This is a genomic window from Rhizobium sp. ZPR4, from assembly GCF_040215725.1.
In the GTDB taxonomy this organism is placed as follows: Bacteria; Pseudomonadota; Alphaproteobacteria; order Rhizobiales; family Rhizobiaceae; genus Rhizobium; species Rhizobium rhizogenes_D.
On sequence record NZ_CP157970.1, the window covers coordinates 115,343 to 230,685 of the forward strand.

99 protein-coding genes and 7 pseudogenes (2 of these 106 running past the window's edge) are annotated in these 115,343 nt (G+C 57.7%); 40 read left to right on the forward strand and 66 right to left on the reverse strand.

Features of this window, described 5'->3' with window-relative positions; genetic code table 11:
* A protein-coding gene (locus ABOK31_RS33760) for an autoinducer binding domain-containing protein (RefSeq protein WP_349963116.1) crosses the window boundary here: on the forward strand, positions 1-62 show its 3' end. It extends 709 nt beyond the left edge of the window; only the last 62 of its 771 coding nucleotides appear in the window; its start codon lies beyond the left edge, outside the window; the stop codon is at positions 60-62.
* A gap of 533 nt (positions 63-595) precedes the next feature.
* Here the strand turns inward: ABOK31_RS33760 and ABOK31_RS33765 are convergent.
* A pseudogene (locus ABOK31_RS33765) lies at positions 596-727 on the reverse strand (transposase); the annotation flags it as partial.
* A gap of 350 nt (positions 728-1,077) precedes the next feature.
* On the opposite strand from ABOK31_RS33765, the gene ABOK31_RS33770 reads away from it, so the two are divergent.
* The 6 genes from ABOK31_RS33770 to ABOK31_RS33795 all read left to right on the forward strand — a co-directional run bounded on the left by ABOK31_RS33770 (position 1,078) and on the right by ABOK31_RS33795 (position 10,742).
* Positions 1,078-1,854: a hypothetical protein gene (locus tag ABOK31_RS33770; protein ID WP_349963117.1), complete on the forward strand. Its 777-nt coding sequence runs from the start codon at positions 1,078-1,080 to the stop codon at positions 1,852-1,854.
* 40 nt (positions 1,855-1,894) lie between these two features.
* Positions 1,895-4,432 (forward strand): patatin-like phospholipase family protein, encoded by a 2,538-nt coding sequence (locus ABOK31_RS33775; protein WP_349962877.1) that lies wholly within the window; start codon positions 1,895-1,897, stop codon positions 4,430-4,432.
* A 539-nt stretch (positions 4,433-4,971) separates the two neighbouring features.
* Positions 4,972-6,078 (forward strand): hypothetical protein, encoded by a 1,107-nt coding sequence (locus ABOK31_RS33780; RefSeq protein WP_349962879.1) that lies wholly within the window; start codon positions 4,972-4,974, stop codon positions 6,076-6,078.
* Positions 6,079-6,140: 62 nt separating this feature from the next.
* A complete protein-coding gene (locus tag ABOK31_RS33785; protein ID WP_349962880.1) occupies positions 6,141-7,286 on the forward strand; it encodes a hypothetical protein in 1,146 nt (381 codons plus the stop codon).
* Complete coding sequence (locus ABOK31_RS33790) at positions 7,283-9,124, forward strand: pYEATS domain-containing protein (protein WP_349962882.1); 1,842 nt, start codon at positions 7,283-7,285, stop codon at positions 9,122-9,124. The genes ABOK31_RS33785 and ABOK31_RS33790 overlap by 4 nt, the downstream gene beginning before the upstream one ends.
* A 484-nt stretch (positions 9,125-9,608) precedes the next feature.
* A complete protein-coding gene (locus tag ABOK31_RS33795) occupies positions 9,609-10,742 on the forward strand; it encodes an adenylate/guanylate cyclase domain-containing protein (RefSeq protein ID WP_349962883.1) in 1,134 nt (377 codons plus the stop codon).
* Here the strand turns inward: ABOK31_RS33795 and ABOK31_RS33800 are convergent.
* The 3 genes from ABOK31_RS33800 to ABOK31_RS33810 are packed head-to-tail and all read right to left on the reverse strand — an operon-like array spanning position 10,735 to position 14,729.
* A complete protein-coding gene (locus ABOK31_RS33800) occupies positions 10,735-12,060 on the reverse strand; it encodes a hypothetical protein (protein ID WP_349962885.1) in 1,326 nt (441 codons plus the stop codon). The two genes, ABOK31_RS33795 and ABOK31_RS33800, sit on opposite strands and share 8 nt — an antisense overlap.
* Positions 12,053-12,523 (reverse strand): hypothetical protein, encoded by a 471-nt coding sequence (locus ABOK31_RS33805; RefSeq protein WP_349962886.1) that lies wholly within the window; start codon positions 12,521-12,523, stop codon positions 12,053-12,055. The genes ABOK31_RS33800 and ABOK31_RS33805 overlap by 8 nt, the downstream gene beginning before the upstream one ends.
* 46 nt (positions 12,524-12,569) lie before the next feature.
* The gene (locus ABOK31_RS33810; protein ID WP_349962887.1) at positions 12,570-14,729 is read right to left on the reverse strand and encodes an ATP-binding protein; all 2,160 of its coding nucleotides are present in this window, start codon (positions 14,727-14,729) and stop codon (positions 12,570-12,572) included.
* 591 nt (positions 14,730-15,320) lie between these two features.
* Between ABOK31_RS33810 and ABOK31_RS33815 the strand changes: the two genes are divergently transcribed.
* The 3 genes from ABOK31_RS33815 (at position 15,321) to ABOK31_RS33825 (ending at position 19,867) form a co-directional block, all read left to right on the forward strand.
* Positions 15,321-17,030, forward strand: coding sequence for a diguanylate cyclase (locus ABOK31_RS33815; protein ID WP_349962888.1), 1,710 nt, complete (start codon positions 15,321-15,323; stop codon positions 17,028-17,030).
* Positions 17,031-17,466: 436 nt separating this feature from the next.
* Entirely contained in the window at positions 17,467-18,291 is an 825-nt protein-coding gene (locus ABOK31_RS33820) for an HD domain-containing phosphohydrolase (protein WP_349962890.1), read from the forward strand.
* Positions 18,292-18,889: 598 nt separating this feature from the next.
* The gene (locus ABOK31_RS33825; RefSeq protein ID WP_349962892.1) at positions 18,890-19,867 is read left to right on the forward strand and encodes a helix-turn-helix transcriptional regulator; all 978 of its coding nucleotides are present in this window, start codon (positions 18,890-18,892) and stop codon (positions 19,865-19,867) included.
* 441 nt (positions 19,868-20,308) lie between these two features.
* Here the strand turns inward: ABOK31_RS33825 and ABOK31_RS33830 are convergent, their stop codons facing one another.
* The 6 genes and pseudogenes from ABOK31_RS33830 to ABOK31_RS33855 form a co-directional block, all read right to left on the reverse strand.
* Positions 20,309-20,785: a chemotaxis protein CheW gene (locus ABOK31_RS33830; RefSeq protein ID WP_349962893.1), complete on the reverse strand. Its 477-nt coding sequence runs from the start codon at positions 20,783-20,785 to the stop codon at positions 20,309-20,311.
* A complete protein-coding gene (locus ABOK31_RS33835; RefSeq protein ID WP_349962894.1) occupies positions 20,785-22,659 on the reverse strand; it encodes a methyl-accepting chemotaxis protein in 1,875 nt (624 codons plus the stop codon). The genes ABOK31_RS33830 and ABOK31_RS33835 overlap by 1 nt, the downstream gene beginning before the upstream one ends.
* 802 nt (positions 22,660-23,461) lie before the next feature.
* Positions 23,462-24,438, reverse strand: a pseudogene (locus ABOK31_RS33840) (3'-5' exonuclease).
* A 420-nt stretch (positions 24,439-24,858) separates the two neighbouring features.
* Positions 24,859-25,365 (reverse strand): DUF805 domain-containing protein, encoded by a 507-nt coding sequence (locus tag ABOK31_RS33845; RefSeq protein WP_349963121.1) that lies wholly within the window; start codon positions 25,363-25,365, stop codon positions 24,859-24,861.
* A 170-nt stretch (positions 25,366-25,535) separates the two neighbouring features.
* Positions 25,536-26,396, reverse strand: coding sequence for a hypothetical protein (locus ABOK31_RS33850; RefSeq protein ID WP_349962896.1), 861 nt, complete (start codon positions 26,394-26,396; stop codon positions 25,536-25,538).
* Positions 26,397-27,138: 742 nt separating this feature from the next.
* Entirely contained in the window at positions 27,139-27,405 is a 267-nt protein-coding gene (locus tag ABOK31_RS33855; RefSeq protein ID WP_349962898.1) for a helix-turn-helix transcriptional regulator, read from the reverse strand.
* 224 nt (positions 27,406-27,629) lie between these two features.
* Between ABOK31_RS33855 and ABOK31_RS33860 the strand changes: the two genes are divergently transcribed.
* Entirely contained in the window at positions 27,630-27,989 is a 360-nt protein-coding gene (locus ABOK31_RS33860; RefSeq protein WP_349962900.1) for a hypothetical protein, read from the forward strand.
* 19 nt (positions 27,990-28,008) lie between these two features.
* Here ABOK31_RS33860 and ABOK31_RS33865 read toward each other — a convergent pair.
* Both ABOK31_RS33865 and ABOK31_RS33870 read right to left on the reverse strand, forming a co-directional pair.
* A pseudogene (locus tag ABOK31_RS33865) lies at positions 28,009-28,299 on the reverse strand (SOS response-associated peptidase); the annotation flags it as partial.
* A gap of 80 nt (positions 28,300-28,379) precedes the next feature.
* Entirely contained in the window at positions 28,380-28,598 is a 219-nt protein-coding gene (locus ABOK31_RS33870) for a hypothetical protein (protein WP_349962902.1), read from the reverse strand.
* 613 nt (positions 28,599-29,211) lie between these two features.
* On the opposite strand from ABOK31_RS33870, the gene ABOK31_RS33875 reads away from it, so the two are divergent.
* The 5 genes from ABOK31_RS33875 (at position 29,212) to ABOK31_RS33895 (ending at position 35,358) form a co-directional block, all read left to right on the forward strand.
* The gene (locus ABOK31_RS33875) at positions 29,212-31,158 is read left to right on the forward strand and encodes a ParB/RepB/Spo0J family partition protein (protein WP_349962904.1); all 1,947 of its coding nucleotides are present in this window, start codon (positions 29,212-29,214) and stop codon (positions 31,156-31,158) included.
* Between the two features lie 72 nt (positions 31,159-31,230).
* A complete protein-coding gene (locus tag ABOK31_RS33880; protein ID WP_349962906.1) occupies positions 31,231-31,413 on the forward strand; it encodes a hypothetical protein in 183 nt (60 codons plus the stop codon).
* Between the two features lie 284 nt (positions 31,414-31,697).
* Positions 31,698-32,501 (forward strand): N-6 DNA methylase, encoded by an 804-nt coding sequence (locus ABOK31_RS33885; RefSeq protein ID WP_349962908.1) that lies wholly within the window; start codon positions 31,698-31,700, stop codon positions 32,499-32,501.
* A 688-nt stretch (positions 32,502-33,189) separates the two neighbouring features.
* On the forward strand, positions 33,190-34,044 hold the full coding sequence (locus tag ABOK31_RS33890; RefSeq protein WP_172691183.1) for a DUF932 domain-containing protein: 855 nt from the start codon (positions 33,190-33,192) through the stop codon (positions 34,042-34,044).
* Positions 34,045-35,037: 993 nt separating this feature from the next.
* Positions 35,038-35,358: a DUF736 family protein gene (locus ABOK31_RS33895; RefSeq protein WP_172691181.1), complete on the forward strand. Its 321-nt coding sequence runs from the start codon at positions 35,038-35,040 to the stop codon at positions 35,356-35,358.
* Between the two features lie 192 nt (positions 35,359-35,550).
* On the opposite strand, the gene ABOK31_RS33900 is transcribed toward ABOK31_RS33895, so the two are convergent.
* Complete coding sequence (locus tag ABOK31_RS33900) at positions 35,551-36,063, reverse strand: GNAT family N-acetyltransferase (protein WP_350019321.1); 513 nt, start codon at positions 36,061-36,063, stop codon at positions 35,551-35,553.
* Between the two features lie 78 nt (positions 36,064-36,141).
* Between ABOK31_RS33900 and ABOK31_RS33905 the strand changes: the two genes are divergently transcribed.
* A complete protein-coding gene (locus ABOK31_RS33905; protein WP_349962910.1) occupies positions 36,142-36,831 on the forward strand; it encodes a gamma-glutamyl-gamma-aminobutyrate hydrolase family protein in 690 nt (229 codons plus the stop codon).
* A gap of 92 nt (positions 36,832-36,923) precedes the next feature.
* Here ABOK31_RS33905 and arsK read toward each other — a convergent pair whose 3' ends face one another.
* The 7 genes and pseudogenes from arsK to ABOK31_RS33940 all read right to left on the reverse strand — a co-directional run bounded on the left by arsK (position 36,924) and on the right by ABOK31_RS33940 (position 41,654).
* A complete protein-coding gene (gene arsK, locus ABOK31_RS33910; RefSeq protein ID WP_172691179.1) occupies positions 36,924-38,159 on the reverse strand; it encodes an arsenite efflux MFS transporter ArsK in 1,236 nt (411 codons plus the stop codon).
* The gene (gene arsH, locus ABOK31_RS33915; RefSeq protein WP_172691178.1) at positions 38,156-38,881 is read right to left on the reverse strand and encodes an arsenical resistance protein ArsH; all 726 of its coding nucleotides are present in this window, start codon (positions 38,879-38,881) and stop codon (positions 38,156-38,158) included. The genes arsK and arsH overlap by 4 nt, the downstream gene beginning before the upstream one ends.
* Complete coding sequence (arsC, locus tag ABOK31_RS33920) at positions 38,856-39,284, reverse strand: arsenate reductase (glutaredoxin) (RefSeq protein WP_172691212.1); 429 nt, start codon at positions 39,282-39,284, stop codon at positions 38,856-38,858. Before arsC ends, arsH begins: the two co-directional genes overlap by 26 nt.
* On the reverse strand, positions 39,281-40,354 hold the full coding sequence (arsB, locus tag ABOK31_RS33925) for an ACR3 family arsenite efflux transporter (protein WP_172691177.1): 1,074 nt from the start codon (positions 40,352-40,354) through the stop codon (positions 39,281-39,283). The genes arsC and arsB overlap by 4 nt, the downstream gene beginning before the upstream one ends.
* Before the next feature lie 5 nt (positions 40,355-40,359).
* The gene (arsN2, locus tag ABOK31_RS33930) at positions 40,360-40,782 is read right to left on the reverse strand and encodes an arsenic resistance N-acetyltransferase ArsN2 (protein ID WP_235676694.1); all 423 of its coding nucleotides are present in this window, start codon (positions 40,780-40,782) and stop codon (positions 40,360-40,362) included.
* A 12-nt stretch (positions 40,783-40,794) separates the two neighbouring features.
* Positions 40,795-41,301, reverse strand: a pseudogene (locus tag ABOK31_RS33935) (arsenate reductase ArsC); the annotation flags it as partial.
* Positions 41,298-41,654 carry a metalloregulator ArsR/SmtB family transcription factor gene (locus ABOK31_RS33940; RefSeq protein WP_172691176.1) on the reverse strand — a complete coding sequence of 119 codons (357 nt, stop codon included), beginning with the start codon at positions 41,652-41,654 and terminating at the stop codon, positions 41,298-41,300. The pseudogene ABOK31_RS33935 and the gene ABOK31_RS33940, both read right to left, overlap by 4 nt.
* A 42-nt stretch (positions 41,655-41,696) precedes the next feature.
* Here ABOK31_RS33940 and ABOK31_RS33945 point away from each other — a divergent pair, with 42 nt between their 5' ends.
* Complete coding sequence (locus ABOK31_RS33945) at positions 41,697-42,221, forward strand: DUF6428 family protein (protein ID WP_172691175.1); 525 nt, start codon at positions 41,697-41,699, stop codon at positions 42,219-42,221.
* A 44-nt stretch (positions 42,222-42,265) separates the two neighbouring features.
* Positions 42,266-42,391, forward strand: a complete 126-nt coding sequence (locus ABOK31_RS33950; protein WP_268892451.1) for a hypothetical protein — start codon at positions 42,266-42,268, stop codon at positions 42,389-42,391.
* A gap of 66 nt (positions 42,392-42,457) precedes the next feature.
* On the opposite strand, the gene ABOK31_RS33955 is transcribed toward ABOK31_RS33950, so the two are convergent.
* The 5 genes from ABOK31_RS33955 to traC form a co-directional block, all read right to left on the reverse strand.
* Entirely contained in the window at positions 42,458-42,757 is a 300-nt protein-coding gene (locus ABOK31_RS33955) for a WGR domain-containing protein (RefSeq protein ID WP_235676687.1), read from the reverse strand.
* A 103-nt stretch (positions 42,758-42,860) separates the two neighbouring features.
* Entirely contained in the window at positions 42,861-43,103 is a 243-nt protein-coding gene (locus ABOK31_RS33960; protein ID WP_172691174.1) for a hypothetical protein, read from the reverse strand.
* A gap of 17 nt (positions 43,104-43,120) precedes the next feature.
* The gene (gene traG, locus ABOK31_RS33965; protein ID WP_172691173.1) at positions 43,121-45,052 is read right to left on the reverse strand and encodes a Ti-type conjugative transfer system protein TraG; all 1,932 of its coding nucleotides are present in this window, start codon (positions 45,050-45,052) and stop codon (positions 43,121-43,123) included.
* Positions 45,039-45,254, reverse strand: coding sequence for a type IV conjugative transfer system coupling protein TraD (locus ABOK31_RS33970; protein ID WP_172691172.1), 216 nt, complete (start codon positions 45,252-45,254; stop codon positions 45,039-45,041). Before ABOK31_RS33970 ends, traG begins: the two co-directional genes overlap by 14 nt.
* A gap of 4 nt (positions 45,255-45,258) precedes the next feature.
* Positions 45,259-45,555: a conjugal transfer protein TraC gene (traC, locus tag ABOK31_RS33975; RefSeq protein ID WP_172691171.1), complete on the reverse strand. Its 297-nt coding sequence runs from the start codon at positions 45,553-45,555 to the stop codon at positions 45,259-45,261.
* 247 nt (positions 45,556-45,802) lie between these two features.
* Between traC and traA the strand changes: the two genes are divergently transcribed.
* The 5 genes from traA to ABOK31_RS34000 all read left to right on the forward strand — a co-directional run bounded on the left by traA (position 45,803) and on the right by ABOK31_RS34000 (position 52,094).
* Positions 45,803-49,105: a Ti-type conjugative transfer relaxase TraA gene (gene traA, locus ABOK31_RS33980; RefSeq protein ID WP_172691209.1), complete on the forward strand. Its 3,303-nt coding sequence runs from the start codon at positions 45,803-45,805 to the stop codon at positions 49,103-49,105.
* Positions 49,102-49,632 (forward strand): conjugative transfer signal peptidase TraF, encoded by a 531-nt coding sequence (gene traF / locus ABOK31_RS33985; protein ID WP_172691170.1) that lies wholly within the window; start codon positions 49,102-49,104, stop codon positions 49,630-49,632. The genes traA and traF overlap by 4 nt, the downstream gene beginning before the upstream one ends.
* Positions 49,553-50,830, forward strand: coding sequence for a conjugal transfer protein TraB (locus tag ABOK31_RS33990; RefSeq protein ID WP_172691169.1), 1,278 nt, complete (start codon positions 49,553-49,555; stop codon positions 50,828-50,830). Before traF ends, ABOK31_RS33990 begins: the two co-directional genes overlap by 80 nt.
* Before the next feature lie 12 nt (positions 50,831-50,842).
* Entirely contained in the window at positions 50,843-51,472 is a 630-nt protein-coding gene (locus ABOK31_RS33995; RefSeq protein ID WP_172691168.1) for a TraH family protein, read from the forward strand.
* A gap of 313 nt (positions 51,473-51,785) precedes the next feature.
* A complete protein-coding gene (locus ABOK31_RS34000; RefSeq protein ID WP_172691167.1) occupies positions 51,786-52,094 on the forward strand; it encodes a transcriptional repressor TraM in 309 nt (102 codons plus the stop codon).
* 3 nt (positions 52,095-52,097) lie between these two features.
* On the opposite strand, the gene traR is transcribed toward ABOK31_RS34000, so the two are convergent.
* From traR to ABOK31_RS34030, 6 genes are all read right to left on the reverse strand, one after another.
* Positions 52,098-52,802: a transcriptional regulator TraR gene (traR, locus tag ABOK31_RS34005; protein WP_172691166.1), complete on the reverse strand. Its 705-nt coding sequence runs from the start codon at positions 52,800-52,802 to the stop codon at positions 52,098-52,100.
* Between the two features lie 438 nt (positions 52,803-53,240).
* Entirely contained in the window at positions 53,241-53,621 is a 381-nt protein-coding gene (locus ABOK31_RS34010) for a RidA family protein (RefSeq protein WP_172691165.1), read from the reverse strand.
* Between the two features lie 55 nt (positions 53,622-53,676).
* Positions 53,677-54,480 carry an amino acid ABC transporter ATP-binding protein gene (locus ABOK31_RS34015; RefSeq protein ID WP_349962914.1) on the reverse strand — a complete coding sequence of 268 codons (804 nt, stop codon included), beginning with the start codon at positions 54,478-54,480 and terminating at the stop codon, positions 53,677-53,679.
* The gene (locus ABOK31_RS34020; protein ID WP_349962916.1) at positions 54,477-55,424 is read right to left on the reverse strand and encodes an amino acid ABC transporter permease; all 948 of its coding nucleotides are present in this window, start codon (positions 55,422-55,424) and stop codon (positions 54,477-54,479) included. The genes ABOK31_RS34015 and ABOK31_RS34020 overlap by 4 nt, the downstream gene beginning before the upstream one ends.
* 110 nt (positions 55,425-55,534) lie before the next feature.
* The gene (locus tag ABOK31_RS34025) at positions 55,535-56,455 is read right to left on the reverse strand and encodes an ABC transporter substrate-binding protein (RefSeq protein WP_349962918.1); all 921 of its coding nucleotides are present in this window, start codon (positions 56,453-56,455) and stop codon (positions 55,535-55,537) included.
* A 641-nt stretch (positions 56,456-57,096) separates the two neighbouring features.
* Positions 57,097-58,260: an aminotransferase class V-fold PLP-dependent enzyme gene (locus tag ABOK31_RS34030; protein ID WP_349962920.1), complete on the reverse strand. Its 1,164-nt coding sequence runs from the start codon at positions 58,258-58,260 to the stop codon at positions 57,097-57,099.
* A gap of 134 nt (positions 58,261-58,394) precedes the next feature.
* On the opposite strand from ABOK31_RS34030, the gene ABOK31_RS34035 reads away from it, so the two are divergent.
* From ABOK31_RS34035 to ABOK31_RS34055, 5 genes are all read left to right on the forward strand, one after another.
* A complete protein-coding gene (locus tag ABOK31_RS34035; protein WP_349962921.1) occupies positions 58,395-59,354 on the forward strand; it encodes a LysR family transcriptional regulator in 960 nt (319 codons plus the stop codon).
* Between the two features lie 262 nt (positions 59,355-59,616).
* Positions 59,617-60,540 (forward strand): DMT family transporter, encoded by a 924-nt coding sequence (locus ABOK31_RS34040; protein WP_349962923.1) that lies wholly within the window; start codon positions 59,617-59,619, stop codon positions 60,538-60,540.
* 140 nt (positions 60,541-60,680) lie between these two features.
* Entirely contained in the window at positions 60,681-64,139 is a 3,459-nt protein-coding gene (gene pyc / locus ABOK31_RS34045; protein ID WP_350019322.1) for a pyruvate carboxylase, read from the forward strand.
* A 29-nt stretch (positions 64,140-64,168) separates the two neighbouring features.
* A complete protein-coding gene (locus ABOK31_RS34050) occupies positions 64,169-64,390 on the forward strand; it encodes a hypothetical protein (RefSeq protein WP_349962928.1) in 222 nt (73 codons plus the stop codon).
* Positions 64,391-64,656: 266 nt separating this feature from the next.
* Positions 64,657-65,358 (forward strand): sulfite exporter TauE/SafE family protein, encoded by a 702-nt coding sequence (locus ABOK31_RS34055; protein WP_349963122.1) that lies wholly within the window; start codon positions 64,657-64,659, stop codon positions 65,356-65,358.
* Positions 65,359-65,421: 63 nt separating this feature from the next.
* Here ABOK31_RS34055 and ABOK31_RS34060 read toward each other — a convergent pair.
* The 3 genes and pseudogenes from ABOK31_RS34060 to ABOK31_RS34070 form a co-directional block, all read right to left on the reverse strand.
* Positions 65,422-65,823: pseudogene (locus ABOK31_RS34060) on the reverse strand (autoinducer binding domain-containing protein).
* 177 nt (positions 65,824-66,000) lie between these two features.
* Positions 66,001-66,777 (reverse strand): cyclase family protein, encoded by a 777-nt coding sequence (locus ABOK31_RS34065; protein ID WP_349962930.1) that lies wholly within the window; start codon positions 66,775-66,777, stop codon positions 66,001-66,003.
* Between the two features lie 32 nt (positions 66,778-66,809).
* Entirely contained in the window at positions 66,810-67,286 is a 477-nt protein-coding gene (locus ABOK31_RS34070; protein WP_349962931.1) for a MarR family transcriptional regulator, read from the reverse strand.
* Positions 67,287-67,338: 52 nt separating this feature from the next.
* On the opposite strand from ABOK31_RS34070, the gene ABOK31_RS34075 reads away from it, so the two are divergent.
* Positions 67,339-68,613 carry an efflux RND transporter periplasmic adaptor subunit gene (locus ABOK31_RS34075; protein ID WP_349962933.1) on the forward strand — a complete coding sequence of 425 codons (1,275 nt, stop codon included), beginning with the start codon at positions 67,339-67,341 and terminating at the stop codon, positions 68,611-68,613.
* Positions 68,614-68,616: 3 nt separating this feature from the next.
* On the forward strand, positions 68,617-71,742 hold the full coding sequence (locus ABOK31_RS34080) for an efflux RND transporter permease subunit (protein WP_349962934.1): 3,126 nt from the start codon (positions 68,617-68,619) through the stop codon (positions 71,740-71,742).
* Between the two features lie 562 nt (positions 71,743-72,304).
* Here the strand turns inward: ABOK31_RS34080 and ABOK31_RS34085 are convergent.
* Complete coding sequence (locus tag ABOK31_RS34085; RefSeq protein WP_349962936.1) at positions 72,305-73,225, reverse strand: LysR substrate-binding domain-containing protein; 921 nt, start codon at positions 73,223-73,225, stop codon at positions 72,305-72,307.
* A gap of 107 nt (positions 73,226-73,332) precedes the next feature.
* On the opposite strand from ABOK31_RS34085, the gene ABOK31_RS34090 reads away from it, so the two are divergent.
* Genes ABOK31_RS34090 through ABOK31_RS34105 form a run of 4 tightly spaced genes read left to right on the forward strand, consistent with a single transcriptional unit; the run spans position 73,333 to position 77,053 of the window.
* Entirely contained in the window at positions 73,333-74,415 is a 1,083-nt protein-coding gene (locus ABOK31_RS34090; protein WP_349962937.1) for a 4-oxalomesaconate tautomerase, read from the forward strand.
* 41 nt (positions 74,416-74,456) lie between these two features.
* Positions 74,457-75,458: an ABC transporter substrate-binding protein gene (locus ABOK31_RS34095; RefSeq protein WP_349962938.1), complete on the forward strand. Its 1,002-nt coding sequence runs from the start codon at positions 74,457-74,459 to the stop codon at positions 75,456-75,458.
* A gap of 10 nt (positions 75,459-75,468) precedes the next feature.
* Positions 75,469-76,290, forward strand: coding sequence for an ABC transporter ATP-binding protein (locus ABOK31_RS34100; protein WP_349962939.1), 822 nt, complete (start codon positions 75,469-75,471; stop codon positions 76,288-76,290).
* Positions 76,277-77,053 (forward strand): ABC transporter permease, encoded by a 777-nt coding sequence (locus tag ABOK31_RS34105; protein WP_349962940.1) that lies wholly within the window; start codon positions 76,277-76,279, stop codon positions 77,051-77,053. The genes ABOK31_RS34100 and ABOK31_RS34105 overlap by 14 nt, the downstream gene beginning before the upstream one ends.
* 306 nt (positions 77,054-77,359) lie before the next feature.
* Here the strand turns inward: ABOK31_RS34105 and ABOK31_RS34110 are convergent, their stop codons facing one another.
* The 4 genes from ABOK31_RS34110 to ABOK31_RS34125 form a co-directional block, all read right to left on the reverse strand.
* Positions 77,360-77,695, reverse strand: a complete 336-nt coding sequence (locus ABOK31_RS34110; RefSeq protein WP_349962941.1) for a hypothetical protein — start codon at positions 77,693-77,695, stop codon at positions 77,360-77,362.
* A gap of 1,559 nt (positions 77,696-79,254) precedes the next feature.
* Positions 79,255-79,932 (reverse strand): TetR/AcrR family transcriptional regulator, encoded by a 678-nt coding sequence (locus ABOK31_RS34115; protein ID WP_349962942.1) that lies wholly within the window; start codon positions 79,930-79,932, stop codon positions 79,255-79,257.
* Positions 79,933-80,051: 119 nt separating this feature from the next.
* Positions 80,052-81,575 (reverse strand): DHA2 family efflux MFS transporter permease subunit, encoded by a 1,524-nt coding sequence (locus ABOK31_RS34120; protein WP_349963123.1) that lies wholly within the window; start codon positions 81,573-81,575, stop codon positions 80,052-80,054.
* Between the two features lie 35 nt (positions 81,576-81,610).
* Positions 81,611-82,810, reverse strand: coding sequence for an HlyD family secretion protein (locus ABOK31_RS34125; protein WP_349962943.1), 1,200 nt, complete (start codon positions 82,808-82,810; stop codon positions 81,611-81,613).
* A 164-nt stretch (positions 82,811-82,974) separates the two neighbouring features.
* Here ABOK31_RS34125 and ABOK31_RS34130 point away from each other — a divergent pair, with 164 nt between their 5' ends.
* Positions 82,975-83,637, forward strand: a complete 663-nt coding sequence (locus ABOK31_RS34130) for a response regulator transcription factor (RefSeq protein WP_349962944.1) — start codon at positions 82,975-82,977, stop codon at positions 83,635-83,637.
* On the forward strand, positions 83,634-85,010 hold the full coding sequence (locus ABOK31_RS34135; RefSeq protein WP_349962945.1) for an ATP-binding protein: 1,377 nt from the start codon (positions 83,634-83,636) through the stop codon (positions 85,008-85,010). Before ABOK31_RS34130 ends, ABOK31_RS34135 begins: the two co-directional genes overlap by 4 nt.
* Positions 85,011-85,098: 88 nt before the next feature.
* Here ABOK31_RS34135 and ABOK31_RS34140 read toward each other — a convergent pair whose 3' ends face one another.
* From ABOK31_RS34140 to ABOK31_RS34160, 5 genes and pseudogenes are all read right to left on the reverse strand, one after another.
* Positions 85,099-85,425, reverse strand: coding sequence for a hypothetical protein (locus ABOK31_RS34140; RefSeq protein ID WP_349962947.1), 327 nt, complete (start codon positions 85,423-85,425; stop codon positions 85,099-85,101).
* Positions 85,383-85,523, reverse strand: a pseudogene (locus ABOK31_RS34145) (transposase domain-containing protein); the annotation flags it as partial. The gene ABOK31_RS34140 and the pseudogene ABOK31_RS34145, both read right to left, overlap by 43 nt.
* A 114-nt stretch (positions 85,524-85,637) precedes the next feature.
* On the reverse strand, positions 85,638-86,639 hold the full coding sequence (locus ABOK31_RS34150) for a tyrosine-type recombinase/integrase (protein ID WP_349963124.1): 1,002 nt from the start codon (positions 86,637-86,639) through the stop codon (positions 85,638-85,640).
* Positions 86,636-87,559, reverse strand: a complete 924-nt coding sequence (locus tag ABOK31_RS34155) for a tyrosine-type recombinase/integrase (protein WP_349962949.1) — start codon at positions 87,557-87,559, stop codon at positions 86,636-86,638. The genes ABOK31_RS34150 and ABOK31_RS34155 overlap by 4 nt, the downstream gene beginning before the upstream one ends.
* The gene (locus tag ABOK31_RS34160; protein WP_349962951.1) at positions 87,556-87,852 is read right to left on the reverse strand and encodes a tyrosine-type recombinase/integrase; all 297 of its coding nucleotides are present in this window, start codon (positions 87,850-87,852) and stop codon (positions 87,556-87,558) included. Before ABOK31_RS34160 ends, ABOK31_RS34155 begins: the two co-directional genes overlap by 4 nt.
* Before the next feature lie 38 nt (positions 87,853-87,890).
* On the opposite strand from ABOK31_RS34160, the gene ABOK31_RS34165 reads away from it, so the two are divergent.
* Positions 87,891-88,892, forward strand: a complete 1,002-nt coding sequence (locus ABOK31_RS34165; protein ID WP_349962953.1) for an IS30 family transposase — start codon at positions 87,891-87,893, stop codon at positions 88,890-88,892.
* Positions 88,893-88,896: 4 nt separating this feature from the next.
* On the opposite strand, the gene ABOK31_RS34170 is transcribed toward ABOK31_RS34165, so the two are convergent.
* Positions 88,897-89,682, reverse strand: a complete 786-nt coding sequence (locus ABOK31_RS34170; protein ID WP_349962954.1) for a hypothetical protein — start codon at positions 89,680-89,682, stop codon at positions 88,897-88,899.
* Positions 89,683-89,832: 150 nt separating this feature from the next.
* A pseudogene (locus ABOK31_RS34175) lies at positions 89,833-91,236 on the reverse strand (IS66 family transposase); the annotation flags it as partial.
* A gap of 123 nt (positions 91,237-91,359) precedes the next feature.
* Between ABOK31_RS34175 and ABOK31_RS34180 the strand changes: the two are divergent.
* A complete protein-coding gene (locus ABOK31_RS34180; protein ID WP_349962955.1) occupies positions 91,360-92,331 on the forward strand; it encodes a quinone oxidoreductase in 972 nt (323 codons plus the stop codon).
* On the opposite strand, the gene ABOK31_RS34185 is transcribed toward ABOK31_RS34180, so the two are convergent.
* On the reverse strand, positions 92,321-93,256 hold the full coding sequence (locus tag ABOK31_RS34185; protein WP_349962956.1) for a LysR family transcriptional regulator: 936 nt from the start codon (positions 93,254-93,256) through the stop codon (positions 92,321-92,323). The genes ABOK31_RS34180 and ABOK31_RS34185 overlap by 11 nt on opposite strands.
* 671 nt (positions 93,257-93,927) lie before the next feature.
* Here ABOK31_RS34185 and ABOK31_RS34190 point away from each other — a divergent pair.
* Positions 93,928-94,347 carry a beta-propeller fold lactonase family protein gene (locus tag ABOK31_RS34190; RefSeq protein WP_349962958.1) on the forward strand — a complete coding sequence of 140 codons (420 nt, stop codon included), beginning with the start codon at positions 93,928-93,930 and terminating at the stop codon, positions 94,345-94,347.
* Positions 94,348-94,471: 124 nt separating this feature from the next.
* Here the strand turns inward: ABOK31_RS34190 and ABOK31_RS34195 are convergent, their stop codons facing one another.
* The 19 genes from ABOK31_RS34195 to ABOK31_RS34285 form a co-directional block, all read right to left on the reverse strand.
* Positions 94,472-95,173: an aldolase/citrate lyase family protein gene (locus tag ABOK31_RS34195; protein WP_349962960.1), complete on the reverse strand. Its 702-nt coding sequence runs from the start codon at positions 95,171-95,173 to the stop codon at positions 94,472-94,474.
* A 15-nt stretch (positions 95,174-95,188) separates the two neighbouring features.
* Positions 95,189-95,992, reverse strand: coding sequence for an SDR family oxidoreductase (locus ABOK31_RS34200; RefSeq protein WP_349962961.1), 804 nt, complete (start codon positions 95,990-95,992; stop codon positions 95,189-95,191).
* A gap of 11 nt (positions 95,993-96,003) precedes the next feature.
* The gene (locus ABOK31_RS34205; RefSeq protein ID WP_349962963.1) at positions 96,004-97,680 is read right to left on the reverse strand and encodes a hydantoinase B/oxoprolinase family protein; all 1,677 of its coding nucleotides are present in this window, start codon (positions 97,678-97,680) and stop codon (positions 96,004-96,006) included.
* An 11-nt stretch (positions 97,681-97,691) separates the two neighbouring features.
* Entirely contained in the window at positions 97,692-99,755 is a 2,064-nt protein-coding gene (locus ABOK31_RS34210; RefSeq protein ID WP_349962965.1) for a hydantoinase/oxoprolinase family protein, read from the reverse strand.
* Between the two features lie 227 nt (positions 99,756-99,982).
* The gene (gene nac, locus ABOK31_RS34215; RefSeq protein WP_349962966.1) at positions 99,983-100,921 is read right to left on the reverse strand and encodes a nitrogen assimilation transcriptional regulator NAC; all 939 of its coding nucleotides are present in this window, start codon (positions 100,919-100,921) and stop codon (positions 99,983-99,985) included.
* A gap of 82 nt (positions 100,922-101,003) precedes the next feature.
* Complete coding sequence (locus tag ABOK31_RS34220) at positions 101,004-102,212, reverse strand: aspartate transaminase (RefSeq protein ID WP_349962968.1); 1,209 nt, start codon at positions 102,210-102,212, stop codon at positions 101,004-101,006.
* Between the two features lie 144 nt (positions 102,213-102,356).
* Complete coding sequence (locus ABOK31_RS34225; protein ID WP_349962970.1) at positions 102,357-103,100, reverse strand: ABC transporter ATP-binding protein; 744 nt, start codon at positions 103,098-103,100, stop codon at positions 102,357-102,359.
* On the reverse strand, positions 103,090-103,863 hold the full coding sequence (locus ABOK31_RS34230; protein WP_349962972.1) for an ABC transporter ATP-binding protein: 774 nt from the start codon (positions 103,861-103,863) through the stop codon (positions 103,090-103,092). Before ABOK31_RS34230 ends, ABOK31_RS34225 begins: the two co-directional genes overlap by 11 nt.
* Positions 103,860-104,846 (reverse strand): branched-chain amino acid ABC transporter permease, encoded by a 987-nt coding sequence (locus ABOK31_RS34235; protein ID WP_349962974.1) that lies wholly within the window; start codon positions 104,844-104,846, stop codon positions 103,860-103,862. Before ABOK31_RS34235 ends, ABOK31_RS34230 begins: the two co-directional genes overlap by 4 nt.
* Positions 104,847-104,883: 37 nt before the next feature.
* Positions 104,884-105,756, reverse strand: a complete 873-nt coding sequence (locus ABOK31_RS34240; RefSeq protein WP_349962976.1) for a branched-chain amino acid ABC transporter permease — start codon at positions 105,754-105,756, stop codon at positions 104,884-104,886.
* A gap of 23 nt (positions 105,757-105,779) precedes the next feature.
* Positions 105,780-106,973 carry an ABC transporter substrate-binding protein gene (locus ABOK31_RS34245; protein WP_349962977.1) on the reverse strand — a complete coding sequence of 398 codons (1,194 nt, stop codon included), beginning with the start codon at positions 106,971-106,973 and terminating at the stop codon, positions 105,780-105,782.
* Between the two features lie 381 nt (positions 106,974-107,354).
* Entirely contained in the window at positions 107,355-108,677 is a 1,323-nt protein-coding gene (gene trbI, locus ABOK31_RS34250) for an IncP-type conjugal transfer protein TrbI (protein ID WP_349962979.1), read from the reverse strand.
* 11 nt (positions 108,678-108,688) lie between these two features.
* Positions 108,689-109,150, reverse strand: coding sequence for a conjugal transfer protein TrbH (trbH, locus tag ABOK31_RS34255; protein ID WP_349962981.1), 462 nt, complete (start codon positions 109,148-109,150; stop codon positions 108,689-108,691).
* On the reverse strand, positions 109,150-110,004 hold the full coding sequence (gene trbG, locus ABOK31_RS34260; protein ID WP_349962983.1) for a P-type conjugative transfer protein TrbG: 855 nt from the start codon (positions 110,002-110,004) through the stop codon (positions 109,150-109,152). Before trbG ends, trbH begins: the two co-directional genes overlap by 1 nt.
* 17 nt (positions 110,005-110,021) lie before the next feature.
* Positions 110,022-110,684, reverse strand: coding sequence for a conjugal transfer protein TrbF (locus tag ABOK31_RS34265; protein WP_349962985.1), 663 nt, complete (start codon positions 110,682-110,684; stop codon positions 110,022-110,024).
* A 17-nt stretch (positions 110,685-110,701) separates the two neighbouring features.
* Positions 110,702-111,889 (reverse strand): P-type conjugative transfer protein TrbL, encoded by a 1,188-nt coding sequence (gene trbL, locus ABOK31_RS34270; protein WP_349962987.1) that lies wholly within the window; start codon positions 111,887-111,889, stop codon positions 110,702-110,704.
* Positions 111,883-112,104 (reverse strand): entry exclusion protein TrbK, encoded by a 222-nt coding sequence (trbK, locus tag ABOK31_RS34275; RefSeq protein WP_172691202.1) that lies wholly within the window; start codon positions 112,102-112,104, stop codon positions 111,883-111,885. The genes trbL and trbK overlap by 7 nt, the downstream gene beginning before the upstream one ends.
* A complete protein-coding gene (gene trbJ, locus ABOK31_RS34280; protein ID WP_235676690.1) occupies positions 112,101-112,859 on the reverse strand; it encodes a P-type conjugative transfer protein TrbJ in 759 nt (252 codons plus the stop codon). Before trbJ ends, trbK begins: the two co-directional genes overlap by 4 nt.
* A gap of 22 nt (positions 112,860-112,881) precedes the next feature.
* On the reverse strand, positions 112,882-115,343 hold the 3' portion of the coding sequence (locus tag ABOK31_RS34285) for a conjugal transfer protein TrbE (protein WP_172691200.1). 7 nt of this gene lie beyond the right edge of the window; 2,462 of the gene's 2,469 nt are visible here — the last part of the coding sequence; the start codon falls outside the window, past its right edge — the gene reads right to left on this strand; the stop codon is at positions 112,882-112,884.

Below are 115,343 nucleotides of genomic sequence, written 5' to 3' on the forward strand. Positions count from 1 at the left end.
TTGAAGCGAAGAATACTACCAACGCCATAGCGATCGCCATTCGGCTCGGCCTCATTCGATGAAATCGACCTAAGTTGTTCCAATCTCTCCCATGACTGTTCTTTTGCGTCACGATTTCAGCCGGATTCGCATTCTGTTGTGACCTTGTTGATTGCCACCGAGAACAAACCCCTATTTCCATTTAGCGCTGATGTCGTTTGGCAGTTAACTGTGAGATTGCTGCCGTTGTTTTCCCATTTGGCACTTAATTCGAGATTCTGCCGGTCTAGAATCTCAAATTAAGTGCAACTGTGACGATCCAAGCGACTGACGCGAACAGTCTAAAATCTCTTCTATAGCGCTGTCGAACCGGACCTTGTTCTCACCCATCATATGGCCACTTAGCATGCGAAGCATTTCGGGCCCGGCATGCTGGACAATGGCGACACCTGCCAAGAGGGCAGGGTGCTTATTTGTGTCGCGATTTCACCCAGTTTTGCATTTCGCCAACACCCTCTAACGATATCGATATAGCAAATTCGTCAATGGGTTCACGAAGATTGAATGGATCAACGTCAAGTGAAAATAAGGGTCAGAACGTCGTGAAACTCGACAAACCAACCTTCAAAACGTGGATGATGCCCGAAATTATCCGGCGGTCATCCACCCGCCGCGCACCTGACTGGTTCTTGGGTAAGTGCGGCTCCATTGTTGCCCACTCGTCGTCCGACAGCCAAAACAAAGCCATATCGTTTCTCCAGCTCAATGCCTGGCAGTGAATCAGGAAAGATGATGTCCATCAATAGGTTGATTGGGTTTTGACCCTAGAAAGAGGATCAGATAGAACAAGCGTGGATCGCGGGTCGTGTAGATCCGCCGGTTTGGCTATTTATTTGATTTATCAAGCGCGGGCGCAGAACATTTTGCCGTATCCCTCGAGTAAAGAGGCGTCGAATGACTTGCTGGTTGTAATATTTACCCACTATGTTACAACTTAGCGAAGGGCTTCTACTTGTTTTAAACTGTAATCGTTTCCGCCGCCCCACTCATTGCGTCGAGTGAGAGCCGGATAACGTATGGCTATTTGAGAGGGTGGGCATGCGCACGATATTTATCGGTTTCCTGTTGGTCATTTTGGCCGGGTGCAATGCGGCGAGCAATCGCGTTTCTTCACTCCAGTTCGGGGAAACGCATGTCCTGGCGACAACTGGGAACCTCCGTCTCGTTACCGATCGCAAACGCTTGCAGCCCAATGGCCTGGTACAGAATACGATCTGTACCGAGCCCAGTCCCGACTACGCGATTGCATTCGGATCCAACGCCGCCTTGAGCGGCAGCGGCACGGGGGCGGATGGGGTGAAGAGAGATTTCTCGGCAAGTTATGCCAGCACGGAACAGGCAACAGCGCTTGCCGGACGGACGGCTGGTGTTCTCGCCCTTCGCGACGGGCTTTATGCTGCTTGCCAGAGCTACGCGAACGGCGTCATCGGCCACGACGCCTATGCCATGATCCTTAGCCAATATGGCGATCTTCTTGTTGCGCTTGCCGGCAACAGTTCGGCCGACGGCGGCGGCGCCACGGCGCAGACGACCGCAAGCACGGAAGCGTCGGGCAAGGGCACGACGGACGCAACAAAGGCGGCCTCACCGCAGAAGCTGACCACGACAACGCGTGTGAACGGCTCGGCTGTGGCCGACCCCATGAAGAAATCGACGCTTGCGGCACTCCTTGTCGCCTGCATTAGCGAAAACGACCCGACGCGCTATCGTGTCGGCCCCGAGATGCCTCGCAATCGCCTTCTGAGCGAGCGTTTCTGTCAGCAGGTTATAGCCGGCGCCCTGAAACTCGCCACGTCGACGAGCGGTCGCGGATGACGAAAGCGCGATAGTCTCTCCTCACGTTCAGGTCACGTTCATGACGGAATCCGCCTCACACCAGCCTCGAGCCAGTCATGCGAAGACAATCGCCTTCGCTGACGTACTCAGTCATGAGTTGGGCACTCTCCGCGCCCCGGATTCGCCCACGCGGCCAATCATAGGCGCAGCGCTGAGTGGCGGCGGTATTCGCAGCGCCGCCTTCAGCCTTGGCCTGCTGCAAGCGCTCGGCGCGCGCGATCTTTTCAGGAAGATCGACTACCTGTCCACGGTCTCCGGTGGTGGCTATACCGGCTCCTCCCTGGTCGCCGCCATGACCCGCAACAACGGCGCCTTTCCCTTCGGGGATCCCAACACCAATTCGGCGCTCGCCAGCGCCACGGATATTTCCGATAACGAGATGGTTCGAGGGCTGCGCAATCGGTGCCGCTATCTGATGCCGAACGGCGCATTCGATCTCGTGATATCGCTCTCGATCATCGCTCGAGGGCTGATGGTGAATGTGGTCTTTGTGCTGTTTTTCGTCTTGCTGGCCGCCATTGCCACGCTGGCGATCTATCCAGACATCTCCAGTCTTCCGGCGCCTGACGCCACCAAGATGTTTGCCGGATATTTCAGGCTCACGAAAATCGCGCTGCCGTTGCTTGGCGGGTGGCTCGTGATCTGGGCTCTCTGGCGTTCGATCATGCCGCTTGGCGCGAAAAGCCAGCGTCGCTCGGACCCGGGTTCTCTATCCGCTCGGTTTACGGCCATCGTCCTGGTTTTGGTTGCCGCCATCGCGGCTGCCGAACTGCAAGTCCTGATACTTTACAAGCTGTCGAGCGTAAGCACTGGTTCTTCCGGGGGAGGCGCATTCGATCACGTCTGGGCCTGGCTGAGCAGGACGGCGACCGCCTTGATGGTTGGCACAGGAGCATTTGCTGTCTTTTGGCGCTGGCTCGTCGGGTTTCTCCGTGATGCCTCCAAGGACAGTACCTACGGCGCCATGATCAAAACCGCGATCGGAAAGGCTGTGCTGTTCGTGCTCGCGGCAGCCCTGCCGGCTTTGATCTACATCTGCTACCTGATGCTGACCCAAGTGCAGTTGAAGCAACGCGCCACACCGCTCGTGGCGTGTATATCGGATCTTCAGATTTTCAGAATGATCGTCGCCTTTGCGACCTTTCTCGTCCTGCTTGTCTGGTGGAATTGGAACTTCGGACCGCCACAGAACAGTCTCTGCGATGGCGGCTGGTGGAGATCACTCGGTAGGCGCGACAATCCGAAGGAACCAATCTGGCGGGTCGTTGCCGTCATCGTATCGTCGTTGGCGGTAATTGGCACGACCACCCACTATGCCGACACAATGATCGACGACTATTCGCAGTACCTGGGACACAATCAAGTCCTTCCGCTTTATGTGTTGACCGCACTGTTTTGCGCCTGTCTGCTCGGATTGTTTTCCGCCAATGCCAACTCCCTGAACAGGCTCTATCGTGATCGGTTGGATGAAGCCTTTGAGCTCGGCCGCTTGCAACGCTACCACGGCGGAGAGCACGAGGCTGTGCGGACCGGCCAGACGCTGAAGCTTTCCGAGCTCAATCGATCAGGATCCGAGGGAGGGCGCTTTCGCCCCTATCCGATCATAAACACGGCGATGAACATGGAAGGATCGACTATACAGGGGCATCGCAGCGCCGACTTCTTCATGTTCACGCCCGATTATGTCGGTAGCCGGTGCACGGGTTACGTTGCGACGAAAGACTATGAAAAACCGGGCGGCGAGCCAAGGATCGATCTCGCAACAGCAACTGCGATCTCGGGCGCGGCTGTCTCATCGCTAATGGGGAGGGCGGGCGTTCCGATCCTCGGGCCGACCCTGGCGCTCCTGAATATCCGGTTGGGATACTGGGCGCACAATCCCCGGTTTGTCGCGCCGGAAAGACAAAAGAGCCGCATCCGCGACTGGAAGATTTTCTATCTCCTTGCCGAAATTTTCGGCCGGCCGAGCGAGAACAGCAATCAGATCTACCTGACGGATGGCGGACACATCGAAAATACGGGGGTCTACGAGCTTCTCAAGCGCAGATGCGAGCTAATCATCGTTGCCGACGCAGAGGCCGACCCGGCAATGTCCTTTGCATCGCTGGTCGATGTTGAACGCTTCGCTAGGATCGACCTCGGGGTTCGCTTCGACCTGCCGTTCCAGGCAATGGCGGATAGCGCCATCGGCAGGAAAGTTGCTGTGAAAGCCGGGATCAGACCCACGCCGGCTTGCGGGGAATGGAACCATGGCGCCATCGGTCGCATTTTCTATCCGGACGGAAAGGTAGGCTACATCCTCTATGTCAAGGCAGCTATGACCGGAGACGAGCCGAGCTATGTACTCGATTATGAGCGGCGCTACCCGCGTTTCCCGCACGAGCCGACCAGCGATCAGTTCTTTACCGAGGAGCAATTCGAGGCCTACCGCGCGCTCGGCTTTCATTCGCTCTGTTCGATGCTTGATAATCTGGATGGAACCGAACGCGCCGCAACCGTTCTGCAGGAGATTCTCCGCCGGCTGACGGACCCTGTCGAGCCGAAGATCCACGCCTGACCATTGCGCAAATCCGTGTGGCGTTGCCTGTCGATGGATACTTGCCCAATCGAGACAACCCGAATTCCGATCGTCAGCGTCGGGTGATTGGTCGCAAGCGTCAACCACAGGAATGCAATTGATCTGGCGTTGTAATGAATGCTTTTGATCTCTCGCAATAACTGTGCTAGCAATAGAAAGGCTGCGATAGTAGCTTTCGGCGCACTTTCAGTATTGATGATTTGCGCCTCAGATTTGACAATTCGTATTGCTGGGCGTTTTGGATGGGGGCGTCTTAAAACACAGCAAGGCACGCGATAATCGTTCGTCTTCGAGCAAGTGCATACGGGGCATTACTAAAATTGGCTGACGATGTTCGCTGCGGGCTCCCGGAGCGATGCGGTGGGTGTTTGTGCCCAGCGTTCAATATCGTTTTCCGGTTCGTTTCGGGGCCTTGGGGGCATGGCGCCATCTGAAGCTGGCGCAGTCAAAAGATCATCATCGCAGTTCATTGCCAAATTCGCCTCATGTCCAGGTTGCAATAATAGCTAGGGGAACGCATGACATATCTGGTCTTTGTCCATGGCGTGGCGACGCGCGACAGCGCCGAGTACCGGGCGGCCGTGAAAAATCGAACGAAACTGATCGAGGACGTTCTTTTTGCGGGGCAAACGGTGACCGTCACCTCGCCTCTCTGGGGCGATCTCGTCCCGGTCATCAATCCGGACGTCTATAGGACAGACGCAGGAGGTATCTCAGCGTTCCGCATCGGGGGTGAGAATTTTGCCGACGATACTGACGATAGTGGTGGCGAGGCATCCGTTTCCGCAATCGGCAAGCAGTCAGCGGTCGGCGCCCTTGATGCGATCTTCGCACAATTGGTGGATGAGGCCTCGCAAAATGGCGAAACATTGAAGCCTGAGGATGTCCAGGCGTTCGCACAAGCGGTTAAGCAGATTGCCGACAACACCGCTCAAGCCTCGCTTAAGGATACCGTCGACGACGCTGATCTCGCTCGCCGACTTTCGGCGCCCGGCGCGGCATTTAGTGTCACCGGCTCCATTCGAGATGCAATCGCGGCGGTGACCAACCGTATCAAGCACTCGGTGTCCACGATAGGTTTCGATGCCGTCCGAGGACGGTTGACCCCGGCTGTCGGACTGTTTTTCGGCGATGTCTTCGCATATCTCCACAATGGCGAGGCGCGGGAGGAAATCCGGACAAGGGTTCGCAACGCGCTGATTGCGGCGCATACGGCTGCGAAGGCGGAAAAGCGGCCGCTTGTGCTGATCGGGCACAGCCTCGGGGGAGTGATCCTTACGGATATGCTCCTGAACCCGGTGGACGCAAAATTGCCGGCGGACATCGAAATAGCATCCCTGATAACAATCGGATCTCAGCCGGGCTTCTTTGGAACCCTTAATCTCCTTTCGCGCGACGCGCCGAAAGGCGGGAGGCTTTCGAAGCCTGCCTGCGTCAAGGACTGGATGAACGTGTTTGATCCGATCGACCCATTCGCCTTCAGGTCGGATGTAATCTTTGAGGATGTGAGGGACCTCATGTTCGACACCGCCGCGGGATTGATGGAGACGCACTCGGCCTATTTCTCGCGACCGCAATTTTATGCGCGGGCACGCAAAAGGCTGAAAGAGCTCGGAATTATCTAGGGTTTGCCATGACACTCATCTTCGAAGACGACACCATACAAGGTAGCCGCACGCATGCTTTCGTGATCGGCGTCGGCGACTATCCGCACGCCAAGCCGACGAAGGGCCAGCTAAAGGAGCTGCGAGACGTTACGGATCTTCCAAGTGCTGCCGATAGCGCAAAGTTCGTATGCGAATGGCTGAAGCTGAATACCAGTCGGCTTGCGGCCCCGCTCGCGTCGATCGAGGTATTAATTTCCGACCCTACCAATCTTGGTGCCGCCGGCAATCGTTTCCAATGGAGCCCGGGGAAACCTGTTGCTCGAGCAAGCGAAGCCAACATTATCAAGGCCGGTGGCGCTTGGTGGAACAGACTTTCGGTCAGGCCTGGGGATACCGCGCTATTTTACTGCTGTGGTCACGGCGCCATGTACGCGACACAGCCTGTCCTCTTTCTGGAAGATTTGAACCGGTCAGCCGCCAACCCCTGGAGCCACTTGGGGTTGGGTTCCCTGGCCCAATCGCTCCGTCGCAACCCGGATATCGGGTCGGCATTCCTGTTTGCCGATGCGTGTGGCGAATTTCTCTCCAAGTTCGAGCTTGGATTGGCATTGGAGTGCCGCTTCTTCCCGCCGCCACTGCCATTCCGCGCTCCACGAAACAACGTCGCTCTGATCTGCGCGGCATCCGAGACGAGTTTCGCCTACGATGGGGAAAATCTCATCTCTGCGGATTTCGGTCTGGCGGCCGGCAATGAGGTACGGTTCGGTCGGTTTACCCAAGTCCTGATCAAGGCGCTGGGCGGCGCCTCGGCGCGCCGGGTTGAAAATCAATGGACCGTCGATCCGACTTCTCTTCTGGTGGATCTCCATAAGATCAGGCGAATCTTCTTCGACCGATGGGTCGAGCGTTCCTTCGAACACACGGCATATGTGATGCCGAACGACGTCTATCCGATTGCAACGTTCAATGGCAATTTCGAGCTTCCCATCGTCATCATCACCGATCCGGTCGAGAGAATGCGCGATTGTGACCTCTATGTGAGTGAGCAGGAGAACCTGGATCTGCCGTGGCTAAGAAACCGGGCGGCGGGCGATGAGGGCGCCTGGCTAGTCACCGTTCCGGCAACCCGGCGCTCGCTCTATGCAATCGCGCAGCGCGAGGGTCAAAAATACTCGACCGTGTTTACCCCTGAGCCCCTGCTCAAACAATTGGTGGGCGTCCAATGAAGACGAGCCTGCATTTTGAGGCACCTGCCGATCTTTCCGTTGGGCGCGTGCGCATCAGTGATCCGCAAAAGGTTATCGCCGACTGGATAGCGACGCCGGAGCTGCACAGTTTTTTGGCCGATGATCTCGCTCCTGGCGTTTATTCCGCCGAGATTTCGCCGGCGGGCCTTGCTCCCCAAGCAGTGCTCTTCGAGGTTAAGGAAGGGCAGGCCAATACGGTGTCGCTGCCAACATTCATGGCGCTGGCTTCCGGGGGAGGCAACACCAGCTTCTATGATACGACGACCCAACGCGCAACGGCGCAAGTCCCGATGACGGAATTGCTCTCGTCGGCGGGGATCATCGATGAGTTCAAGCTCTCGCCGTCCGAGACACGAAGCTTTGAGCCGCTGCGTCTCGCCACTGCACCCAGGCGGATATCGGTAGCGTTGTCACAGGAAGCGCCTGGCAGCAGGGAATCCTATGGCCCCTACCAAGGAAGCCATCGCCTCGAACTGGCGGTAAACGCGCTTAGAATAGAACTGCATCGATCGGAGCAAGGGTTCAAGCCTCGCGAGCGCGTGAGATTGTCATCGTCAATCGAGTCGGATCGCATAGAGCGATGCCTCGTGCCGATGTATCTTGGCGGAACGACCATTGAGATGACTCCTTCTCATCTGTTCACCTCGGATATTACCATCCAGATCATGCCCGTTGATATCCGTTTGCGTGCCATGGTTCGGGCTCTGGCGGCAGGAACCGTTGCCGAAGCGAAAGCGGTCAAGGCATCCGTCGAATCGAAGGATGCTGCCTCGATCGTTCCGCCTGCTCCATCTGACGACCCTTGGGCCGCAATGGTCTATGGACTGCTGACACTTCGGTTTCCGGAGGTATTTCCTCTCTTGGAGGACACGTGGACAAGGGACTTGCTGCTCCACGCCGGTTGGGCATTCGATGCTCACATCGTCCGCGCGTGCTGTATTCTGAGGTCAGCCACCGAGTATCACGATGATCAGGTCGCCGCCGCGGTCGCAGCCGCAAAACACCTCGAAATGGCCCAGGTTGCAGGGGCGCCCTACTATTCCTACAGCAATGAGCTTTTTGGAGAAATGATTGGAGGTTTGTCCGAATCGCCAGGCAAAGTAGAGGCTCCATTCCTTCCTGAAGCCTCGCGAGATCTGATTATCAGAATGCTGCAGCGCTGGAATCGCGAGTTCGCATTGCAGCGCGGTGCGGGAGTTGCGTTTTCATGGCTGCGTCGGGATCTAAAGGCGTTGAAAGAGAACGGAAGTTTGGTTCCCAATCGAAGATCAACCGGCGTGTTGAGAGCCCGGGATACGACTGTCATATTTCAAGGGACGTTGTCTGCAGGCAGCATTACCCTGGGCAACGCGGCGGTTGCCGCTCCTGAGGATTCGCAGGCTTCGGATGAAGCGAGCCTTCCCGTTCACGGGAGTTCGTTTACGGAAAAGCTCGATTATCCGGCACTCCATCGTGAACCAGGGCCATTTGACGATCCAAACTCCGGGCGTTTCGGTGGGCAGTCTGAACACGATGGCTTTCGCCTCAGCGCCTCCTTCGGGCCTCCGAGGAAACGACGAGATTGGGTGTCGGTTACCTTGGAGATACTTGCCGACCAGAGTGTCGGCGTCGAGCTTGGGACTGAGGCTTGGTTCTTTCTCCACCCCACATTCTCACCTTCGCGTGTAAAAGTGGTTTTCAGAGGGAACCGCGCAGCACTTTCCGTGGAAGCGTGGGGTGGTTTTACCGTAGGGGTCTGGATACCGAGCGCGAAGGTCGAGTTGGAAAGCGACCTCGCGCAACTTAGTTACGCGCCGCGCATCATACAGGAGAGATAATTAGTTTTCATTCGTATTAGCGGCCCCGAGCTCATGTGCTGCCGTGAATTCAGAGCGGCCGTTTGCTCGCACGATGCATGCGGGGAAGGCGGCTTTCCGTCGGAGGATCTACAAATGGCGTCAACTGACAACGATTTATGGTAGAAATTATATTTTATATGCGCTTGGGCGCCAGTCAATACAACAGATCAAATACTCCGCAGGCCTAAGCTTTCGATCATTCAATGATGCCAGAACAAACGAATTCTCAAGCGCATTCTGAATAACAATCAAGCGGTCTGGATTGAGTGTGTATTAATACATGCCGCCAAGTTCAATAATTGTGATCCTCAATGATAGCAACGCTGGTGCAGATCGCCGGATGGTATTGACAAGCGAATCATCTATTCATCAACATTTCATGCAAAATGTCTTCTGATGTAGAGATACTTGTTGCGCGCAGAGTTTGTGATAGTCTTTCGTCTCAAAACTGAGGAGTTGGCCCATGAATGCCCATCAAGCCATATCCCAATTCTTGGCGGAGTTCTGTCCGAGCCCGACGAGTCTCGAAGCATTTTTTCTCAATGCTGCGAGGCGGGTTTTGAACCTGAGAGACGGCCAGCTACTCTGCCGCAAGGGTGATGAAGCCGATGAAATGTGGCTTATATTGAAGGGGCAGGTCCGGGTTGAAGACCGCGGTCTGATCGCCGTACGGAGCGTCGGCGAGATCGTTGGCGAGGTTGCTTTCGTAAGAGTTGCGCCAAAGCTACGACTGCGCGGTGCGGATATGGTGGCGCTCGGGGAGCTGACCGCGTTGCGCATAGACGCTTCGCTGCTTGAGGAAATGGACCAGGCCCAACGCCTAGTTTGGAAAGATACGTTGCTTGCTGTATTGGCAGGCAAACTTGACCAGGCTCAAGGGCAGCGTGCTGATCTTAACTCGTCTTCCTCGGTGATGCGTGATGTCATGCAGCATTTCGTGTGCGCAGAAGCCTTTAGCGCCGCGTGGGCGGCGATCACGGATCAGGGTTTCTCCCGGATCGATCCGGAGGTTTGCCAAGCCATCGTGTGGTTCAGTGACATAGCAGGGTTTTCGTCTTACGCCGCAGACCTTGGCCCGGCCGAGGTCGGTGGTATCGTTCGCGAAATAATGGATGTGCAAACAGCAATCGTTGCCAGCGCTGGCGGTCAGGTCGACAAATACATGGGCGATGGACTTATGTGCTTCTGGCGAGTTCCCGACGATGTCAGATTGAAGCGCTTTGTCCCGCGAGCCGTCACCGCCGCGCTTGAAGCTGGCTCGACCCTCGGGGGATTGATCAAGGAACGCGGACTGCCGCTTGACGTCCGGATAGGCATGCATATCGGCAAGGTGACGGTAGGAGATTTTGGCGGAGCCAATCGTGTCGCATTTACCCTGATTGGAGAAACCGTCAACACCGCCAGCCGCTACGAACAAGCCCGCACGGCAACCGATGGGCTTCCTCTTGGACGGGTAAGAATAAGTGATGCGCTTTTTGAGGCGCTGCCAGACGACCTACGCTCGAATTTTGACAATTCCGCAAGGCAAATTGCGGACAAGCACTCGTTTACCTATGGTGTGCGCTCGTCTCTCGACAGGGCAGCGGTCGCTACTTAATCATCTCAGACACATCGAGTGCGAAACCCGATTTTTGGGGTTTGGCGCCGTTTTCCTTGCCGAGATAACTCTTTCTTGCAAACTTCGCGACGATCTCTGGGCGTATCTGTTTGGACAGGTGCTGAAAAAATCCGTTTGACACGAACACCGATCTGACGTCTGCCTCCGCACATAGCCTGGCGGCTGTCACAACACTTTCACCGATCGCCTGAACATTGTTGCGTGCAGCAGTCCATACGGCGCTGCCGGAATGCAAACCGACTGCGCCCCCCAAATTGTTGATCCAATCATCTAGTTCGCTTTGAAACGCCTCACAGATCTCACTCGCCCCTCGAACCATCTGGACGGCAGCATCGAACGCTCTTTTTTCCGCAGGCTCGACATCGAGCGGACCGAAATCGACGAAGTGGCCAACCACGCCGTCTCCCGTTTCCTTGTCGAAGAAGCCGCCATTTGCGAAGATCGCATCCCGAGCGTTGTCAACAATGCTCTCAATGAAGGGTGAGTATTTTCCGATATCCCGGACGGACTGCATCGCGAGCGTTGATTTCCTTAGATCGAAAACCAGTGAGCACGTCCGCAGCTCACTAAACGATAGCTCCTGGTTTGAAAATCTTATGCAACGCTGCCAAGGCCACAAAAACAGATCTTGTTTCTCCAGGGGCCAAAAGGACTTGGGCTCCAAATGCATGGCACAAAGAGAACCAATGGACGATCCGATCCGATCGAAGATGTAGGTAATGGGAACGGCGGTCCAGATCGGACTCCTGTAGTGGAAATAATCATAATGGAAACTCAAGCAATCGTTCCTCGCGACATCGGTAACCGGAGAGACCCTGACGCCGCGCTTGTCCTCTCGTGGATGCGTATACAGGCATACGAAGGATAGCTCGCCGAACGTTTTCCAATGCAACTCGAAGACCAGCCTGACGTCGTCATCGTCAGATCGAAGCGTCTGACTCCAATCCTTGCCATGCAATTGCGTGACCGTTGCCCAGGAAGGATCCTTCTCGGCTGCGCCGGCGAGGCTCAGCCCAAATTCAAGATAATCACGTAACTTACCAAAATCATTGCCGTTTCGATGAGATATCGCTTTGAAATCCTTGTGCCAGAAATACAGGCACTTGCTGCCCTTCGGCGTCTTGTGAAAGCCAAACACAGCGACAGCGTTGAAACCGAAACTTACATCCTTGATCGGATCGCGCAGGTATAGCTGCCGAACCAATTTGCTTGACGCTTCAAGTTGCAGAAACCTGCGCCAATCGACGATCGTGGCTGTTTCCGCGCTCGGATAAGCAGATGAGACAGATCTAAACATTGGCGTAATATTCGAGAACCTTGCTCAGGAGGTACGCAGCCAAGTCTTCGGGTGACGACTTAGTGAGTTCCCTCGGGATAGCGCCGGCCTTGATGCGACTGGCGTTGCCGGGATACGCCGAGTAAATGATGACGTCGTCGATGCGCTCGTACAGGCCCTGGATTGATCGGTAAGTCTCTTCGATATTGCTGACCAACTTGTTCGCGGCAGGTTCCTCACGCCAAGCATCGAGTACAAAGACTCGGCGGCTGTATAAGAGCTTGGAAAGCACTGCGTTCATTTTGTCGATCGAGGTGAGTACGTAGCGCACAGGTGGAAGATCGGCACTATCAAGTGCAAGCGTATATACTCGCATCTGATCTTCCTCGTCGAGCGATTTGCGCAAGATATGCCCTCCCGGCAAGGCCGCAATATGTTCACGGAGAGCTAGGTACAAATCATGGACGAGAGGTGCCATATCCATGTACTGATCCTCAAAGTGAAGGATCGAAAGACCGCTGGAGAGACCATCATTCGGCATTTTGGGCCACCGTACCTGTCCTGTATGGCATCTGAAAAAAGAATGTATTTCTTGAGTTGATTGGTTCCAGCGGGTCGATAACCGTTTCGAAATCGAGCTTGCATGTCGGAGAGTGCGCCTGAAGTATCTTGTTGGTAACTGGAAGACCCCAACCAGTTCCATGACGTTGGTTCAGGTGATCGAGCTGCCTGGCTCTGAATCTTGTCTTAATGAGTATGTCCTTGTCTCGTACGCGGATTGGATTGCCGTGGCTTGTAATGCGGAAGGTGTAACTATACTCCTTGAAATCAATCTCCCACGTAACTTCCCGGCCGATCGCGCTGTACTTGATTGCGTTATCGACGAGATTCATCATGGCGATCCGTAAGAGCTCTTCGTCACCGTTCATGATCGATGGTTGGGCGCCCCGGACCTTGGCGCGGACGGTTAACCTGCGCTGCTCGCGCTCATAGTTTAGAACCTTGAACGTATCCTCAACGATGCTGATGATGTTTATTCCCTTTCGGTTCAGGGATTTCGCGTTGATGTCATCGATAATAAATCTTCCCGCCTCCATGAACTTGCTGGCGCGAGCCATGTTGATCACGCCTAGATCAACGAAGCGCGGAAAGTCAGGATCCTTGCGTACTTCCGCCCAGAGCTTTTCGTCGCGTGCCGATGCGCGCCAAGTCGACTGTATGCTCGACAGCGCCTTGAGCGCCGCCGAAACATGATGAACCAGCACGTGGCGAACTTGGGTTATGTATGCGGCGCGCTCTAGCAGAAACGCGCTTCGCTTGTGCCTTACATGCAATTCGGTGAAAAAGTGAATAAGGCCGCGCAACGCCCCGACCGATACGTGCTCGTTGTCGCACCTGACCACGAAAATCCTGGTCTCATTCAGATGGCTTGAGAAATGAAATTCGAGCCTGAAATAACCCTCTGCGCTGTCTACCCCGATGAAAACCCCGTCCGGTGCTTCGCCGCCATGTTTTTCATAGAGAGCTCCGAGGTAACTCTTTTGAATGCGCGCGATATAGTCTGCCGGGAGAATCGATACGTCATACTCGGGATCCGCCCGCGCGAATACTTCGTCGCGTTCGCTCAAAACGCGTAGCACGCCTACCGAGGAAAATCCACGATCGAAGCCGCTAATGATCTCTCGCAATTGCTTGAAAAAGGGGAACACGCTGTCGCCGGCTTGCAACAACACCTTTATCGTCCAGTTTGTCTTGCTTTGGTACTCAGCGGCGGCGAGAGCGGACTGCACTGAAAAGAAGACACGGTTGCATAGCCGCCTATCAGCTTCACTGAACGTACCCTGGAGGTATCGTGATTGCTTCCGTCCGTAGAAGACGATGGCCTTCTGAGTGTATTGATCTTGCTTAAATCCATCGACAAAGTCTGCCGCATTGATAAAGCTTTGCGATTTTAGCTTGATCGAAGGGCGATGGATGGGAACGAATAACGCGCCGCCTTTCTTTCCATAGTCTGGCTCGATGACCTTGACGAGTTCAGCTGCCACGAACTCGCCGGGTTGGCTAAATTCGATAATTCTGCCTTGAGCGTCTATATCTTGCCACTGATTGGTTGCGTCTCGTTCGCAAATGACAAAACGCTCGCAGTTGATTTGTGTCCCGACGGTGGTCGCTATCCCGTTCAAGAGCTCCGCTTCTTCAAGCTGTTGTGTCTGAGCGATCTGTTGTGCGGTTCGTGTGGCCTCTATCACCCGGATGAATCGCCCAACCTCAAGTTGCTGACACAGCAGATTGGCCGCTACGGCGAGTTGGGAAGGGGCTTTGGACTGGCCTGCGTGAAAGACGATCCCGACAAATGTCTCTGCTCGCCCGGTGACTGGTTGCGTATAAGCCAGCACGTTCCATCTTGCGTCTACCAGCGCGCCCTGGGCCTTGTCAGCCAGCCTTATTCCGATCTCATGGAAATAGTCGACCGGAACCTTAGCGAGCGCCTCGTATGGGAAGTCGAATGATATTCCCCGCAGCTCTTCTTCGTCTAACCCGATCGCATAGGCAACTGAGAGCTTGGTCTTGGCGCCGAAATCATCGGTCAGCAGAAGCAATGCGACGTCAGCGCCAATGTTTGAAGCAAACTGTGCCAAGGCTGAGAGCCGACTTTCAGACAAGGTCTCGATAATATTGTTTTCAAGCATCTCGCCATCTCTTCCTCAATCCCCGAGATGATATTGGAGCCTTGCGCCATTTCAAGTGGAAATGGTAAAATTAGATTTGAATTTCGCCCGAAGTTTTGCGCTCTTGTAAATCGTCGTATGCACACTCCACGAATATACTTCGATTGCGGGAATATAGCTGTCGTTCGACACTTAACCATTCCGTGCTTAAATGCATCTTTTTATTTCATAGCAGCACTACTGCTCTCGGCTCCAAATCCGTCATTCCATCGAATTCGATGCCAGACATTGAGGAGTTTCAGACGCATGGGCTTTTTTACAATAGGCCATTGGTTCGAATCCTATCAAGAGCAGAATGATTGCGCCAGCTGGATCCACGTTGATCTTCAAGCACTGGACTTACCGGCCTCCGATCTGTTGACGAACCACCGCTACCATAGGTCGGGTCGAGTGGATGTGTGGTCAAGGTAACAGATACGGGGAGTGTTGAGTCTCAAAGTCGGTGCCTCAATCATTAATTTTAAAATAATGTGAGAACGGTAGCATGTGACGTTTCCGCTGACAGTCCGCAGGCAACCAACTCGGACGAGGGCAATGTTGATCGGAGTATAAGTGTCGAGAAATACCACTGTCGTTACAAGAGCTTGGCATCTTGAAGACATCAGGACCGAGCTCGATCATCGGACCCAAGTCACCCCCGCGATGCTGCATTCGATCAACAAGGACGGTTTCCTGATCTCGGTGAGTGACGCGTGGCTTAGCAAGCTCGGTTATAGTCGGGAAGAAGTCATTGGCAAACGCTCGTCCGAGTTTCTAACCGCTGAATCGCGCGCATACGCTGTGAGGGAGGTCCTGCCGGCCTTTTTTCTGTCCGGGCGCAGCGACAACATTGAATATCAAATGGTCTGCAAGGACGGACAAATCATCGATGTTTTGCTGTCGGCTGTGTTGGATAGAATGCCTGGCGAAGCAGGCGGGGTGTCGCTGGCGGTTATTACGGATGTGACCGCGCTCAAGGCCGCGAAGCGTCAGTTGGCTCTCAGCGAGGAGCGTTACAGGGATCTCGTGGAATACCAGACGGAGCTGGTATCGCTGGCGAGCCCCGAGGGCGAGCTGCGGTTTGTAAATCATGCTTACGCACATCACTATGGGCGTGAACCCAATGACATGGTTGGGAAAAGTCTGTTCGATTTCATTCCCGCTAGTGAGCGCGCCGAGGTAGAGGAACATCTGCGCCAAGTATGTAACGTGGACTACAGCGTCGAAAATCAAAATCAGGTGCTGCTGCCCGATGGCCGCGTTCGGTGGATGGTGTGGACCAACAAGGCCTTGAGGGATTTGGATGGGTACGTGACAGCCATTCATTCGGTCGGCAAGGACATTCATGATCGAATCGTTGGCGAACAGAGGCTCAAGGAAAGCGAAGCTCGCTATCGGCTGCTCGCCGATCATGGAACCGACATGGTTTTCCAGCTAGATCGAGATCTCATATATCGATATGTCTCTCCCGCGTGTCGGGAAATCTTCGGGCGCGAACCGGAAGACTTGATCGGTGCGCAGCCGATGGCGTTTCTTCATTCCGAAGAGGTCGATCATCTGGAACTGGCCTTTCGGCAACTCCTCGAAGGACGGGCCGAGCGCAATTTATTGAGCTGTCGCTTCCGTCATCGTGAGGGATACTGGATTTGGGTTGAAGCGCAGCTGAAAGCACTCAAGGATCCTCATTCCAGCATGCCATCTGGCCTGATCGGAACGTTGCGGGATATTTCCGTCCGCAAAGTGATCGAAGAGCAACTTCATGATGCCAATCGTCGGCTGCAGGCCTTGGCGGACCAAGACGGTCTTACCGGCCTTTCCAACCGGCGGATGTTTGACGCCGCCTTTACACGGGAATTTGACCTCGCGTCGCAGGGTGAACACAACCTGGCTCTGCTCATGGTCGACGTAGATTGGTTTAAATCATTCAACGATGGCTATGGTCACCCTGCAGGCGATGAATGCTTGAGAAAGATTGGAGGCGCCATCAGAGCACAGGCGCGCTCGGGCGACGTCGTCGCGCGCTATGGCGGCGAAGAATTTGCCGTGCTCCTACCGAATGCCAGCCATGCGGAAGCGATAGAACTTGGCGAATCGATAAGGACGAGCGTCCTGAAGCTTACGATCGAGCATAAGGATAGTCCAAACCGGATCGTAACGGTGAGCGTCGGAGTGGCGTCCATGAGAGCAGAAGATGCCAACTGCGGAATGTTTCTTGGCAGGGCGGATGGTGCCCTCTATAGGGCCAAGGGCGATGGGCGCAATAGGGTCGTTGGAAAGCCTTAGCATTCTTGCCGGTATCCGATCGCGATGGCCAGCGGCTTTTGCGCTATGTGTTGTCGGCCACGGATGCTGCATGAAAGCTCCTCAGCATTCTAACCGCTACTTTCCAAGAAATTCAATGCATAATTGCATTGAATTTTAGAATGAAAGTATTGCGCAATATATCTTGGAATTTTCGTTGCAATTACGAAAATGATAATTTGCTTAAGAATAAATATTCGTAAAATTATCTATCGGCAGCGCAGTTCGTGCGTGCTATATTACTTCTATTTTGATTTGCCTTACGAAAGCAATTCTGGCGCCTGCCGCAAGAAAGGTCGAAAAATATGCCTGTTATTCGTCGCTAAAGGTAGAACGCGCGGCGACCGGGCAACGCTGTCTGTGCGCCTTCTGAAGCGGCAGGCGGCTTTTCGCCTGGCGTGCCGAAATGGAGGTTGCGATGCTGCGTCATAAATTGAGTATGCTCATGGCCTCGCGGAAGGGGTTTAGCGTCGAACCGGATATCCTGCAAAACGGGCAGGTGTCGCCGGCATATGTCGGTGTTCTCGATATGCCGCTCACGGCAGTGCAGATCAAGTTTGCCCAACAAGTGGTCGCAGAATTGCAACCAACGATCCGCAGCCTGTTTGCCTCGATACTGCGTGATCGCGTTGTGTGCATTGAAGCTGCACGCCGGATCGTTGAGCGGCTCATGTCAGAGACAAGCACCCGAACGTTGATCAACACAACACATCTGGAAGACATGGGCGAGGATACTGGTCATCATTCGCTTGTCGTCAGCGCCTTGATGATTGCGTTCGGCAGAAATCTCGGGCTGAGCGAGGAGACTGTACGGCTGCTCGGTTTGGGTGGACTGCTACACGATGTCGGAAAAATGGTCCTGCCAGTTCGCTTACTCCAAAAACCCAGCGAATTTTCGGTCGCGGAACTTATCGTGATCAGGACGCATCCTGAACTGGGCCATCAAATGATTGTGCAGATCGAAGGCGCCCCGAAAGCAGTGTTGGATATTTGTCTCCATCATCATGAGAGATACGATGGAACCGGTTATCCGCACGAGCTTGCCGGAAAAGACATCCCCCACGTTGCCCTGATCGCAGCGATCTGCGACGTGTATGCTGCGCTCACCGCGGCACGACCATATAAGCGTGCGTGGTCTCGTTCAGAAGCGATCGGCGCAATGCTTGGATCAAGAGGTCACTTTGATCCTGAGCTTCTGGCCTCATTCGTGAATCTCCTGACCGCGGATTGCGCGTCCGAATAGGTCAGCGCAGCAAATGCGCATCGCGCCGTCCGATGACACCGTTTCGGATCTCGTGGTCCAGCCCGAGGGGCTTACTTTAAAACCGGCTCAGTTCCGCGTGAAAACCAACAACCATATGCTTGAAGCAAGCTCAGCGGTGCTTGGACAATTGAACGCGTGCAAATTCTCTTCCAAGAGGTTAGGCACTTGCGTTAGCGGTTTGGGCTCAAGTGAAGTTAAGCGAGGAGCCTGAGCGAGTAAAGTAAAGGCTCTATCGAGCTTGCTGACGAATCCCCCTATGTCAGCAGGGCCGGACGTCTCCAACAAACAAGCGCGGGCAGGGCGGGCGCATAAAAGGGGGCGTCCGATGACACTTTGATTGAGGGCTTCATGCCGTCGGAGACGGCATTGCCCGGATCGGGGGGCTCATTGATCGCAGGATCTGCCCCAAAGTGATTTGGAATTACGGCACCACACTTCCTGAGAGGCGCACCGAAGAAGGGGGTCGTGCGACTAAAAGGGGCGCGATCTAGTAATTGATGTCACGTGAGTGCTGCTAATGGAATGTCGCGAATTTGAGCGAGCAAGAAAAAGCACATAGCCAGATAAGAGATTTGAATTGACTGAAATTTTCACCGCAAAACTTGAAAGAGCGCCATTAACGATCGAGGAAATTGCATCATGGATGTCCACAAATAAGAAGAAAGACAGTCATAGGCCTCTCAGTCGGGAGTCACGCGATCTGTTTGCGTTCAGCATGCATGGCGTCGACGGTTTCGTGGGGTGGAACGGATCAAGCGACACAAGGCGGGATTTCGCCGTCGACGTCGAGCTTGACGATTTCATGTTCTTTTTCGAACATGCATCCTACTGCCAGCTGGCGACCGGCAATATTCGCCATGTCGTCACTCCGGATTGCGGAGTGCTGACGACGGCGGATCGATACTCGCGAATGGAAATCGGAGAGCAGTCGATCGGCGAGGGCTTCGTTATCAGCCGAAAATCGGTGATGACTGCGCTGACCAACACATTCGAGTGCTTTGTGCCGGTTGACTTCGAATTTTCGCCAATGCAGCTAACGTCGTCCGGCGCCGGGATGCAGATTGTCACGCTGATGCGATTTTTTAGGGACGAAATCTGCGCGAACCACAATGTCAGGGCATCCCCTATCGCTATTGCCAGTTTCCAGGAGACATTGTCCCTGCTCATGGTGCAGAACCTGTCCCACTCCCTTTCTCACCGACAATCATCCGGGAGTGCGATTGCGCCGAAACAGGTCAGAAGGGCGATCGAATTTGCCCGAACGAACGTCGCGGCCCCAATAACGATCGCCGATATGGCGGCAGCCGCTGACGTGAGCGTTCGCGCCTTGCAGATCAATTTCCGCCGTTTTTACAACGAGACGCCGATGGCATATCTTCGGCGATTGCGGCTCGAAGGTGCGCGAAGCGATATCAGAAATGCGCCACCCCAAGCGACGATCGCAGACATTGCGGGCCGTTGGGGTTTTACTCATCTTGGCCGCTTTTCTGTCCAGTACAAGGAGGCTTTCGGAGTGTCGCCTTCATCGGACTTGAAGCGCGAATGCAGGCGATAGGCCGGCGTGCCGATGCGGCTGCAGGCGGTGCGCTCAATCGATGCGTTCTACCACGGACGCATCCTGTATCGTTGATCGCACCCCTGTCGAGGCAGGAGGCTCCTGTTTCTGCCTACTATCCGCGAACCGGCTGTTCGGGTGCTTCAATCAGTGTCGTGACGCATCTAATTGCGGTGCCGCCCTCACTTTGTGACAGCAATCGGGCACAAAGCGCCTCAAGATAATTGGTGGCGTCGACGAGTTTGCTGCGGATATGTAGCAACATCTGTTGCCCATCATGGTTGTCGGATGTGCAAGAGACAGCTCGCGGTATTGCCGCGTCCGTTGGCGTCGAGATGAGTGAGGGCAAATGAGGGCACTGTGTCATGGATGATCTCATTGGGATATGGCCGTCTACCGGCCGGTTCGTAGGCGAAGACTTACGCGTTGAACCGCGGGAGGCTACGCGGCGGCCAGGTCGATATTCAGATTGGAAAACATGTGATCGAGGTTCAGGAAGCAGACCATGCTTTGATCGAGAGGGATAAATCCGTAGGAAAAGCTGGGATCGAACGAAGTGCCGAAGTCTGGTACCGGCTGAACGCGCCGATCATCGATCGACAGGATATCCGATACGCGATCAACGACTAGGCCGATAATGTTCGTTCCAACCTCGGCAACGACGATCGCGCTGCGGCTGGTATGGGCCGAACTGCCCATGCCCAGCTTTTTGGTAAGATCGATGACAGGAATGACGGAACCGCGAAGGTTCATCACGCCAAGCACATGCGCCGGAGCGTGGGGCAGCGGCGTTGCCGCTGCCCATCCCCGAATTTCCCGTATCGACGTCGTCTTGATGCAGAACTGCTGATCGCCCAGATGAAAGGCAATGATTTCCAGCATGGTTGTCTGACCGTGGGCCGAAGGTATCGCCTCCATCAGAAATCCTCCCATTCCTTGGTTGCAACTGCCGCCGCGGTCCTGCCGCCGAAGGCTTGAGCCAGCCTGCTACCCAGTGCTCTTGCAGGCGAGGCGACCGGTTTGGCCGTTTCGCGGACAACACGCGGACCGGAGGCGCCTTCAAGCTGGAAGCCAGCGATGAGATCACCCAATTTCACCGCCTCCTGGGCGAGGCTGGATGCGGCGGCCGTCGACTGCTCCACCATTGCCGCGTTCTGCTGGGTCGTTTGATCCATCGAGTTGACCGCTGTGTTGATTTCCGCGAGACCCGTGGACTGTTCCTTTGCTGAGACCGCGATGGCGTTCATGTGATTGTTGATCTGCCCGATGAAGCCGCCGATCACGTTCAAGGCCTCGCCGGTATCGCGCACCAGGCGCACGCCGCTTTCCACCTCTGTTGTCGAGGTCTGAATGAGGCCCTTGATCTCCTTGGCTGCCTGCGCGGAGCGTTGCGCAAGCTCACGGACCTCCTGGGCGACGACCGCAAAACCCTTGCCGGCTTCGCCGGCTCGCGCCGCTTCGACGCCGGCGTTGAGCGCCAGAAGATTGGTCTGAAAGGCAATCTCGTCGATCACGCCGATAATGTTGGAAATCTGTTGCGAGCTCTCCTCGATCCGCCTCATCGCCTCTTCTGCATGCGAGACCACCTCCGCGGATTTCTGCGCACTCTGATTGGCCTGGGTCGCGACCGTGCGTGCTTCTTCCGTCAGTTTCGCAGATGATCCGACATTGGCGACAATCTCATCGAGCGCAGCGGCGGTTTCTTCGAGCGACGCTGCCTGTTGTTCAGTCCGTCTGGAGAGATCCTGCGCGCCAGCCGAAATCTCGCGGGTGCCATTGTCCATCGCGTGGACGCTTTCGGCGATTGTCGAAAGTGCTGCGCCGAGTTGGCGGATGGACTGGTTGAAATCCTGGCGTAGTGGTTCGAAATCCGGTGCGAAAGCTTCGTTGATCTGGAAGCTCAAATCGCCGGCGGCCAGCCGCTTGAGACCGGATGCAAGATTGTGAGATGCGAAGCGCAGTTGTTCCGCTTCGCGTTCCGTGCGACGCTGGATCTCGGCACGCTCGGCTTCCTGGTGGCCGCGAGACGTGACGGCCTCGTCCTCAAGGCGTGCATTGGCAAGCGCATTCTGTCGGAATATCTCGACGGTTTCCGCCATCGCGCCGATTTCGTCCCGACGGCCTGTGTAGGCGATCGCGGCATCGAGGTCGCCGGCAGCAAGGCGACGCATGACATCGGTCATTGCCTTGATAGGCCTGGCGATCCCCAGCATGAGGCCGACAGCCGATATAAGGAGGACCAAGACAACGCTTCCGCCGATCACCAATGTCATGGAATCTGCGCGTGAAACAGAAGCTGCCAGCGCCGTTCGTGCCTCTTCCGTGAAATGGCGAGCGTTCTTGATGGAGACGTCGGTCGCATTCCGCGCACGTTCCATCGTCTGTTGAATTTCCGCGGCCGGCACCACGGCCAGTGCCTTTTCGACATCAACATGGTCTGGTGCCGAACCAGCCTTCGCTACTTCTGAGCTTAAGGCGGAAGCGCGTTTCACGATCTGGCTTTCATACTCCCGCAAGCTCGTGCGGATATCGTTTAGAACGTCAGGTTTCAGTGCGATATTAATGGGCTGTTCTAGGCCATCCCATGCCTGCTGGCTACTCTTGCGGGCTTGGTTCACCGCGCTTTCAATCTCTTGTGTGGATCCCGCGCTATCGACACCGCGAGCGGCTGCCCGCATCTCGGCAAGAGATACGGCGGCCGTTTGAATGCCGTTAAAAATTGTCTGTTCGCGCGATACGGCCGCATTTGCCGCAACGATCGCGCTGCTGGCCATCTGTTGAGTTGCAATCATGCCGGCGATCAGCACAATTCCGATACCACATGACAGCCCGAGTTTTGCTCCGACTTTGAGACTTCCTAGGAAAAACAATAGACTACTCCATAGTTGTATTTGAAGGCAGCCTCTCCGGCCACTTCAGGCGAATGATATTCTTGGGGACAGCCGAAGGCTCGCGCAGCCGCGTGGCGCGGTTGCGTTTAATCGCTTTTGGCGAGCAAAGCGGCTGTCATTGGAAACTAGAACGGGATCATCCCGTGAACGCGAACCGGAAACCGATCCTCTTGCCAGATCGTCATCACCAAAGACATTTCTCCAGAGCCGCGATCACTTGGTGCTTGTCATCAAGACTATTGTTCCTCAACAAAGTCCTAAGAACAAGGATAGGATTGGGCATGATGGTGCGTTAAACGGATACTGCGACTCGATCTGGATAGAATGGTTGAAACAGGAGAGCATAGAACTGCGGCTTCAACTGGGCTCGAACTCTCTCAAGTTCAATATGGCAGTCGATCCCGTGCAGCGGGGACATGATCACCAATGCGGTAACTGTAGAAGAGATAGGCCGGAGCTGCCTGACATCCCATCATCGCTCAATTCTCCCCAAATCAATGTGGCGATTGAACCATGTGGGGAAACTGCGAGCAAACATGTCGAGTTTCACGACGTTCTGACCTGTATTTTCACTTGACGTTGATCCATTCAGTCTTCGTGAACCCATTGACGAATTTGCTATATCGATATCGTTAGAGGGTCTTGGCGAAATGCAAAACTGGGTGAAATCGCGACACAAATAAACACTGAGACCGTCCTTACGCTACTTCCGAGCTCTGAAACGTTCAAAGGCCGTCAGGCGCTGGATCGGCGGGTCGGCATCTTCCCAGCGATAGATCTCGGCTCGCAGGAAGCGGAGCTCATCTTCCATGGCCTCTTCGGCGATTTCGATCCACCACGATTTCGGTCGACCATCACTGCCGTCGGACCAGCGATAACTTCTTTCCTTCAAGCGGTCCTTCAGGTCGAAGGGCGAGTTCTCCGCAAAGATGCGCGCGCGTGAGCGCTGGCTTGCCTGGTAAAGCTCAGCAAAAGGCGATTGTTGATGCCGTCTCGGGAGCGAGACAATACCTCTAGCAGCGCGAAACAATCATCGACAGCGCGATGCCCGACGTGAAAATAACCACTCTGGTTGATAAGATAGCCGAGCTTGGTTCCCTCATATACCCCGGCGCTCCAATCGATCTCGGAATTGGAACAAGCCCAGGCCTTGCGGGCAAAGATCGAAGAGAACGCCTCGCAAAAGGGCCGATCAAAGCCGGCATTGTGGACAATGATGAGATCGGCGGGCTCGATGAGCGCACGAACCGCCGGCATGTCGATCATCTTGCCGAGGACCATGGCATTGGTGATGCCGGTCAGCCGGGTGACATCGGCCTGGATCGGGATGCTCGGTTGCTGCAGCCCGCCGTAGATGCCGGTTACATCTCCGATCTCGCCCGCTTCATTGAACGTGAAGCCGATCAGGCCGATTTCGATGATCTCGTCCTTTCTCGCATCGAGCCCGGTGGTCTCGGTATCGAGGATGACGCCCTGCAGGGGATAGCCAGGTCTTGGAATAGCGGCAACAGGAAGAGCTTCGAGTTTTTTCAGAATCTGATAGCGTCCGGTTGCTTGCAGGATCCGCACCATCTCGGCTTCGTCGGGAGTAGAACCGACCTGTCGAAGACGCAGGCTTGACGCTGGCGATTTGACGGCGGCGCGCGCATTGTCCGAAAACATGTCCAACTGAGACGTCATGGTTCGTTCGATCGAAAGGATTGCATGAATCTAAAGCCCTCGTCACTGCATGAGAAGCTCCCGGTCGTGGCCGCGAGCTGACACCCACCGGTATTACGCCTCACAAGCCGCGCAGTGAAATAAGGTCACTCGTCATCAGACTAAGGTCCGTGTTCAACGCTTATCTATTCGGATAGTGGATGATTGCCCCCGGTCGCCGACACCAACGCCACCCGTCGTTGCTGGCGGAGGAAAGAAGATTGAGCTTCGACGACAGCCTGTTCGTTTATTTCCCGTAGCGTCCCCTATGGAGCGCGGAAATATTGTTTGGCCATGTGCTGCGCCACACGGCAGGCCGAAGAGAGCCTTCTTCTGTGGTCGATAAGTCGGCGCGTAGGTGGAGCATTGCTCGTTTGTTGTCTGCCGAAATTTGGCTGCTTCTTAAGCGATTGGGCCATAGCGATTGTCGTGCTGTTCGGAACGACGCGTCATCCACCACAACATGAGGACCAGCGACACAAGATATATGGTAATGAAAGCGGTAACCCCAGCTCTTTTGATAGATACAATTAGGCCTGTTGCCATGATCGGTTCGCCAGGGGGCGATATCAAGTTGCCCAAATCATTGATTCCCAAAAGCGATATGAGGATGAAGATGAGGTATACCATCATTGGAAGCAGGATATACCGTCCTCGGCGCCCGCTATCATGCATGCGTCGCGAGGCAGCCGCGACCAGCGGAAGGAAAGTTGCCAGTTGGAACAGAGAACTGATGATTTGACTGCGCGCGTCTCCGGTCTGTGGATCTGTTCCGAAGACGCCTGCTCCCCAGGACGCTACGAGAGAGCTGACGAAGGCCACAAAGAACACGAACCACCAGAATTCGGCGCGAGACGCCCGTCCTGAGAAATCACAATATTTTCGAAAGCAAGTGCTTACGGCTGTCACTGGTTCCAAGAGCCTATCTCCTTGAAGTTGTCGGGCTATGCAATGTCGGCCGATGAAGGAGAGCAAATATGATGTCCTTTCCTGAGCTCCGTCACGAAGTTCCTAAGGCGATAAGAAGCCGGTTTGATGAGACACGGCCAATGCCGGAATTTTCGGAAGCATAGGTGACATCACGCCAGAGAATTTATTTGAAAGCCGTTTCCTCTCATTCGCTGCAAGATGCCATCATCACCCAGCAAGACACCTAATGGCAGGAAGATAAAGTTCTTCGCTGAGCGGATTTTCAGGATCTGCTCGAGAAGTAGAGCTTTGAATTGAGGACCACCCAGCGACACCGTTGGACTGATCACTCCCTCCCTGTCGATTTCTGCTATCAACTGCATAATCTCGGACGAACGTCGCTGAGCATAAAGTGTTTCGAGATAGAGGCCTATGGGTCCAACTTGCCGACGCTTTTGAAGCAGATAGCTGATCTGGCGGGCGCCCACAGACCTCGCGGCAGGAGTATCGGGCGGGGACCAGATCGATTCAAATTCTGCGTCACTGATTAACGGAGATGGTTGTTTACCGCTGGAGCGCACATGATCTATGATTACTCCACCAGCGGTTGGCCCTGCGGGGTGTTGCCCCTCCCCGATTAGGAATAGACTCACCACGAATCCTGGAAGGTTTTCAACCGCAGCTCCTCCACCCGCCGTCATAATCCGCCGCAGGTCATCTGCATCCGCCTGTTGCAATTCCGGAAAAACAGGGGGCACGTCTTTCAGATTTACCTTGTAGCGGGCCAACGGCAAATTTTGATTGAAGTCGGTATAAATCGAAGTCGCACTATCAGCTATTCGATCGCCATCGCTAACAATGTCTGACACCAATGCTGCATTAATACGCTCATAGCCAAAAATCGCCGAGGATTGATCTGCCCGGCCAGCGTGCCAGAATAACGTGTTGTGCTCGTCTGCCTGAACACGTTGAAGCGGCGAAATAGACAAAGCACCAGCCAGAACAACAAATTGTCGACGCGTAAAATGCATTGCCAATCCTCCATCAGGCTGCGGATCAACTAGAACCTGGCGATGCCTATGGCCGGCCTCACAGGCAAATGTCATACAGCTATGAAACACGCGCCGATGAATGGGCACCGTGAAGCGTCGCTTGATATCCTCAAAGGCACATTATGCGTTTCAGGCGCCTAGGGAGCCTCACAATCTCGGCCGTTGTCAGATCTCGGTCGAGTAAACGGACAAGATCGGAAAATCCGTCGCTTAATTGGAGAATTTTTTGGCAACGATCGGATAAAGCGAAGCACGCTTGATAGGCGGACGGTGAAATGCGGCTTCTCTACGTCTCATCATCCATAGCCGTAGTCGAACTGCGGCCGATCGGCCTCGATTGTCATTGGTCGGAAGCGGGAATGCCAATTCTGATGTTGGCCCCGTTCAATTGGGTGCTCAGTTTCACAAAGCTTTGACCCAGATTTGCGTTTGAGGTTGATCCATTCAATTGCTGAGAGCCCGCTGACGGATTTTCGATATTGCCCTTCTAGATAGGGTCACGATGAAATGCAAAGTTGACTAAAATCTCTACGCAAATGAACACAACCGACCTCTTCGCTCTCCACCGGCGAGCGAAAATATTATGTCTCTCCAATCTTCCGGCCGAAACCCCGCTCAAGCAGTTCATAGGCGCTATCAAAGCGCGCTGGGCAGGCCCGCCTGGGATATGAACCAATCAAATTCATGTACGGTCACGCCTGCAGCCGACGCAAGATAAGTATCAGCTGCCCGAGGACTTCCGCCCGCTCTTCAGTGGCTTCATCGTCACAACATCATCGGCAACCGGAGCGAAGAACTCCGAAATATCGCAAGACAGCGCTGCGGCGATCTTCTCGAGGGTCGTGACCGTCGGGTTCTTATTGCCGCGCTCAAGATAGCCGACATAGGCGCGTTCAACATTTGCCTCAAGCGCCAGGTTGTCCTGCGAGATCCCCCGCAAAACTCGTATTCGCCTCAGATTCAGTGCCACTCGCTGCCGTGCATCCATGGCGGAAACACAACATTTGACAGTCCATAAAACCACGTATTATAAAACGATGAAAGGCGATATTGAACGAACTGCAGGTAGCAGGTTTGGTCCCGCAGACATGAGGGTAACGCTCGCGCTGCATTTCCCATCGTTCGATGTCTCGGAGAAGGATGGGTCCGGAACCGGATCGGCATTTCCTTGCTCGGAGAGATCGCCAAGCGAGCGAGGCCGCAGGAGGTGTAATGACGGTGGTGCCCGATGAAACGGCCGACTTGCTGATGGCCTTGCTCTATTCCGTCAGAAAAATCGTCGAGAGCGGAGCGCAAGGTAAGCGGCAGATAGCAAAAGCCTATCAGGAGGCGCGCGCACTCGTCGTGACGATTGATCGCGACCGCGGCTCGGCTCGCCCACGTATCGAAGCATGTCTAACCCGTTTCAATATGCACAAGAACGTCGACAATGAAGCTGCGGCTGGTTGGATGCTGGCCGCAATCCAGGAGCGGGTGAGCGAACGAGACCTCTACGGTTGGCGCAGGCTGAACGAGATCGTGGATACAGCGGTGCATGAGCTGCTCTTGTCCGAACAGTTGTCCGTTCATTGAGCTGTTGAAACGACGCTTGTTACGGCACACCTGATGGACTGACCAACTCACCTTCCTTGGTGACGATGGTCGATCCATAGGGCTCTCGGGATGCGACGACCAACTCATCGTCGGCGAGCGGCCGTGCAAGATCCTTTGCCTCGTCCCATGGCGCCGTTATCCAGGCTTCGGTCTCTTCCTTGGTCAGCAGCAGGACGGGCATGGCCTTGCCGTGAATGGGTTTGACCAGATTGTTTGGATCGGTGGTCAGAAACCCGTACAGGTCGTCGGTCGTGAACCCGTTCTGGACCTTGCGAACGGACGTCCACTGACCGACGAAATCATAAAGCGCCTGTGCTTCATCGTGGGTGACGGTGAGACACCGTCTTTCGCAGCAGCTCCCTTGAATATTCAAACATCGCTTCCTCCTTCACTCTCAAAACTCGGAACCCAGCCCCGGGTAAAGCCGACGCTCATTCCGGCCTCGCTGAGTGCCAGCTGTCCTCGCACGAACTGCAGTTCCGCGAGCAGAGCGCCGATCGTCGCGCGGGCGTCGCCGTCGAACAGGTCGAGCACGGACGTGATCTGGTCGAGTTGTGGTTCATCTGTTCGAGCGGCTACGGCTGTCATGAGGCAATAGGTCTCCTGCACCCTAAAATCATGGGGGTTCAATTGCTGATCTGTCGATGTGGAATTGCGCGACCGGTGTTCGCGCCGGCAATTTGTTCTTATTATGTTCTCGTTTCGGATTGAGTCAAGAGGGCTTCCTTTGATCGAGAGGCAGAGAGCATTCCTAACCAGGCGTGGTCCTCCAAACCCGAAGCGGATTTCGGCCATCCGGTCACGATCACATTTGCGCAGCTCGCCCAGGTAGGCCTGGGCGAAAAATCGGGAGCGCGTGGACGCGCTCACATCTGCAGGGAGCATCCGCCTCGAGGCCGATGCGCTTCCCTTTCATGACATTGCCGCTCTTACGATAGGGCGCAGATCAGGCCAATGGGCAAGCGCGCCCGAGGGCGCTGTCGGCCGTCGAAAAAATAGGCTTTCATCGCTTCGCGCCGAACCTTCCGATTTTTCCCCCGTCCGACCCATGACCGGATCTGCGCCCTACCGGGAGCGGGCTTACGCCCCCTCCCTTCGTCCCGAGGACGTGCGGGCACGTCCTTCGGACCAAAGGAAGAAGGCTTCGCCCACAGCGGGTTCTGAACAACCCGAAGCAACGCGAACTCAGGAGATCGAAGCCATGACGACGACTATCATCATTGAACTGAACAAGCTGGACGCCGACCCCAAGAACGTCCGCAAGACATACAATCCTGCGAAGCTGGCCGAGCTTGCCGCCAACATTGATGCAGAAGGGGTTCTGCAGAACCTCGTCGTGCGGGCCGGCGACAAGCGCGGGCGCTATTTCGTGACGGCTGGCGAACGCCGCCGACGGGCGCTGCTGCTTTTGGTGGAGCAGGGCAAGATCGCGAAGAACCATCCGGTCGAATGCAAGGTCCGCGATGGCTCGCAGGCGACCGAAATCAGCCTGTCGGAAAATGTCTTTCGCGAGGACATGCACCCGGTCGACCAGTTCGAGGCGTTCTCGGTCATGGCGGGAGAGGGCAAGTCCATCTCCGACATTGCCGCTCATTTCAGCGTGACGGAAATCATCGTGCGTCGTCGTCTGGCACTGGCGAAGGTATCGCCTAAGCTGCTTGAGCTACACCGCGAGGGAAAGATGACCTTCGAGCAGCTTTCCGCCTTCACGGTTTCCGACGACCATGAACGGCAGGAGCAGGTTTGGGAAAATTTGGCCCAATGGGATCGTAACGCCCATCGGATCAAGTCCAACCTCGTGACCGGCGAGGCCGCCAGCACCGACAGGCGCGTCATGCTGATCGGCGGACTGGACGCCTACGAACAGGCAGGCGGTGCGGTGCGCCGCGATCTCTTCGATGAGCAGGGCGGTGGCTATGCGCTGGACGTTGCATTGCTCGACAGGCTCGTTTCGGAAAAGCTGGAAAAGGTCGCAGCGCCCTATCGCGAGCAGGATTGGAAATGGGTGGAGACTGCATTCGAACGTCCGGACTGGATTTTCGACAGGCCGCGCATCTACCCGGAAGACGTCGAGCTATCCGTCGAGGACCAGGCCGAATATGACGCGCTCATCAATGAACACGACGATCTGGCCGAACTGATCGATAATGATGCCGCCGACGAGAGCGCTGGTCAGCGTATCGCTGACATCGACAGGCGTCTGGATGAAATCTCCGAAAAGAAGAAGATGTATCGGCCCGACGACATGGCGCGCAGCGGCGTGGTGGTGTTCATCAATCACTTCGGCAAAGCGGAAACCGCGATTGGCATCGTGAGGGCCGAGGAGCGAATTGCGGAAGCGCAACACCACGAAAACGGCGAGCCAAGGGAAGACAGGGAAACCGACGGCGACACGGTCGATGCCGGTGCCGACGCCATCAGTGCTGCGAAACGCATCCCAAAGTTCATTCATCCCAAATCCTTGGTCGAGGTTCTGACCGCGAAGAAAACCGCCGCCTTACGCGTGGAACTGGCGAACAATCCCGAGGTGGCTTTGGCCGCCGTGGTTCACGCGATGCTGTTGCGCATCAGCTATGGAGGCTATGTGTCCGAGCAGAGTGCGCTGCAGGTCTCGCTCACCCATGAGCGCACGGGCAAATGGATCAAGAAGCCGGAAGATTGCGCGGCCTCGGTGGCCTTCGAGAGCCTGCAGGAGAACTACGGGCATAAAATCCCCGGCAATCCCGCCGACCTGTTCGACTGGTGCCTTGAGCAGAGCCGCGAGGAGCTTCTGTCGCTCTTGGCTTACGCAGCCGCGCATGCCGTCAACGCGGTAGAGGTCAAATTCAGCGACCGCCGCAACGGTATCGAGCAGGCAAACCAGCTTGGCCGCGCCCTCAAGGTCGATATGACCGACTGGTTCGAGACGACCGCCGACAGCTATTTCAACCACGTCAATCGTCGTGGAATCGAACTGGCTGTTCTTGAAGCGCGGGGACCGGAAGCCGCCCTTGCTGTCTCCTCGGCATCCAAGAAAACCGAGGCTGTCCTGATCGCGGAGCGGAGGATCAAGGGTTCGGGCTGGCTCCCGGCGCCGATACGGATCGCCGCCGATCCGAACGGCGAAGTCGAGGCCGATGCTCAGCCTTTCCCGATGGCAGCGGAATAGTCCCATCGTTGCCAGCCAGCCGGTCGCGCCACTCCAGCGCGGCCGGTTCCTCCCTTGCAATCGAGACATCCGATGTTTGATCAAACCACCGACCCGACGCTTGCCGCTGAAGTCTGCTGCAAGCTCATCAGCGCCTACCTCGCCGGTGATGAAGCTGTTGAGTGGAGCGATGTGCAGGATGCCCTGAATGCCGCCCTCATAGCTTTCGACCTGCCGCCAAGCTTCATCGAAGATATGGCGGAGCGCGACCGATAGCGCGCACAGCACCCGCCGCGGCATCGAGCCTCGGCGGGCGCCGACGGACCGTTCCGTCGCAATTTTGAAGGGCAAGGGGCCGAGGGCTTTTCCCTTCTCTCCCCCAAACAGCCTTCCGCCCACCTTCCTCCGCAACGCCGTCGCTCCGTGCAGGCGGTTCCCCGCGAAGTCTGTTTTCCCCTTCCAACCCACCACTCTCGCGGCCCCGGAAGCCAGGAGCGGCGCCCTGCCTTGGCAGGCCAGCAAGCCGCTTCGCGGATCAATTCAAGCTGTCAGGGCATCCCATGAACAATTCCCGCCTCAAAACCATCGTCAAGCTTTTCGAGACCTGCCGCTACAGCCAAGACCTCTATTCGGTCTTTTCCGACTGGTGCGAATGCGCGGCCATTTCGATGAGCAATGCCGTCGATCTCGTGCATTTCGAGACGCGCGAAGCGCGCTATCTCGAAATCCTCCGAACGTATGACCGCCCGACCATGGAGACCTTTGCGCACATCCTCGCGGAAGTCACGATGGCGATGGAGGACACACCACAGGATATCCTTGGGGAGACGTTCCATGCGCTCGAACTGCACAACAAGGCGCGCGGGCAGTTCTTCACGCCCTATCCTATTTGCCGGATGATGGCGCTGATGCTTGCCGGCAGCACGGAAGAGATCGGGAGGATCATCGAGGAACGTGGCTTCATGATCGCGCAGGAACCCGCCGTTGGAAGCGGTGCGATGATCGTCGCGCTCGCCGAGGCCATACGGGACGCCGGTTTCAACTACCAGCAATTCCTTCATGTCACTGCCGTAGATATTGATCGCCGCGCCGTTCACATGGCGTATATCCAATTTTCGCTTTTGCATATCCCTGCAATCGTTCTGGTCGGTGACAGTCTCGCGATGAAGTTTCATGAGGAGTGGCATACGCTGGCCCATGTCATGGGCGGCTGGAATGCGAAGCTCCGGAGAGCCGAGCGCGAAGGGAAGGGGGCTGTTCCGATGTCGACGCCTGTACCGCCCAGACATGAGAAAGCGCAACCTGCCGTACCAAAGGCAGCGTCCTTTGATGTCGAAAAGACCGGTCAGTTCAGGCTTTTCTAACCTGCATCATTGCCGTGGCGGAGGCCATATCGGGCCTTCGCCAAGCCAAATTTGCTCTCGCCGCTTGCCCAGTCCGAACCGTATCGAACGGCGCGGACCAAGGGCGAGGGGTGCCCCTGGCGCCCCACCCCTCGGAACTCCCCGCCCGCCCATGAAAAGCGGAGCGCAAGGAGCGGGGCAGTCGGTCCCGCTTCCCCTTCGGGCCACTGCGTTGAAGCTCCTGCGGCTGCCCTTGTTCCACTCCTTGTGCGTCGAGAATTCCCGAAATCCCGGCTTGCAGCCGGCGCGATGCTGATTTCTCCGATACTCTTCATATTTTTGGGATCGCGCTTGCTCGCAAGCGAGCACTTGACGATCGCGCGTCTATTAGGTTGCTGACGCGTCCGACCATGAGACCCGTTCCGGGCCACGTCCATTTGTTCGCCCCATGACATCGCCGCCCAGGCCGGTCAAGCGGCCCGTGAAGCCGGTCCATCTTCCGCGCCAGTCCGCCGAGCGGACTCGTGAAGATGCCCCGCCTTCCGCGCCACGCCACTTGACAGTCCCGTTCGCCGCCGTGGGGCGGGCTTTCGCCCTCCCCCCTCTGTCCGGGGGAATGTCAGAGGCCATTCCCCCGGGCAAGACAGGGGAGGCTTCGCCCGAGGGGGCTTGCCCTTCAGGGTGGCAACGGAAACTTTGGAGAGAGATAATGAGCATCTATACCGAGACCGCGCGTTTCGACACCGGCCGCGCGCTGACCGAAACCGAAATGCGCCGCATCGCGCCGTCGATCTTCGCGGTGACCGCCCATGAAAGCCGGTCGGAACGGTTCCAGCCCATTCCCACCATTGAGATTCTGCGTGGTCTCATGCGGGAAGGTTTCATGCCGGTCGGAGCAAAACAGTCGCGCAGCCGCATAGAGGGAAAGGCTGACTTCACCAAGCATCTGATCCGCATGCGCCGCATCGACGACGGAAAGGTCTACAATGTCGGGGACACAGTTTGCGAGATCCTGCTCAAGAACGCCAATGACGGAACCAGCGCCTACGAATTGATGGCGGGGCTGTTCCGTGTCCGTTGCCTCAATTCTCTGGTGACGCGGACAGGCACCATCGATGCCATCAAGGTTCGCCATTCCGGTGACGTGCAGCACAAGGTCATCGAGGGGACCTATCGCGTTCTCGGCGAGGCCGAACGCACCCTTGCCGCCCCGCAGGATTGGTCAACCGTGCGGCTGAACCATGATGAGGCCGATATTCTCGCGGACGCTGCCCATGTGCTGCGCTTCGGAGACAGTGAAGGGGAAACGACGACGCCGATCAAGGCGGAGCAACTGCTCATTCCTCGCCGTCATGACGACCGCGCCGACGATCTATGGACCGTTTGGAACGTGGTGCAGGAAAACGCCATCAAGGGTGGTTTGCGTGGCGTCGGCCGCGATGATCACGGCAGGCCGCGCCGTGTGAAATCCCGTGCCGTGAACGGGATCGATCAGGATATCAAGCTCAATAAGGCGCTTTGGCTGCTCGGGGAAAAGATGGCGGCGCTGAAAAGCGCAAGGTGATCGCGAAAGTATCGCGCGCCGCCAGCACAAGGCGGCGCGGCTTCCCATACAGGGAAAGACATAGGTCGGAGCAGGTAGCGCCGCTGTTTGCCTGTCCCGTGCCGCATCGAGCGCCACGGGACAGGGCGAGGGGTGCCCCTGGCGCCCACCCCTCGAAGCGCCCCGCCCGCCCATGAAAAAACGGAGCGCAAGGAGCGGGTGCAGTCGGTACCGCTTCCCCTTCGGGCCACGATGTTGAAGCTCCTGCGGCTGCCCTTGTTCCGCTCCATGCGCGTCGAGAATTCCCGAAATCCCGGCCGGCGGCCGGCGCTGATGCTGATTTCTCTGATGCTCTTCGTCGTTTCCCGATCGCGCCGGCGCGATCATCCGAATAAGTCTGCGCATAGCGCTGTCCGAACCGCTTTCCAGCCGCAGCGCCGTCGGACGGCGCGACCGCGGCCGGAGCGAGCCACAGGCGAGCGGTAGTCAAGCGGAGGAAACCCGCGCTCCTATTCAGCGCCGTAGGGTTTTCCGGAGCCTGTGGAACGCGACCCTGCTGACCTGGCGCAATGCCTCGAACATCGCTCGCGCCGACTGACCCATCCCGCCCGCTTCGAGCGGTCGCACTTTATCTCTTTGGCACTACGCCGTCCCTTCGATCATCTTCGCCGATCCCGACGTTGAGCCTAGTGGGTTGCTGACGCACCCGAGCATGAGGCCCGTTCCGGTCCGCCTTGTCTGTTTCGCCCCTGACATCGCCGGCCGCCCGGATCAAGGGGCGGGCGCGGCAAGCCGCTTGTCGCGTCGGAAAAAAATGGCTTTCCGCCTGCGGCCGAACCTTCCGTTTTTTCCCGCCACGACCCCTTGACCCGAACGACCGCCGCCGAGGGGCGGGCTTTCGCCCTCCCCCTCTGTCCAGGGGAATGTCAGAGGCCATTCCCCCGGAAAGACCGGGGAGGCTTCGCCCGAGGGGGCTTGCCCTTCGGGGTGGCAACCAACCAACGGAGACAAACAATGACCGACTATTCAAACTTCATCCGCTTCGGTGAAAACGGGACACTCACGGGCAATATCGCTTCCATCTCGTATGACCTCGACATCACCGGGGAAGAGTTCACCAGCACCAATCCCAAGGCTCCTGTCTTCCGCCTGTTCGCCAAGTCCCCGAGGGGGCGACGCGTGGAAATCGGCGGCATCTGGCAGAAAAAGAACCAGAATGACGGTGACTATTACAGCCTCTCCATCAACACCGGGCACGGCAGGCTCAATGCCAATCTCGGTCGCTATCCCGGTCAGGACGACGATGATCTGATGGCCGTGATTCCGTGGGATTGAAGCAACGGCTGCAACATCGGTCCGCCCAAGGGATCACGCCCTTCGGGCGGGCCTGAAACCCCGAGCGCCGACAGCCTTACCGCGACGCTCAGAGGATGCGCCGAAGCCGGCTGAGGGGAAGATTCGCGTCGGATCGAAACGATCTTCTCCGATATCGAGGGAGCTTCAAGGCTCACGCCCCGGCATGGGTCCCTATAGAGGACGTTCCATCAGGTTCATCATTTTCCCGTTCATGAACGTGATCCCGACGGAAGAAAAGCCGTTCTGCTTGTAATAGGCAATCAGCCTTGAGCTGGAGAGCGAACAATCAAGTCTGATGGTCGCCAGACCTCGCTCTCGTCCCATGCCGGCAATTTTTTCGATAATGGCGGTACCAATTCCGTTTCCCGCCCTGTCGCGGCGAACCGCGAAAGTGTGCAGATAGATGCTGTTACCTGTTTCCTTCGCCCCCCAATACGGGCGATCCTCCCACAGGATTCGAAACGCAGCGACGGGTTGGCTATCCATATAGGCAAGGAACAATTCGCCGCGCTCGATCCGAGGCAGCATCCACGCGTCATCGAAGGGGTAGTTCCAGCCTTCCGATCCACGCGCCTTTTGCCATGCGCTCGCCTCCTCCAGAATCTCCGAGAAGTGCGCCCGCGTTTCAAGATCCACCGGGCGAATTTCAATTTCCATGTCGATATCACCAATCAATCTCGCCATGAGGCGGCAACTGTGTTTTCTTGAATCCAAGCATGCTCAAAAACAGTGTCGAAACGACTAAGGCGGGAGCCGGATCCTATGCGTCAGCCTCGCATCGCCATCATTCTTGATGAGAACACCAGCACGGGCGGAACGCGCTATGAAGCGGCCAAGGGCTATTTTCGGGGTGTGAGCAAAGCGGGAGGTCTTCCCTTTGGCATTCCGTATGTTCCTGAACTTGTGGACATCGTTTTGAACGAGTTCGATGGCCTGATCTCCGTCGGCGGCCGGTTTGCTTATCCCGATGATTGGTACATCTCCGGCGAGATCTCCAAAGCTCCGCCGTCGGAACGTCTCGAGGTCGAAAGGGCAATCGTCGAAGGCTTCCTGGAAAGGGACAAACCCATCCTCGGCATATGTGCCGGCATGCAGATGCTCGCATGCCTGAACGGCTGTCGCCTCACGCCCGATCTACGGTCGTCCTTTCCGACTGCAAATGAACACGACCAACGAGACCATCTTCATGCGGTCGAGATTGTCCCTGAATCCCGCTTGGCGAAGATTATTGGCAAACCTCGCATCGAGGTGAATACGTTTCACCGCGAAGCAATTGCACAATTGTCACCGGTCGTCCTTGCGAGCGCCTATGCTGAAGATGGCATTGTCGAGGCCGTCGAAGTCGTCTCCAGCTCGTTCGCGATCGGCCTGCAATGGCACCAGGAGTTATTTGCTGACGTGGACCACCCAGGCAACGCCGTGTTTCGTGGCCTTGTGGAAGCGGCAGCATAACCCGAGCACCTCTCGCTGACCTCGAATTGAGATACCGTCTGTACGTCGCGGCTGCCGTTGACGGGTTCTTCAAGCCGTATCTGGCTATGGGATTAGGTCTCAACACCGCCGAGAGCGCGATGCGATCGGTCAGGCAGGTTCACTAGCCGGCCGATCAGGATAAAGGCAAGCACCGCAATGCCGCCAACAATGGCCGTGATCGCCAGAGACCAGGTCACGCCGACCACCTCCATCGCAAGCGCCAGCGCAAATGGCGCGATTGCCGATACCGCCAGCCGAGCCGCCATCGTCTTTCCCTGGAGCTGGCCATATCCTTCGCTTCCGAAGAGCCACAGCGGAAGCGTTCCTGCTGCAATGCTAAAGATCCCGCCGCCCAGTCCGAAGATGATTGCAAAGACTATGGCGTTGGATGCTGAGGCAGGCGAGAACGCCAGCAGCGCGATCGCTCCCGACATCAACGATGCCGAGACGATGGCGAGCCGAACAGGAGCGAGCCTGCCGCCAAAGATCATGTTGGTGAAGCGGCTGAGCACCTGCGCAGGACCATATAGGCTTCCGACAAGAGCGGCCGACGTCCCGAGGCCAAGGCCGGATAGGATCGGAACCATGTGGATCAGGATTGCCGAGCTGAGAAGCGATTGAACAGAGAAGCCGACGACCATGAAAATAAAGCCCAATCGCCTTGCGGAGGCAGGAAGTCTTCCTTCGACACGCTTGTCGGCGGACGCCTCTCGTCCCCTGGCGTTACTTGATCCCACGCGTCGCGCAAGTAGAGCGTGGATAGGAAGGCAGACAAAAAGATTGAGGGCGGCGAAGACCAGGTAGACTTCGCGCCACGATATGTGTTCATGCAGCGCCGTTGTGATCGGCCAGAAGATCGTCGAGGCAAAGCCGGCGATTAGCGTCAGATAGGTGATACTGCGCTGGGCGACTTTCGGGTTGATCTGGACGAGCAGTGCGAACGCCGCAGCATATTGTACCAGATTGGACGCCGTCTCGATCGCGATCAGAGTGAAGACAAAGGCGACCTTGCCGGAAGATAGGGCGCAAGCCACGAGCGCTGCAGCGGCGGTCGCCGAACCAGCCATCATGATGCGTCCGGCGCCAAAGCGGTCTATCCATTTGCCCATCGTCGGCGCGGCGAGACCGCCGATCAGCAAAGCGGCCGACAAAGCACCGAAGATCCATTCCGATGGCCAGTTCAGATCCCGCGCCATGTCCGGCGCAAGAATGCTGAAGCTGTAATAGAGCGTTCCATAGCCGATGATCTGGGTGAGCCCCAGGGCCAGGATCGCAGCCACAGGCGGACGTTCGGTGCTGGTCGTCATATGGATTTGAGGCTCACTCGCTGCTCCAGCTTTTCGGCTGCCTCCTTCCGTTCGCTGTAGCGGTCGGTGAGGTAGTCGGATGCGTCGCGCGTCAGCCAGGTGAACTTCACCAGCTCCTCGCAGACATCAACGGCGCGATCGTAATAGGACGAAGGCTTCATCCGGCCGTTGGCATCGAATTCCTGGAAGGCTTTCGCCACCGACGACTGGTTCTGGATGGTGATCATCCGCATCCAACGCCCGAGAATGCGCATCTGTCCCAGCGCATTGAAGGACTGTGAACCGCCGGAGACCTGCATCAGCGCAAGCGTCTTGCCCTGTGTTGGTCGGACCGAGCCAACCGAAAGCGGTATCCAGTCGATCTGAGCCTTCATGATACCGGTCATCGCGCCGTGGCGTTCCGGACTGACCCAGACTTGGCCCTCCGACCAGGCAGACAGGTCGCGCAGTTCCTGCACCTTGGGATGCGTGACCGGAGCGTCGTCAGGCAGCGGCAGGCCTTCCGGATTGAAGATTTTCACCTCGCAGCCGAAGTGTTCCAACAGCCGTGCCGCCTCGTGTGCGAGCAGTCGGCTGTAGGAGACGGCTCGGAGCGAACCGTACAGGATGAGGATGCGCGGCTTGTGCGTCGAGAATGGCGGCCGAAGCGCCGTCAGATCCGGCATGCGCAGATGCTCCGGCGAAGCTGCAGGCAGATCAGACAATGCGCTTGCCCTCGGCATCGAGGACTTTTTCGCCGTCTTCCTTGGTAAAGGGCCCCTTGTGGCTGTCCGGCAGGATGTCCAGCACGACTTCCGACGGCCGCGACAGGCGGGTGCCGAGCGGTGTGATAACGAAGGGCCGATTGATCAGGATCGGATCCTTTAGCATCGCATCGAGAAGCTGATCATCCGTCAGGTCGGGATTATCGAGGCCGAGTTCCGCATAGGGCGTGCCCTTCTCGCGAATGGCCTCGCGGACGGTCAAGCCCGCGTCGGTGATCATTTTAATGAGCTGCGCTCGGGTCGGCGGGCTGCTCAGGTATTCGATCACGACCGGCTCGATGCCCGCATTGCGGACCATTGCCAAGGTATTGCGCGAAGTTCCGCAGTCCGGATTGTGGTAGATGGTGACATCCATGATCAGACTTCCTTCGTTGGGATGAGCTTGGAGGCAGACACCGAGCGCACGGCCGCGCCGCGCTCGTACCAACCCTTGCTGCGATTGACGATCCAAACCACCGACAGCATCACCGGCACCTCGATCAAAACGCCGACGACAGTGGCGAGTGCGGCACCAGAGTCGAAGCCGAACAGACTGATGGCTGCGGCAACGGCAAGTTCGAAGAAGTTCGACGCGCCAATCAGCGCCGATGGTCCGGCAATGCAATGTTCCTCGCCGCTCATCCGGTTGAGCAGATAGGCCAGCCCGGAATTGAAGTAGACCTGGATCAGGATAGGCACGGCCAGCAGCCCGATCACGGCCGGCTGCGCGATGATCTGCTCGCCCTGGAAACCGAACAGAAGGATCAGTGTTGCCAGCAGAGCCAGGAGCGACAATGGCTGCAGGGTGTTCAGGAGCCGGTCGAGCGGTGCGGCCGATCCTCCAGCCAGCAGGCCGCGCCGCAACAGTTGTGCGGCGATGACCGGCAGGACGATGTAGAGCACCACGGAGATCACCAGCGTATCCCAGGGAACGGTGATCGCCGAAAGCCCGAGGAGGAGTCCGACGATCGGCGCGAATGCGACGACCATGATCGCGTCGTTCAGCGCCACCTGACTGAGCGTGAAGTGAGGTTCGCCTTTCGTCAGGTTCGACCACACGAAGACCATGGCCGTGCAGGGTGCAGCAGCCAGAATGATCAGGCCGGCGATGTAGGAGTCGATCTGACCGGAGGGCAGCATCGGTCGAAACAGCCATCCTATGAATAGCCAGCCCAACAGGGCCATAGAGAACGGCTTGATCGCCCAGTTCACCAATAAGGTCACGCCTATCCCGCGCCAATGGCGTCCGACCTGGCCAAGAGCGGCGAAGTCGATCTTGACCAGCATCGGGATGATCATCAGCCAGATCAGGACGGCCACGGGAATATTGACTTTGGCAATCCCGGCAGCGCCGATCGTGTGGAACAGGCCGGGCATCAGATGCCCGAGCATCACGCCCACCACAATGCAAAGGAACACCCAGACGGTGAGATAGCGTTCAAAGGTGGACATAGTGGTTATCCCTGCAATGTCTTGGCCAGCAATGCCGCCGAAGCTGGGCAAAGCTTGCTTGCCTGACGGCTCCGCAAGATGGCCTCCGGCGCCGTTGCGCGGTCGATCCGGATGAAGCCGAGTGACTCAAAAAAGGGCGCGGCGGTCGTGGTCAGAAGGTAGCCGGTGCGAGCCCCATTCGCGTAAGCCCGTTGCAGCAAAAGATCGGTTGCTCGTCGGCCAAGTCCCTTGTGCCGGTGAGGCGGTGCGATGACGATCGAGCGCAGAAGTGCATTGTTGCCATGAAGTTCGTAGCCACCGTATCCGATGGTATCGACGCCGCGAACAATCCGGAAGAAGCTGCGGCCATCCTCATTAAGATCGTCGATCGGAAGGTCGGCGCCTTTGAGGGCGTCGCGCAGCTCGCCTTCATGTCCGGCAATCGGCAAAAGCGCCAGGGCGGTCGCACCTTCGGTCGTTCCGATCTGGCGCAGTTGCGTCTCCAACGCGAGCCTGTCGATCGACGATAGCGGCAGGCTGATAAAGGCCATGATCCGGTTCTTGAGGAAGCGCGCAGCCTGGGCGAAAGCGCGGCTCTTTTCGATGTCGCTGCCTTCAACGGCGGCCGGATCTTCAATACCCCAATGGGCCGTCATCGGATGGCCGATCCAGACTGGGCAGGCATCGCCGGCGGCGCTGTCGCAGACCGTGAAGATGAAGTCCATTTGCGGTGCGCCGGGTTCGGCAAACTCGTCCCAGCTTTTCGAACGGAAGCCATCCGTCGGATAACCGAGCGCCGCCAGTTCCTTCAGCGCCAAGGGATTGACTTCACCTTTCGGCTGACTGCCGGCAGAATACGCGTTGAAGCGACCCTTTCCCTCGGCGTTGAGGATGGATTCGGCCAGGATCGAGCGAGCGGAATTGCCCGTGCAGAGAAAGAGGACGTTGTAGACGCGGTCTGTGATCATTGCAGTTTCTCCTCCGCTTTAGGGGTGCAGCAGGTCGCAACCTCAGCAGCCGGTGCGCAGATTTCCGGGTGCCCGGAGCAGCAATCCTCCATCAGGAAGCGGACAAGACCGCCGAGCGCTTCGTAGTTCGCGGTGTAGATGATCGATCGGGATTCCCGCTGCTGCGCAATCAGGCCGGATCGCTCCAGCTCCTTCAGATGGAAGGAGACGTTCGACGGCGATACCTCCGCCTTTTCCGCGATCGCGCCGGCAGCCATGCCATCAGGGCCGGCGACTACCAGCATGCGGATGATGTGCAGACGGGTTTCCTGGGACAGTGCGCCAAATGCGATGAGTGCTTGACGTTGATCCATATTTCAATAATCCTTGAATCATTGAAACGAGGATTACCGCAAATGAATGCGATCGACAACTCGAAAATTCAAAGCGCCGACATCAGCCTTGGCCTGCTTCTCGAAACGCTGACGCACGCCAAGGATATGCCGCTCGTCTTCCACTATGACGGCAGGCCGGTGAAGCCCGGCTATCATGTCACCGAGGTCAAAGCCGGAAGGTTCGAAGCGCTCGACTGCGGTGCCAATCCGGAAAGCTGGACGGAGATCTTCGTGCAGCTCTGGGATATCGCGGAAGGCGACCGCACACATATGCCGGCCGGCAAGTTTGCGGCGATCATCCGGAAAGTATCCGAGCGTGTGAAGCTCGACGGATCAGCGAAGCTGACCTTTGAGGTGAGCGACGGCGTGCAGCCGATGCAGCTTTATCAGGCCGCCTATCCAAGCCTTCGTGCCGGTCAGGTGCGTGTTGAGCTGACTCCACGCGCCGCGAGCTGTAAGCCGCGCGATCGTTGGCTGGCGGAACAGCAGGCCCAAGCTCAACCGTGCTGTGGCCCGTCGACTGAAAAGAGTGCCTGCTGCGGCTGATGCCGCTTCCAGATTTCGGTTGGCTGTCAGGATAACGCGCCGAGATGAAGACTGCCGTGGATCACGACGAGCGCCGTGTCAACGAAGCGGAACTCGCACAGGCGATCTGCGAGCGCGACTTACTTCTCGCTGACGCCTGCGGGCCGTTCTTCGACAAGCCTCCCTCCTAAGGAAGGCTTACGCCTGTCCTGAAACCCCGTCGGCCGGATCGGTTGGCCGACAGGGTTTGATAGAGCCTATGCCGGTTGGCTTCTTCGCGGTTGGTAGCCGCGCATGCGCTTGCTGCGCAGAAGCTGCAGGAAGAGCAGCACGGCGTCTTCCTCACTTCTGAAATGATCATGCCTCACCCGGCCGCGCGCACCGATGCGACCCCATCTGCGGGTAAGGGAGACCTCTCCAAACAACGTCGCCTCGATTGACATGGCGTAGTATCGGGCCATGTTTCTCGTGGGATCCGTGCGTTCGACGTAGAGCTGATAGGGTTGCGCGATCATGACCGCAGAATTGCTGAACCCGACAATCTCGTCCAACGACATATGTGAATCGGACGGTGCGGATCGATTCATATTTGTGATGATGCGCGTAGGCGTGCGACGGGCATAATTCCTAATTGATCTCGTTCGGTTCACACATTGCAGATCAGCCTTTGCGAGAGGACAAAAGGCCGGCGAGCGTCGCGACGACGATGATGAGGCCCGCTTGTATCAGGATCGATAAATCCGGTCCGTACACAACGCTCCACAATGCTGTCATGCAAAATACGAGCGCGCTGAAGATCAGGCATTTGGTTTTGAACGAAAGACGCTTTCCCCTCGGTGACAGCAGAATGTAAAGCGCCAGGGCGATTGCAACCAATACTGCCAATGTGAACAGCAATTCCATGCGTGTCGATTCCTCTGCTATTTCCGTGTGGACTTTCCAGTCTTATGAAACCTGTTCTGCTCAACGCATGCCTTCATGTCCTCGCGCCGAAACCAGATTGCACGCCCGCACCGAAGCGGCGGATTCCCTGATGTGAAGACGATCTGTTCGTCGCTGCGCATGCGCAGCACTTCATGCGGCATGATCAGTGGCCGGCGGCTGAGCTGTTTCGACCGCGAACGCGACGATCCCTTCATGCCCGTCGAGTGGTTCGTCTGATCGACCTCGACCGTGGTGTCACCGCAGCGCTTCGAGATGTAGTCGGCCGTGTCGGGATCGTTGATCGCGGCAAACGAAATCCAGCTCGTGCTCTCGAACCATTTGCTGGCGGCGTCCCGGCCTCCGTAGGCTTCGCGCATCTGACCGATCGACTGGAAAATCATCGCCAACGTGATGCCGTATTTCCGGCCCGCGTCGCGCGCAGTTTCCAGTATCCGCATATAACCGAGCCGGGCCACTTCATCGAGCAGGAACAGTGTGCGTCCGTTCACTACGCCGTTGCGATTGTAGATCGCATTCAAGAGCGAACCGATCACGACGCGGGCAAGGCCAGCATGGGTTTCCAGCGCCTTCAGGTCGATGTTAATGAAGACGTCGGTCTGGCCATCCGCCAGCTCGTCAGTCGAGAACGTCGAACCGGAGACCAGCGCCGCGTAGTTCGGGTAAGAAAGCCAGTGGGTTTCCTTGATGGCGTTGGCGTACACTCCTGAGAAGGTTTCAGGCGTCATGTTCACGAAGGCGGCAACATTCTCCCGTACGAAATCGGATTCCGAATTGTCGTAGATTTCCTGAAGCCGCGCCCGCAGTTTCGGTTCCGGCTCAGAGAGATTGGTGCGCACCAGTCGCAATGTTCTCCTGTCTCGCTCGGTATGACCGGAGAGGCACACATCGGCGATCATGGCGGTCAGCAATTGCAGGCCCGAGGCTCGAAAAAAGTCGTCACGCACGCCGGCTGCGCGACCGCTATCGCTCATGATCCACGAGGCAACCGCGGCGATATCCTCTTCGGCATTGCCGCCATACCAACCGATCCAGTCCAGCGCGTTGAAGCCGATACCCGGTGTGGTGGGATCGAGCACGATGACTTTCCGTCCGGCTTTCCGCCGATGCTCGACGACCATTGGGGCGACCTCGCTTGACGGGTCCAGCACGATCAGGCCACCGCCCCATTTGAGCGCGGTCGGTATCGTCACCGACGTCGTCTTGAAGCCGCCGGAGCCGGCAAAGACGATGCCATGCGACGAGCCGAACGAACCATCGAAGCAGAGCAGTGGATTTTTACCACCGACACCCCACGTCATCGGATCGTCAGCCCGGAATGACATTGTCGCAACGCTGTCGCGGTCGGCACGATAGCGCTCGCCGATGACAATGCCGCCGCTCTCCGGAAACAACGTCGCCGCCTCGTTCATCTTCATCCAGTCGGCCTCGCCATGAACGGCGCGCTTGCCGCGGATGCGCCGCGGTATGGGTTTGGCGAAAGCAGCATTGCCGCGCAGCGAAACGCGAAGCGCGAAACCACCGGCGAGCAAGACCGTGGAGGCGCCAGTCATCGTCGCCAGGTCGAGATAGGCGAGCACGGATTGCTGAGATGGCACACTGCTCGCAATGCCGGCAAGCCGGATTGCTTCGCGCGTCACGGCGCTCGCGATCGTAAGCACACTGCCCGCAACCACGCCCCATCCGACGGCTTTGATATTGGTTGCGCCGTTGGCCGCAAACAGGAAGGTCACGCCGATCGCGGCGGCGATGACGCATGGCAATGCCAGGCCAATGCGTCCGAGGATCAGCTTTGCCTGTGCTGTCTTGCCGAAGGCTGCAAGCCATTGCTCGATGCCCGGTACAAAGATCATCACCATCAGCATGATCGCGGCGGGCAGGGCGGCGAGCAGCAATCTATTCACCGTCATGACCGAAAGCCTCCGCGCCCAGTGCGGTGAGACGGGCACGCTCCTGTTCATCGTCTTGTATGCGGCTCCTGCCATCGATCAGCAGGCCGAGCAGCAGGGCACGTTTCTCGAAGCGCAGACCTGCCTTTACGATCAGGCCGCCGAGCTCGATTTTCTCGCGCGTGTCCTTCTTGCGAGCGTCCGTTGACAAGGTCCGGTCCATGCGCTCAAGCCTCGCCGCCGCTGCCCGCATGCGCGCCAGACGCGACCGGCGCGGGCGTTTCGCTGGAGTCTCTGTCGTCGCCGGCATTTTTTCTCGGCGGGGCTTTTCCCTTGCCTCCATGAAACCGATTGGCAACGTCCTCGAACGCCGCCTGAAGCTCGGCTTCGTCGATCTCGATTTCGCCGAGACCGGCTTTCAACGCGATCCGTCCGATGCGTTCGGCTTCGCGTGTTTCAGCTGCTTTAAGCTGGTCCTGCAGCTTTGCGATTTCTTCCCTGATCTTCGACGACGGCTTCTTCATTCCGGTCGCATTTCCTCTTGGTCGTTGGCGTTGCAGTCGCGACGCCAACATTCCTCCGGATGTGCTCTTCAGGAAATGTGCAGATTTGCACGTCGGCAAAGCCGACACTTTGGTGAATGATCCCGCCGATCCGAAGGAGCGGTTCCAAGGGCGCAATTATACGTCGCTGACGCGACGCCTTGCGTTGAGGCCTGAAACGGCTTGCCAGCTCCCGACGAACGAGATTCGAACCGGGAGTTTTTGCGCTGTGGCCATCGCCCACTTCTCAGCCAGCATCGTCAGCCGCGGCGACGGTCGCAGTGTGGTGCTGTCTGCTGCTTACCGGCATTGCGCGAAGATGGAATACGAGCGCGAGGCCCGCAGCATCGATTATACGCGGAAAGAGGGCTTGCTGCATGAGGAGTTTCTGCTCCCGGCCGATGCCCCGAAATGGGCGCGGATACTGATTGCGGATCGCTCGATTGCCGGCGCCTCGGAAGCTTTCTGGAACAAGGTCGAGGCTTTCGAGAAGCGTCCCGATGCCCAGCTTGCCCGTGACCTGACGATCGCCCTGCCGCTGGAACTGAAGCGCGAGCAGAACATCGCACTGGTGCGGGACTTTGTCGAGAAACACATCCTCGCCATGGGCATGGTCGCCGACTGGGTCTATCACGACAATCCCGGCAATCCGCATATCCATCTGATGACGACGCTGAGGCCACTGACAGGGCACGGTTTCGGCGCCAAGAAAGTCGCTTTGATCGGTGAGGACGGCCAGCCGGTCCGCACGAAAGCGGGCAAGATTGTCTATGAGCTTTGGGCCGGATCGACCGAGGACTTCAATGTCTTGCGCGACGGCTGGTTCGAGCGGCTGAACCATCACCTGGCGCTCGGCGGTATCGACCTTCGCGTCGATGGCCGATCCTACGAGAAGCAGGGCATCGAGCTGACGCCAACTATCCATCTCGGCGTCGGGGCCAAGGCGATCAAGCGCAAGGCGGAGAGCCAAGGTGTCCGCCCGGAGCTCGAGCGGATCGAACTGAATGACGCGCGACGCGTGGAAAACACCCGCCGCATTCTCAAAAATCCCGCCATCGTGCTCGATCTTATCACGCGGGAAAAGAGCGTCTTCGATGAGCGCGATGTCGCCAAGATCCTGCACCGCTATGTCGATGATCCCGCCATCTTCCAGCAGCTGATGATCAGGATCATCCTGCACCCGGAGGTTCTGCGGCTACAGCGCGACACGATCGAGTTCTCGACCGGAGAGAAGCAGCCGGCGCGTTATTCGACGCGGGCGATGATCCGGCTGGAAGCGACGATGGCGCGGCAGGCGATGTGGCTGTCGGGCAAGGAGACGCAGGCCATTTCCAGAACCGTGCTCGACGCGACGTTCGGGCGGCATCAGCGCCTGTCCGATGAGCAGAAGGTGGCGATCGAGCGGATCGCCGGTCCCGCCCGCATTGCGGCGGTGGTCGGCCGCGCGGGCGCCGGCAAGACCACGATGATGAAGGCGGCCCGCGAGGCATGGGAACTCGCCGGATACCGTGTCGTCGGTGGCGCGCTTGCGGGAAAGGCGGCCGAAGGTCTGGAGAAGGAAGCGGGGATTGTTTCCCGCACGCTGGCATCCTGGGAACTGCGCTGGGGCAGCGGTCGTGATGTGCTCGATGACAAGACCGTGTTCGTCATGGACGAGGCCGGTATGGTGGCCTCAAGGCAGATGGCCGGCTTTGTCGATGCCGCGGTCAGGGCAGGGGCCAAGATCGTACTGGTGGGCGATCCCGAACAGCTTCAGCCGATCGAAGCGGGCGCCGCCTTCCGCGCCATCGTCGACCGCATTGGTTACGCAGAACTCGAAACCATCTACCGCCAGCGCGAGGACTGGATGCGAAAAGCCTCGCTCGATCTGGCGCGCGGCAATGTCGAGAAGGCACTGACCGCCTATGACGCCAATGCCAGGATCACCGGCACCTTTCTGAAGGCGGAAGCGGTCGAGAAGCTGATCGCAGACTGGGACCATGATTACGACCAGACGAAGACCACGCTGATCCTCGCCCATCTGCGCCGGGACGTACGCATGCTGAACACGATGGCCCGTGAAAAACTGGTCGGACGCGGCATCGTCGCGGAGGGCTATGTGTTCAGGACCGCCGACGGCGAGCGCCGTTTCGACGCCGGTGACCAGATTGTCTTCCTGAAAAACGAGGGATCGCTCGGCGTTAAGAACGGCATGATCGCGCATGTCGTCGAGGCCGCGCCGAACCGTATCGTCGCCACGGTCGGCGAGGGCGATCAACGCCGGCAGGTCACGGTTGAACAGCGCTTCTACAGCCATCTTGATCATGGCTATGCCACGACCATCCACAAAAGCCAGGGCGCCACGGTCGACAGGGTCAAGGTGCTCGCCTCCCTGTCTCTGGATCGTCATCTGACCTATGTGGCCATGACCCGTCATCGTGAGGATCTGCAGCTTTATTACGGTCGCCGATCCTTCGGCTTCAACGGTGGCCTGACGAAAGTTCTTTCCCGCAGACAAGCCAAGGAGACCACCCTCGATTACGAGCGTGGGACGCTCTACCGTCAGGCGCTGCAGTTCGCCGAAAACCGTGGGCTGCACATCGTCCAGGTGGCGCGCACGCTGCTGCGCGATCGGCTCGACTGGACGCTGCGCCAGAAGACGAAGCTTGCAGACCTGGCCCAACGCCTTGCCGCGTTCACGGCGCGCCTCGGCCTGCACCAATCCCCGCACAAACCATCAGCCAAGGAGACGATGCCCATGGTTGCCGGCATAACCCGGTTCGAGAATTCCGTTGCGGACGCGGTCGGGCAGAGGCTCGATGCCGATCCCGCATTGAAAAGGCAGTGGGAGGAGGTCTCGACCCGTTTCCGCTATGTCTTCGTCGATCCGGAAACGGCATTCCGGACGATGAATTTCGATGCCGTCCTGGTGGATAAGGACCTTGCTCGCCAAACGCTCCAGACGCTTGCCGCCGAGCCGGCGACGATCGGTCCACTCAAGGGCAAGACCGGCATACTCGCCGGCAAGTCCGATCGCGAGGATCGCCGTGTCGCCGAGGTCAATGTTTCCGCTTTGAAGCGCGATCTTGAGCGCTATCTCCAGATGCGCGAGAGCACCGCGCAGCGGCTGCAGATGGACGAGCAGGCGGCGCGGCAGCGCGTGTCGATCGACATTCCGGCGCTGTCGCCGGCGGCCCGTGTCGTGTTAGAGCGGGTACGCGACGCGATAGACCGCAACGATCTGCCGGCGGCGATGGGATATGCGCTGAGCAACCGGGAAACCAGGCAGGAGATCGACGGGTTCAACCAGGCGGTCACCGAGCGGTTCGGGGAGCGCACGCTGCTTGCCAACACCGCGCGCGAGCCGTCCGGAAAGCTGTTTGAGAAACTCTCCGAGGGCATGAAGCCCGAGCAGAAGGAGCAGCTGAAACAGGCCTGGCCCATCATGCGCACCGCCCAGCAACTTGCCGCTCATGAGCGAACCGTCGCGTCGCTGAAGCAGGCGGAGGAATTGCGACAGACGCAACGCCAGTCACCGGCGCTGAAGCCATGAGCAGACGGGCTGTCTTCTGGTTTCTCGGCCTTAGCGGCCTCGCTTTGAGCGGCGTCGCGGTGACGGGGTTCGTCAGTGGCTATCGATTGAACCTCACGCCAAGCGAGCCACTCGGGCTCTGGCGCATCGAGGCGATTCATCGTCCCGTCGAGATCGGTGATCTGGTGTTCATATGCCCACCAGCGACGGCAGTCTTCGAGGAAGCGAGACGGCGCGGCTACCTTCGCCAGGGATTGTGCAGCAGCGGCTTTGCACCGCTCATCAAGACTGTTTTGGCGTTGCCCGGTCAATACGTCGAAGTCGGCGATCGGATCGCTGTCAATGGCGCCCGGATTCCAGCATCCGACCTTCGGCTGACCGACGGCGAGGGCAGGGCGATCGCTCCTTTTGCCGGAGGTGTCGTGCCGCCGGGACATCTGTTTCTTCACTCTTCTTTCGCGAGCTCCTATGACTCAAGATATTTCGGGCCAATCCCGGAGATCGGCCTTCTCGGTCTGGCAAAATCGGTTCTCACCTTCGATCCGTGATCAAGGGCGCTCCGTCTTACTGATCGCACTTGCCGTGGCTTGCGGCTGGATTGGTTGGTGCGGCCAGGTTCTTGCCCTTCCCGTAGCCATGCTCTTTCCTGCATTGTGGGCATGTTCGCCCTCCCGGATGGCGGCGGCCTTTGTCTCAGCGGGATATTTTTTGGCTGCTTCGCGCGGCTTGCCGCAGGGCGTTGCGAATTTCTACGCGGCGGATCTCTGGCCCGGCCTCTTGCTCTGGCTGGCGGCTTCACTTGCCTTTGTCACGGTGCATGCTGTGGTCTGGGCAAATCAATCGGATCGGCTAACGGAAGAGGGAAGGCTGGGATGGCGGCAACCGAGAAGGTGGCCGCCGCTGCGCTATCTGCTGGCTATGGTGCTGATGGCGCTGCCGCCCTTCGGCATCGTCGGATGGGCGCAGCCGCTCACGGCGGCTGGCGTGGTGTTTCCGGGATGGGGGTGGTGGGGACTGACCGCTGCTACGGCCGGCCTGCTCGCCATGACGACGAAATACTGGCCGGCCGCCGCCATTGGCCTTGGAGGCTTCTGGCTCTGGTCCGCCGCAACGTGGACGGCGCCGGCTCTACCGGACAGATGGACAGGTGTCGATCTTGAAATGGGCCAGATGCTCGGCCGCGATGCTTCGCTCGACCACCACCGTGGCATGATCGCAACAGCGTGGATCTCCGCAAGCAAGGGGCTGCGCTTTGTGGTGCTTCCCGAAAGTGCGTTGGGTTTTTGGACGCCGACAGTAGAACATATCTGGCGTGACGGGCTGCGTGGTTCCGGCCTCGTCGTTATCGCGGGAACGGCTCTCGTCGATCGCCAAGGCTATGACAACCTCATGGTGGTAATCTCAGCCGACGAAGCGAGTATCCTCTATCGTGAGCGCATGCCGGTCCCAGTTTCCATGTGGCAGCCTTGGTCACGATGGACGGGGCAGAGCGGTGGCGCCCACGCACATTTCTTCACCAACCCCGTCGTCGAAATCGACGGCGAGAAGATCGCGCCGCTGATCTGCTACGAGCAGCTCATCGTCTGGCCGATCCTGCAGTCGATGCTGCATACGCCGGACGTCATCGTCGCCGCAAGCAACGGCTGGTGGACCAAGGGAACCCCGATCGTTGAGATCCAGAGAGCGAGCATCATCGCCTGGGGCAGGCTGTTCGGCCTGCCCGTCGTTATGGCCTTCAATACATAAGGAGTGACCGAGATGGTCGATGCCGCCCTCATCGAACAATGCGCCGACCCTGGTTTGAAACCGGCAATCGTCGCGCAGTTTATCGAGCGAGCAGGGTCCGAGGACCCGCTTGCAGTCACTGTCCGCTCCGGAAACCGCGTCGTTCTCGTGCCGAAACCGACAACGACGGATGAAACGCTTGCGCTGATCCGCGAGAATCTTGGTCGAAACACCGTTCGCGTCGGCATCACGCAATATCCCGCTGGCCTCGGCATCGTGGAGGCCGGTCAGCTGACGCCGGATCTGGTCGATGCCTGCGAGAATATCCGCATGGGCACGGCTCTATTTGCCAAAGTCTATCGGATCGTCGCGAAATGGTATGGAAATCCCACGGCAAAAGAGGCATTGCCGCAGGTCTTTGATGACGCGATCATCGCCTGGCAGACTGGGTATTTCGAGGGAACGGCGGTGTTTCGGGCGCCGGATCCGGGTGAGTTCACGCCCCCCGTTCCTGAACCGTCACAGGAAGAGGATGCTGAAAAACATGGTGGCCGCGGCGGCAATCAGCCCGACACAGAACTCGCTCCAGACACAGTCGCATCTGATTCAAACAAGGCAGGAATTCGGATTGATTTGTCGGGGATCGGAGCTAGCAAGCCGTGATTGCTTTGAAAATTTGGTGCTCGATAACTGCGATTATGTTGCTGTTTGCACTGGCGAATACAGCGCCAGCTCTCTATAAGAATGCATAGGGCAGTACGCGCTGCCCAGGGTGTGGAAACCCTTCCTAGCGGCTGGCGCCGGCCGATACGGCGCCAGGATCCTCTGACCATTTGGCCGGGGGCCTGTGACGTATGTCCAGGTGCCTCGGTGCTAAAGGTCGCAGGACTGTCTAGGACGGTTTCCAACCCCCGGCTTGGATCAGGGATTAGCGTTTGCGGGGGCGGACCGCAGACTAATCAAAGGTTGGAACACCATGGGATCGGAAGAAACGACGTCGAAGGACCAGCTCGAACTTCGACCAGTCGTCGGACTAACGCAAGGACTTCCCTTAGCGGACCTGGAGTTCCTCACGGTGGATGCCATTCGCACCCACCGGCGCCTAGTGGACAGCGCGGATAAACTGTTCCAGGAGCTGCCTGACGACTATAAGTCTGGAAAAGCGGTCGGAGGCGCTCAGCATCTCCGTTACATCGAGGCAAGCATCGAGATGCACGCGCAGATGAGCGTCGTGAACACGCTGATCGGCATCCTCGGCTATATCCCGAAGGTGTTGGCTCACTAAGCCTCAGATGAGTCTTTTGCGGATCGCAAGAGCAATCAGATGCGTCGTCGTGTGCACGTCGAAGCGCTTTTTTGCCTCGGCAAGCTTTACGCGCACGCTGTTGTATTTGATGCCTTCGATGTCTGCGACCTCTTCCATCGTCTTGCCGGCCGCGATCCAACGGAGATACGTTGCTTCCTTCGAATCGAGGTGGGCCGGGTTCTCGATGGTGGGCTGTGCCCGCAGAAATACGATGCGGGCATGGAGCTGCGCTACTGCAGCCGCAGCGGCAACGGCGTTGATTTCCTTGTCGAGATCAATCGTCGGCTTCTTCGAGGCCAGCGTGAACATCGACATCGAACCGTTCGCTGTTTTGACAGGAATGGTGATGCCGGAACGAATTCCAAAATCCGCCGCATGCGCGAAGAACGAACGCTCCGCTTCTGAAAGTCGTGGTTTCTCCTGTTCTCCAGTCCAGGTGAAGGCCTGCTTCAGCGATTTTGCTCGCTTTACCACGGGGTCGAGGTCGGAATAGCGCCGTTCGAAATACGCGGACCGCCATTCTGGGTGGTAATTTGAGATCGCGAGCAAGTGACCGGGCTGGACGTTGAGATAGGCATAGCCGCCAAAGCCAATCCTTTTGGCCAGGTCCGAAAGAGCTTCCTCAAGATTACTTTGATCGCCTTCGACCGCGGTGAGATCGGTCAGTTTGTCCAGCCAGTGCTGCATTGATGCCCCCATTACGTGTTGCGATACCGACGCTATTCGCTGCGACACTTCGCGCGTTGCGGTTCCCGGACGGGTGGCGCGCACGTAAGGGATATGGCCAGGTGGGCGGGCAATCTCAAAATAGCGTCCCTTTTGTTATGTTATAACACATCAGGCAATCGGATTTTATGGAACTGCCGTGGCGGCATCGTTCACAACACTTGAGCTCCCCCTCGCTGGTTCAATCTCGCCATGCCGTCTGACAAGAAATGCCCGACGCAAAACGCGCCGGGCAAGGTAGCGAGAACCAGCGCCACACATGGTTCTCCCCGGGGAGCGTCGAATGTTCCGCTTGCTCCGGTTCGCCAGTGGGCACGTCTTGCGACTGTGCGCAGTCGCGAGACGTGCCCAACTCTCGCTAGTAATGCGGTCGGGAATGAGCTTTTACGGCTCTCCTGGTCACGGCTTCAAAGCCACGACGGCCTCAATTTCAACCAAGGCACCCTTTGGAAGAGCGGCGACTTGATAGCACGCGCGCGCCGGAAACGGATCACTGAAGTAGCCAGCATACACGTCATTGACTGCCGCAAACTCTGACAGATCGGTCAGAAGTACCGTGGTTTTTACAACGTCAGTCATTGCCGCTCCTGCAGCTTCGATGATCGCCCGCATATTCGCGAGGCATTGACGGGCCTGTTCCGCAGAGTTTGAGCCTGATATGCTCCCAGTCACTGGGTCGAGCGGAAGCTGCCCCGAGACGAACAGGAACCCATTGTGAATAGTTGCTTGGGAGTACGGCCCAATAGCCTTGGGCGCGTCTGATGTGTCAATCTTCTGCATTTTTACATATCCATAGTCGATGCTCTAAGGGCATTAGTTTCACGGCACGCGCAGGTTAACGAACGCGTGCCAGGAACTCGCGTGTGCGTGGCGATTGCGGATTTGCAATCATCTCGCGCGGCTCGCCGATTTCGACGACAACGCCGCCATCCATAAAGATGAGTTGGTCGGCGACGTCCCGGGCAAAACCAATCTCGTGGGTCACCACGACCATGGTCATTCCGCTCGTGGCCAAGTCTTTCATAACCGCCAGGACTTCGCCGACGAGTTCGGGATCGAGCGCGGAGGTGGGTTCGTCGAAAAGGAGAACCTTCGGCTTCATTGCGAGGGCGCGAGCGATTGCGACGCGCTGCTGCTGTCCACCCGAAAGGCTTCGAGGATACGATCCTGCCTTCTCGCCCAGGCCAACTCGGTCGAGTAGCTGCAGGGCATGCTTCTTGGCAGACGCGACATCCTCTCGGCGGACGCGGACTGGAGCCTCGATTATGTTTTCCAGCACAGTCATGTGCGGGAAGAGATTGAACTGCTGGAACACCATACCGATCTCAGCGCGTCGCTGACAAATGGCGGCGGCCGGAAGTTCGTAGAGCTTGTTACCTTCCAGGCGATATCCGACGAAATTGCCGTCCACCAGCAACAGACCACCATTGATCTCTTCCAGGTGATTGATGCATCTCAGGAACGTGCTCTTGCCCGATCCTGATGGGCCAATGATGCAGGCAACCGATCCTGCAGGGACCTGCAGGTCAACGCCCTTCAGAACTTCGAGTGCTCCAAATGATTTCCGGACGCCGGCCGCATGTACCATAACATTCTGCGCCACTCCGAATTTTGCCCGATGCGAAACATGTGCGTTCATGCTGCGAGCTCCTTATGACGAAAGTTGAAGGCAGATTTGACGAGTGTACCGAGGAAGGACTTCTTCTGGAGGGGTTGCTCATCACGCGAAAAGTGCAGCTCAAGGTGATACTGACCGAATGTCAAAATGGAAACGATGATCAGATACCAACAGGTCACCACCAACAGCAACGGCATCGTTTCGAACGTTCTCGCGTAAATTGACTGGGCAGAATACAGAAGCTCCTGCACGGCGACGACACTGACGAGTGACGTCATTTTGAGTAGGTTGATCGCCTCGTTACCCGTCGGCGGGATGATGATCCGCATGGCCTGCGGAAGAACGATGCGTCGGGTCAGCTGGCTCGGCGTCATCCCAAGGGAGATGGCAGCTTCCGTCTGGCCCTTTGCCACGGCCTTTAAACCGCCTCGGATGATCTCGGCCATATATCCGGATTCATGCAACGATAGGGCCACGACCGCGGCCGTTATCGGCGTCATCACGTCGTTCATCGATACAGAGAAAACCGTCCCGACGCCCGGAATCCAAAGGGTAACGGTCTTGAAGATCAAGGACAGATTGTACCACAGAATGATCTGAACGAGCGCGGGAGCCCCGCGAAAGAGCCAAATGTAGGCGCGCGCCGGAACGGAGAGCAACTTGCTCGGAGACAGCATCATCAACGCGACAGCGGTTCCGAGGACCACTGCGCACCCCATGATCACGAGCGTCAACAGCAGCGTCGTCTTAACGCCGTTGATGATGACCGGGTCGAACATGTAATGACCAACAACCGGCCACTGCAGATTGGGATTTTCATAGAATGCGTACGCCACACCAGCCAGCCCCAACCCGACTAGGCTGATGGCTGCAACGCGAAACGGGTGTCGTAGGGGGACAACCTTCAGGCTGCCGGGGTCGATTTGCTCGGATGGCTGGGTACTCGTCACCTGGATAATAGACATGATGGTCGGTCCTTGTACGCAACGAACTGGTTGAATTAACCAGCCCGGTCGTGAATTTCAGCAAGGTTGCGAGTGCCTCTCCAGTTGATTGAGGCACCCGCTGGGCATTGTTACTTCGGGAGCTGATCGGCGCTCGAAATCACATCTGCCTTCTGAACGGCCGCAGGTCCCATCTGATACTTGTCGAGGACCTTGGCATATGACCCATTGTCCATCAGGTGTTGGAGAACCTTCTGGAGCATCTCGGCCGTCTTGGGATCGTCCTTGGGAATGGCGATACCAAGTGGCAACGGGAAGTATTCGCCAGGAGCGACCACCATAGCACCCTTGGTGGTGCCGACGTAGTAGATTGCGGCGGTCGTATCGTCAAAATAACCATCCACGCGGCCAGACAGGACCGCCTGGATGATATTCTGCTGCTGCGGATAGAGAGACTTCTCGATCTCTGGCTTGCCGGCAGCCTTGCAGTCGGCGCTCAGTTTGTCCGCGGCAAAGTCGCCCGAGGATCCGTTATGCACTGCCACTTTGGCGCCGCACAGATCGTCCTTCGACTTGAAGCGCGAAACCTTGTCTGCCGGCGTCACAAGAACGATGCCGGACTTGAGGAACGTGACGAAGTTGACAATCTTCAGGCGTTCGGGGGTCGCAGTAAACGTGCTCCACGCGATCTTACCGCGGCCGGCCGTAATACTCGGAAAAATCGACGGGAATGGCGTGGTAATGATATCCAGTTTTGCGCCGAGAGCCTCGGCTGCGGCTGTCGCCAGCTCGACGTCCAGGCCTGCGGGTTTCCCGTCCTTGTCGAGAAACTCGAAAGGAGCATAATCCATCGTGCTGAGGATGGTCAGCTTCCCGGTTGTGGCGACATCGTCGCTTTTCGGCAGATCGTCGGCCCACGCCGAGTTGGCCGCGATGATTCCTCCGAAAACGAGCGCACTGTAGATCATTTTTGACATTTTCAGCTTCCCCTTTATTGGTTGCCTGAAAATAATCGCGCCGGTCAATGAATTAGTCAAATCGATGTTTATCATACGAAACATGCATATTATTCATTATACCGTAGGTCATCAGGTCTACGGTTTCAGCTGCAGTTTCAGAGTTTTGAACTGACCGCTTACCCGTTTGAAATAGCATGGCATTGCCTGCGCGCCGGCCATTTCGCCCGGAAGGGCGCCGCCACCGACCGTCGCCGACAACAGCGACCTAAGGCCAGAAACTGCATTCATTCAGCCGGCGGCTAATGCAATCGAACCGCCGAGTGACGAAAGGTGCTTGGGCATGCGAACCACGTGTTGTAGTTTGCCGTGTATTCGTCTGGGAACGCATCTGCCAACCGGTAGACTAGGTTTCCTTGCGACAGTTCTTCAAGACCAGCGGCCAAGGCGGCGACCTGACGTTGCTCTCGCGCTGTCCTCTTCCGATCTTCGTCAGCTCGCACACATACTTCTTCGATCTCGTTGCGATGCGAGACCGCCGCTTCCTCCAGAAGCGGTGAACAAACCATGCTGACCGGGAAAATATCTTAATTAAAATTGCGTAAAGTTCAAATATATCTATATCATGCTGCAATACTATTGTGAATAGTATGATATATTATAAATAGATAAATATGAATATGGCCTCATAATTTCTTACGAGGCCAATCTGACAGGCTACTTTATTTTATTTATAATCATTTATCACAAAGTAAATCTACTTCAGCTTTGGTCGCAACCATAACTGAGATAATCTCCTCGATCTCGTCCACGGTATTATAATAGTGAGGGGATATCCTGATAGCTTCGCTCCGAATGCTTGCAAAAATCCCTTGAGCTGCCAATGCCGAGTGCATCGCCATCGCACCTATGCCAGGTTTCCTGAGGAGAACGATACCCGACCGCGATCTGCGTTCGAACTGATGTACGGGTTCAATCCCATGACGCAGCGCGATTTCGCAGAGCTTTTCATTCAGGTCCAAGACCCGGTTCTCAATCCAATCGATGCCGAGTTCGTCGATCTGTGCAAGTCGCTCGGCTAGCCCCAGAATCCCGGATCCATTCGCGGTCCCCGGCTCGAACCGCCGTGCATCGGGCAAAAAGTCGAGTTGCCGATGAAACGCAAATGGGTCGTTAACACTTAGCCATCCCACGATCGTCGGGGTGATTTCCGCAAGCGCCCGCTCCGAGAAGGTAGCAAAACCAACCCCCCGTGGCCCCATGAGCCATTTATGGGCACTTACAACAAGGACGTCGACACCGGCGGCCCCGACATCCAGATTGATCGCACCAATCGACTGCGTGCCATCAACGACGAGCAATGCGCCGAATTCTGAACACAAGGCTCCCAAAGTAGCTACGTCCGCTCGGAAACCGCTGAAAAACTGGACATGGCTCAGCGCGAGAACGCGGGTGCGGCTATCCATCGCCGACCTGATCTGATCCGGATCCAGGCGCCCTTCCTGTGAAGATATCAGGCGAACGTCGACGCCTTTCGAAGCCAGTTGAATCCAGCAAAGGTAGTTCGAGGGGAACTCCTGCGCGCAGACAACCAAGTTGTCTCCCTCACGCCAATCAATTCCGAGCGCCACCAGTGAGAGGCCATGGGAGGTATTTTGCACGTAGGCGACGTTTTTCGATGACGAACCCACGAGCTTCGCCGCAAGCTCGCGGCCTCTGTCAAAGTAGGGTTTCGAAACCTCTTTTGCGTCGCGAAGTTGATCTGCAATGATCTTATCGTAATGTTGACTGGCTATGCGAACGCGCGTTGGAACTGGCGTTACAGCTGCGTTGTCGACATAAATCTTATTTGCCAAATAAGTGATGTCGCTGCGCACATTGTTTAATTTTTGATCGTCCATAGCTACAACTTTCGTTTTCCCAATCGGACTTGCACGTCTGATCGCTCGTCGATAGTAGATGCCGAAGGTGGATGAGGCAAATTCGATGTGCTAATTGAGAAAATGAATGCTGCTCATTCCGCTTGGAGGATTTGATGAACTTCAGCGCAATCGATCTCAACCTTCTTCGCGTATTTGACGTGCTGATGAGGGAAGGCAACGTAACCTTAGCGGCCGAGCGCCTGGGGCGCACGCAGTCGGCGGTAAGCCATTCACTCGGCAAGCTGAGGGAATTGTTCAAAGATAAACTATTCGTCCGTGACGGTGGTTCAATGAAACCGACGCCGCGTGCTATCGAATTGGCTGCCGAAATTTCAGACGCACTTGCCAGCATTAGAGCGACTATCGATCGCTATCAGCTCTTCGTGCCGAGTCAAACCAGGCGAGCTTTTCGGGTGGGCCTTATCGACTACCACGGAGCGCTGGTCATCCCGGAACTGATCCGGCATTTCCGCGCAGAGGCCCCACACGCGACCCTCAATGTGATGCCAACCTCAAAGGAGGAGGTCGGGCGGCTCGTACTAACGAGAAAGCTCGATTGCGCGATTATTCTCAACTTCGACCAAGACGATCAGAATCTGCTGCTATCTGAGATTGGGCGAGACAACCTGATGTGTGCGATATGGAGTGGCAGCCAATTGCTGAGCCAACCTCTCACTCTCGAGCGCTACCTGGCTGCCACACACATTCAAATTTCCGCCGATGGAATGTCTGAAGGACTGGCCGACAAGGCGCTTCGCGAATTGGGGCTCCAACGAAGCGTGGCTGCGAAGATACCCAGCTATCTCGTAATCCCGTGGGTCTTACGCGGATCCGACCTGATAACGCATTGTGCGGATAGCATGCTCTTGAACCTTGATGACAAAAGCGAAGTTTGTTTGGTCGACCCTCCTATCACGCTTCCTGTCATGCCGATTTCGTTGATCATCCACAAGCAAATGGCGACCGATCCGGCAACGACCTGGCTAAAGGGTCTGATCGAAGAGATCTATGCGGACCGACAAAAGCGCAAGGAAGCTGCTCGAACTGTCAGCCCTTTGGTCAGACGTGGCTAACAGAACCGACCGCCGGATGCTGTTTCGGCATCCCAGGCACCTCAGCTATCGACGGCCTTTATCGCACCGAGCCCGGCAGTGAGGATAGAACGCATGGTTGTCGGCAGCGCGCAATAGCGTGCGACCGCGCAATAATGAGCAGCATTCATTTTCTTTATGACCAAAGCGAATTTGCTTCATGTCTCGTGGCGATTTAGAGTTTTGCCATCATCGACCTGTGCGACCTTCTTCGGCCCACGACTTTCAGAATCGACCAGAGACCATGAAACTAGATCGAACAATTGGCACCAGCGTACTGCTACTGGTCACTTTCGCACTTTGTCGGGGCAGCGCGTATAGCCTCACAACCGTCGCCTTCACGGCTATGTCAAGTGGCACGGTAGCGTTTCTGCGTTTCGCGATTGGGGCAATAGCATTGCTTGCCTGGGCAGCGTTCTCGATACAAGGAGTTGGTTGGCTAGCTCGCGATTGGAAGCCAATTCTGGTTTTTGCTCTCATTGGGAATTCCATTCCGTTTGGTCTCATGACCCTTGGCCAGGAAACCGTCCCCAGCGGTCTCGCCTCAGTGATGATGGCGCTTACACCGATGTTTTCCGCGTTGGTTGCCCACGTGTGCTTGCCTGATGAGAAGCTCACCTCCCGTGCAGTGGTTGGGTTGGCAATCGGCTTTGCCGGCGTGTTCGCGATTGTTTATGCCCGCGGGAAGATAAATCTGAATGCAGGCATGCTGTACGGCTTGGGTGCGTTGACGCTGGCAGCGATCTGCATCGCGGTTAATATCGTTTCGGTTCGCTTTTTTCGCCCCACAAATGAGCTTGGTACTGCTACTTTCAGCCTTGTCGTGGCAGCAATTACGCTCGCGCCCTTTATCAATTTTTCCGATTTTGCCAGGCCTGTGCCGATGGAAGTCGTTTACGCCTGCGTTGCGCTCGGAACCGTCAGCACTGCATTGGGCTGGCTGTCTCTGTTGGCATTGTCGAAGCGGGCAAATGCTGCGTTCTCGTCGACCGTCAACTATCTCATTCCGATCGTCGGAATGGCGATTGGGGCAATCTTCCTCAATGAGGACATCTATTGGACGGATGGCGTCGCGCTTGCCTTGATTATCGGCGGTACGACACTCGTGAAATCTGGTCCCGCCCGGCCGGCAACAAGCAGGAAAGCTGCTGAAGAGCCTGCGGCCTGAGGTTCGAGAATACAGTTTTAACGGTATCCGGCTCCCGGCCGGCGATTTGAGACTGCGCAAGTTCACATCTGATGGCACGAGAGACTTAACACTCTTTCACCGAGGATCATGCCCCTCCAACTTCAGGACTGGAGCATCAGTTGCCCATATCCAAAATACTGGTTGCCAACCGTTCCGAAATCGCCATCCGCGTATTCCGCGCCGCCAACGAGCTTGGCATAAAAACGGTGGCCATCTGGGCCGAGGAAGACAAACTCGCGCTGCATCGCTTCAAGGCGGATGAGAGCTATCAGGTCGGCCGCGGTCCGCATCTTGCCCGCGATCTCGGGCCGATCGAGAGCTATCTGTCGATCGACGAGATCATCCGCGTTGCCAAGCTTTCCGGTGCCGATGCCATCCATCCGGGCTACGGCCTGCTGTCGGAAAGCCCGGAATTCGTCGATGCGTGCGATGCCGCCGGCATCATCTTCATCGGCCCGCGCGCCGATACGATGCGTCAGCTCGGCAACAAGGTCGCGGCCCGCAATCTCGCAATCTCGGTCGGCGTGCCCGTCGTGCCGGCAACCGAGCCTTTGCCTGAAGATATGACCGAAGTGGCCAAGATGGCGGCGGAGATCGGCTATCCGGTCATGCTCAAGGCATCCTGGGGCGGCGGCGGGCGCGGCATGCGCGTCATCCGCTCCGAGGCCGATCTCGCCAAGGAAGTGACGGAAGCCAAGCGTGAGGCGAAGGCTGCCTTCGGCAAGGACGAGGTCTATCTCGAAAAGCTCGTCGAGCGTGCCCGCCACGTCGAAAGCCAGATTCTCGGCGACACGCATGGGAATGTCGTGCATCTGTTCGAGCGCGACTGTTCGGTCCAGCGCCGTAACCAGAAGGTCGTCGAGCGCGCACCGGCCCCCTATCTCAGCGACGCGCAGCGTCAGGAGCTGGCGTCCCATTCGCTGAAGATCGCCAAAGCGACGAATTATATCGGCGCCGGCACCGTCGAATATCTGATGGACGCCGATACCGGCAAATTCTACTTCATCGAAGTCAATCCACGCATCCAGGTCGAGCATACGGTGACCGAAGTCGTCACCGGCATCGATATCGTCAAGGCGCAGATCCATATTCTCGACGGTTTTGCCATCGGTACGCCGGAATCGGGTGTTCCACGCCAAGAAGACATCCGTCTCAACGGCCATGCGCTGCAGTGCCGTGTGACGACGGAAGATCCGGAACATAACTTCATCCCGGATTACGGCCGCATCACCGCCTATCGCTCGGCCTCGGGCTTCGGCATCCGTCTCGACGGCGGCACCTCCTACACCGGTGCGATCATCACCCGTTATTACGATCCGCTGCTGGTGAAGGTGACGGCTTGGGCGCCGAACCCGCAGGAGGCGATCGCCCGCATGTACCGTGCGCTGCGCGAATTCCGTATTCGCGGCGTGGCGACGAACCTCACCTTCCTCGAAGCGATCATCACGCACGAGAAATTCCGCGACAACAGCTACACGACGCGCTTCATCGATTCGACGCCGGAACTGTTCCAGCAGGTCAAGCGCCAGGACCGCGCCACCAAGCTTCTGACCTATCTCGCTGACGTCACCGTCAACGGCCATCCGGAAACGCGCGGTCGTCCCGCGCCCTCGCCGAAGGTTGCCGAGCCGGTATTGCCCTATATCGACAGCAATATTCCCGATGGCACCAAGCAGCTGCTCGACAAGCTCGGCCCGCAGAAATTCGCCGAATGGATGCGCGGCGAAAAGCGCGTACTGATGACCGACACGACGATGCGTGACGGCCACCAATCGCTGCTGGCGACGCGCATGCGCACCTACGACATCGCCGGCGTCGCCGGCACCTATGCGCGCGCGCTGCCGCAACTGCTGTCGCTGGAATGCTGGGGCGGCGCCACTTTCGACGTCTCCATGCGCTTCCTGACGGAAGATCCGTGGGAGCGTCTGTCGCTGATCCGCGAGGGCGCGCCGAACCTGCTCCTGCAGATGCTTTTGCGCGGCGCCAACGGTGTCGGCTACACCAACTATCCCGACAATGTCGTGAAATACTTCGTCCGCCAGGCGGCCAAGGGCGGCATCGACCTCTTCCGCGTCTTCGATTGCCTGAACTGGGTCGAGAACATGCGCGTGTCGATGGATGCCGTTGCCGAAGAGAACAAGCTCTGCGAGGCGGCGATCTGCTATACGGGCGATATCCTCAATTCCGCCCGCCCGAAATACGATCTGAAATATTATACCGATCTCGCCGTCGAGCTGGAAAAGGCCGGCGCCCATATCATCGCCCTGAAGGACATGGCGGGCCTCCTGAAGCCGGCGGCGGCCAAGGTGCTGTTCAAGGCGCTGCGCGAGGCGACCGGCCTGCCGATCCATTTCCATACGCATGACACGTCGGGCATTGCGGCCGCAACCGTGCTCGCGGCGATCGATGCCGGCGTCGATGCGGTCGATGCGGCGATGGATGCGCTGTCGGGCAATACCTCGCAGCCCTGCCTTGGCTCGATCGTCGAAGCCCTTAAAGGCTCCGAGCGCGATCCCGGCCTCGATCCCGAATGGATCCGCCGCATCTCCTTCTACTGGGAAGCCGTGCGCCACCAGTACGCCGCCTTCGAAAGCGATCTCAAGGGGCCGGCCTCGGAAGTCTATCTGCACGAAATGCCCGGCGGTCAGTTCACCAATCTCAAGGAACAGGCCCGTTCGCTGGGCCTGGAAACCCGCTGGCACCAGGTGGCGCAGGCCTATGCCGACGCCAACCAGATGTTTGGCGATATCGTCAAGGTGACGCCGTCCTCCAAGGTTGTCGGCGATATGGCGCTGATGATGGTGAGCCAGGATCTGACGGTTGCCGATGTCGAAAACCCGGCCAAGGATATCGCCTTCCCGGATTCGGTCGTTTCCATGCTGAAGGGTGATCTCGGCCAGCCGCCGTTCGGATGGCCGGAGGCGCTGCAGAAGAAGGCGCTGAAGGGTGACAAGCCCTATGTCGTTCGCCCGGGCTCGCTGCTGGCTGAGGCCGATCTCGATGCGGAGCGTAAGGTCATCGAGACCAAGCTGGAGCGCAAGGTCGATGATTTCGAATTCGCCTCCTACCTGATGTATCCGAAGGTCTTCACCGACTATGCGCTGGCAGCCGACACCTATGGTCCGGTCTCGGTGCTGCCGACGCCGGCCTATTTCTACGGCCTGAAGGAAGGCGACGAGCTCTTTGCCGAAATCGAGAGGGGCAAGACGCTCGTCATCGTCAACCAGGCGATGACGGCGACCGATGAGAAGGGCATGGTAACGGTGTTCTTCGAGCTCAACGGCCAGCCGCGCCGCATCAAGGTGCCGGATCGCGCCCATGGCGCGTCTGGCAGTGCTATCCGCCGCAAGGCCGAGACCGGCAATGCCGCGCATGTCGGCGCACCGATGCCAGGCGTCATCTCCACGGTCTTCGTTTCGCCCGGCCAGGCGATCAAGGCCGGCGATGTGCTCGTTTCCATCGAAGCCATGAAGATGGAGACGGCGCTGCACGCCGAAAAGGACGGCACGATCTCCGAGGTGCTGGTGCGCGCCGGCGACCAGATCGATGCCAAGGATCTACTGATCCTTTTTGCGTGATGAACTAGAAAATTGCCAAGGAGGCATGAATGTCTGGCAAACATACGAATTTGGACGACATCGAACGAAAGGCCACTGCCCCCGGATTTGGCGATATCTTCAGGCAAAAGCGTGTGTCGGTCGGCTACGGGATGGATGAGGTCGCGATCATCACCGGGCTGACGACAACGGAGATCCGTGCGGTGGAATGTGGCGGCGACGTGAGCCCGCGAATTATGGCCCGCCTCAAAAGAGTGTTGAATCTATCATAGTTGGTCCCACGCTTTGTCACTTGATGCGCAAAAATGCGCTTGCGAGCAGGTGGTGCAAAAGACCCGCTGGTTGTCAAGAGAGCTGATAGCGGTTCCGCCGGCGCTACTTGTTCGTCGGACACACATGGGAATCGTAATTGCGCCCTCCGCGTTACGGCTACTCGCATAAGTCAGAAATATGAAGATTGACGCTTATTTACGTTCGGAGGTCATGAGGGCCCTTGGTTGATCCCCTACTTTTCTTTGCCGGCATTTTGGCCGGAGGTATGAACGCCTTGGCAGGCGGAGGGTCCTTCGTCTCTCTGCCTGCCCTGATGGCCGTGGGAGTCCCGTCGGTTGCCGCAAATGCGACCAGCACATTCGCTCTATTTCCGGGAGGGTTGGCGAGCTGTTGGGTCTATAGATACGGTCTGGGAGATATCTGCGGCGTACCCCTTCGGCCGATTGCAATCGCGACATTTTTCGGAGGGTTGGCAGGGAGCGTCCTCCTCCTCTGGACACCCTCGTCGGTCTTTGAAGGAATCTTGCCCTGGCTGTTGCTTATCGCAACCATCATGCTCGCGATTGGACGAAGGATTGGGCCTGCATTGCGAAAGCGATTGCGAGTGAACCTCACCACGATCGTCGGGCTGCAATTTCTGCTGGGAATTTACGGCGGCTATTTCGGCGGCGCTGTCGGTTTGATGATGATGGCGGCATGGAGCATTTTGGACGACGCGGACATGAAGGCCCTGAATCCGCCAAAGACGCTTATGGTCAGTGCAGCCAACGGAATTGCGGTCGTGGTGTTTGTCTTTGCGGGTGCAATTAGTTGGCGAGAGTGCGTGCCGTTGTTGCTCGGAGCCGCTGCCGGTGGATGGATTGGCGCCCAAATCGGACGCCGGCTGCCTGCGGCAGCGATCCGCTTGGGGACAATCCTGCTTGCGATACTGACGACCGCAATTTTCTTCCTACGGGCATATGGTTGAATATGTCATCCTAACGGGCGTGGACGCCGTTTATGGTAGCCCACCCAAAGCGGCCTATGGTCATCATGCCCAGTCCCTTCGGAAGTCTCTGTCTATCTCGATCGTCGGCTTGTCGGATGCTAGGGTGAACATCGATAACGCGCCATGGGCGGTCTTGACCGGAATGGTGATGCCGGATCGAATTCTGAAATCTGCCGCGTCTGCATAGAATGCCCGTTCTGGCGTGGAGAGGCGCGCCCCTTCCTTTTCCCCTGTTCAATTGAAAATACGCTTTATAGATTTCGCGCGATTAACGACCGGATCGAGGTCCGTGTAGTTTCGCTCAAAGCGTACCGCCTGCCATTCTGGATCGTGGTTGGAGACTGCCAGCGTATGCCCATGTTGCAGGTTGAGATAAGCATAGCCGGCGAATCCAACCTGTTCGGCCAAATCGACAAGCGCGTCCTTCAGGATCTGTGAGTTCATGCCGAACCAATCCAATTAGTCGGCTAAATAACAGATAATCGGATTTATGGAACCATCCTGACGATCCAGTGAAAGTTAGATCTCATTTCTGAGAGAAATTGGTACACCGCTTTTGCGATGTTTATCCCTGCTGCTCAGCGCATCGACAACCAGCCAAGCCACCATCATGGCACAAGCCTAGGCGTCAAGAATGGCAACCGCACGCGTCCAGCCCGCGGATGCACCTTCGATCTTCACAGGAAAACAGGAAACCAGAAATCCCTTATCGGGCAACTGGTCGAGATTGGCCAATTTCTCAAGATGGCAATAGCCGATCTCGCGGCTCGCCTTGTGCCCTTCCCAGATGATCGTCGGATCCTGACTTTCGGCATAACGTTTGGCAGTGTGAATGAAAGGCGCATCCCAGCTCCAGGCGTCGGTGCCGGTAACGCGGATTCCCCGTTCCAGCAAATAAAGCGTCGCCTCCCGCCCTATGCCACAGCCCATTGCGACGTAGCCGGGTTCGCCATAGGCGGCACCGGCGGCAGTGTTCACCAGTACGATTTCGAGCGGGCTCAATTGATGCCCTATGCGTTTCAGCTCTGCCTCGACGTCGCTTGAAGTTACCACGTAGCCATCAGGGAAGTGGCGGAAGTCGAGCTTTATACCCGGCTGAAGACACCATTCGAGCGGCACTTCGTCTATGGCGATCGCTTTCGAGCCACCATCCATTGTCGAATGAAAGTGCCATGGAGCATCGAGGTGCGTGCCGTTATGCGTCGTCAAGGTGACCTCCTCGATTGCCCATTCCTGTCCGTCAGGCAGATCAGAAGATTGAAGGCCCGGAAAGAACATCCGAACATCCTCGGCACCTTGGCTATGGTCACGGTATCGGATCAACGGCTTCATGACCGGCGGGTCCGCCAATGTGTGATTGTCGATAGCGACCGAAATATCGATAAGCCTTCTGACCATATTCAGTTTGTCAATTCTACTCAGCTTTCAATCTAGGCCCGCCTGTCATCGTCGATCTTGTCAACTTTGAATGCTAGATTGGCAATCCCCTCAAGGTACGCATGGATTGTATCAAGCTCTTCGTTCGAAAACCTGTCGGTTACATGATAATACTGCGTTTGCAACTTTCGCAAATGATTGATGGGTTCGCGAGCGGCCTCCTCGTTAAGGGTGATACAGACGCCCCGGCGATCCCGCGGATTTGGTGCGCGCCGTATATAACCGGCTTTTTCCAATCGATCGAGCAACGCCGTTCCAGAACCAGACGTCAGCCCAAGGTAGGAGTTAATTTCCGTCGGGCTGATTGGTCTGGGGTCAAGCAAGAGCAGCGCAATGCAACTCAAATCCGTTGGATGTAGGTGCTGTTCGCGCGCAGTTTGGGCAAAAGCCTCCTCTATTTTGCGTGCCATTTTCTGTAACGCAGTTCCGACGCGCAGGAATTTTTCCTTTCGCTCGAAGATGTCGTGCATCGCGTTCACCTCATTATATCTTGACAATCAAGTTAATTTATGATCAAGATACATGGCGCCGCAACTTTATGCAAGCGACCTCATTGGCATCTGCCTCACCGGTCGCAGCGGCACCTGGAAACTCATAGGCTTCGGCCTCAAAGGATCTCTGCGTAATATGCCCCGGTTGAGAACGACATATGCTGCCGCCACCTTATGCATGGTTATGCTCGGCGCATGTACGGAGCAGTCAGCATCCCAAAAGCCGCCCACGCCGGAGCCGAGTGTTGCTGTCGTCGAGGTGAAGCCAGAAAGGCTGCCCGTCGTTAGCGAGCTTCCGGGCCGGATATCGCCGATGATGACCGCAGCGATCAGACCGCGCGTCACGGGAATTGTCCTTAAGCGGGTCTTTGAGCAAGGCTCTACGGTCAGGGTGGGTGACGTCCTTTATGTACTCGATCAGGAACCGTTCAAAGCCAAGGTGCGATCGGCGCAGGCGACACTCGATTCCGCCAACGCCGCGCAACAGCTCGCTTCCGTGAAGGCAGTCCGCCAGCAGGAGTTGCGCAAGAACAACGTGACCAGCGCCGAGGATGCGGAAAGCGCCGTGGCCGCCCTGTCGCAGAGCGATGCGGATGTCGAACGCGCCGAGGCGGATTTGCAGACAGCTCAACTCGACCTTCAATATACGGAGGTACGGTCTCCAATTTCCGGCCGCATCGGTCGTGCGCTTGTGACGGAAGGGGCTCTCGTTTCTCCGACTTCCGATGTCATGGCTACCGTCGCGCAAATCGATCCGGTCTATGCCGACTTCAGTCAGCCTGCAGACAAGCTCATTGCATTGAAGAATGCTGTTGCCCAAGGGCAGTTGAATGCCGATCCCTCGCAAAATGTGCCGATGAAGCTCACTGCGGAATCGGGCAAGGTCTACACTCACGACGGCAAGCTGCTGTTCTCGGAGGCTTCGGTCAATTCTGCAACCGGACAGGTGATCCTGCGCGGCGAGTTCCCCAATCCCAGCATGGATCTGCTACCGGGTATGTATGTCCGGGGAAGAATCGAGCAAGCGTCTCTCAACAAGGCGCTCGCGGTTCCCCAACAGGCCGTCCAGCACAACACCGCGGGCAAGGCACAACTCTTTGTGGTTGACGGCGAAAACAAAATTGAAGTGCGCGACGTGACGGTCGGCTGGGCCGTCGATGGGCGCTGGGTGATCATCAATGGACTGAACGGAGGCGAGGAGGTCGTGGTCGAAGGCTTCCAGAAGATCACACCAGGCGCAAAAGTAAAGACTGCACCTTGGGTCGCCCCCCAAATGTCACGAGGCTTGCAGCAGGCGAAGGGGTAATCCATGCCGTCATTTTTTATCGACCGCCCCATCTTCGCGTGGGTGATCGCGATTGCGATCATGCTTGGTGGCGCGATCTCCGTCGCCTTGTTGCCGATCTCGCAGTATCCACGTGTCGCCCCGCCTCAGATCAAGATCTCGGCGACATATCCCGGCGCTTCCCCCGCGGACACCTATGAGGGCGTCACCCGGCTGATCGAGGAGGAGCTGAACGGCATACCGGGTATGCTGTACTACGAGTCGACCTCCGACGCGGCGGGCGCGATCAGCATCACCACGACATTCAAACCCGGTTCCGACGCCGAGGCTGCCGCTGTCGAAGTGCAAAACCGCGTGCGCAGGGTCGAATCCCGACTGCCATCCGCCATCGTCCAGCAAGGCATTAACGTGGAGGCCGCCGGCGGCGGTACACTGCTGCTCGTCGCCCTCACTTCGAAAACCGGTGCGACCGACGGCCTCACGCTCGGCGACTATATGAGCCGCAACGTCGTCAACGAACTCCGGCGCGTTCCGGGCGTCGCCAATGCGCAGCTCTTCGGCAGCGAGCGCGCCATGCGCATCTGGGTCGATCCGGACAAATTGCTAGGCTTCAACCTAACACCGGTCGATATCACCAATGCCGTCAGAGAGCAGAACGCTCAAGTCGCGGCCGGGCGAATTGGCGCAGCACCCAGCCCGGACCAGCGCACCACAACCTCGTTGCTGATAAAGGGGCAGCTCGCAACGCCGGACGCATTCGGCGATATCGTGCTGAGGGCGCAACCTGACGGTTCGACCGTCCGGCTTCGCGATGTCGCCCGAATCGAGGTCGGCGCGGAAAACTACAATACATCGACGCGGATCAACGGAAGACCGGCGGCCGGAGTGTCGATCGAACTGGCGGCAGGCGCCAACGCATTGACCACAGCACAGGCCATCCGCGAGCGCATGAATGATCTTGCAACGTCGTTCCCGCAGGACATCGAATATTCCATTCCCTACGACACAACTCCGTTCATCACGATCTCGATCGAAAAAGTCCTATACACGCTGCTGGAAGCGGTTGTGCTCGTCTTCGTCGTGATGTTCCTGTTTCTCCAGAATATCCGCTACACGCTCATCCCGACCCTCGTCGTGCCCATAGCCTTGCTCGGTGCTTGCGGCATCATGCTTGTCCTCGGCTTTTCGATCAATGTGCTCACGATGTTCGGCATGGTGCTTGCGATCGGCATCCTAGTCGACGATGCAATCGTCGTCGTCGAAAACGTCGAGCGCATCATGGCGGAGGAAGGCCTTTCGCCCAAAGAAGCGACGCGAAAGGCAATGAGCCAGATTACCGGAGCGGTCATCGGTATCACGCTGGTTTTGACCTCGGTTTTCATCCCGATGGCCTTCTTCCCCGGTGCGGTCGGCGTTATCTACCAGCAATTCTCACTGACGATGGTCGCCGCCATCCTGTTTTCCGCTTTTCTTGCTCTCTCGTTGACGCCGGCACTCTGCGCCACCATTCTCAAGCCCGTGGAGAAGGGCCATGCGCATACCAAGAAAGGCTTCTTCGGTTGGTTTAATCGGTCTTTCGATACAGGCTCCCGCCAGTATGCGGGCTTCGTTGGCAAGCTTGTGCGAAGCAGCGGGCGTGTGATGGTGGTTTACTTGCTGGTGGCAGGTGTGACGGCCTATCTCTTCCTCCGCCTGCCATCCGACTTTCTGCCCATCGAGGACCAGGGCACCTTGCTGGCACAGGTTCAAGCCCCGGCAGACGCCACGTCCGCAAGAACGGCGGAATCCATTCAGCAGGTCGAGCAGATCGTCATGGCTAGTCCGGCGGTCAATCGCGTTGTGACAATCAATGGATATAGCTTCGCTGGCGCCGGGGAGAATGCTGGCTTGGGATTCATCACACTCAAGAACTGGAGCGAACGCTCCGCCGAACAGGCGTCGCCTCTTCTGGCTCGAGCTCTCACCGGAGGCTTCCAGATAATCAAGGACGCTATCGCCTATGCGGTAACGCCGCCGTCAATTCCCGGGCTGGGCACGACCAACGGTTTCACCTTCAGACTCCAGGATCGGTCCAACAAGGGGGTGGAAGCGCTGAACGCCGCCCGCGATCAGGTACTCGCCGAGGCGAGAAAGAGCTCCATTCTTTCCGGCGTTCGCGTCGACGGCCTTGCCGACGCGCCGCAGATGGTGCTGAATATCGACCGCGAGAAGGCGAATACCTACGGGGTGACCTATGAGGACATCAACCGGACGATCGCGGTCAATCTTGGCTCCTCTTACGTCAACGATTTCCCCAATACCGGGCGCATGCAGCGCGTCACTGTGCAGGCGGACGCCGACAAGCGAGGCGATATCCGGAACGTCCTGAACATGGGCGTACGCAATACCAATGGCGAGATGGTTCCCATTTCCGCTTTTGCCAGATACGAATGGACGAAGGGCCCGACCCAGTTGGTTGGTTACAACGGCTTCCCGACCATTCGCATCAGCGGACAGGCGGCCCCCGGTCGTTCCTCGGGCGATGCCATTGCCGAAATGGAGCGGATCGCCTCGGGCCTGCCCGCCGGCTTCGGATATGAGTGGACCGGGCAGACCCTGCAGGAAATCCAATCCGGTTCGCAGGTGCCGATGCTTCTCGGCCTTTCATGCCTGCTGGTTTTCCTGTGCCTGGCGGCACTCTATGAAAGCTGGTCCATCCCGATCTCGGTCATGATGGTTGTCCCGCTGGGCATCGTCGGCTCCGTCGCCGCCGTGACGCTACGAGACATGCCCAATGATGTCTACTTCAAGGTGGGCTTGATCACGGTCATGGGCCTCTCGGCGAAGAACGCAATTCTGATCATCGAATTTGCCAAGGATTTGAGAGCGTCCGGAAAGAGCCTGATCGATGCGACCATCGAGGCGGCCTATCTGCGCCTGCGCCCCATCCTGATGACCTCTTTCGCTTTCATTCTAGGTGTTGTCCCGCTAGTCGTGGCCAGCGGTGCGGGATCGGCAAGCCAGCGCGCGATTGGCACTGGCGTAATGGGAGGGATGATAACGGCCACCGTATTGGCAGTGTTCTTCGTGCCCGTTTTCTTCGTATTCGTCATGAAGCTGGTGCAGCCCCGCCCAATTGAAAAGCAGACAGTGGAAGCGAGCATGCCTTAGCACGCTTGCTTCCTGCATTTGCAATGGAATTCAGCTGACATCGGGCTGGCGGCTAAATGCTTGGCGCACAGCATGATGGCCGTCGCCACCTATTGCCGGCAATGGCGGCCCCAAAGGCTCCGTGCTGGGCGGTGCCGAGTTGGCGGCCTCCTCCTATTCCCAACACCCCGACGAGGCAATCGATTTTGTGTATTGGGTGGCGAGTTCCGACGTCCAGAAATGCCTCTACGCCGCATCCGGCGGCCTGGGAGGATAATGCCGTCAACGCTGCAGCAGCGGATTTCTGTAGCGCAACGCGGGCAACTTACAATGTCGGTGGAGTACGCCCGAGACACGATGGCTATATAGGCTTTCAGCAGGAGGCGTCTGACCGCGTCAACGCCGGAATAGTCGGCAACGAGGCAGCATCGGCCGTCATTGCCGGTCTCAACGCACTTTTCCGAAAAAGCTTCAGAGATTAATTGCCACCATCGACGGTGCCGAAATCAAAACTAGTCACGCCAACGTGCGCCGCAATGAAGACCTCTCCGTGACATTTCTGTAGGACACGCAGCACCAAGGGTTAGGCAGCATCAGGTGCGAGAGTGTCGCGCTTCCACGTCTTCAAAAGCACCTCAATGAACTTTTCGGCGGCGGGCGACAGCGGGGCGCCACGCCGCCGGACAATCCCGATGGTACGGGTTACCACCGGATCGATGATTGGGCGTGAGACCAAGTAGGGGTGTTCTTCTTGGGGCGTCGCCAATCGGGGCAGAACGGAGATGCCGAGCCCTGCTTCGACGAGACCAAGCGACGTGTTGAGATGAGTGACCTCATAGAACCAGTTCAACCGAAGATTATGTTTCGCAAGAGCGCCGTCCAAAAGCGCCCGATTACCGCTTGAGCGGTCGACGACTACTAGAGGATAGCCATCGAGTTGCCCCCAATTCAACTGATCATGGGCTGCGAGAGGGTGATCCTTGCGCATGGCAAGCACGAATGGGTCATCGATCAAGGGTTCGAAGGAAAGATCCGGGTCCGAATTTCCCATCAGATTGATACCAAACTCGACCTCCCCGCGCGCCACCGCCTGTAGCCCCTCATTGGCTGTTAGATCGCGGATACGCAGCCTGATATGGGGATAATCTGCACCAAACTGCCTGATGACCGTCGGAAGAAAATAGAATGCTGCGGTCGGAACACATGCCATCGTGATCAATCCGCGCCGCTGTGCGCCCCCGTCCTTTAGGGCAAACAGGGAACCATCGAACTCCTCGAGCATCCGCCTCACCAGCGGAAGTAGCTCTTGCCCCGTCGCCGTGGCAGCTACGTGTCTGGTCGTCCGATCCAGCAAAGGCGCACCAATCGACTGTTCGAGCTTCTGAATTCGCCGCGTGAGAGCCGGCTGCGAAATATTGAGAGCCTCAGCAGCTCGATGAAAGCTTTCAAGGTCTACGACAGCTTGAAAAGCACGGAGGTCCAGCATTTCGCAATTGATGCTCATATCGCAATAATCCCCTCAAATATTGCATTTAACAAATAGGCCTCCGTTCCGCATATTGCAATAAGCAAACGAATTAATCCGAATTTCGCAATATTCGAGGGCATGTAATGAACGATCTGATACGCATACCTTGCGTCCTTATGCGCGGTGGCACTTCGCGAGGCCCGTTCTTTCTGGCATCTGATTTGCCTGCTGATCAAGCCCGTCGCGACGCAGCGCTGCTGTCCATCATGGGATCAGGGCATCCGCTGCAGATTGATGGAATCGGAGGAGGAAACCCCGTGACGTCGAAAGTTGCGATCATTGGTCCGCCTAGCGTTCCCGGAGCGGACGTAGACTATCTGTTTGCGCAGGTACGAACCGATAGGCAGATCGTGGATTACTCGCCGAATTGTGGCAATATGCTTGCAGCGGTCGGTCCGTTCGCAATCGAGGCCGGTCTTGTCAAAGCTTCCGATTTCGACACGCTCGTGCGCATTCATAACGTAAACACGGGAAAAATAATCGAAGCGAAGGTTCCGACCCGAAAAGGTGAGGTAATCTATCTTGGCGACGCGTCGATTGATGGCGTGCCGGGCCTAGCTGCTCCGATTGCCCTCACCTTCCTGGATGCGGCCGGAGCCAAGACAGGAAAGCTGTTTCCCACCGGCAACCCCTCGGACTTCATCGGAGGCATCGAAGTTACGGCGATCGACTGCGCCATTCCGATGGTCCTTGTTCGCGCCGAAGACATGGGCCTGACCGGCTATGAAGACGCCGCGTCGCTATCGGCAAACGGCGAGCTGATCGATCGGCTCGCCTCCATCCGTGTCGAAGCAGGCCATTTGATGGGCATGGGTAACGTGTCCGACATGGTTATCCCAAAGCCCGTTCTGATTTCGCCGGCTCGGAATAACGGGACTTTGTCGGTGAGATACTTCATGCCCAACAACTGCCATCCGGCCCTCGCGACCACAGGCGCAGTTGGGATTGCCACTGCCGTCACCACTGCAGGGACGGTAGCATCACAGGTCGTCGGCGAGGAAATGCTGCCGACGCTGGTTCGTATCGAACACCCCAGCGGACGCATCGACGTACAGTTGGAAACGCGAAACGGATCGACCGTCGCGGGCCTGGTCAGGACCGCAAGAAGACTTTTCGAAGGCTATGCCTTCGCCAAGCCGAACGAGCGTGTGGAACACGCTGCATAACCCGCTTCGGCGATGATCGGAGCAAATAGGGAGGAAAACTCGTGCGTACGTACATCTTAGCGGTAGTCACCGCGCTATCTCTAGCCACCACAGCACATGCCGATTCTGTTCGCATGAGCGTGGGTTCCTACAATCTAAACAACCTACCCTTCCCTGTCGCTGAGAGACTCGGCTTCTATAAGGAGGAGGGCCTGGACGTCACGACTGAGAACTTCGCGCAAGGAGGGTCAAAAGTGCTTCAGGCTCTCGTCGCCAGATCGACGGATATCGCGGTCGGTTTCTACGACCATACGATCCAGATGCAGTCGCAGGGCAAGCATGTCGTTGGTTTCGTTCAGCTGGCAAGGAATTCAGGTCTTGTTCTCGCGGGAAAGAACGATAGCGATTTCGACCCGGCGAAACCGGAAACAATCAAGGGAAAGAATGTCGGCATCACCTCGCCTGGTTCTTCGTCTGACTTCTTCATCCGCTATTATCTCAAGCAGCACGGCCTGAGTGACAATGACGTTTCGATTATCGGCGTCGGCTCTGGAGCCGCGGCTGTTGCGGCCCTGCAGCAGGGTAAGATTGACCTCCTGGTCAACTACGACCCCGCCGCCACGATCGTGGTCGAGCGTGGCCTCGGCAAAATCCTCATTGATGCGAGAAGCGACGAAGGTGCCAAGGCGGTCTACGGGGGCATCTACCCGACATCCGTTCTCTATGCCAACCAGGATTTCATCAAAGAACACCCTGAGATAATCCAGAAAGTCACCAATGCGACAGTGAAGGCACTCCATTGGATGAAGGAGCACTCCGCCGAGGAGATCGTCGCCCAGCTTCCCGACGATTTTGTCTCGGGTGACAAGCAGACCTACATCAAGGCGGTGGAAAGCGCGAAGGCGATATTCTCCGAGGATGGCCGATTCACTCCTGCCGACCTCGACGTTCCTCTCTCTGTCCTCAAGAGCTTCAATGAAAGCGTCGGCAAAGCCACGATTGATCTCAATACGACCTACACCAACAAGTTCGTCGAGGCCGCTGGCCGCCGTGTTGAAAACTAAGGGATTAAATATGTCAAACGCAGCAAGGAAGATAGAGGCGGTGTCTCAGCCCACCCTTTCTCCCATGGTCACCATTGAAAAAGTCACCATGGCGTTCGGAGCTTTTGTCGCAGTCGAAAACGTCAATCTGACGGTTGGTAACGGCGAGTTCCTTTCCATTGTCGGCCCTACGGGTTGCGGCAAGTCCACCATTCTCAATGCGATCGCAGGCCTCCTAAAACCTGCAGAGGGTAAAGTCTGTATCGACGGGGCGCCCGTAAAGGACGTCCAAAACAATATCGGATATCTATTCCAGCAGGACGCGTTGTTGCCATGGAAGACGGCTTACCAGAATGTTGAGTTGGGACTGATGTTTCGTGGCGTGGCGGCAGAAGAGCGTCACCCCAAGGTAATCGCCTGGCTGGAAAAAGTTGGACTAAAGGGTTTCGAGAACCGCTTCCCACACCAACTGTCAGGAGGCCAGCGCAAGCGCGTGCAAATGGCTCAGGCGCTTATCACCGAACCCAAGGTCATCCTCATGGACGAGCCTTTCTCAGCGTTGGATATACACACACGGCATTTGATGCAGAATGAACTGCTGAAACTTTGGCAAGAGGATAGGCGTGCCGTGGTCATGATCACACACGATCTCGAGGAAGCAATTGCGCTCGGGGATCGCGTGATAGTTCTGGCTGCTGGCCCACGCAGCCGCGTCATCGAGAGCTTCGGTGTCGATCTAGAACGTCCGAGAGACGTGGCGGAGATCAAACTCGATCCGAAATTCATGTCCCTCTACCGCGATATCTGGGCGTCCCTGAGGGGCGAAGTGGAGAAAAGCTATGCAAGCCATTAACGTCCGTCTAATCCAAATCATGCTTTTGGCCGTAATTCTCGGCACTTGGCAATTTGGTGTGACATACGGGGTGATCGATCGGTTCTTCTTCCCGGCGCCATACGATATCGTCAATCAGGTAGTCAGCTGGGTTGTCGAACCGAGCTTTTACAAACATGTCGGCATTACTCTGAGCGAGACAGTTCTCGGCTATATCATTGGCACGGGTCTCGGCGTCGCGGCCGGAGTCTGGCTCGGACTGAGCCCCTCGATAGCGCGCATCCTCGATCCGTTCATCAAGGCTGTCAACGCCATCCCACGCGTTGTGCTTGCTCCGATCTTCGTTCTGTGGCTCGGCCTCGGACTGTGGTCCAAGGTTGCTCTCGCGGTCACATTAGTGTTTTTCGTGACGTTCTTCAATGCGCTGCAGGGCGTGCGTGAAGTCAACCCGGTCGTGCTGTCCAACACACGTATTCTCGGTGCGAGACGGTCCGATCTTCTTCGTCACGTATACTTCCCAGCAGCAGCAACTTGGATTCTCTCCTCGCTCCGCACCTCTGTTGGCTTCGCAGTCGTCGGCGCAATCATCGGCGAGTACCTTGGCGCATCCGCCGGCCTTGGCTATTTGATCGCCCGCTCGGAAGGTAACTTCGACGCGGTAGGCGTTTTCAGCGGCATTGTCATCCTCGCTGTGTTCGTTCTGATCATCGACCTGTTTCTCGATGTCGCCGAAAAGCGTCTAATCACATGGAAGCCGCGAGCTGGAGAAGAACGGCCGGCTTAGCCGGCTATCGCGATTATAATGCAGGAGGGCGGCCCATCAGCCGCTCTTTTTTTAACACCTCACTGATCAACTAGGCGTGGAGGGAAGGGGTTTTAGGCTCCGGCTTGCTAGGTTTTTTTGAAATTCATGGTTCATCTCTTTGGCTGATGGGTTGTTGTCCTGATGGACAGTTCCCCAAGAACACGGCGATGAAAGGCAGCTTATCCCCCCACAAGGGAGTCGCTGCAGGCGGCGAATGGAACGGGCAGGCGGACAAGACAAAGCTCCGCGCTGTGTATCCGGTCCATACTCAAGGCCACGACCCACCTACGGGATGCATTGGATTTCTGCTTTACACCCCACATGCCGGAGGCGGGCCCCCGACACGGCATTGATGAGGGAAGGCGAAAGGTCTGCCGGAATGCGACGGGACCGCGAGAGTCGTTCTGCGTAGGACGCGAAACGTGCGAGGATCTCTTTCAGGCTGGGTCTGTCGTGATAGTAAAGCGCCGCGATCCGCTTATATGCGCGCTCGTAGAGCAGGAATGTATGGGGGTTGGAGAGACGGAATGCCGGATTGCGGCTCATGTCGGGATCGTCAAGTTTCAGGAAGCGCCGGTCCTTATGTGCGCGATACGCGTCCGCGCCGATGAAGCCTTGCACGTCCGGTTGCTCCGGCAGGCAATAGACGTCGTAGTAATGCCGGAGGAAATTGACAGGGACGCGTGATCGTAGGCTCAGGAGCTAAGAGTCCTGTCGCTGTTGGACGCAACCGTATCGAAGCCGGCTTCGAGCAACACGCCGTCTTTGAGCGCCGACGACGTACCGGTCGTCTCCGGAAAATAGAGGCGGATACAGATGTGCCGAAGTGGTCGGAAAATGCAGCGCGAGCTTGACGCTGTCGAATGGGTACCAGATCTCCCCATCCAGCGACACGAGCGGGCTGACCTTCTCGCCGAGCCTGGCCAATAGCCGCGGTGTCGGATACTACTGCCTTTCGCCGGATTGACGGGTTCATCCGTTTCATCGTCGACGATGGCAAACTGCTAATCCCTGTTTAGATCGCGTCCGGTAAGCCGCGCCCGCTGGATGCTTTCCCCATTCAGCGAGCTGATCGGATACCTCCACAGAGCCGCTCCCGTGCCGATTGTCGAGCTTGGCATTGCTTACTTCCGTCCGCCTCGCATTGAACGATACAGGAGTATCGGTTTCCAGATGTCCCGGCCGATCCGGGGAGATCGGCCGGATATGATCGGCTGTTTCGGCAGGCCGTTATGGGAACGTGGCTAGACCGGAAGGGAGGGATGTTCCGGCAGATTGTTAACTCCCGCAATCGGCATCACCGAGGTTGCCGAATGCGCTTTATCGATGAGATCCGCTGCCGCTACCGCGACCGCCGGCTCCAGAGGCACTGCCGCTGGCTTGCGATGCTGCGCTGCTTGCCTGGGAAGCTGCACTACGCGCACTTTCCCGAGCCTGCGAAGCTGCGCTGCTTGCTTGCGAGGCTGCGTTGCTCACACTGTCATGAGCCTGCGATGCTGCACTCTTTGCCTGCGAGGCTGCGTTGCTCGCATTGTCATGAGCCTGCGATGCCGCACTCTTTGCCTGCGAAGCTGCACTGCGTGCGCTATCACGAGTCTGCGACGCCTCGCTCTTTGCTTGCGCAGCCCGGCTTTGAGCATCTGTGTATTGTGTTGAGGCTGCCTGCTTGACCTCCTGCGTATACTGGGCATCCACGTCCTTCGGACGCTTGTGCTGATGGTCGTTAGCCATGGCCTGCGAGCCGACGAAGCTGAGAATTATACCAGCGATGAGGATATTTCTGTCTGTTGCTCTCATTGGAGCCTCCTGTTTCTGGAATATGTCGCCAATGCGAATATTGACTTCTACTCTCTGATTGCTGCAGCGTGTTGCCGCGCGAGAATTCATGACAGCCTTCGGCGCTGCGAAGGGTTTTCTTTTGTTAAGAGATGTTTCATCGCGCCACAAAGAAGCCACATGCGTTGCAGCAAATAGCGACGCCGGTAGCCGATCATATAGCTCGGCTAGGGATCAGATGTCCGGTTGACGCAGATGATAAGAATTCTAGAGATGTCGACAGTTCAGGGTACGAGCACGAGAGCCATGCGCTGAGATCGTACGAAGCCTCGGCGTAACCTGCCCGAGTGCGATGGCAGTCGAAACGCGACCCACTTAGCCAGGTTTGCAACCCTATGGAAACATTAGGAATCAGCGGCTACGCCGCAACCTCTCAGGAAAAAGTCGACCGAGCGACGCTCATTTTCAAGCAACTCTTCCGTCGCATCCGTATTGCCTGCCAGCGCACGGCGAACGACTGGCGCATGAATGAGTGAGAAGAACTGCTCGGCGAGAAAATCGAGATCGCCTTTTACGCCGCCTTCGGCCAAAACGGATTTCAGCATTTGCTGCGAAGGCTTGCGTCCGGCCTCCTCCACGATTCTCGCCAGTTCCGGAAAGCGTGTAGCCTCTTTGTGAATGAGAAAATAAAGTGCCAGAACGTCCGGCTCGAGAAAAGTCTTAACCATCCTCTCCGTCAGTTTGACAAGACGTTCCCGAAGCGACAGCCCACCTGCGATATACGTGCTCGTGTGTGCCTGCTTCTCCTTTACAAACTTCAGGATGACGGCTTCAAAGAGGTCGGCCTTCGTTGCAAAGCGGGTGTACATGGTCCTCTTCGAACACTGCGCAACCCCGGCGACGTCGTCCGTACTCGTTCCCTCGTAGCCGTGCAGGAGAAAAAGTTGCTGCGCGGCAGCGACGATATCATCTGTGAGCTGAGCTTCACTTCCCTTGGGCGGGCGTCCGCGCGGACGCGGCGGCGTGATTTTCTTTAGCGAAGCAGGTTCCTCTCGCTTTGTCCGTGCTGTTAGTGCCGACATTCCGCTCCCTTTCTTCATGTACGAATATAGGACCTACCCGTCCCGCACCGCAATAGGTTGAACCGCCGCAGGTGGTTGAGTTCGCATACAGATGACCCGCGGCAACTGATGAAGCCACATCAGTGCATTGCTACGGCTGGTCCCTTTGGGATCGGCTTCAGAATCGACACCAGGGGAATGACCAAAATGAGCGAGACGAAGTAAAAGTAGAACATATCGTTGAAAGCCATCACCGTCGCTTGGCGGATGATCGTTTGAAACAGGTTTCCGATGACCTGTTGCGCACCGGCCGGATCTGTGCCCGCCGCGCGCAGGCGATCCTGCATGGTAATCGAGTTGGCGGTGACTGCTTCGAACAATCTTTGTGTATGGAATGAGATCTGGCGCTCTTGAAGACTGGCAATGATGGCGAGACCGATGGACCCGCCGAGATTGCGGGCGGCGCTATAAAGTCCCGCCGCGTCCTGGACCACATCCTTAGGCACCGACCGCGTTGCGGCTTGATTGAGGAAAATGAGGGAGAAAGCCTGCCCAAATCCGCGCAATACCTGCGAAATGTAGAAATCGCTGCCGTCCGCTGCTGCGGTCAACGTCGTGTCGATATAGCAACTGGTTGCGTAGCAGAGCAGGCCGAAAACGATGGCGATGCGCAGATCGAGATTTCTCACCAGCACGGGAATGAACGGCATTACAAGAAACATCGGAATGCCACTAAGAAGCACGACCGTTCCCGACTGGAGAGCGTTATAGCCTGTAACGTTCGAAAGGAACTGCGGAATAAGGTAGGCAACACCGTAAAGGGCGGCCCCTGTTACCAGCGCCGTTATGAACACGCTTCCGAACGAGCGCTGGAAAAGAATGTCGAGGCGAATGACCGGGCGCTTTGAATAGAGTTGGCCAAGCACGAGCAGCACAAGACCAATCAACGTGAGCACCGTCAACATGACGATGAATTGAGATTCGAACCATTGTTGGCTTTGCCCATCTTCCAAGACGATCGTCAGGCACCCAAGGAAGACCGATAATCCGACAATACCGATCCAGTCAGCCTCTCTCAGCAATTCCTCCGTCATCTTGGCTGCCGGCAAGCCGAGAGTGAGCAGCACGAGCAAACCAATGCCGACGGGAAGGTTGAGAAAGAAGGCGTAGTGCCAGCTCGCGTTTTCCGTCAGCCAACCGCCGACCAATGGGCCTGCGACTGGCCCCATGACCGCGGTCAAGCCGAAGAATGCCATGCCGATCGGTTGCTGGGAGGGTGGCAGTCTGGTGGAGACGATTGTCATTGCGGTAGGGATCATCGCTCCCCCTGTGAACCCCTGCCCCACGCGTCCGAAGATCATCATGCCGAGCGAGGTGGAGAAGCCGCATAGCATTGAGAAGCTGACGAAAAGCATCGTCATTATGATCAGAAATCTGCGCAATCCGAGAAGGTTGGCCAACCAACCGCTCAACGGGATCATGATGATCTCGGCTACGAGGTAGGAGGTTGCGATCCATGTCCCCTCGGTACCGCTCGCCCCGATTTCACCTTGTATTTGCGGAAGTGCCGAATTTGTAATGGAGATGTCGAGCGCCGCCATGAAGGCTCCGATGATGCCCGCGGCCACAGCGAGCCATGCAGCTGCATCGGCCTTTTCCGGCATTTCGACAGGGCCGGCCCCGACCGTTGCGGCTCTGCTCACTTCGTCACCTTCGAATCTGTTTCCTGCTCGGCCAGTCTGCTTTGCTCCTTGCGTGCGCCGCGCGTATCTACATCCACCGTCACGGACAGTCCGGGAACGAGGATCTCGCGGGCCTCCGAACCGGCCTCCACTTTGATACGCACCGGAACGCGCTGGACGATCTTGGTGAAGTTGCCCGTCGCGTTCTCCGCTGGGATGAGGGCGAACTGGGCTCCGGTCCCCGGCGCAAAGCTCTCGACGGTCCCGTGCAGGCTGGTCGAGCTTATCGCGTCGATGCTGATCATCGCGGGCTGACCGACGCGCATCAACTCAATCTGCGTCTCCTTGAAATTGGCCTCGAGATACAGGTCTTCGACGGGCACGAGGGTCATGAGCCGCGTGCCGGCCTGGACGTATTGGCCGACGGTGACCGTCTTGTCACCGACGGTCCCTGCTATCGGAGCGATGACGATTGTGGCGTCGAGATCGAGTTTGGCTGAGGCGAGCTGGGCCTCAGACTGCTTCACCGCTGCCTCTGATTGCTTGACGGCGGCATCGGCGGTATTAATCGCCTCCTTTGAAGAGGCAAGCGAGGCTTCGGCGATATTGACCTGAGCGTTCGCCTGATCGCGCTGGCTGATATAGTTGGCAACCTGTTCGCTCGACGTCGCACCGCTCTTGCCAAGTGACTGATAGCGATCCACCTGGCTCTGCGCGAATTTTGCCTGGGTATGAGCCGATGCGAGTTGAGCCTCGGCCTGCCCAACCGCCGAAACCTGGCGCTTCGCCTCGGCGATCGCGCGGACGAGGTCGGCCTTGGAGGCTTCGAGGGCGGCTTCGGCCTGATTGACCTTGGCTTCGTAGTCCTGCGACCTGATCTTCAATAGCTTATCGCCCGCCGAGACCTTCTGGTTCGACGTCACATAGACCGTTTCGACATAGCCCTGCACTTTCGGAGCAATGGCGGTCTGGTCTGCCTGAAGGAATGCATCGTTCGTGGACTGTATGAAGCGGCCTTCCGTCCAATAGCGCCAGAACCAGCCGCTACAGACAACCAGCACCACGAGCAGTACGATCGCGAGCACACGGTGAATCAGCCTTCTGTCCGCAGGAGGCCGCGTCTGCGGTGCTGCCATTTCGATTGCTTCATTCGGCTTATCCCGAGCGTCGTTCGCTCGTCCGTCCACCAACGCGACGTTCTGTCCAACTCCGGCCACTAAAATTCTCCTGGGTAGCTTTTAAAAAGGTACTGCATAGTTTATATATTTATTCAGTTATTGCTAGCGAAAAACTTCAGGGGGGTGTTTTCGTGCTCCAACAGACAGCGTCTCATGGCCAAGTTTGCCTCCTCATCGTCGAGGACGACCGTGATATAGCGCGCATGTTAGTGGCGATCTTTGAGGGGGCAGGCTATCGTGCATCCACCGCACGATCCGGTCTCGAAATGGATCGCGCCTTGCTCATCCAAGAGTTTGATCTCATTATTTTAGATGCGATGCTTCCAGGGGAAGACGGCTTCAGCATATGCCGCAGACTTCGCGATACGCTGACGACACCAATTCTCATGCTGACGGCTCTTGACGAGGATATCGACAGGATCCTGGGACTAGAGCTCGGTGCCGACGACTATGTCACAAAGCCGTTCAATTCCCGCGAACTTCTCGCCAGGGTCAAAGCTCTGATCCGCAGATCATCTTATGGTCCTTCGATGCAGACCTTTTCGGGCTCAATGAGCTTTTTAGGATGGCAGGTCGACGCGGTAAAGCGTCAACTGCGAGATCCCGAAGGCGTCGAGGTGACGATGACAACAACCGAGTTTGATATCCTGCTCGCCTTTTGCAGCAATGCGGGTCAGATCATGACCCGTGAACAACTTCTCTCTTTGACATATGCGGGTTCTGCCGGCCCTGCCCAGCGCAGCGTTGATGTTCACGTCAGCAGGGTTCGCCAGAAAATCGAACCCAATGTTCGCGAACCGAGCTTGATAAAAACGGTCCGCTTGGGCGGTTACGTATTTACGCCGGCAGTGGAGAAGACTCCATGACACGGAACATGCTCTGGCCGTCCTCGATCAAGAACCAGATCTTCTTGCTGTCGGCACTTCCAATCGTCGTGCTGACGATCCTAGCCGTGTTCGCCAAATCTTTTTCCGATGTTGAGCAAGCCCGGCGCGAGTGGGCAAGTTTTACGTCCGGCCAGCTGATAATGCTGGCTGAGGGCGTTCGTCGCGCCGAATCTCAGCCGGACCTGGACAATGCATTGCAGGCGGTGATGAGGGCCGGTTTTACGGGAGAACTTGTCAATACGTCCAGACCGGTCCATGTTCCGAATATGGACCAACAGGAAGAGCTTCGCGAGCATCTGACAACGATGCTCGCGAAGCTGGTCGCAGAAGCGAATCCTATCGACGCAGAGCTGCGAACCTCCGAAGTTTCCCTTGCGATCACCGGTTCACGCCTGCTTGTATTCAGGAACATCAGACTTCGAGACCCTTCCGCCTACGGGGTCAATCTAGCCAACGACGTCATTTGGGTCAGCCTGTTCGTCTTGCCCGCACTCGGACTATCGCTCTACCTTAGTCTTTTGATTATTCGCCCCCTCATTCGCTTTACCCAAATGGCGCGCAGAGTTAGCGACGATGACGATGTTCCGAACCTTTTCATGACCGGCCAAACCAGCGAACTGCGAAGTCTCGCCGAGCCTTTCAGTGCATTGGCCGCCAAAGTGAAAACAATTATCGAGGGCCGGTCGCAGATGCTGAGGGCAATGGGACATGACCTGCGAACACCACTTACTAGGCTTCGCATGCGGGTTGAATGTTGTCCTGACGGCGAGCTTCAACGGCAGATGCTCGGTGATATCGAAGCGGTCACCAACATGATCGATGAAAACATGAGCTATCTCAGGAACGCGACGTCCGACGTTGGGCTTACGCGCAAGTCTGATCTGACAAGCCTTATTCAAACTGTCGTTGCGGGGTTTTCCGATATGGGCATTTCCATCGCCTTTTCCGGTCCGTCAAGGTTGCCTCTCACCTGCAAACCAAGATTGCTGGCTCGCGCGGTTTCAAATCTCATAGACAATGCGTCTCGTTATGCAAAGGAAATCGAGGTGGCACTTGATCATGCGTCGAACGGCGAAGTGACGATCTGCGTGAACGACAACGGACCAGGGCTCCCCAATGATATGAAACTGAAAGTCATGGAAGGTTTCTTCACTGCAAGCCAAGGTGGCTCGGTGCGCCAGCATGGCGGCGTCGGGCTTGGTCTTGCAATTGCTCATGGCATTGCCGAACGGCACGGTGGGGCGTTGAGCTTGCATGATCAATCATCCGGCGGGCTGAGCGCAAGGTTGACCATCAGGTCACTCGACGAGCTTCCACAAAAGTCGCCCCCATGGACAGCAATGCGCTTGTGATTGGCGCTCGCGGAGTATTCATCCAAAATCTTTCGAACAAAAGTAAGCATCCGGTGACTACCGCGGTTGGCGCTGATGGTGTCCAGCTTCAGCGGCCTGACTGAAGTTCCGCGATAGCTTTGGCAGCCTTGTCGCAGCGCTCTGCAAGTTCTGGGTATGAGAGCTCCATGTGCTGGGTCGCGATCTTGAAGAGATACTGCGCGATGGCGTCAACTGAGGCGGTTTGGTTGGTCAGCATGCCAAAGACGGTATCGGCATAGGCATCATATTCGTCTTGCGCTTCAGGAATGTCCGACACCCCGATGGGGTCCCATTCTGTGAGCAATATTTTCCGAATGATAGCTCGGTTGGCTTTGTGATCCATCGTTGATCCTATGCCGCAACGGCTGCTGTTTGCGTCGGTTTCCAGTTCCACGGCAGCAACTGCTCCAGCCTGCTGATCGGCGTGTCGGCAATGTTGGCGAGAACGTCGGCGAGCCAGGCCTGTGGATCGATGTCATTGAGCTTCGCGGTTTATGCCGACCGGCGAACTATGCCGAACGCCTCTTCTGATGGGGACGGTCCACCGCACGTTCCCGGCCAGTTCAGCCGGGAGCTGGTAGTTGACACTCGGCATAGTTCTCATGCTCAGAGGGCGTTCAGGAATTCCAGAAGCCGGTCGTTTGGTCGAAATCGCTCGGCCTTGGCGCGTTCGTACGGCTTCAGCTTTGCGAGTGCAGATTCCTTCAGTTCAAGATGTGCATGTAGATAGGTCAGCGTCGTTTCCATCGCCTCATGACCCAGCCACAGGGCGATGACGGAGCAATCGACGCCCGCCTGTAGCAACTCCATGGCAGCGCTGTGCCGCAAGACATGAGGCGACACTCGCTTCGAGCGAAGGGAGGGGCAGTGTTCGCGCGCTTTGGCAACATATTTGTTCAGCAGTGCCTGCACGCCGTCAGCGCTGAGCTTGCCACCGTGCATGTTCGGAAAGAGCGCCGTTGCGCTTCGCTTTCTGGGCTCCTTGAGCCAGTGACGAAGGGCTTGCTGTGCGACCTTCGTGAGGGGCGTACTTCGCTCTTTGCGGCCCTTGCCAACGCACTGCACATGCGCACCCCGGCCGAGTATGACCGAGTCTCGGTCGAGGTTGACAATCTCCGATACCCGCAACCCCGTTTGCGCGGCCAGCAAGAGCAAAGTGTAATCGCGACGTCCCAGCCATGTGCTTCGATCCGTACAGTCCAGAATCGCTTCAATCTCGGGCCTAGTGAGAAACTGAAGCTGCCGCTTGTCGCATCGCTTGCTGGGGATCGCGAGCACACGCTGAATATGGGCGCTATGTGCCGGCTCCTCGAACGCTGCATACCGGAAGAAGGATCGGATGGCTGTGAGGCGGAGATTCCGGGTCCTCACCGAGGCAGATCTCTTCGTCTCAAGGTCCTCCAGGAATGCGGTGATGAAAGGGGCGTCCAAATCCCGCAATGTCAATTGAGATGGGGATCTCGCAAGGCGCGTCTGTGCGAACGCAAAGAGGAGCCTGAAGGTGTCGCGATAGGAGGCGATGGTGTTGGAACTTACACCTCGATGCTTCATAAGCCGATCTGTGAACCACCGCTCGATCAGCACGGCCAAGTCGTTCGTGCGTCTCATGACCGAGCCTCCCAACGCTTATCCAATCGCCGGACCGCATGGTTCATCAGTTCCGGCACGGCGGACAGGTACCAGTAGGTGTCGCGAACGTTAGCATGACCGAGAAAGGTCGAGAGAACCGGCAGTTCGCGTTCCACATCTTCGCCGGTGCGATACCAGTTGATCAGGGTCTGGACGGCAAAACGATGTCTTAGATCGTGTATTCGTGGCCCGTCGCGCTGCCCGTCCTGCCGCAAACCGACTTGGCGGGATAGTTGCCAGAACACGCGGTGCACGTATTGATGCAGCAATCTGCCGCCCTGTTCGGCAACGAAGAAATAGGGACTGCGCTGCTTACCGAGGTGTGCATCGCGTCGGACGGCATAGTCTGAGAGGACGGCGATCGTCGTGGCATGCAGCGGCACCAGCCGTGACTTGCCGAACTTTGTCTCTCGAATGGTGAGGATGCCCTGCTCGAGATCGACGTCGGTCCGGAGCAGGCCGAGCGCTTCGGAATGGCGCAGACCGGTCACCGCTATTAATCCGAACAGGCAGTTATATGTCCATCGCCGAAGGGCGCCGGCCGGCGGCAGCGACAGGGCCGCCGCCAGAAGCGCCTGAATCTCGACTTCACTATAGATGTAGGGCTTTGTGCGCCGTGCCGGCGGTACAGCGTCGCTTGGTGGTACTTCCGTCAGAGGATCGAAATGAGCCAGGTGCTGGGCAAAGCAGCGCACGTCAACCAGGCGGACGGACCAACTCGGCTGCCGGCCCATTGAGGTGACCCACTCCATTGCAAGGTCTGTCGTGATGGTCTCGGCGCCGCGGGCTTCCATGAAAGCGACGAACTCCGACAATCGTTTTGCCGGACCGTCATATTTGTATCCCAGCCCTTGGCGCATACCGACGTAGCGCTCAAGCGCGGTGCGAAGCCGGCTCATTGCACACCTCCCGGCCAGGGCAGGCTCAGTTCACGCAGCTTCTCGATATCGAGCTTGGCATAGATCCTTGTACTGTCGATGCTTCGATGGCGGAGCAGCTGGCCGATCTCGGCAAAGCTGGCGCCTGACCGCAAAAGGTCGGTCGCAAGGCTGTGGCGGAAAAGATGGGCGCCATGATGCGCATAGCCGTCAATGCCTGCCCGTTCGAGTGCCTGCTTCGCGATCATCGTGATGGCGCAGCCGGAGGCAAAACCCACGTGCGGCGCGGTACATTCTATTTCCAAGTGCGACATGTCAGTAATTTCAATGGCTTCACTTTGGAGATTTTGGCATGTCGCTTTGCTATCAGCAGCTCACCCTCGCCGATCGTCGCCGTCTTTATCATCTCAGAGAGCGAAAAGTGCCGATTGGTGAGATCGCCCGCCAGCTTGGACGTCACCGCTCGACGATCTACCGTGAGCTCACGCGCAATACTTTCCATGACGGGGAGTTTCCCGAGTACACCGGCTATTTCGATACGATCGCCGATGATATCGCCAAGGAGCGGCGTCGCAGACTGCGCAAGCTCAGGCGGCATCCAAGATTGCGCGAGCTGGTCATTGATCGCCTGAAGGCCTATTGGTCACCGGAGCAGATTGCCGGTCGTCTTGCCGAAGATGGCGCAAACGCTGTTCGCATTTGCCCGGAGACGATTTATCGGTTTGTCTACTGCAAGGAGGATTACGGTCTGGGCCTCTATCGCTACCTGCCGGAGGCACGCCGCAAGCGTCGCCCTCGAGGCTCTCGCCGGCCGCGAGGCAACGTCTTCCCGGCCGATTGCAGGATATCCCAAAGGCCTGATTTTATTGGTAATAGAACCGAGTTCGGGCATTGGGAAGGCGACCTGCTGATCTTCAAGCGGGAGCTTGGACCGACCAACGTCACCTCGCTGGTTGAACGCAAGAGCCGCTATACGGTCATGCTCAAGAACAACAGCCGCCACTCCCGACCGATCATGGATAAGATCGTTCATGCCTTCTCGCCGTTGCCAGCGCTGGCGCGGTGCAGCTTTACCTTCGATCGCGGCACGGAGTTCAGCGGCTTCAGGGCTTTGGAGGAAGGGATCGGCGCCAGGAGCTGGTTCTGCGACCCCAGCGCGCCATGGCAGAAAGGCGCCGTCGAGAACACAAACAAACGCATCCGACGCTTCATGCCTGGGGACACGGATCTTACCAACGTCACCCAGCAACAGCTGACCGAGTTAGCGCATCATCTAAACTCGCAGCCGCGCAAATGCCTCGGATACCGCACCCCCGCCGAAGCCTTTGCTGCCTATTTGCGTGAAGGTAGCTAATGCCCTACCCTCCAAAACGGCCATGATGCACTTGGGTTAGCTTCTCCAGATGACCCATTGCCGTCGTCCGATCACAGGCATCCAGAACCTTCTGGACCTTCTCTGGCGGTAGGAATGTTGGAAGGCCGGCAAGTCGCCAGCGTCGGATGGACGGCACACAGTCGGCCAGCGCCGTCGCGATTAAGCCCTTCACATGCAAATAGCGCAGGAAGGCACGTACCGCCCCGCACATTGCTTTGCCACTATCGGCGGAGCCATCGAGCGCATGTCGCTCGATATAACCGATGACAATCTCAGGCGTGAACGCCGAAAACCCATCTGTGCCGGCCGGGCAGACCTCCTGCAGAAAACGATACGCAAGCAGCTTGTGGCTGCCCACCGTCGAAGCAGCGAGCCCCCTCTCATTCGAGAGATAAACGGCGAATATATCGATAATCTGCTCGTGTTCCGTGCGCTCAATCGGTCGAGCCGCTGATATCAAGCCTTCTTCTCGCAGTGAGGAAAGCAAGCGTCGCAGCGCGGATCGGTCCCCGGGATCCGGCCTCCAATGTCTCAAACGATGCTCGAGAAACCGCTCAACATCGACCTCACCTAAATCACGGCGGTCGCACCCGTTGCCAACATGCCAGTCCATCAGGTCTCGAAACAGGCTCAGTGAACGCCAGGTGCTATGCTGACCCAAGCCCTCCTTCGACAATTTGGCGGCGTAAACGCGCGCAAACTCTTGATATGGACCGTGGATCAGCTTCCGATAGAGTGCGCTACGCTTCAAATAGTCATCTGCATTCATGTGTCCTCTCCTTCGCGTCAATTGCGACGGAGAGACCCTACGTTATGCCGATCGGGCTACCGCTATATGATAGAAAACGTTGGCAAAAACTTGCCTAATCGGCATAGTTCGCCGGTCGGCATAAACTGCCTTATGCCGCGCGCGGCATAAGGCAGTCATGATCAGCGTAGCCATGAAGGCGGCACGATCGGCACCACGATCCGATCCGGCGAAGAGCCATGACTTCCTGCCGAGAGCAAAGCCTCTGAGCGCGCGTTCAGCGGCATTATTCGTTATACAAATCCTGCCGTCATCGAGGAATGAAGTGAAGCCGTTCCGGCGCTTCAGCATGTAGTCGATCGGCTCAGATACAGCAGAACTGCGCGACAGTTTTGCCCGCTCGGCTTGGAGCCAGTCATGCAGTTCTTGGACGAGCGGCTGGCTGTCTTGGCGGCGGCGCTCCAGGCGCTGCTCGGCGGCAAGACCGTTGATCTCCCGTTCGATATCGAACAGGGCATCTATCCGTTTGACGGCCTCCAGCGCCATTGGTGAGATCGGCGCGGCTTTGCTGTCACGTTTGGCGTTCGTGGCGATATCGGCCAGCACGAAGAACTTGCGCCGCGAATGTGCCCAGCAGAGTGCTTGGCGCAGAGGCGCGGGATCGCGATGTTCTTTGAACAGCGGGTTATAGCCGCCATAGGCATCCGCCTGCAGAATGCCGGTGAAGGACTTCAGATGTCGCTCTGGATGCTCTTGCCGTCGATCCCGAGAGGCATAGTAGAGGGCAGCGGGCGGTGACTGTCCACCGAACGGCCGATCGTCCCGGACATAGGTCCAGATGCGGCCCGTGTCGGTCTTGCCTCTCGCCAGGATTGGCACTGTCGTGTCGTCGCAATGCAGCCGTTCAGCGGCCAGAACATGCGCCTCGATCAGCGAATGGATTGGCTTGAGCGACGCGGCACAAGCGCCGACTTGGTCGGCCAGCGTCGACAGGCTGAGGTCGATCCCCTCTCGGGCATAGCGCTCGCTCTGGCGATTGAGCGGCTGGTGTTGGGCGAATTTCTCGAACAAGATCATTGCCAGCAGGTTCGGGCCGGCAAAGCCTCGTGGCGTCACATAGAAGGGCGCTGGCGGCTGGGTGATCTTCTCGCATTCGCGGCAGGAGAACTTCTCCCGCACGGTCTGAATGACTTTCCACTGACGAGGAATGACCTCCAGGGTCTCGGTGACATCCTCGCCGAGCTTCGACAGCTTTGCTGAGCCGCAGCAGGGGCAACTGGCTGGGGCGGCGATAACGACACGTTCGCGCGGCAGATGTTCAGGAAAGGGCTTGCGTGACGGGCGCTTGCGCTCGAAGGCCCTGACGGTCGAGTTTTTGGCAACGATCTCCGCCGTGAGCTCGTCTTCGCCGGCATCAGCTTCGAGTTCTTCGAGTTGCAGTTCCATCTGTTCGAGAAGCCGCGCCTTGCGCTCAGAGCGGCTGCCGTAAAGCTCGCGGCGCACCTTCTCGATCTCCAGCTTCAACCGCGCGATTAGCGCCTCGGAATGCGATACGAGTGCCTTCGCGCTGGCGGCTGCTCGGCCTGCTAGGGATTGATGCACGAGGTGCTAGAGATACCTGCGTGAATGTTACATTGCTGGAAGATTTCGATTTCCATATCATCAATCGGGTACCGTCCGCAAGCATAGGAGAATGCTTTGTCTTTTTCGATTTCCGTAGCAACGACTGGTGGACCCGAGGTTCTGAAAAGGGTGGAGATTAGCCAACGAGATCCAGGTCCCGGCGAGGTCTGGATCTCGCACGAGGCGATCGGAGTCAACTACCTCGACGTCATGCAGAGAAAGGGAACCGCACCCCTAGCTATCCCCGGCGGTATAGGATTGGAGGCGGCTGGCTTTGTTACCAAAGTCGGGGTGGATGTCCCCGACATATCGGTCGGAGATCGTGTCGGCTATGTCCTTGGAGCAGCGGGAGCTTATTCGACCGGACGTATCTATCCGGCTCAGAGGCTCGTGAAGCTTCCCGAGAATGTGAGTTTCGATGCTGCCGCGACGGTGCTTTTCAAAGGCATCACAGCCCAGTACCTCATCAAGTCAACCTATTCCGTCGGTGCGGGAACGGTGGTTCTCGTCTACGGCGCAGCAGGCGCGGTCGGACAGATCCTTGTACCTTGGGCCAAGCATCTTGGAGCCTTCGTGATCGGCGTCGTCTCCAAGGAGTCTAGTCTCGAGCTAGCGAAATCGGCTGGATGCGATGAAGTCCTAGTGTGGAGCGCGGATCTGGCCGGCGAGGTTGCTAGGGTTACGTACGGAACGAAGGCGCATGTCGTCTACGATGGTGTGGGTCGAGACACTTTCTCCGCATCGCTGGACTGCCTGCGCCCGCGCGGGCTTCTGGCCTCAATCGGGGCATCGAGCGGAGTTCCCTCTGCCGTAGAGATGTCAACGCTTAATACCAAGGGATCTCTCTTCATTACCCGCCCTGGGCTCGCAGCTCATGCTTCGGATATTGTCGAGTACAAAGCAAGGGCGCAGGATGTTCTAAGCGCTCTTTCTCAAGGCATCATTCCAGCAAGAACGTCGAAAACCTTCGCCCTTACCGACGCGGCGGAGGCTCACCGCGTCCTCGAAGAAGGAAGGGCTGGTGGAGCGATCGTTCTTACGCCTTGATAGTGAATTTGCGCCAGGGAGGGGCGCCGCGAAACATCGCGGTGATCCAGTTGCAAAAGGCTGCTACATGAGCTGGCGCGTAGAGTTTCGAGGGCCGCAAGAGATATATGCCGCTCTCTTGGTCAAACCTCCAATCCGGAAGGACCCTAACGAGCTCCCCCCTGGCCATTTCCTCGGCCACTAGCCACTCGCCGGCCCCAAGAATGCCAAGTCCAGCCTTGGCAACCTCGGTCAATGCGGGACTATCATTGGAAGTCATAACGCCCCGCGCGTGGACAACTTCCCTTCGGTCGCCATTGAACAGATGCCATTCTGGAAACGTCGCGAAACCGTTGAACTGAAGGCAGTTGTGAGAGCCCAGTTCGGCGGGGGCGTTGGGGTTTCCATGGCGCGCAATATAGCTCGGCGCCGCGCACAAAATCCGCTCGTGATCCGCCAATTTCTTGGCAATCAGCTGGCTATCACTCAACGCTCCGATCCGTACCGCCACGTCGATCCTATTATCTATCAGGTCGAGAAACTGTTCGCCGAAATGAACGTCCAATTCGACCTGCGGATAGCTAAGAAGAAAATCCGGCAGGAGCGGCGCGATCCACTTCCGCCCCATTGCCGCCGGCAGCGCAAGCCGGAGTCTGCCTTTCGGTTCTGCCGCCCCCTCCGAAGCTGCCTGCTCCGCATCCGCAATGAGCTGTTGTGCCGCCAGCACTTCCGATGCAAGTTTCTCGCCTGCCTCGGTCAATTTCACCTGCCTTGTCGTCCGCTCCACGAGCCGGACGCCAAGTCTTTCTTCAAGCGCTACAATTCGTTTGGAGATTACAGAAGCGTGTTTGTTTATCAGCCGGCCAGCTCCCACGAAGGAGCCCTTTCGCGAAAGAGCAAGTAAAGCCGATAACTCATCTATTTGTGTACTGACAAAACTGTCCATCCTTGCCTTCCTGCTCATGCGTAAGTCAAAACAATGTAATCGGTAGCAGTGCTCCGAGCGCTTTCCCATCATCGAACAATTTGTCGTGCGGCCGTCGTCAGTCGAAGCGGCTGTTAACTCTGGCTGCTTGAGAGACACAATGGCAAGCGAAACTAACAATCGAAGCCACGAGTAGATGCTCGTTGGTCAAATCGAGAAAAGGAGCATGAATCGGTAACTACTTGGATGCATCTAGAAATGTTAATCCGCTGCTATGTAACAAACTGAACACATCTCCGGAACTGGCGCTTGACGGCTGGCACCCAAATTTTTATGGCCCGCGGGTGGCGGCGGTCTCATCCGACGCCGCGAAGCTACAGGCTTAAAGGTTCGTTCAACGCCCAAATCATTGCCTAATTTGACCACATTGTAGCTGACCTCGTATTCGTTCAAAATCTGGATGCTCTACGATGAGCTTGCATCTGAGATGCTTAACGACTTATCAATCGCTAATATGGTCGCGCACCTCGATGCGCAATTCGGATGAGGGTATCCTCACATTGGATGAACGTTACTCTGTTTACGGCAAATTTTACACGACGTGTCTGTAGACCGATAGACATCGAACTTGCTCAAGCAAAAATGCTGGCCTGAGCTACGTTGTCTTTCATCCCAAGCTACCGCTCGCCTATGTGCTGAACGAACTCGACTCGACAGTTACGACCTATGATTTTGACGACGCCACCGGCAGAATGACGCTCTGTGACAGCGCGTCTGCCCTGCCGCGGAGCTATGTTGGCAATAACCGCTCCTCCGAGATCGAGATCAACAGGGACGGGCGCTTTCTTTACGCCTCCAACCGCGGGCACGATTCCATCGTCGTCTTCGGTGTCGGCGCAGACGGTGCGCTTGCCGTCATAGGATGGGAGCCATCGCAAGGCCGTACACCGCACTTCTTTGCGCTCGATTCGGACGAACGGTATTTGTATGCGGCAAACGAAGACAGTGATTGCATTGTCCAGTTTCGTTGCAACGACGGAGATTTAACTCCAATCGGCGAGATCATGCCCGTCGGCAGCCCGACAACCATCGTTTTCCGAGACATGCCGTAGTCTTGGGGACGATATGGCGCGCCTTCACGCATACCGGCAATGAGCCGGAGGTTTCCGATCGATCCAGAAGCTGTTTCCGACACACGTCCTTGGAAGTAATGACCCGAATTTTGTTCGCTTTGCCTCAGCGGGCCAGCGTCCGCCTGACCGCAGCGATGCCGCGGCGCAGGAACGGATCGGAATGGATGTAGAAAAATTGGACGCCCTGCTCGAACCAGACGGGAAGTTCGTCTGCCGTCACAAGAGTGCCCGCCACCTTTCCGGCTGAACGAATCTTTCGAACCGCCTCGCCGACCTTCTCGCGGACTTCTACCGGGCGCGCTTCACCGAAGGGCGGCGCCGGCGGGAAACCCATGTTCTGGGAAAGATCCCCCGGGCCGATGAAAAAGACATCCACCCCTTCAACCGCCAGCATTTCCTCGAGCTTGTCGATCGCATCGACGGTTTCGATCATTGCCACCAAGAGGCGCTTCTCATGATCCGACGGAAGGGCGTAGCGAACGGCATCGACAATGGCGCGCAATTGATCGGCGTTCTCCACCATGGGCATCATGATGCCGTCGACGCCCGCGTTCAGGTAGCGGATGATGATCGGACGCTCGTGGGAATGCGGCCGGACGATCGCGCTGCCGCCGACGGAGCGAACGATCTGCGAGGTTTCGCGGACATCCTCGAAGCTCCATGTACCGTGCTCGCAATCGACGAACACCGAGTCGGCGCCAAGCTCGATCAGGCGGGCTGCCAGCCCTGAGGAGCAATGATGTGGCGTGAACATGGTTACGGGTTCGCCGGCCTGAAGGCTGGCGCGCAGTTTTGCTCCATTCATGGTGTTTCCTCCTGATTAGCTTTTCGGTAGATCCGGCGTGTCGGCGGGCGCTCCCACCCATCGCGCAATTTCGATGTCGGCAGATGTGTCACGCATGAATGTCGGACAAATATGCAGCTCCGGAATCACGGCCCCTTTTTCCAGGCTGGCGCACAGCGCGATCGCGCGTGCGACATCGTGCGGATCGAGCATGACCGCGCGTTCGCTATCGAGCGGCGGGCGGGCTCGATTGTTCATGATCGGCGTGTTCGTCTCACCGGGAAGGACGGTCGTCGCCCGAATGCCCTGGTTGCGGTAGGTGTTATGAAGGAAGGTCATGAAGTTCTTCACGCCCGCCTTCGCGGCACCATAGGCGGCACCGCCAAGAAGATTGGGATTGAGCACCGCCAGCGACGACACGGTGATGATAGTTCCCTCGCCTTTGGCAATCATGTCCGGGAGCACTGCCTGGGTCAGATTGAAAACGGCCGTCAGATTGACATTGACGGTCGAGTTCCATTCCTCCTCGCTCAAGAACCGGGCGTTCAGCACCTTGCTGGCGCTTCCGGCATTATTGACGAGAATATCGACCGGGCCGACCTCTTCCGTCACCCATTTGACGGCCGCGGAGATCTCGTCCCGTGACGCGATGTCGAGCGCTCTCGGGAAAGCTTTGCCGCCTGCGGCGGCGATTTGCTCGGCAACCTCGCGCAGCGGATCGAGCCGGCGTCCGGTCAGGACCACACTGGCGCCATCCTTTGCGAGCAGAAGTGCTGCTTCCTTGCCAATTCCGGTCCCGGCTCCGGTTACGAGAGCGATCTTCCCATCAAGCAAATCCATTTCGAAATCTCCTATTCTGCGGCGACGGCACTGGCGCCCTTATAGCCGTAGACGGTCTTCGCTGCCTGTGGCGTAATCAAGCCCTGCGCGAGATCCTGTTCAACAAACTCGGCCGCGCGCTCGCTTGCTGGCCCCCAGCCGCCGCCGCCGGGAGTTTCGACTTCGAGCCGTTCGCCCGTCTTGAGAACGACCTTGCCCTTGGGAAACTGTGGCTTGCCTTCCTTCATGACCTTGCCGGCAGTTCCGCTCTGCCCTTCGACGACGCCGAAGCAGGGATGACGCACACGCTCGGATGCGAGATAGATGTTCATCGGCGATTTGCCGAGGTTACGAAGAACGACGCGCTGCCCCAGACCTCCGCGATGCTTGCCGGCGCCGCCGGAGTCGGCGATGAGCTCCTTGCGCTCGGTGAGCGCGGGAACGGCGATCTCGAACATCTCGATTGCGGTGACCTTGCAGTTCGACGGGAAGCTCAGTGTGTCGAGGCCATCGAATTCCGCGCGGGCGCCCTGGCCGCCATGGAAATTCTGAACAGAGCCATATTGCGTGCCATCGTCGCGGCGGCCGACGCAGTTCGCCGCCCAGATCGGCGCGCCGCCGCTGTCACCCATAACCTTGTCGGGAACCACCCGCTGCAAAGCTTTGAAGATCAGCGACGGGATGGCGTGGCCGATCAGGTTGCGCGAATTGCCGGCCGTCCATTGTTCGGGATTGAGAATCGATCCGAGCGGGGCGTCGTCGGTGATCGGTGTGATGCAGCCTTCGTTGTTCGGCGTATCCGGATCAAGAAGGCACTTCAGCGCATAGACGGAATGAGCGTAGCGGTAATTGGTGCGGCAATTGATGGAATGCAGCACCTGTGCCGATGTTCCGGCATAATCGACGTGGATGGAATCGTCGTTTACGACCACCGTCGCCTTGAGCTTGATGTCGACGTCGTAGCCATCGAGAAGCATTTCCGCCGGATAGCTGCCGTTCGGCCACTCGCGAATGGCCTTGCGTGTCTGCGCTTCGGAGCGCGTGTGGATGGCACTCGCCAGACCATCGACATCGTCGAGACCGTATTCGTCGAGAAACTTGACGAGCTCGCGTCCCATAACATTGTTCGCGGCGATCATGGATTCGAGATCGCCACGCACTTCGGTCGGAAGGCGCACCGATGCCTCGATAATGTCGAACACGTCCTTGTTTGGCACACCGGCCTTCAGCAGTTTCACGATCGGAAAACGGATGCCTTCCTCGAAGATGTCGCTGGCCTCGGAGTGGAGCGGCGCTCCGCCGATGTCCGGGAGATGGGCGATGGAACCTGCGTACGCGACGACCTTTCCATTCTTGAAGATGGGCGTGATCATGGTCACGTCCGGAAGATGTCCGGTTCCGATCTCGGGATCGTTGGTCGCGAGCACATCGCCTTCTTCCAGCGTCTCGGCGGGAAACTTCGGCAGAAAAAACTTCTGCGCGGCTGCGGGCAGCGACGTGATGAAAACCGGGATCGACCAGGTGCATTGGGCCAGCGCCCGCCCCTTGCTGTCGAGAAGAACGGTCACATAATCGTGGTTCTCGCGCACGATCGGCGAGAATGCCGTCTTGCCGAGCACGTTGTCAGCCTGGTCCGCGATGAAGATCAGGCGGTTCCACATGACCTGCAGATTGATAGGATCGTTGAAGTCAGTGATGGGCTTCGACATCGGATATTTCCTCAGAGAATGTTGATCACGAGATTGCCGCTGGCATCGACATGGAAGACGCCGCTCGGCCCGACGACCGCTGTCGATTCACGCTGCTCGACGATGGCCGGTCCCTTGATCTCGTTGTTCACCGGAAGCCTGTAATGGTCGAATACCGGGGTCTCCGCATAGACGCCCAGCTCCTGGAAAAAGACCTGACGGCTGCCCTTCCTGGCTTCAGCGAGCTGCGTCTGGTGCGGACGGGTTACCTGGTCCTTCTCACCGCTTGCCCGCAGACGCCAGGTGATGACCTCGACGGAAGCGGCAACGGTTCGGCCGAACAATTCGCGATAGAGCTTGAAGAAGTTGTCGGTGAGTTTCTTCAGGAACTCGTCCCTGGGCAGCTTGCGATCCGGCAAGGTAACCGTGATCTCATGGCCCTGTCCGACATGGCGCATGTCGACGGTAAACCGGTTCGTGATCGTTTCCTTCGCGACACCCGCGGCCGAGACGACTTCCCCGCCCTGGGCGGCCAACTCGTCCAGGATCCGGTTCATCTCGTCACTATCCCAGGAATTTATCGGCATCGGGTGGCTCATGGAAAGATCGACCGCCACCGGAGCGATCAGGAGACCGATCGCCGAGCTGACACCCGCGCCGGTCGGGCAGATGATTCGCTTGATTCCGAGCTTGCGGGCAATTCCATAGGCATGGACCGGTCCTGCGCCGCCGAACGCCACCATCGGCAGCGAACGTGGGTCAACGCCAAGATCGGTGGCATGCATCGCAGCCGCCTTGCTCATGGATTCGTTGACGAGATCATGGATACCCCAAGCACAACGCTCAACCGAAACACCAAGCGAGGTGGCGAGCCTGTCCATCGCCTCGTGGGCGGCCTCCCTGGAGACCTTGAAGGAACCACCGACGAAGGAACCGGTGCCCATATAGCCAAGCAGGATGTCGGCGTCCGTCACGGTCGGCTGGGTGCCGCCGCGTTGATAGGCTGCTGGCCCCGGCACGGCACCGGCCGAATGCGGGCCAACATCGAGCAGGCCGAGAGGGTTTTTCGCTGCGATCGATCCGCCGCCCGCGCCGATCTCGATCATCTGGATCGACTGAATCTTCAGCGGAAAGCCGGACCCCTTGCGGAAGCGCTGGTAGTGGGCGACTTCGAGATCGGTGCCGACATTGGGCTCCCCGTTCGGGATCAGGCAGAGCTTGGCCGTCGTGCCGCCCATGTCGAAGGACAAAACGCTGGTCTCGCCGGCCACACGCCCGAATTCGGCGGCTGCGACCGCACCGGCGGCCGGCCCCGACTCGATCAGCCGAACCGGCAGTTCGGCAGCGCGGCGGCTGGGAACAAGACCACCTGAGGAAGTCATCCAAAGAACCTGACGATCGATTCCTTGCCGCCCAAACTCTCGCTCGAGGTGGGCGACGTGTCCGGCCATCTGCGGACGCGTATAGGCATTGACGACCGTGGTCGACGCCCGGTCGAACTCGCGCATTTCCGGGCAAACCTCGGACGAAATCGACACGAATATGTCCGGATTCTCCTCACGAAGAAGAGCTGCCACGCGCTTCTCGTGCTGCGGATACTTGTAGGCGTGCAGCAGGCAAACCGCGACCGAACGGATACCTTTCTCGCGAAGGCGACCGGCGATCTCACGGACGCTCTCATCGCTGAACTTCGTCATTACCTCGCCGTCGGCGGCGATACGCTCTTCGGCACCGAAGCTGTTTGCACGGCTGACGAGAGGATCCGGATACTTGATGTTCAGATCATAGAGATCGTATCGGCCCTCGTTGCGGATGCGAAGCATGTCCTGAAAGCCGTCCGTCGTGACGAAACCCGTCTCGACGCCTTTGCGTTCGAGAACGGCATTGGTAACGACAGTCGTAGCACCGAGAACTTGCAGACGATCCTTGTCGATGGATACGGCGTGTAATTCCAGCAGTTCCGAAACGCCGGCAACCACAGCTTCAGCCGGATTGTGAGGAGTGCTCAATACCTTATGAAGATGCAGTTCACCGCGGTCGTCGAGCAGCGCGAAGTCGGTGAAAGTACCGCCAGTGTCGAAGGCCAGTTTTGCCATGTTTTCCTCAAAGCAGAAGCACGGCGCCAAATGCGCCCGTTTACGACGAGCCCGAAAGGTCGAACCCTTTATCTTCCATGAGGTTATTGGACAGCGGCGGCGCTTGGCCAACACAACTACAATCTGCCGCCATAGGGTTTGCTTATGGCGAATATCACCAAGCCAAGAGCGAGCATGCGCTGGCGTGATCAAGCTCGCCTGAGGAAACCAGCATCAGAACCAGATCATCAAACGGGGCGGATACCCGGATGTTGACTGCCGGTCATCTGTCCAACGATTTCGAGCAGGACCGCTCTGGCGGCAAGAGCCGGTTCCGACAGGGGAAGATGATCCGAAATGCACAATGAAACTGTGGCATCGATGACTGGCCGGGTGAGCGCGCGTACCTGTGCACCGGCGAATGAGGGCGTCGCCGTCACGACGGAAGCCGGAAGAATGGTCGATCCCAGGCCGTCGAGGACGGCCGCGCTGAGCGCGGGCACCGATTCAATTTCGGAAATGACGTCCGGGGTCGCTCTCGCCCGGGCCAAAGCATCGTCAATGAGACGGCGCAGCAGGTGGTTCTTGCTTGGGAGCAGAAGAGGCATCTCACTCAACGCCCCGACAGGCAGTGCATCGCCCTTACCACCAGGTAGCGGAGTATCGGGTGGAGAAACCAAAAACATCTCCTCCTTGAACAGCGGCTGGAGTGTGACGCCCTTGATCGGATCGGACGCATAGATCAATGCCATGTCCATCTTGCCGGTCATGATCAGCTCGCTGAGGATCTGGCCGAAGCTGTCGTTGATGTGCAAAATGATCTGCGGGTGCCTGCTCTTCATCTCCCGTAGCAGCGGTAAGGAGAGGGAACTGGATGTCGAATAGGTCGCAAGCCCGATGGAGACCCGGCCGGCTACCGAAGTTGCTGCCTGATTGATGTCAATCTGGGCCTGGTCAAGTTGCTTCAGCATAAGCTGGGCATGACGATATAGAATGAGGCCCGCCTCGGTGGGCGTTATTCCGACATTGCTGCGAATCAGGAGCTTGTGCTTGAAATGGGTTTCGAGCGACGCGATCTGCTGCGACAATGCGGGTTGGGCCGTTCGCAGGATTGCGGCTGCGCGCGATACGCTGCCGGTATCGATGATCTTTACAAAGCTTCGCAACTTTCGGAAGTCTACACTCATGGTTCCACGCTCTTTTCGTGGAGCCTAATCTCTCGGGAAGGAAGGATGCAAGCCTCTCCCTTCCCGATGCAGTAGAATGAAATTATTGCAACGACCGGACGGCACTCTCGATGCGGTCGCAGGCCTGCCGGATCGCATCCATGGAGGTGGCGATCGAAAGACGGAAATACGGCGACAGACCGTAGGCCGCACCCTGCAGGGCAGCAACGCCGACGCCATCGAGCAGGTAGAGAACGAAGTCGAGATCGCTTTCAATCACCTTGCCGTCCGGGGTCTTCCTGCCAATCACTCCGGCGCAGTTCGGAAAGAGATAGAAGGCGCCATCCGGCAGCCGGCAGGAAAGACCGGGGATCGCATTGAGGCGGCCGCAAGCATAGTCGCGCCGCTCCTTATAGATCTTCACGCTATCGCGGACGAAAGCCTGATCGGCAGAGAGCGCAAATGCGGCGGCGGCCTGGCTGATCGACGACGGGCACGACGACATCTGCGATTGCAGCTTGTTGATTGCGGCGATCAATAGTGCCGGCCCCGCCGCATAGCCGATGCGCCAGCCCGTCATCGCATAGGACTTCGACACGCCGTTGGTCAGAAGCACGCGGTCCTTCAATGCCGGGACGGCTGCCACCAGTGTCGTCATCGGCTCGTCGCGAAACCAGACCTGATCGTAGATATCGTCCGAAAGAACGAACACATGCGGATGTCTGAGGAGCACGTCGCCAAGCGCCTCCAATTCCTTGCGGCTATAGGCGGCGCCTGTGGGATTTGATGGCGCATTCAGGATGAGCCACAGCGTCTTGGGGGTAATCGCCGCCTCGAGCGCCTCTGGCGTCAACTTGAACCCCTGTTCCTGCGGGCATTCGACGATCACCGGCTTGCCGTCATTGGCGATGACCATGTCGGGATAGGATACCCAGTATGGGGCGGGAATGATGACTTCGGCGTTGTTCTCCACGCTCGCCATCAACGCCAGGAAGAGAATCTGCTTGGCGCCGCCGCCAACGCAGATCTCGTTGTCGGCATAGCTTAGCGACAAGCGGCGCTCGAAGTCTCCGATGATCGCCTTGCGAAGGGCCGGCGTACCGTTGACGGCAGTGTATTTGGTCTCACCCCGCTCGATCGCGGCATGTGCGGCCGCCTTCACATTTTCCGGCGTGTCGAAATCGGGTTCGCCAACCGTCATGTCGACGATGTCCTTGCCGGCCGCCTTTAACTCACGCGCTCTAGCGGATGCGGCAGTGCTCGGCGAAACCTTGATGCGCGCCACGCGCGACGCGGCCACGAAATTGCTCATGGATAGTTCCTCGGTGATGTTCACCCCTGCGGGGCGGTTGACTTGGAGCAATTCCAGGAAACGCGCCTAGCGGTTTTCCGTCCGGAATTGCGTATAGACAAAAGGCGAGGGCGTTTTCGCGATTTGAAGAAAAGCGGAAACGCTCTAGTGTGCAGCTTCGACCTCGCCGCGCATCTTTCCGGTCAGGAAGAGTTCGCCCAGCTCCTCGTGAGTGATGTCCTTGGGCAAGCCATCCCAAATCACCTTGCCGAGGCGCAGGATGACGGCGCGCTGCGCCACCTCCATCGCCTTCTTGGTGTTCTGTTCGACAAGCAGAATGGTCATTCCGGCCGCGTGAAGCCGCAGGAGTTCGTCGAAGACGACGCCGATCGCCGCTGGGGACAGACCGACCGACGGCTCGTCGACCAGGAGTACCTTCGGCCGCTGGAGGACGGCCATCGCGACCTCCAGAAGCTGTTGCTCGCCGCCGGACATGTTTCCGGCCAACGTCGTCCGTCGTGTCTTGAGGATCGGGAAAAGCTCGTAGACATAATCCCTGTCGGCCTTCACTTTTGCGTCGCGAAGCGTGTAGGCCGCCATCTGCAGATTCTCGTCGATGGTCATCAGCGGAAAGTTGCAGCGTCCCTGGGGCACGAAGGATATGCCCTCCCCCAGGATCGCCCGCGACTTGTAACCGGCAATATTCTTGTCGTGCCAGCCGATACTCCCGCCCTTGATCGTCGTCATGCCGTAAAGGGTCTTGAGCAGCGTCGACTTGCCGGCGCCGTTTGGCCCCATGAGTGCCACGAATTGACCGGAGGGCACGTCCAGGTCGACGCCATTGAGGATATCCAGGTTGCCGTAGCCGGCCCGAAGGCCCTGGATCGAAAGGTTGGAATTAGCCGCCAAGGTAAGCCTCCCTCACACGCTGGTCCTGAATGATGTCGTGCGGCAGTCCTTCGACGAGCTTTATGCCCTGGTCCAAGACGATCACGCGCTGGCATATGCTGGTCACGACGTCGATATTGTGCTCGATCACCAGAAAACTGACGCCGAGGCTCCTGTTTGCATAGAGGATGGTCTCAACGACCCGCTCGATGATTTTTGGGTTGATGCCCGCCATCGGCTCATCGAGGAGGATGAGCTTCGGCTCCGGCATCAACATCGAGGCAAACTGGATCAGCTTCTGCTGGCCGCCCGACAGGTTGCCAGCCGGTTGGTGCCGCACATCCCACAGACCGGCCATCTTGATGAGATCGTGCGCACGCTCCCGCAACGCGGCGACACGGTTCCTCGACTTCCCGCCGAGGCTGAACGTCGACAACAGCGAGGGAAAGGTGAACATCTGTCCGGCGATGATCAGGTTCTCCTCGACGTCCAGAGACCGGAAGGTAACGGTCTTCTGGAAGGAGCGGAGCATCCGGCCTTCCCGGGCGATCCTGTTCAGCGACCAGCCGGTAATGTCCTGCCCATCGAGAATAACGGTCCCCGAATCCGGCCGCGCAAGACCCGTGGAGCAATCGAAGAACGTCGACTTGCCCGATCCGTTCGGACCGATGAGGCCGGCAATCTCGCCACGCTCGATATGCATGGTCACGTCGTTGACCGCCTTCACCGCACCGTAGGACTTGCTGAGATTGTTGATCTGCAGAATGGGAAGATGGGATGTCATTTCACACCTCCGATCATGCCCCAGAAGCGGTTTATCAGTGGAGCAAAGCCCTTCTTGAACCAGAAGACGAGCACCAGCAGGCAGAGACCGTAAGCGATCATTCTCAGCTCCGGCGTGATCCGAAGCGCCTCGGTCAGGCCGACGAAGAGCAGACTTCCAATGATCGTGCCGGAAATCGTCCCCGCGCCACCACCAAGTACGATGATGAGAACGGTGGTGGAATAATACATCTGGAACGTCAGGGGGCTGACGACCGTGAGATAGTAGGCGTACAGACTGCCACCGGCGCCGGCAAAGGCTGCACTGACCATGAAGACGATCAGCTTGTAGCGCCATGTCGGAATGCCGACGGATTCGGCAAGCGTCTCGTTTTCGCGGATCGCGACCATGTTCCGTCCCGCCGGCGATCTGACAATTGCCCAGACCAGCACGGTTGCGAGAGCCCCGACGGCCAGTGCGAGATAGTAGAAGTTGGTCGTGCCGGAAACAGTGAACGACCATGGGCCGAGGGCGAAGTAGGGCTTCGGAATGCTGGAAAGGCCCATATCGCCACGCGTCAACGAAATCCAGTTCTTCGCAATCGCCTGCCCGATGATGACGAAACCCAACGTGCACATGACGAAGGAGGTGGAGCGCAAACGAAGCGCCGGAATTCCCAAAGGCATGGCCAGGCCGCCGGCAATGGCCGCCGCCGCCAGCAGATTGACGTAGAAGGGTGTGCCGTAATGCACGGCGAGCAGGCCCGACGCATAGGCACCGATGCCGAAGAACGCGGCTTGCGCAAGCGAGAGCAGACCGGTGTAGCCGATAAGAAGGTTCAGCCCGTGCGCAGGGAGCATGAAAATCAAGGCGATGATGAGCGCATGGGTCATATAGCGGCTGCCGACGTAGGGCGCCGCCAGAGCAACGGTGATCAGCAACATCGCAAGCGGGATGCGAAGATCGCGCCGCCGTGGCTGTGATGTCGTTTCGATGAGTGACATATCATGTCCTCTGAGTTCGAGAGGGACAGCGGAGCGTCTAGAAGCGCGCCTGCGTCGAAAAAAGACCGTGGGGCCGCCACATCAGCATCAGGATCAGGGTCGCAAAGCCGACGGTATCGCGGAACTGGAGGCCGATGTAGGTCGCCACCAGGCTTTCAGCGATGCCGAGGATCATCGCGGCAAAGAAGGTGCCGCGGACATTGCCGAGACCGCCCATGATGATGATCGGGAGGGTCTTGAACGTAATCAGCTCGCCCATGCCGCCATAGACACTGACGTTGACCGGCGCGGTGAGCACTCCGGAAAGCGCTGCCAGTGCCGCACCTAGTATGAAGGTCCGCAGCACCACCTGGGAGACGTCGATTCCGACTATTTCGCAGCATTCGACATTTTGCGAGACGGCCCGCATCGCCTTGCCCATGCGGCTATAGGTCACCATCAGCTCAAGGCCGATAAAGACAAGAATCGTGACCACGAGGATCAGGATGCGTTGCTGCGCCAGGCTGAAGCCGAGGATCGAGACCGGCTCGATATAGCCGCCGGAGAAAAACTTGTATCCGCCGCCGAAGACCAGGATGACCGTATTTTGAAGCACGAGTGAAATACCGAGCGTGGTAAGCACCCCGGCCTCGGCGGGGGCGCCAACCATGCGCTGCATCACGAAACGGCCAACCAGATAAGCGACGAAAATCGTGGAGAGGACGCCGACCACGATCGAGGCCTCGTAGGAGAGGCCGAGATAGTCGATGGCGAACCACGCGCCGAAAGTGCCCAGCATATAGTATTCGCCATGGGCAAAATTGATTGCGCGCAAGACGCCAAAAATCATGGTCATGCCGACGGCGACGATCGCATAGACGGAACCGGTCACGATACCGTTGACAACCTGCTCTATAACGGTCGAGAACATGGTGATACTCCTCGCGACCGAGCTTATTGGGTCGGGTATTTGATGTCTGCGGTATAGGCACCCTTGATGTTCGGCTTGCCGTTTTCGATCTGCAACAGGATCATGGGCAGGCGCGCTTGATTGTGATCGTCGAAGGTCACATCACCCACAGGACTCTTGTATTTGATCTTGGAGAGCGCATCACGAACCTTCTGCTGATCGGTGCTACCGGCCTCGTGGATCGCTTCCGCCAGAAGATGCACGGTGTCCCAGTGAACATAGGCGTGGTTGTTCGGCGCCTGATTGTAGGTCTTCGTGAAATTCGTCACGAATGCCTTGCTTTCCGGGGAATCCCATGCAGGAAGCCAGGCTGCGGCTTCGACTGCGCCTTCGAGGGCCGTCGGTGCCGCCTCGATGGTCTTTGCCGTATTGAACTCACCATTGCCGATCAGGGTCACTTTTCCCGCCAGTCCGAGCTCGACCATCTGCCGCGCCACGATCGGCGTCGTGTCGGCCAGGCCGTACATGATGATCGCCTGCGCGCCATTGTCGCGAATCTTCGACAGCACGCTGCGGAAGTCGACCTCGCCTTCCTTGTAATAGTCCTCGCTGAGAATCTCGCCCTTGAATTCGGGGAGGTATTTCTTGGTGAATTCGATCGCCGAGCGACCATAATCCGTATCGACGGACAGTACGGCAAACTTGGTGAAGCCGCGCTGTTCAGCCGCGTATTTCGCAACGATCAAAGCTCGGTTTTCATCAGTCGGATAATTGCGGAACGTCCATTTGTACCCGCCCACGCCCGCCTGGTAGGTGATTTTCGGATTTGAAGAAGCCGCGTTCAAAAGAAGGACGCCTGCATCCTCGACGACCGGCTGCATGGCGAGCGTGACGGAGCTCGAAACGTCGCCGATGATGAACGAGACCTCGTCCTCATCGATGAGCCGCCTCGTCGCCGACACACCTTCAACCGGCGTACCCTGGCTATCAGCGGAGAATATCTCGATCTTGTGGCCATCGACGCCGCCGGCCTTGTTTATCTCATCGACGGCGAGTTGGGCGCCCTGCATGGAAAAAGCCCCATAGCGCGCGTTCGGGCCGCTCATCGGCGCAACGATGCCGAGCTTGATGGTATCTTCGGAAGCCACAGCCGGCGCCGAGATGGCCGGAGCCAAGGCCAGCAGCGGCAAAAGTGCCGTGGAGATACAAAGAGTTCTGCGAGTCAGAGAATAAATCATGTTCCGCTCCGTTTTAGGTACCTTCAATCGGTCCTTTTGGGCCGATTCTGCCGCTTGTGCGGTTCTTTAGGCGTCAGCCTCAGGCTAACCGCGTCAGAGTAAGTTCATGGGTTGGATTTTGGCCAACACAACTCCATTCTGCCGCTATAGCGTTTCGTTATGGCCGTTGCCCACAAGGCGCGATATCATAAGGAGCGCGCCAATTGAGCGAGAGGGGCTTGGTTTACCTGAACAATTGCCCTTCGACCGGACTCCCATGGCGAACCGATTTCTTCACCAAATATCGCAAATATCAGCTCTTAACAGGATTCGAACCATGGGCCTTATCTCTGAACAAGAAATAGCAAATGAATCGGTGTTAATTGGTCCGTGGCTCTCCCGTCAGTTTTTGTTCTGGTATGCTTTGGGAAACACTATGTCTTGATCCACGATTACATTAAACTTATAACCGGGTCTGATTTCGAGCGTCGGCTGGACATCCATGTTCCGCTGGATCGTCCGGTCGGCAACGCGCCCGAAAGTTTCGGCGAAATTCCGCCGCGCCGCATCGGATGCGGTATCCTGTGTCGCAAGCGTCGAACTCTGCGGCACGGCCATATCGATACCCGTGCCGATCAGCGCAATCAGCACCGCCGATCCGAACGTCTTGAGATAGTGATTGTTCACCTTATCGGCAAAACCTCCATACCCCTGCGCATCCGTTCCCGCCATACCGCCGATTTGCAGCGTCGAGCCGTTCGGGAAGATGATATCGGTCCAGACGACAAGCACGCGCCTCTGGCCAAAGGACACTTTGCTGTCATATCGGCCGAAGAGTTTCGTCCCCTGCGGGATCAGCAGACGATGGCCGGTCGCGCTGTCATAAACGTTCTGGCTGACCTGTGCGCTGATCCGGCCGGGAAGGTCCGAATTAATGCCTGATATGAGCGTCGCTGGAATGACCGAACCGCGCTTCAATTCGAAGGGCGATCGTTGTGGCACGACACCATTGGGAAGGTATCCGAGATTCTTAAGATCGGCGTTGAAGAAATCCTCCTTGGAGCGCTGCCCGTTCGGATCGACATTCTGACCGCCGAGACCGGCACGCAAGGCCGCAGTATAGAGATCGGACGGGGTTCCCGCCGTTGTCGATGTCGTCGTTGCCGCCTTAGCCGCCGTCGCGTCGTCGGTTCCCGAGCGCGCTTCCAGCTTGCCGCGATCGATGGCGAGCGGGGCATCATAGGCGGAATCTCTCGCCTGCAATCGGGCCATGCGCTGACGATACCGCTCGCGCAGATATTGTTCCTGGCTTTCGCGTTCGAGACGCGCCCGCCATACCTCTTCCGGCTCCAGCTCCTGCCAGCGCAGTTGTTGCTCACCTTGTCCTGGCTGAGGCGCGAAGGGATTGGTCCTCTTCTTCGCGTCCCGGTTCGTCTCGACAGGCGTTGGCTGGAACGTTGTCTGCTGCTGCGGCTCGCCAATGATGCCGTTCGTCACGCCGCGCTTGATCTGGTCGGCAAAAGTCGAGGCGGAATTTCCCGAACTCGTCTCCAGGCCGGAATCCTTCCCGAAATACAGTCCGCGGGAAGTGAGCCCATAGAAAATGACGCCAAGGAAGGTGATGAGCAACACGATCACCGCGATGATTGGCAGGCGATTGATCCGCCGAATGCCTCTGTCAGCTTCATCGTTCGCGGTTCCACCGAGCTTGAGGGATTGTACCATCGCCCCCTCCCTCAGCCACGTCGCATCAGCGAGAGCGCACTCGCCGGCGTCGCCCCGTTCGCAGTGACGGTGTACGCCCTGCCGAGTTCGACGCTCTCCGTCGAAAGACGCGCCAGAACCTGGCCATCGAACGGCATGATCACATAGCCGAGCGCGATGACTTTCGTGCCGCTATCCGTCTTCTGGTCGGTAATGACGGCATAGCCCCATCTCTTGAGCGCCGCCTCAAGTGCCTGCCCGAAGGGTGAGCTATCCGCCTTGAGAGCTATCGTCGCCTTTCCCGGTCCGATCTGTTCGGCAAGACGGCTGACCATGTCGCCGGCGATGGCGCTTGCCGCCGGGGGTGAGATTTCCAGCGGTGCCGCGCTGCCGACGAGGCCGCCAGTCCCCGTCGACTCGCATGCGGAAAGCAGGATGGCGAGGGCGCAGGCTGCGGCAACGCTGAGGATTGGGCGGGGTCGAGAGATTCGCATCACCGCCCTCCCCTGCTGATCGTCACCTTTTCCTGTTTCCAGCCGACGCCGGAGACGAGAACCGCGCGATCGATATTGTAATCGACCACCATCATATTGTTCTTCAGGCGATAGTTGACGATGCGGTTCTGTCCGCCGGAGACAACGAACAGAACCGGCACATCCTGGCCGGAGATCGAGCGCGGAAACTGGATGTAGGTTTTGAGGCCATCGGAATAGACCCGCGTTGGCCGCCAGCCGGCACGCCCCGAAACGGAATAGCTGAAACTCAACTGTTCAGCGGGAACGCCGGCGCCCGGGATCGTGCTTGCCTCCAGCCGGGCATTGACGTCTGCGAGCTTTGCAGAAACATTCTCCGGATATTCGAAGCCGACACGGGCCATATATTGGGTCGCATGCGACTTGAGCTGGATATGGTAGGTGCGCCGAGATGTCGTCACGACCATCGAGGTGACAAGAGCTGGCTCCGAAGGTTTGACGATCAGATGGATCGCTTGGCCGCCTGGCGCTCCTGATGTCGCGGGCTCGACCTTCCAGCGCACCGTGTCACCGACCAGCACGTCGCGAACCACCTCCCCGCCTTGCAGTTCAATATCGCAGACCTGAAGCGGTGAGCAGACGACCGACGGCTGCACTTCGCCATAGAGAAAGATCACCTTGCCGTCCGCTCCCTTGGTGACGAGACCGCGCGATCCGCGCCACTGGCTGGAAATCCCCATGCCTTTCGCCTCATTGGCGGTAACGCCGTCGGCCGCAAGCGCTTGGGAAGAGAGGAAGACCGAAGACGGCACGATCGCGGTGACGATGGCGCCGGCAGTCAGCGAGGCCCGTAGAATTCTGTGTCGGATGTTCATGTGCGGGGCCATGCCTTTCAAAGCTGTGCGGTCCAGTCGAAATCGCGGAGATAGAGACCGATGGGGTTCAGACGGATGACGCCCTCGTCCTGGGGTGGCGTTAGCGTCACGGTAGCGATGCCGCGAAAACGGCGCACGGCCGTCTCCTTGCCGCGCCGGTCGCGCTCGAACTCTGTCCAGTCCATCTGGTAGGACTGGTTCGAGAGCGCGACGATGTTGTTGACCTCGACCGCGACAGTTGCCGTCGTCGCCTTTTCGAACGGTGAGTTCGAGCGAAACCAGGCATTGACCTTCTCGGTCGCGGGATCGGACGTCCGAAGAAGGGCGTAGGTCCGGTCGATATACTGCTTCTGCACGACCGCATCCGGCGTGACGGACCTGAAGTTTGAGACGAAGCTGCCAAGGGTTGCGCGCACCACGCGCGGATCGGCGTATTCGATCTGCTGCGGGAAACCGGCATTGACTGATGTGCCGAGCTTATCGACCTCGACGATATAGGGAACGAGCTTGACCTCAGTGCTCTGATAGAGCGCATAACCGAAACCGATCACCGCCATGGCCATGCCGGTGATACCGACGATGCGCCAGGCCGCTGCTGCCTTCACATAGGAGCCATAGCGCTCGTTCCATTCGTTGCGTGCGGCCAAATAAGGATTGTCAGGCGGATTAGGTCCGGCCATGGCTTGAGAGCCTCCAGTCATTTGTTCTCGTTGATCGGCGGAGGTGGGGGCGGCGTGGGGCGGCCGGATTGTTGCTCGAGCTTGGCGTTGGCAAGCCCCAGAAGCGAACCAGCATAGGCGCCAGGAGAACCGATCGCCTTTTCTTTTGCAGCCGAACCGACGGCGCCGGTCGCCCCGCCAATGCCTGCCTCCATGCCGCGCAGAGCCGCACTGCCAAGCGACGATCCCCCTGCCCTTGCGGCACTTGCGGCCTGGAAACCTCTTGTCGCAGCGCCTGCGGTGAGGAAGGCGGCTCCCGCCGCGAAGGACGCAGCCTGCCCACCGTGGCGGATCGCTTCCATCCCGGCCCCGACCGATGCGCCCTGCACGACGCCCTGCAGGATCGGCGGCACATACATGGCGATCACGAAAACCACGACGGAGATGCCGGCGATGGCGAGTGTGGTGATGAACTGTTCGGAAGTTGCCGTCGGCGCTTCGGCGAGGCCCAGCAAAATGTCGGAGCCGATCTTGGCGATCATCACCAGCGCCATCAGCTTCATGCCGACGGAGAAGGCGTAGACCAGATATTTGACGGCAAAGTCCTTGGTGTAGGACGATCCGCCGAGGCCAAGCATGATCATGCCGGCGAGCAGGCCGACATACATCTCGACCATGACGGCGACGAAGATGGCTGCGACCAGGCTGAAGGAGATGACGACCACGACCATGGCGAAGACTGCGGCGATCGCGAGCGCATTATCCTCGAATAGGCCGAACTTCGCCTGTTCGGACATCTTGGTTGCGACACGGATACCGGCATCAAAAATATTGGCGGGTGATGCCGAGCCGCCGCCGGCGCCGATCTGAAAGAGACTGTCGACCACGGCCTTGGCGAAGGAGGGACCCTGATCGAGGATGAAGGCGAAGAGGCCGATGAACATGATCCGCCGGACGAGTTCGGCGAACCAGCTATCGAGCGAAGCGGCATTGATTGCCAGCCACACGGCGGCAATGCCGACCTCGATGCCGGCGAGAACCCAGAACAGTGATCGCGCCGCGTTCATGACAGTCGTCTCCCAGCCTTTCGCGGCGGTGACGACGGAGTTCTCCAGCGTCGTAAGCACCTCGCCTTGTTGTGCGAAGGCGGGCGCACTCGCCAACAGGGCAAGACCGATTGCGATGATGGCAGGTTCCATCTTCCGGCAGGAGCGAACACTTACCATCGTGGTTTCATCTCCTGTCCGCCACGGATGTTCTGATCCGGATCGCCGCCGAAGAATTTTCCCCAATATTCCCGGCGCTCGGTATCTGAGGCAGGCCGCGAGGCGGCGCCCGGTTCCGAGATGGGCGTAGGATCGGGCTGAGCAATGATCCAGGTGATGACGCCGGCCCCGATAATCGTGGCCCAGGCGATCGCGATGACGAGGCGCGGGCTCACCAGCGGGGCTCCATCGTCTGACCGCCGCGGATGTCACGCTCCGTTGCGCTGAAGAACTGTTCGCGGCGCGCCTGCGCCAGATCCTTTTGCGCCTGTTCCGATTGGAACCATGTCCCCATCATGGTCATCTGCTGGGAGACGAGACCCCTGAGCTTTTGCATCTGTGCCACCTGCTGGGCAGCAATCTCGTGCCCGACCTGCAGTGCTTTCATTTGCCCATCGGCTGATTCCGACATCGAGCGAAGCGACGACATCGTGCTCTCTTCGCTGGAAAACTGGTCGGCGGTCAGATTTGCCGCCTTCAGCGTGCCGGCGATCGTGTCGCGGTTGGTGTCGGACCAATTCCGGTAGGTCGTCGAAAAGCTCGCCCCAGCAGGCAGAGTGCTCTTCATCTCGGAAAAGCTCTGGAAACGCTGCTTGAGCACGTCGTCGATATTGCCCATGGAGAAGGCGACGCCTTGACCCTGCGCGACGACATTCTGGAGGTTCTTCAGGTCGCTCTCGACCTGACCCCAGACATGGTCGGGCAGCTGAGCAGTGTTCTGCAGCATGTTCTTATAGATGTTGAGCTGGTTCTGGATCTGCTCGGCAAGCTGGGAGATCTGAGTAATCTGGTTATTCACCTGCTCGGCGGATTTGCCGACAAGGGAAATCAGTTCTGCGTTGTTGGCAAGCTGTGTCCATTCGGTCGCCTGCCCGGTCACACCACCGGCCTGGGCTGGCATTGGGAAAGCCATCGACAGGATAATGGTCATGACTGTCATAGCCCGCGCCGCCTCACGCGGTCGGGAAGAGTGTACAGGCATCGGCGATCCCCCTTTGCTGGAGCCAGTGGAGAGGCCAGCCGGCCCCGTGTTCGGAATGAAGAACGCGAATGCGTTTGAGGTCTTCTTTGCCGGACGCCCCGACGAAGGAGAGAGCGACAGGGCCGAGTGCCATATTGAACAGCCGGCGGCCTTCCGGTGAGGCGACGTAATATTCGCGTTTTGGAATAGCCGTGGCGACGATCTCGATCTGCCGTTCGTTGAAGCCGATGCGTTCGTAGAACTCGCGTGTGCCGGGCTCGCGGGCCGCCCCGTTCGGCAGGCAAATTTTTGTGGGACAGGACTCCTTCAGGACGTCGATGATGCCGGAGCGCTCCGCATCGGATATCGACTGTGTCGCCAGCACCACGGCGCAGTTTGCCTTGCGCAGTACCTTCAGCCATTCGCGGATCTTGTCGCGGAAGATCGGATGGCCAAGCATTAACCAGGCTTCGTCGAGGATAATCAGGCTGGGTGCGCCCGTCAGGCGTTTTTCGATCCGGCGAAAAAGATAGGTAAGCACGGGAACGAGATTGCGCTCGCCCATGTTCATCAGCTCTTCGATCTCGAAACACTGGAAGGCGCCGAGCGCCAGACCGTCCTTCTCGGCATCGAGCAACTGTCCCATCGGGCCATCGACGGTATAGTGATGCAGCGCATCCTTGATTTCCCTCATTTGGACGCCCGAAACGAAATCGGAGAGCGAACGGCCACGCGATTCCGCCATGAGCGCGACCTGCCTCGATATGGCGTTGCGATAGTCGGGTGTGATCGTCACACCCTGCAGCGCCACGAGCGTCTCGATCCACTCAGACGCCCAGGCACGATCGCCATCGGTCGCAAGTTCGGCGAGTGGGCAGAAAGCGAGACCTACACTTTCTCCCTTCCCGGACGTGCTGGTGTCGCCGCCAATCTCGTAATGGTCGCCACCAACGCCAAGCGTCAGCGGCAGCATCGAGCCGCCCTTGTCGAAGGCGAAGACCTGTGCATCCTCGTAGCGGCGGAATTGCGCGGCAATCAGCGCCAGCAGTGTCGACTTACCCGAACCTGTGGGACCAAAGATCAGCGTGTGGCCGACGTCGTCGACATGCAGGTTCAGCCGGAATGGCGTCGAGCCGCTGGCAACCTGCATCAGCGGCGGCGAGCCCGGCGGATAGAACGGGCAAGGCGCTGCCGGATTTCCCGACCAGACGGAATTGAGCGGGATCAGGTCCGCCAGATTGCGGGTGTTGATCAGCGGCTCGCGTATATTGGCGTAAGAGACGCCCGGCAGGCTGCCGAGAAAGGCGTCGGTCGCATTCAGCGTCTCGATCCGTGCGCCAAATCCGTCGGCCTGGATCAGGCGACGGACCGCCTCGCACTTCTCTTGGCAGCGGCTTTGGTCTTCGTCGAAGATGACGACGACCGGCGTGTAGTAGCCATAGGCCACCAGCTGCGATGAGGCTTCGGCAATGGCATCTTCGGTTTCAGTCACCATCATCATGGCGTCCTGGTCGACCGACCGCGACTGCGTCTGGAAGAGTTGATCGAAGAAGGGTCTCACCTTTTGCTGCCATTTCTTGCGGGTGCGCTCCAGCCTCGCCCTCGCCTCCTCCGCATCGAGAAAGACAAAGCGCGACGACCAGCGATAGGTGAGCGGCATCAGGTCGAGACTGTTGAGGATGCCGGGCCAGCTTTCGGCCGGTAGCCCGTCAATTGCGACGACACCGAGAAACCGGTTCTCGACCAGAGGTGTGAGCCCATGCTGCAGCTCCGCAGTCACCAGCCAGTCGAGATACATCGGGATTTCCGGCAGACGGACCGGATGGTTCTCGCCGGTGATGCAGAAGCGGATGAACTGGAAAAGCTCGTCATAGCGGGCAACACGGAAACCGCCGCGCTCCAGCGTCTCTCGCGTCAGCATCCGGCGGATCGACACGACGTTCATGAGATATTGCTCGACCTCGCGAATCGAGATCAGAAACGTCTCCAGCGCCCGGTCGGCATAGGTGGCGGAACGGCTGGCAGTATCCGAATAGACATAGCGTGTCAGCCCAGAGCGTCGCGGTTCCGGCGGTCTCCAGGTCAGGATTAGTGCGTGCCGGGTCTCGAAATGGCCGCTTTCCCTTTGGAAATGCGCCCGCCGTTCAGCGTCGATCGCTCGCGTGACCGGGTCAGGGAAGTGGCAATCATCATTGGCCGGATAGTCGCCTGTGGGCACCCTGACGGCTTCAACCTGTATCATCCAGCCCGAACCGAGGCGTGACAGGACCGCGTTGATCTGCCGAGACACGTCGTTGCGCTCGGCGTCGGTCGAACTTTCGCTGTCCGGCCCGGCAAAATACCAGCCGGCCATGAGCGAACCGTCCTTGAGCAGGATCACGCCGTTGTCGACCAACCCGGCATAGGGCACGAGATCGGCAAACGACGGTCCCGTGTGGCGGAAAGATTTGAGGG

Bases quoted from the DNA above. Each gene is read 5' to 3' on its own strand.
- ABOK31_RS33770 (WP_349963117.1), top strand. From the start codon at position 1,078: ATGCGCACGATATTTATCGGTTTCCTGTTGGTCATTTTGGCCGGGTGC.
- ABOK31_RS33775 (WP_349962877.1), top strand. From the start codon at position 1,895: ATGACGGAATCCGCCTCACACCAGCCTCGAGCCAGTCATGCGAAGACA.
- ABOK31_RS33780 (WP_349962879.1), top strand. From the start codon at position 4,972: ATGACATATCTGGTCTTTGTCCATGGCGTGGCGACGCGCGACAGCGCC.
- ABOK31_RS33790 (WP_349962882.1), top strand. From the start codon at position 7,283: ATGAAGACGAGCCTGCATTTTGAGGCACCTGCCGATCTTTCCGTTGGG.
- ABOK31_RS33795 (WP_349962883.1), top strand. From the start codon at position 9,609: ATGAATGCCCATCAAGCCATATCCCAATTCTTGGCGGAGTTCTGTCCG.
- ABOK31_RS33800 (WP_349962885.1), bottom strand. From the start codon at position 12,060: ATGTTTAGATCTGTCTCATCTGCTTATCCGAGCGCGGAAACAGCCACG.
- ABOK31_RS33805 (WP_349962886.1), bottom strand. From the start codon at position 12,523: ATGGATATGGCACCTCTCGTCCATGATTTGTACCTAGCTCTCCGTGAA.
- ABOK31_RS33810 (WP_349962887.1), bottom strand. From the start codon at position 14,729: ATGCTTGAAAACAATATTATCGAGACCTTGTCTGAAAGTCGGCTCTCA.
- ABOK31_RS33820 (WP_349962890.1), top strand. From the start codon at position 17,467: ATGCTGCGTCATAAATTGAGTATGCTCATGGCCTCGCGGAAGGGGTTT.
- ABOK31_RS33830 (WP_349962893.1), bottom strand. From the start codon at position 20,785: ATGGAGGCGATACCTTCGGCCCACGGTCAGACAACCATGCTGGAAATC.
- ABOK31_RS33835 (WP_349962894.1), bottom strand. From the start codon at position 22,659: ATGATTGCAACTCAACAGATGGCCAGCAGCGCGATCGTTGCGGCAAAT.
- ABOK31_RS33850 (WP_349962896.1), bottom strand. From the start codon at position 26,396: ATGCATTTTACGCGTCGACAATTTGTTGTTCTGGCTGGTGCTTTGTCT.
- ABOK31_RS33855 (WP_349962898.1), bottom strand. From the start codon at position 27,405: ATGGATGCACGGCAGCGAGTGGCACTGAATCTGAGGCGAATACGAGTT.
- ABOK31_RS33860 (WP_349962900.1), top strand. From the start codon at position 27,630: ATGACGGTGGTGCCCGATGAAACGGCCGACTTGCTGATGGCCTTGCTC.
- ABOK31_RS33870 (WP_349962902.1), bottom strand. From the start codon at position 28,598: ATGACAGCCGTAGCCGCTCGAACAGATGAACCACAACTCGACCAGATC.
- ABOK31_RS33875 (WP_349962904.1), top strand. From the start codon at position 29,212: ATGACGACGACTATCATCATTGAACTGAACAAGCTGGACGCCGACCCC.
- ABOK31_RS33880 (WP_349962906.1), top strand. From the start codon at position 31,231: ATGTTTGATCAAACCACCGACCCGACGCTTGCCGCTGAAGTCTGCTGC.
- ABOK31_RS33885 (WP_349962908.1), top strand. From the start codon at position 31,698: ATGAACAATTCCCGCCTCAAAACCATCGTCAAGCTTTTCGAGACCTGC.
- ABOK31_RS33890 (WP_172691183.1), top strand. From the start codon at position 33,190: ATGAGCATCTATACCGAGACCGCGCGTTTCGACACCGGCCGCGCGCTG.
- ABOK31_RS33895 (WP_172691181.1), top strand. From the start codon at position 35,038: ATGACCGACTATTCAAACTTCATCCGCTTCGGTGAAAACGGGACACTC.
- ABOK31_RS33900 (WP_350019321.1), bottom strand. From the start codon at position 36,063: ATGGCGAGATTGATTGGTGATATCGACATGGAAATTGAAATTCGCCCG.
- ABOK31_RS33905 (WP_349962910.1), top strand. From the start codon at position 36,142: ATGCGTCAGCCTCGCATCGCCATCATTCTTGATGAGAACACCAGCACG.
- arsK (WP_172691179.1), bottom strand. From the start codon at position 38,159: ATGACGACCAGCACCGAACGTCCGCCTGTGGCTGCGATCCTGGCCCTG.
- arsH (WP_172691178.1), bottom strand. From the start codon at position 38,881: ATGCCGAGGGCAAGCGCATTGTCTGATCTGCCTGCAGCTTCGCCGGAG.
- arsB (WP_172691177.1), bottom strand. From the start codon at position 40,354: ATGTCCACCTTTGAACGCTATCTCACCGTCTGGGTGTTCCTTTGCATT.
- ABOK31_RS33940 (WP_172691176.1), bottom strand. From the start codon at position 41,654: ATGGATCAACGTCAAGCACTCATCGCATTTGGCGCACTGTCCCAGGAA.
- ABOK31_RS33945 (WP_172691175.1), top strand. From the start codon at position 41,697: ATGAATGCGATCGACAACTCGAAAATTCAAAGCGCCGACATCAGCCTT.
- ABOK31_RS33950 (WP_268892451.1), top strand. From the start codon at position 42,266: ATGAAGACTGCCGTGGATCACGACGAGCGCCGTGTCAACGAAGCGGAA.
- ABOK31_RS33955 (WP_235676687.1), bottom strand. From the start codon at position 42,757: ATGTCGTTGGACGAGATTGTCGGGTTCAGCAATTCTGCGGTCATGATC.
- ABOK31_RS33960 (WP_172691174.1), bottom strand. From the start codon at position 43,103: ATGGAATTGCTGTTCACATTGGCAGTATTGGTTGCAATCGCCCTGGCG.
- traG (WP_172691173.1), bottom strand. From the start codon at position 45,052: ATGACGGTGAATAGATTGCTGCTCGCCGCCCTGCCCGCCGCGATCATG.
- ABOK31_RS33970 (WP_172691172.1), bottom strand. From the start codon at position 45,254: ATGGACCGGACCTTGTCAACGGACGCTCGCAAGAAGGACACGCGCGAG.
- traC (WP_172691171.1), bottom strand. From the start codon at position 45,555: ATGAAGAAGCCGTCGTCGAAGATCAGGGAAGAAATCGCAAAGCTGCAG.
- traF (WP_172691170.1), top strand. From the start codon at position 49,102: ATGAGCAGACGGGCTGTCTTCTGGTTTCTCGGCCTTAGCGGCCTCGCT.
- ABOK31_RS33990 (WP_172691169.1), top strand. From the start codon at position 49,553: ATGACTCAAGATATTTCGGGCCAATCCCGGAGATCGGCCTTCTCGGTC.
- ABOK31_RS33995 (WP_172691168.1), top strand. From the start codon at position 50,843: ATGGTCGATGCCGCCCTCATCGAACAATGCGCCGACCCTGGTTTGAAA.
- ABOK31_RS34000 (WP_172691167.1), top strand. From the start codon at position 51,786: ATGGGATCGGAAGAAACGACGTCGAAGGACCAGCTCGAACTTCGACCA.
- traR (WP_172691166.1), bottom strand. From the start codon at position 52,802: ATGCAGCACTGGCTGGACAAACTGACCGATCTCACCGCGGTCGAAGGC.
- ABOK31_RS34010 (WP_172691165.1), bottom strand. From the start codon at position 53,621: ATGCAGAAGATTGACACATCAGACGCGCCCAAGGCTATTGGGCCGTAC.
- ABOK31_RS34015 (WP_349962914.1), bottom strand. From the start codon at position 54,480: ATGAACGCACATGTTTCGCATCGGGCAAAATTCGGAGTGGCGCAGAAT.
- ABOK31_RS34020 (WP_349962916.1), bottom strand. From the start codon at position 55,424: ATGTCTATTATCCAGGTGACGAGTACCCAGCCATCCGAGCAAATCGAC.
- ABOK31_RS34025 (WP_349962918.1), bottom strand. From the start codon at position 56,455: ATGATAAACATCGATTTGACTAATTCATTGACCGGCGCGATTATTTTC.
- ABOK31_RS34030 (WP_349962920.1), bottom strand. From the start codon at position 58,260: ATGGACGATCAAAAATTAAACAATGTGCGCAGCGACATCACTTATTTG.
- ABOK31_RS34035 (WP_349962921.1), top strand. From the start codon at position 58,395: ATGAACTTCAGCGCAATCGATCTCAACCTTCTTCGCGTATTTGACGTG.
- ABOK31_RS34040 (WP_349962923.1), top strand. From the start codon at position 59,617: ATGAAACTAGATCGAACAATTGGCACCAGCGTACTGCTACTGGTCACT.
- ABOK31_RS34050 (WP_349962928.1), top strand. From the start codon at position 64,169: ATGTCTGGCAAACATACGAATTTGGACGACATCGAACGAAAGGCCACT.
- ABOK31_RS34055 (WP_349963122.1), top strand. From the start codon at position 64,657: ATGAACGCCTTGGCAGGCGGAGGGTCCTTCGTCTCTCTGCCTGCCCTG.
- ABOK31_RS34065 (WP_349962930.1), bottom strand. From the start codon at position 66,777: ATGGTCAGAAGGCTTATCGATATTTCGGTCGCTATCGACAATCACACA.
- ABOK31_RS34070 (WP_349962931.1), bottom strand. From the start codon at position 67,286: ATGCACGACATCTTCGAGCGAAAGGAAAAATTCCTGCGCGTCGGAACT.
- ABOK31_RS34075 (WP_349962933.1), top strand. From the start codon at position 67,339: ATGGCGCCGCAACTTTATGCAAGCGACCTCATTGGCATCTGCCTCACC.
- ABOK31_RS34080 (WP_349962934.1), top strand. From the start codon at position 68,617: ATGCCGTCATTTTTTATCGACCGCCCCATCTTCGCGTGGGTGATCGCG.
- ABOK31_RS34085 (WP_349962936.1), bottom strand. From the start codon at position 73,225: ATGAGCATCAATTGCGAAATGCTGGACCTCCGTGCTTTTCAAGCTGTC.
- ABOK31_RS34090 (WP_349962937.1), top strand. From the start codon at position 73,333: ATGAACGATCTGATACGCATACCTTGCGTCCTTATGCGCGGTGGCACT.
- ABOK31_RS34100 (WP_349962939.1), top strand. From the start codon at position 75,469: ATGTCAAACGCAGCAAGGAAGATAGAGGCGGTGTCTCAGCCCACCCTT.
- ABOK31_RS34105 (WP_349962940.1), top strand. From the start codon at position 76,277: ATGCAAGCCATTAACGTCCGTCTAATCCAAATCATGCTTTTGGCCGTA.
- ABOK31_RS34115 (WP_349962942.1), bottom strand. From the start codon at position 79,932: ATGTCGGCACTAACAGCACGGACAAAGCGAGAGGAACCTGCTTCGCTA.
- ABOK31_RS34120 (WP_349963123.1), bottom strand. From the start codon at position 81,575: ATGCCGGAAAAGGCCGATGCAGCTGCATGGCTCGCTGTGGCCGCGGGC.
- ABOK31_RS34130 (WP_349962944.1), top strand. From the start codon at position 82,975: ATGTTAGTGGCGATCTTTGAGGGGGCAGGCTATCGTGCATCCACCGCA.
- ABOK31_RS34135 (WP_349962945.1), top strand. From the start codon at position 83,634: ATGACACGGAACATGCTCTGGCCGTCCTCGATCAAGAACCAGATCTTC.
- ABOK31_RS34150 (WP_349963124.1), bottom strand. From the start codon at position 86,639: ATGAGACGCACGAACGACTTGGCCGTGCTGATCGAGCGGTGGTTCACA.
- ABOK31_RS34155 (WP_349962949.1), bottom strand. From the start codon at position 87,559: ATGAGCCGGCTTCGCACCGCGCTTGAGCGCTACGTCGGTATGCGCCAA.
- ABOK31_RS34160 (WP_349962951.1), bottom strand. From the start codon at position 87,852: ATGTCGCACTTGGAAATAGAATGTACCGCGCCGCACGTGGGTTTTGCC.
- ABOK31_RS34165 (WP_349962953.1), top strand. From the start codon at position 87,891: ATGTCGCTTTGCTATCAGCAGCTCACCCTCGCCGATCGTCGCCGTCTT.
- ABOK31_RS34170 (WP_349962954.1), bottom strand. From the start codon at position 89,682: ATGAATGCAGATGACTATTTGAAGCGTAGCGCACTCTATCGGAAGCTG.
- ABOK31_RS34185 (WP_349962956.1), bottom strand. From the start codon at position 93,256: ATGGACAGTTTTGTCAGTACACAAATAGATGAGTTATCGGCTTTACTT.
- ABOK31_RS34195 (WP_349962960.1), bottom strand. From the start codon at position 95,173: ATGAATGGAGCAAAACTGCGCGCCAGCCTTCAGGCCGGCGAACCCGTA.
- ABOK31_RS34200 (WP_349962961.1), bottom strand. From the start codon at position 95,992: ATGGATTTGCTTGATGGGAAGATCGCTCTCGTAACCGGAGCCGGGACC.
- ABOK31_RS34205 (WP_349962963.1), bottom strand. From the start codon at position 97,680: ATGTCGAAGCCCATCACTGACTTCAACGATCCTATCAATCTGCAGGTC.
- ABOK31_RS34210 (WP_349962965.1), bottom strand. From the start codon at position 99,755: ATGGCAAAACTGGCCTTCGACACTGGCGGTACTTTCACCGACTTCGCG.
- nac (WP_349962966.1), bottom strand. From the start codon at position 100,921: ATGAGTGTAGACTTCCGAAAGTTGCGAAGCTTTGTAAAGATCATCGAT.
- ABOK31_RS34220 (WP_349962968.1), bottom strand. From the start codon at position 102,212: ATGAGCAATTTCGTGGCCGCGTCGCGCGTGGCGCGCATCAAGGTTTCG.
- ABOK31_RS34230 (WP_349962972.1), bottom strand. From the start codon at position 103,863: ATGACATCCCATCTTCCCATTCTGCAGATCAACAATCTCAGCAAGTCC.
- ABOK31_RS34235 (WP_349962974.1), bottom strand. From the start codon at position 104,846: ATGTCACTCATCGAAACGACATCACAGCCACGGCGGCGCGATCTTCGC.
- ABOK31_RS34240 (WP_349962976.1), bottom strand. From the start codon at position 105,756: ATGTTCTCGACCGTTATAGAGCAGGTTGTCAACGGTATCGTGACCGGT.
- ABOK31_RS34245 (WP_349962977.1), bottom strand. From the start codon at position 106,973: ATGATTTATTCTCTGACTCGCAGAACTCTTTGTATCTCCACGGCACTT.
- trbI (WP_349962979.1), bottom strand. From the start codon at position 108,677: ATGGTACAATCCCTCAAGCTCGGTGGAACCGCGAACGATGAAGCTGAC.
- trbH (WP_349962981.1), bottom strand. From the start codon at position 109,150: ATGCGAATCTCTCGACCCCGCCCAATCCTCAGCGTTGCCGCAGCCTGC.
- trbG (WP_349962983.1), bottom strand. From the start codon at position 110,004: ATGAACATCCGACACAGAATTCTACGGGCCTCGCTGACTGCCGGCGCC.
- ABOK31_RS34265 (WP_349962985.1), bottom strand. From the start codon at position 110,684: ATGGCCGGACCTAATCCGCCTGACAATCCTTATTTGGCCGCACGCAAC.
- trbL (WP_349962987.1), bottom strand. From the start codon at position 111,889: ATGGTAAGTGTTCGCTCCTGCCGGAAGATGGAACCTGCCATCATCGCA.
- trbJ (WP_235676690.1), bottom strand. From the start codon at position 112,859: ATGACCATTATCCTGTCGATGGCTTTCCCAATGCCAGCCCAGGCCGGT.